The 109,580-nt window shown below is 26.3% G+C and carries 107 protein-coding genes, 2 tRNA genes, 2 other RNA genes and 1 pseudogene; 98 read left to right on the top strand and 14 right to left on the bottom strand.

Annotation, left to right across the window (positions count from 1 at the left end):
- A partial coding sequence (locus tag CLOACE_RS02240; protein WP_139141307.1) for a branched-chain amino acid transport system II carrier protein occupies positions 1 to 123 on the bottom strand: 123 nt, incomplete at its 3' end.
- Between the two features lie 806 nt (positions 124 to 929).
- Here CLOACE_RS02240 and CLOACE_RS02235 point away from each other — a divergent pair.
- From CLOACE_RS02235 to CLOACE_RS02220, 4 genes are read left to right on the top strand one after another with little or no spacing between them, the layout of a single operon-like run.
- Positions 930 to 1,175: a (2Fe-2S) ferredoxin domain-containing protein gene (locus CLOACE_RS02235; RefSeq protein ID WP_070109414.1), complete on the top strand. Its 246-nt coding sequence runs from the start codon at positions 930 to 932 to the stop codon at positions 1,173 to 1,175.
- Positions 1,176 to 1,177: 2 nt separating this feature from the next.
- Positions 1,178 to 2,905, top strand: a complete 1,728-nt coding sequence (locus tag CLOACE_RS02230) for a [Fe-Fe] hydrogenase large subunit C-terminal domain-containing protein (protein ID WP_070109413.1) — start codon at positions 1,178 to 1,180, stop codon at positions 2,903 to 2,905.
- Positions 2,902 to 4,083: a SpoIIE family protein phosphatase gene (locus CLOACE_RS02225; protein WP_070109412.1), complete on the top strand. Its 1,182-nt coding sequence runs from the start codon at positions 2,902 to 2,904 to the stop codon at positions 4,081 to 4,083. Before CLOACE_RS02230 ends, CLOACE_RS02225 begins: the two co-directional genes overlap by 4 nt.
- Before the next feature lie 18 nt (positions 4,084 to 4,101).
- Positions 4,102 to 5,610 carry a 4Fe-4S dicluster domain-containing protein gene (locus CLOACE_RS02220; protein WP_070109411.1) on the top strand — a complete coding sequence of 503 codons (1,509 nt, stop codon included), beginning with the start codon at positions 4,102 to 4,104 and terminating at the stop codon, positions 5,608 to 5,610.
- A gap of 119 nt (positions 5,611 to 5,729) precedes the next feature.
- Here CLOACE_RS02220 and CLOACE_RS02215 read toward each other — a convergent pair whose 3' ends face one another.
- Positions 5,730 to 6,164, bottom strand: coding sequence for a SoxR reducing system RseC family protein (locus CLOACE_RS02215; RefSeq protein WP_070109410.1), 435 nt, complete (start codon positions 6,162 to 6,164; stop codon positions 5,730 to 5,732).
- 203 nt (positions 6,165 to 6,367) lie between these two features.
- Between CLOACE_RS02215 and CLOACE_RS02210 the strand changes: the two genes are divergently transcribed.
- A complete protein-coding gene (locus CLOACE_RS02210; protein WP_070109409.1) occupies positions 6,368 to 6,556 on the top strand; it encodes a hypothetical protein in 189 nt (62 codons plus the stop codon).
- A gap of 83 nt (positions 6,557 to 6,639) precedes the next feature.
- On the opposite strand, the gene CLOACE_RS02205 is transcribed toward CLOACE_RS02210, so the two are convergent.
- A complete protein-coding gene (locus CLOACE_RS02205) occupies positions 6,640 to 7,884 on the bottom strand; it encodes an Ig-like domain-containing protein (RefSeq protein ID WP_084027514.1) in 1,245 nt (414 codons plus the stop codon).
- A gap of 240 nt (positions 7,885 to 8,124) precedes the next feature.
- Here CLOACE_RS02205 and thrC point away from each other — a divergent pair, with 240 nt between their 5' ends.
- A complete protein-coding gene (gene thrC / locus CLOACE_RS02200) occupies positions 8,125 to 9,606 on the top strand; it encodes a threonine synthase (RefSeq protein WP_070109408.1) in 1,482 nt (493 codons plus the stop codon).
- A 104-nt stretch (positions 9,607 to 9,710) separates the two neighbouring features.
- On the opposite strand, the gene CLOACE_RS02195 is transcribed toward thrC, so the two are convergent.
- Positions 9,711 to 11,267 (bottom strand): ABC-F family ATP-binding cassette domain-containing protein, encoded by a 1,557-nt coding sequence (locus CLOACE_RS02195; RefSeq protein ID WP_070109407.1) that lies wholly within the window; start codon positions 11,265 to 11,267, stop codon positions 9,711 to 9,713.
- 164 nt (positions 11,268 to 11,431) lie between these two features.
- Between CLOACE_RS02195 and CLOACE_RS02190 the strand changes: the two genes are divergently transcribed.
- The 5 genes from CLOACE_RS02190 to CLOACE_RS02175 all read left to right on the top strand — a co-directional run bounded on the left by CLOACE_RS02190 (position 11,432) and on the right by CLOACE_RS02175 (position 14,110).
- Positions 11,432 to 11,800 (top strand): HsmA family protein, encoded by a 369-nt coding sequence (locus CLOACE_RS02190; protein WP_070109406.1) that lies wholly within the window; start codon positions 11,432 to 11,434, stop codon positions 11,798 to 11,800.
- A gap of 231 nt (positions 11,801 to 12,031) precedes the next feature.
- A complete protein-coding gene (locus CLOACE_RS02185; protein WP_070109405.1) occupies positions 12,032 to 12,622 on the top strand; it encodes a 5' nucleotidase, NT5C type in 591 nt (196 codons plus the stop codon).
- 81 nt (positions 12,623 to 12,703) lie between these two features.
- Positions 12,704 to 13,525: a PHP domain-containing protein gene (locus tag CLOACE_RS02180; RefSeq protein WP_070109404.1), complete on the top strand. Its 822-nt coding sequence runs from the start codon at positions 12,704 to 12,706 to the stop codon at positions 13,523 to 13,525.
- A gap of 77 nt (positions 13,526 to 13,602) precedes the next feature.
- A complete protein-coding gene (locus tag CLOACE_RS11715) occupies positions 13,603 to 13,779 on the top strand; it encodes a hypothetical protein (RefSeq protein WP_175429424.1) in 177 nt (58 codons plus the stop codon).
- 100 nt (positions 13,780 to 13,879) lie between these two features.
- The gene (locus tag CLOACE_RS02175; protein WP_070109403.1) at positions 13,880 to 14,110 is read left to right on the top strand and encodes a hypothetical protein; all 231 of its coding nucleotides are present in this window, start codon (positions 13,880 to 13,882) and stop codon (positions 14,108 to 14,110) included.
- Between the two features lie 123 nt (positions 14,111 to 14,233).
- Here CLOACE_RS02175 and CLOACE_RS02170 read toward each other — a convergent pair.
- A tRNA-Leu gene (locus tag CLOACE_RS02170) sits at positions 14,234 to 14,320 on the bottom strand.
- 389 nt (positions 14,321 to 14,709) lie between these two features.
- Here CLOACE_RS02170 and CLOACE_RS02165 point away from each other — a divergent pair.
- Both CLOACE_RS02165 and CLOACE_RS02160 read left to right on the top strand, forming a co-directional pair.
- Positions 14,710 to 15,402 carry an iron-sulfur cluster assembly scaffold protein gene (locus tag CLOACE_RS02165; RefSeq protein ID WP_070109419.1) on the top strand — a complete coding sequence of 231 codons (693 nt, stop codon included), beginning with the start codon at positions 14,710 to 14,712 and terminating at the stop codon, positions 15,400 to 15,402.
- 18 nt (positions 15,403 to 15,420) lie between these two features.
- Positions 15,421 to 16,422, top strand: coding sequence for a GGGtGRT protein (locus tag CLOACE_RS02160; RefSeq protein WP_070109402.1), 1,002 nt, complete (start codon positions 15,421 to 15,423; stop codon positions 16,420 to 16,422).
- Positions 16,423 to 16,467: 45 nt separating this feature from the next.
- Here CLOACE_RS02160 and CLOACE_RS02155 read toward each other — a convergent pair whose 3' ends face one another.
- A complete protein-coding gene (locus CLOACE_RS02155) occupies positions 16,468 to 17,583 on the bottom strand; it encodes a hypothetical protein (protein ID WP_070109401.1) in 1,116 nt (371 codons plus the stop codon).
- A gap of 274 nt (positions 17,584 to 17,857) precedes the next feature.
- On the opposite strand from CLOACE_RS02155, the gene CLOACE_RS02150 reads away from it, so the two are divergent.
- Positions 17,858 to 19,480 (top strand): S41 family peptidase, encoded by a 1,623-nt coding sequence (locus CLOACE_RS02150; RefSeq protein WP_070109400.1) that lies wholly within the window; start codon positions 17,858 to 17,860, stop codon positions 19,478 to 19,480.
- A 91-nt stretch (positions 19,481 to 19,571) separates the two neighbouring features.
- Here CLOACE_RS02150 and CLOACE_RS02145 read toward each other — a convergent pair whose 3' ends face one another.
- Positions 19,572 to 20,237 carry a hypothetical protein gene (locus tag CLOACE_RS02145; protein WP_070109399.1) on the bottom strand — a complete coding sequence of 222 codons (666 nt, stop codon included), beginning with the start codon at positions 20,235 to 20,237 and terminating at the stop codon, positions 19,572 to 19,574.
- A gap of 262 nt (positions 20,238 to 20,499) precedes the next feature.
- On the opposite strand from CLOACE_RS02145, the gene polA reads away from it, so the two are divergent.
- The 35 genes from polA (at position 20,500) to CLOACE_RS01970 (ending at position 50,424) form a co-directional block, all read left to right on the top strand.
- On the top strand, positions 20,500 to 23,127 hold the full coding sequence (gene polA, locus CLOACE_RS02140) for a DNA polymerase I (RefSeq protein ID WP_070109398.1): 2,628 nt from the start codon (positions 20,500 to 20,502) through the stop codon (positions 23,125 to 23,127).
- A gap of 16 nt (positions 23,128 to 23,143) precedes the next feature.
- Positions 23,144 to 23,740, top strand: a complete 597-nt coding sequence (gene coaE, locus CLOACE_RS02135; protein ID WP_070109397.1) for a dephospho-CoA kinase — start codon at positions 23,144 to 23,146, stop codon at positions 23,738 to 23,740.
- A gap of 51 nt (positions 23,741 to 23,791) precedes the next feature.
- Complete coding sequence (locus CLOACE_RS02130) at positions 23,792 to 24,376, top strand: lytic transglycosylase domain-containing protein (RefSeq protein ID WP_070109418.1); 585 nt, start codon at positions 23,792 to 23,794, stop codon at positions 24,374 to 24,376.
- Between the two features lie 65 nt (positions 24,377 to 24,441).
- A tRNA-Leu gene (locus tag CLOACE_RS02125) sits at positions 24,442 to 24,526 on the top strand.
- Positions 24,527 to 24,591: 65 nt separating this feature from the next.
- A non-coding RNA gene (gene ssrS / locus CLOACE_RS02120) (6S RNA) lies at positions 24,592 to 24,768 on the top strand.
- Positions 24,769 to 25,307: 539 nt separating this feature from the next.
- Entirely contained in the window at positions 25,308 to 25,835 is a 528-nt protein-coding gene (locus CLOACE_RS02115; RefSeq protein ID WP_070109396.1) for a GNAT family N-acetyltransferase, read from the top strand.
- A gap of 119 nt (positions 25,836 to 25,954) precedes the next feature.
- Positions 25,955 to 26,653: an SPOR domain-containing protein gene (locus CLOACE_RS02110; RefSeq protein WP_070109395.1), complete on the top strand. Its 699-nt coding sequence runs from the start codon at positions 25,955 to 25,957 to the stop codon at positions 26,651 to 26,653.
- A gap of 122 nt (positions 26,654 to 26,775) precedes the next feature.
- Positions 26,776 to 27,039, top strand: a complete 264-nt coding sequence (locus CLOACE_RS02105; protein WP_070109394.1) for a DUF4321 domain-containing protein — start codon at positions 26,776 to 26,778, stop codon at positions 27,037 to 27,039.
- 14 nt (positions 27,040 to 27,053) lie between these two features.
- Positions 27,054 to 27,629 carry a Maf-like protein gene (locus tag CLOACE_RS02100; RefSeq protein WP_070109393.1) on the top strand — a complete coding sequence of 192 codons (576 nt, stop codon included), beginning with the start codon at positions 27,054 to 27,056 and terminating at the stop codon, positions 27,627 to 27,629.
- Positions 27,630 to 27,664: 35 nt separating this feature from the next.
- A complete protein-coding gene (radC, locus tag CLOACE_RS02095) occupies positions 27,665 to 28,330 on the top strand; it encodes a RadC family protein (RefSeq protein WP_070109417.1) in 666 nt (221 codons plus the stop codon).
- A gap of 21 nt (positions 28,331 to 28,351) precedes the next feature.
- On the top strand, positions 28,352 to 29,365 hold the full coding sequence (locus CLOACE_RS02090; protein ID WP_070109392.1) for a rod shape-determining protein: 1,014 nt from the start codon (positions 28,352 to 28,354) through the stop codon (positions 29,363 to 29,365).
- A gap of 2 nt (positions 29,366 to 29,367) precedes the next feature.
- A complete protein-coding gene (gene mreC, locus CLOACE_RS02085) occupies positions 29,368 to 30,213 on the top strand; it encodes a rod shape-determining protein MreC (RefSeq protein WP_070109391.1) in 846 nt (281 codons plus the stop codon).
- Between the two features lie 10 nt (positions 30,214 to 30,223).
- A complete protein-coding gene (gene mreD / locus CLOACE_RS02080) occupies positions 30,224 to 30,715 on the top strand; it encodes a rod shape-determining protein MreD (RefSeq protein ID WP_070109390.1) in 492 nt (163 codons plus the stop codon).
- Between the two features lie 15 nt (positions 30,716 to 30,730).
- Entirely contained in the window at positions 30,731 to 33,493 is a 2,763-nt protein-coding gene (locus CLOACE_RS02075) for a penicillin-binding transpeptidase domain-containing protein (RefSeq protein ID WP_070109389.1), read from the top strand.
- 200 nt (positions 33,494 to 33,693) lie between these two features.
- Positions 33,694 to 34,326 carry a septum site-determining protein MinC gene (minC, locus tag CLOACE_RS02070; protein WP_070109388.1) on the top strand — a complete coding sequence of 211 codons (633 nt, stop codon included), beginning with the start codon at positions 33,694 to 33,696 and terminating at the stop codon, positions 34,324 to 34,326.
- Between the two features lie 13 nt (positions 34,327 to 34,339).
- On the top strand, positions 34,340 to 35,140 hold the full coding sequence (gene minD, locus CLOACE_RS02065; RefSeq protein ID WP_070109387.1) for a septum site-determining protein MinD: 801 nt from the start codon (positions 34,340 to 34,342) through the stop codon (positions 35,138 to 35,140).
- A 12-nt stretch (positions 35,141 to 35,152) separates the two neighbouring features.
- Positions 35,153 to 35,416 carry a cell division topological specificity factor MinE gene (gene minE / locus CLOACE_RS02060; RefSeq protein ID WP_070109386.1) on the top strand — a complete coding sequence of 88 codons (264 nt, stop codon included), beginning with the start codon at positions 35,153 to 35,155 and terminating at the stop codon, positions 35,414 to 35,416.
- Between the two features lie 80 nt (positions 35,417 to 35,496).
- Entirely contained in the window at positions 35,497 to 36,615 is a 1,119-nt protein-coding gene (rodA, locus tag CLOACE_RS02055) for a rod shape-determining protein RodA (protein ID WP_070109385.1), read from the top strand.
- Between the two features lie 11 nt (positions 36,616 to 36,626).
- Positions 36,627 to 37,016, top strand: coding sequence for a methylglyoxal synthase (gene mgsA, locus CLOACE_RS02050; RefSeq protein WP_070109384.1), 390 nt, complete (start codon positions 36,627 to 36,629; stop codon positions 37,014 to 37,016).
- 443 nt (positions 37,017 to 37,459) lie between these two features.
- Positions 37,460 to 38,221: a M23 family metallopeptidase gene (locus CLOACE_RS02045; RefSeq protein WP_070109383.1), complete on the top strand. Its 762-nt coding sequence runs from the start codon at positions 37,460 to 37,462 to the stop codon at positions 38,219 to 38,221.
- Positions 38,222 to 38,241: 20 nt separating this feature from the next.
- The gene (locus CLOACE_RS02040) at positions 38,242 to 39,093 is read left to right on the top strand and encodes a M50 family metallopeptidase (RefSeq protein ID WP_070109382.1); all 852 of its coding nucleotides are present in this window, start codon (positions 38,242 to 38,244) and stop codon (positions 39,091 to 39,093) included.
- Positions 39,094 to 39,164: 71 nt separating this feature from the next.
- Positions 39,165 to 41,030: a TIGR03960 family B12-binding radical SAM protein gene (locus CLOACE_RS02035; protein ID WP_070109381.1), complete on the top strand. Its 1,866-nt coding sequence runs from the start codon at positions 39,165 to 39,167 to the stop codon at positions 41,028 to 41,030.
- A complete protein-coding gene (locus CLOACE_RS02030; RefSeq protein WP_070109380.1) occupies positions 41,005 to 41,721 on the top strand; it encodes a TIGR03936 family radical SAM-associated protein in 717 nt (238 codons plus the stop codon). The genes CLOACE_RS02035 and CLOACE_RS02030 overlap by 26 nt, the downstream gene beginning before the upstream one ends.
- Positions 41,722 to 41,760: 39 nt before the next feature.
- Positions 41,761 to 43,203: a ribonuclease E/G gene (locus CLOACE_RS02025; RefSeq protein ID WP_070109379.1), complete on the top strand. Its 1,443-nt coding sequence runs from the start codon at positions 41,761 to 41,763 to the stop codon at positions 43,201 to 43,203.
- 147 nt (positions 43,204 to 43,350) lie between these two features.
- Complete coding sequence (gene rplU, locus CLOACE_RS02020; protein ID WP_070109378.1) at positions 43,351 to 43,665, top strand: 50S ribosomal protein L21; 315 nt, start codon at positions 43,351 to 43,353, stop codon at positions 43,663 to 43,665.
- 2 nt (positions 43,666 to 43,667) lie between these two features.
- Positions 43,668 to 43,994, top strand: coding sequence for a ribosomal-processing cysteine protease Prp (locus CLOACE_RS02015; protein WP_070109377.1), 327 nt, complete (start codon positions 43,668 to 43,670; stop codon positions 43,992 to 43,994).
- Between the two features lie 3 nt (positions 43,995 to 43,997).
- Positions 43,998 to 44,300, top strand: a complete 303-nt coding sequence (gene rpmA / locus CLOACE_RS02010; protein ID WP_070109376.1) for a 50S ribosomal protein L27 — start codon at positions 43,998 to 44,000, stop codon at positions 44,298 to 44,300.
- 63 nt (positions 44,301 to 44,363) lie between these two features.
- Positions 44,364 to 44,909, top strand: coding sequence for a Spo0B domain-containing protein (locus CLOACE_RS02005; RefSeq protein WP_070109375.1), 546 nt, complete (start codon positions 44,364 to 44,366; stop codon positions 44,907 to 44,909).
- Between the two features lie 21 nt (positions 44,910 to 44,930).
- On the top strand, positions 44,931 to 46,217 hold the full coding sequence (gene obgE / locus CLOACE_RS02000) for a GTPase ObgE (RefSeq protein ID WP_070109374.1): 1,287 nt from the start codon (positions 44,931 to 44,933) through the stop codon (positions 46,215 to 46,217).
- 10 nt (positions 46,218 to 46,227) lie between these two features.
- Positions 46,228 to 46,521: a ribosome assembly RNA-binding protein YhbY gene (gene yhbY / locus CLOACE_RS01995; RefSeq protein ID WP_070109373.1), complete on the top strand. Its 294-nt coding sequence runs from the start codon at positions 46,228 to 46,230 to the stop codon at positions 46,519 to 46,521.
- Between the two features lie 38 nt (positions 46,522 to 46,559).
- Positions 46,560 to 47,162, top strand: coding sequence for a nicotinate-nucleotide adenylyltransferase (gene nadD / locus CLOACE_RS01990; RefSeq protein WP_070109372.1), 603 nt, complete (start codon positions 46,560 to 46,562; stop codon positions 47,160 to 47,162).
- Between the two features lie 26 nt (positions 47,163 to 47,188).
- Complete coding sequence (gene yqeK / locus CLOACE_RS01985) at positions 47,189 to 47,761, top strand: bis(5'-nucleosyl)-tetraphosphatase (symmetrical) YqeK (protein WP_070109371.1); 573 nt, start codon at positions 47,189 to 47,191, stop codon at positions 47,759 to 47,761.
- 5 nt (positions 47,762 to 47,766) lie between these two features.
- Positions 47,767 to 48,999 (top strand): LCP family protein, encoded by a 1,233-nt coding sequence (locus CLOACE_RS01980; protein ID WP_070109370.1) that lies wholly within the window; start codon positions 47,767 to 47,769, stop codon positions 48,997 to 48,999.
- A 49-nt stretch (positions 49,000 to 49,048) separates the two neighbouring features.
- Positions 49,049 to 49,429: a RidA family protein gene (locus CLOACE_RS01975; RefSeq protein WP_070109369.1), complete on the top strand. Its 381-nt coding sequence runs from the start codon at positions 49,049 to 49,051 to the stop codon at positions 49,427 to 49,429.
- A gap of 89 nt (positions 49,430 to 49,518) precedes the next feature.
- Positions 49,519 to 50,424 (top strand): RluA family pseudouridine synthase, encoded by a 906-nt coding sequence (locus CLOACE_RS01970; protein WP_070109368.1) that lies wholly within the window; start codon positions 49,519 to 49,521, stop codon positions 50,422 to 50,424.
- 358 nt (positions 50,425 to 50,782) lie between these two features.
- Here CLOACE_RS01970 and CLOACE_RS01965 read toward each other — a convergent pair whose 3' ends face one another.
- On the bottom strand, positions 50,783 to 51,994 hold the full coding sequence (locus CLOACE_RS01965) for a serine hydrolase (RefSeq protein ID WP_070109367.1): 1,212 nt from the start codon (positions 51,992 to 51,994) through the stop codon (positions 50,783 to 50,785).
- A 124-nt stretch (positions 51,995 to 52,118) separates the two neighbouring features.
- Here CLOACE_RS01965 and CLOACE_RS01960 point away from each other — a divergent pair, with 124 nt between their 5' ends.
- From CLOACE_RS01960 to holA, 4 genes are all read left to right on the top strand, one after another.
- The gene (locus tag CLOACE_RS01960) at positions 52,119 to 52,709 is read left to right on the top strand and encodes a helix-hairpin-helix domain-containing protein (protein ID WP_070109366.1); all 591 of its coding nucleotides are present in this window, start codon (positions 52,119 to 52,121) and stop codon (positions 52,707 to 52,709) included.
- A 117-nt stretch (positions 52,710 to 52,826) separates the two neighbouring features.
- Positions 52,827 to 55,439 carry a cation-translocating P-type ATPase gene (locus CLOACE_RS01955; protein WP_070109365.1) on the top strand — a complete coding sequence of 871 codons (2,613 nt, stop codon included), beginning with the start codon at positions 52,827 to 52,829 and terminating at the stop codon, positions 55,437 to 55,439.
- 154 nt (positions 55,440 to 55,593) lie between these two features.
- On the top strand, positions 55,594 to 57,402 hold the full coding sequence (locus tag CLOACE_RS01950; RefSeq protein WP_175429423.1) for a ComEC/Rec2 family competence protein: 1,809 nt from the start codon (positions 55,594 to 55,596) through the stop codon (positions 57,400 to 57,402).
- A 15-nt stretch (positions 57,403 to 57,417) separates the two neighbouring features.
- A complete protein-coding gene (gene holA / locus CLOACE_RS01945) occupies positions 57,418 to 58,557 on the top strand; it encodes a DNA polymerase III subunit delta (protein ID WP_070109363.1) in 1,140 nt (379 codons plus the stop codon).
- Positions 58,558 to 58,576: 19 nt separating this feature from the next.
- Here holA and rpsT read toward each other — a convergent pair whose 3' ends face one another.
- The gene (gene rpsT, locus CLOACE_RS01940; RefSeq protein WP_070109362.1) at positions 58,577 to 58,843 is read right to left on the bottom strand and encodes a 30S ribosomal protein S20; all 267 of its coding nucleotides are present in this window, start codon (positions 58,841 to 58,843) and stop codon (positions 58,577 to 58,579) included.
- 239 nt (positions 58,844 to 59,082) lie between these two features.
- On the opposite strand from rpsT, the gene gpr reads away from it, so the two are divergent.
- The 27 genes from gpr (at position 59,083) to ppdK (ending at position 87,881) form a co-directional block, all read left to right on the top strand.
- Entirely contained in the window at positions 59,083 to 60,057 is a 975-nt protein-coding gene (gene gpr, locus CLOACE_RS01935; RefSeq protein ID WP_101495365.1) for a GPR endopeptidase, read from the top strand.
- A 72-nt stretch (positions 60,058 to 60,129) separates the two neighbouring features.
- Positions 60,130 to 61,164, top strand: a complete 1,035-nt coding sequence (locus CLOACE_RS01930) for a stage II sporulation protein P (protein WP_070109360.1) — start codon at positions 60,130 to 60,132, stop codon at positions 61,162 to 61,164.
- Positions 61,165 to 61,217: 53 nt separating this feature from the next.
- Complete coding sequence (locus CLOACE_RS01925) at positions 61,218 to 61,451, top strand: hypothetical protein (RefSeq protein WP_070109359.1); 234 nt, start codon at positions 61,218 to 61,220, stop codon at positions 61,449 to 61,451.
- Between the two features lie 96 nt (positions 61,452 to 61,547).
- Positions 61,548 to 63,356 (top strand): translation elongation factor 4, encoded by a 1,809-nt coding sequence (gene lepA, locus CLOACE_RS01920; RefSeq protein ID WP_070109358.1) that lies wholly within the window; start codon positions 61,548 to 61,550, stop codon positions 63,354 to 63,356.
- Positions 63,357 to 63,368: 12 nt separating this feature from the next.
- Positions 63,369 to 64,496, top strand: coding sequence for a radical SAM family heme chaperone HemW (gene hemW / locus CLOACE_RS01915; RefSeq protein WP_070109357.1), 1,128 nt, complete (start codon positions 63,369 to 63,371; stop codon positions 64,494 to 64,496).
- A gap of 211 nt (positions 64,497 to 64,707) precedes the next feature.
- Positions 64,708 to 65,748, top strand: a complete 1,041-nt coding sequence (hrcA, locus tag CLOACE_RS01910) for a heat-inducible transcriptional repressor HrcA (RefSeq protein ID WP_070109356.1) — start codon at positions 64,708 to 64,710, stop codon at positions 65,746 to 65,748.
- A gap of 77 nt (positions 65,749 to 65,825) precedes the next feature.
- A complete protein-coding gene (grpE, locus tag CLOACE_RS01905; protein ID WP_070109355.1) occupies positions 65,826 to 66,488 on the top strand; it encodes a nucleotide exchange factor GrpE in 663 nt (220 codons plus the stop codon).
- A 55-nt stretch (positions 66,489 to 66,543) separates the two neighbouring features.
- Entirely contained in the window at positions 66,544 to 68,400 is a 1,857-nt protein-coding gene (gene dnaK, locus CLOACE_RS01900) for a molecular chaperone DnaK (protein WP_070109354.1), read from the top strand.
- Positions 68,401 to 68,560: 160 nt separating this feature from the next.
- Entirely contained in the window at positions 68,561 to 69,691 is a 1,131-nt protein-coding gene (gene dnaJ, locus CLOACE_RS01895) for a molecular chaperone DnaJ (protein WP_070109353.1), read from the top strand.
- A gap of 141 nt (positions 69,692 to 69,832) precedes the next feature.
- The gene (locus tag CLOACE_RS01890; protein ID WP_070109352.1) at positions 69,833 to 72,202 is read left to right on the top strand and encodes a serine/threonine-protein kinase; all 2,370 of its coding nucleotides are present in this window, start codon (positions 69,833 to 69,835) and stop codon (positions 72,200 to 72,202) included.
- A 25-nt stretch (positions 72,203 to 72,227) separates the two neighbouring features.
- On the top strand, positions 72,228 to 73,166 hold the full coding sequence (gene prmA / locus CLOACE_RS01885; RefSeq protein WP_070109351.1) for a 50S ribosomal protein L11 methyltransferase: 939 nt from the start codon (positions 72,228 to 72,230) through the stop codon (positions 73,164 to 73,166).
- Positions 73,167 to 73,193: 27 nt separating this feature from the next.
- Positions 73,194 to 73,946: a 16S rRNA (uracil(1498)-N(3))-methyltransferase gene (locus tag CLOACE_RS01880; RefSeq protein WP_070109350.1), complete on the top strand. Its 753-nt coding sequence runs from the start codon at positions 73,194 to 73,196 to the stop codon at positions 73,944 to 73,946.
- Complete coding sequence (mtaB, locus tag CLOACE_RS01875) at positions 73,946 to 75,247, top strand: tRNA (N(6)-L-threonylcarbamoyladenosine(37)-C(2))-methylthiotransferase MtaB (protein ID WP_070109349.1); 1,302 nt, start codon at positions 73,946 to 73,948, stop codon at positions 75,245 to 75,247. Before CLOACE_RS01880 ends, mtaB begins: the two co-directional genes overlap by 1 nt.
- Before the next feature lie 126 nt (positions 75,248 to 75,373).
- Complete coding sequence (locus CLOACE_RS01870) at positions 75,374 to 75,718, top strand: histidine triad nucleotide-binding protein (RefSeq protein ID WP_070109348.1); 345 nt, start codon at positions 75,374 to 75,376, stop codon at positions 75,716 to 75,718.
- A 149-nt stretch (positions 75,719 to 75,867) separates the two neighbouring features.
- Entirely contained in the window at positions 75,868 to 76,044 is a 177-nt protein-coding gene (gene rpsU, locus CLOACE_RS01865) for a 30S ribosomal protein S21 (RefSeq protein WP_070109347.1), read from the top strand.
- 54 nt (positions 76,045 to 76,098) lie between these two features.
- Positions 76,099 to 76,545: a GatB/YqeY domain-containing protein gene (locus CLOACE_RS01860; protein ID WP_070109346.1), complete on the top strand. Its 447-nt coding sequence runs from the start codon at positions 76,099 to 76,101 to the stop codon at positions 76,543 to 76,545.
- A 110-nt stretch (positions 76,546 to 76,655) separates the two neighbouring features.
- On the top strand, positions 76,656 to 76,940 hold the full coding sequence (yqfC, locus tag CLOACE_RS01855) for a sporulation protein YqfC (RefSeq protein ID WP_070109345.1): 285 nt from the start codon (positions 76,656 to 76,658) through the stop codon (positions 76,938 to 76,940).
- 1 nt (position 76,941) lies between these two features.
- Complete coding sequence (gene yqfD / locus CLOACE_RS01850; protein ID WP_175429422.1) at positions 76,942 to 78,081, top strand: sporulation protein YqfD; 1,140 nt, start codon at positions 76,942 to 76,944, stop codon at positions 78,079 to 78,081.
- 42 nt (positions 78,082 to 78,123) lie between these two features.
- Complete coding sequence (locus CLOACE_RS01845) at positions 78,124 to 80,217, top strand: HD family phosphohydrolase (protein WP_070109416.1); 2,094 nt, start codon at positions 78,124 to 78,126, stop codon at positions 80,215 to 80,217.
- On the top strand, positions 80,214 to 80,714 hold the full coding sequence (gene ybeY / locus CLOACE_RS01840; protein WP_070109343.1) for an rRNA maturation RNase YbeY: 501 nt from the start codon (positions 80,214 to 80,216) through the stop codon (positions 80,712 to 80,714). Before CLOACE_RS01845 ends, ybeY begins: the two co-directional genes overlap by 4 nt.
- Positions 80,715 to 80,777: 63 nt before the next feature.
- Complete coding sequence (locus CLOACE_RS01835; protein WP_070109342.1) at positions 80,778 to 81,479, top strand: diacylglycerol kinase; 702 nt, start codon at positions 80,778 to 80,780, stop codon at positions 81,477 to 81,479.
- Between the two features lie 152 nt (positions 81,480 to 81,631).
- Positions 81,632 to 82,027, top strand: coding sequence for a cytidine deaminase (locus tag CLOACE_RS01830; protein WP_070109341.1), 396 nt, complete (start codon positions 81,632 to 81,634; stop codon positions 82,025 to 82,027).
- Positions 82,028 to 82,039: 12 nt separating this feature from the next.
- Positions 82,040 to 82,921, top strand: coding sequence for a GTPase Era (gene era / locus CLOACE_RS01825; protein ID WP_070109340.1), 882 nt, complete (start codon positions 82,040 to 82,042; stop codon positions 82,919 to 82,921).
- Between the two features lie 53 nt (positions 82,922 to 82,974).
- On the top strand, positions 82,975 to 83,748 hold the full coding sequence (recO, locus tag CLOACE_RS01820; RefSeq protein ID WP_070109339.1) for a DNA repair protein RecO: 774 nt from the start codon (positions 82,975 to 82,977) through the stop codon (positions 83,746 to 83,748).
- The gene (locus tag CLOACE_RS01815) at positions 83,741 to 84,319 is read left to right on the top strand and encodes a DUF4342 domain-containing protein (protein ID WP_070109338.1); all 579 of its coding nucleotides are present in this window, start codon (positions 83,741 to 83,743) and stop codon (positions 84,317 to 84,319) included. The genes recO and CLOACE_RS01815 overlap by 8 nt, the downstream gene beginning before the upstream one ends.
- A 255-nt stretch (positions 84,320 to 84,574) precedes the next feature.
- On the top strand, positions 84,575 to 85,216 hold the full coding sequence (gene ccpN / locus CLOACE_RS01810; RefSeq protein WP_070109337.1) for a transcriptional regulator CcpN: 642 nt from the start codon (positions 84,575 to 84,577) through the stop codon (positions 85,214 to 85,216).
- A 37-nt stretch (positions 85,217 to 85,253) separates the two neighbouring features.
- A complete protein-coding gene (gene ppdK, locus CLOACE_RS01805) occupies positions 85,254 to 87,881 on the top strand; it encodes a pyruvate, phosphate dikinase (protein ID WP_070109336.1) in 2,628 nt (875 codons plus the stop codon).
- 61 nt (positions 87,882 to 87,942) lie between these two features.
- Here the strand turns inward: ppdK and CLOACE_RS01800 are convergent, their stop codons facing one another.
- Positions 87,943 to 89,010: a CotS family spore coat protein gene (locus tag CLOACE_RS01800; RefSeq protein ID WP_070109335.1), complete on the bottom strand. Its 1,068-nt coding sequence runs from the start codon at positions 89,008 to 89,010 to the stop codon at positions 87,943 to 87,945.
- 179 nt (positions 89,011 to 89,189) lie between these two features.
- Between CLOACE_RS01800 and CLOACE_RS01795 the strand changes: the two genes are divergently transcribed.
- The 8 genes from CLOACE_RS01795 (at position 89,190) to rnpB (ending at position 97,459) form a co-directional block, all read left to right on the top strand.
- A complete protein-coding gene (locus CLOACE_RS01795) occupies positions 89,190 to 90,218 on the top strand; it encodes a deoxyguanosinetriphosphate triphosphohydrolase (RefSeq protein WP_070109334.1) in 1,029 nt (342 codons plus the stop codon).
- Positions 90,219 to 90,445: 227 nt separating this feature from the next.
- Positions 90,446 to 92,215, top strand: a complete 1,770-nt coding sequence (dnaG, locus tag CLOACE_RS01790) for a DNA primase (protein WP_070109333.1) — start codon at positions 90,446 to 90,448, stop codon at positions 92,213 to 92,215.
- 26 nt (positions 92,216 to 92,241) lie between these two features.
- Positions 92,242 to 93,345, top strand: coding sequence for an RNA polymerase sigma factor RpoD (gene rpoD / locus CLOACE_RS01785; protein WP_070109332.1), 1,104 nt, complete (start codon positions 92,242 to 92,244; stop codon positions 93,343 to 93,345).
- Positions 93,346 to 93,458: 113 nt separating this feature from the next.
- On the top strand, positions 93,459 to 94,346 hold the full coding sequence (locus CLOACE_RS01780) for a PH domain-containing protein (protein WP_070109331.1): 888 nt from the start codon (positions 93,459 to 93,461) through the stop codon (positions 94,344 to 94,346).
- Between the two features lie 24 nt (positions 94,347 to 94,370).
- Positions 94,371 to 95,063, top strand: a complete 693-nt coding sequence (locus CLOACE_RS01775) for a tRNA (adenine(22)-N(1))-methyltransferase (protein ID WP_070109330.1) — start codon at positions 94,371 to 94,373, stop codon at positions 95,061 to 95,063.
- Positions 95,054 to 95,866 (top strand): Nif3-like dinuclear metal center hexameric protein, encoded by an 813-nt coding sequence (locus CLOACE_RS01770; protein WP_070109329.1) that lies wholly within the window; start codon positions 95,054 to 95,056, stop codon positions 95,864 to 95,866. The genes CLOACE_RS01775 and CLOACE_RS01770 overlap by 10 nt, the downstream gene beginning before the upstream one ends.
- A 63-nt stretch (positions 95,867 to 95,929) precedes the next feature.
- Positions 95,930 to 96,634, top strand: a complete 705-nt coding sequence (locus CLOACE_RS01765) for a zinc ribbon domain-containing protein (RefSeq protein ID WP_070109328.1) — start codon at positions 95,930 to 95,932, stop codon at positions 96,632 to 96,634.
- A gap of 458 nt (positions 96,635 to 97,092) precedes the next feature.
- Positions 97,093 to 97,459, top strand: an RNA gene (gene rnpB, locus CLOACE_RS01760) — RNase P RNA component class A.
- A gap of 121 nt (positions 97,460 to 97,580) precedes the next feature.
- Here rnpB and CLOACE_RS01755 read toward each other — a convergent pair.
- The gene (locus tag CLOACE_RS01755; protein WP_070109327.1) at positions 97,581 to 98,930 is read right to left on the bottom strand and encodes an alanine/glycine:cation symporter family protein; all 1,350 of its coding nucleotides are present in this window, start codon (positions 98,928 to 98,930) and stop codon (positions 97,581 to 97,583) included.
- A gap of 131 nt (positions 98,931 to 99,061) precedes the next feature.
- On the bottom strand, positions 99,062 to 100,234 hold the full coding sequence (gene alr, locus CLOACE_RS01750; RefSeq protein WP_070109326.1) for an alanine racemase: 1,173 nt from the start codon (positions 100,232 to 100,234) through the stop codon (positions 99,062 to 99,064).
- A gap of 755 nt (positions 100,235 to 100,989) precedes the next feature.
- Between alr and CLOACE_RS01745 the strand changes: the two genes are divergently transcribed.
- From CLOACE_RS01745 to CLOACE_RS01720, 6 genes are all read left to right on the top strand, one after another.
- Entirely contained in the window at positions 100,990 to 101,520 is a 531-nt protein-coding gene (locus CLOACE_RS01745; RefSeq protein WP_070109325.1) for a DUF4352 domain-containing protein, read from the top strand.
- A 107-nt stretch (positions 101,521 to 101,627) separates the two neighbouring features.
- A complete protein-coding gene (locus tag CLOACE_RS01740; protein WP_070109324.1) occupies positions 101,628 to 102,257 on the top strand; it encodes an SGNH/GDSL hydrolase family protein in 630 nt (209 codons plus the stop codon).
- Between the two features lie 104 nt (positions 102,258 to 102,361).
- Positions 102,362 to 102,727 carry a NifB/NifX family molybdenum-iron cluster-binding protein gene (locus CLOACE_RS01735; protein ID WP_070109323.1) on the top strand — a complete coding sequence of 122 codons (366 nt, stop codon included), beginning with the start codon at positions 102,362 to 102,364 and terminating at the stop codon, positions 102,725 to 102,727.
- A 19-nt stretch (positions 102,728 to 102,746) separates the two neighbouring features.
- On the top strand, positions 102,747 to 103,577 hold the full coding sequence (locus CLOACE_RS01730) for a P-loop NTPase (protein ID WP_070109415.1): 831 nt from the start codon (positions 102,747 to 102,749) through the stop codon (positions 103,575 to 103,577).
- Positions 103,568 to 104,434: an ATP-binding protein gene (locus CLOACE_RS01725; RefSeq protein WP_070109322.1), complete on the top strand. Its 867-nt coding sequence runs from the start codon at positions 103,568 to 103,570 to the stop codon at positions 104,432 to 104,434. The genes CLOACE_RS01730 and CLOACE_RS01725 overlap by 10 nt, the downstream gene beginning before the upstream one ends.
- Before the next feature lie 23 nt (positions 104,435 to 104,457).
- Positions 104,458 to 104,814 carry a NifB/NifX family molybdenum-iron cluster-binding protein gene (locus CLOACE_RS01720; protein WP_070109321.1) on the top strand — a complete coding sequence of 119 codons (357 nt, stop codon included), beginning with the start codon at positions 104,458 to 104,460 and terminating at the stop codon, positions 104,812 to 104,814.
- Between the two features lie 50 nt (positions 104,815 to 104,864).
- Here CLOACE_RS01720 and CLOACE_RS01715 read toward each other — a convergent pair whose 3' ends face one another.
- Positions 104,865 to 105,410, bottom strand: a complete 546-nt coding sequence (locus CLOACE_RS01715; protein WP_070109320.1) for a phosphatase PAP2 family protein — start codon at positions 105,408 to 105,410, stop codon at positions 104,865 to 104,867.
- 180 nt (positions 105,411 to 105,590) lie between these two features.
- Between CLOACE_RS01715 and CLOACE_RS01710 the strand changes: the two genes are divergently transcribed.
- The 4 genes from CLOACE_RS01710 (at position 105,591) to CLOACE_RS01695 (ending at position 109,259) form a co-directional block, all read left to right on the top strand.
- A complete protein-coding gene (locus CLOACE_RS01710; protein ID WP_084027511.1) occupies positions 105,591 to 105,767 on the top strand; it encodes a FeoB-associated Cys-rich membrane protein in 177 nt (58 codons plus the stop codon).
- Positions 105,768 to 106,176: 409 nt separating this feature from the next.
- Complete coding sequence (locus CLOACE_RS01705; RefSeq protein WP_070109319.1) at positions 106,177 to 107,472, top strand: hemolysin family protein; 1,296 nt, start codon at positions 106,177 to 106,179, stop codon at positions 107,470 to 107,472.
- A gap of 384 nt (positions 107,473 to 107,856) precedes the next feature.
- Positions 107,857 to 108,555 carry a DUF5058 family protein gene (locus tag CLOACE_RS01700; protein WP_175429421.1) on the top strand — a complete coding sequence of 233 codons (699 nt, stop codon included), beginning with the start codon at positions 107,857 to 107,859 and terminating at the stop codon, positions 108,553 to 108,555.
- A 17-nt stretch (positions 108,556 to 108,572) separates the two neighbouring features.
- The gene (locus tag CLOACE_RS01695) at positions 108,573 to 109,259 is read left to right on the top strand and encodes a hypothetical protein (protein WP_070109317.1); all 687 of its coding nucleotides are present in this window, start codon (positions 108,573 to 108,575) and stop codon (positions 109,257 to 109,259) included.
- Between the two features lie 107 nt (positions 109,260 to 109,366).
- On the opposite strand, the pseudogene CLOACE_RS11845 reads toward CLOACE_RS01695, so the two are convergent.
- Positions 109,367 to 109,580, bottom strand: a pseudogene (locus CLOACE_RS11845) (transposase); the annotation flags it as partial.

The raw sequence follows: 109,580 nt of genomic DNA, 5'->3' as shown, positions 1-109,580 counted from the left end.
TATTAAATAATGGGTTCCTACAGTTTTACCAAGAAACGGGGGAAAGATTAAGTTACCGGCACCAAAGAACATAGAAAATAGAGCAAATCCTACGACTATGGCATCATTTGTAGATTTTTTCATAATAAATAAATCCTCCTTTAGAATTATAAAATTATAAGATTTAAAATTACTTTAGTATAAAATATTCTACATTTTTAGATAAATTCCTTTTAAATTTATTTAAAAATATTAATTTTCTAAATTTAGTATCTATTTAAACAGCCGTTTTAACAGTTTGATAAAATAAATATGGTTAAATTAACAAATTATCAAGTATGTTTTTGGAATAATAAAAACATATTCAATATTTTAAATTATATATACAATATAGTCAATGATGTATAAGTTTAATATTATAAAAAAATTAAAATTAATAAAATAAACTTATGTGTTTTTGTAAATTTAAGGAGAAAAAGAGTATAAAGTAAAGAAATATAATGATAAATTAAGTAAATAAAGAATAAATTTACATAATAACTATATATGACATTAATTATTAAAAATACAATGGATTTTTATATATTTTATAGTAAATTTATTGATAATAAAGTATAGTATTATATTAAATAACATAATAAAAACTACATTTTGTGTAATGTAATATAATATTATTCATTAATATCATATTACATAAATTAGATGCAATTCAAATATAAAATATACACATAAACTTTAATTTAAAAAGTATACATTAGAGTAGAAATAACTAAAGTGGTTTACAGTTAACTTTTATAGAAAATTGAACCTTTGACAGAGTATTAAGCTAATGCTAAAATAATGTAAGATTATGAAAATTTATTATAGTTATGAATTTTAAAAATTAATGTAAGTAAATTTGTATTTAAAAATGTTAAATAATTAACAAATATTAATTGAGGAGTGATACTATGATTAATGTTGAAGTATGTGTTGGAAGTGCCTGTCATTTAAAGGGAGCTTATAATGTTATTAATAAGTTACAAAAATTAATTGATAATAAAGGACTAAAAAATAAAGTTACTGTAAAAGCTGCTTTTTGTTTAGGAAATTGTACTAACGCTGTTTCAGTAAAAATTAATAATGAAGGTGTACTTTCAGTAAGCGAAGATAATGTAGAAGAATTTTTTGAAAAAAATATTGCTGGGAGGTTATAAGCGTGAGCTTAATAAACCTTTCAAAAGCAAACTGTAAAAGTTGCTATAAATGTGTGAATTCTTGTAAAGTTAAAGCTATAAGAATGCATAATGATCAAGCAGAAATAGTTGGATACAGATGTATATCCTGTGGACATTGCTTAGCAGTATGTCCACAGCATGCAAGGACTATAAAAACAGATGTAGATAATATAAAGAAAGCTATTAAAAATAAAAAAAGAGTAATAGCAAGTATATCAAGAAATTTCCCTGCAGCATTTGATTTAGAAAATCCCAATAAAATAGTAGATGCTTTAAAAAAATTAGGATTCAGCGCTGTAGAAGACACAGGAGTTGGAGCAGATGCTGTTATAGAAAGTTATAAAAATGAAATTGAAAAGAAAAAGTATGAAAACTATATAACTACTAATTGTCCTTCAGTATGTTATATGATTGAACAGTATTTTCCTTCACTAATACCTTATATGCTTCCTATTGTTTCACCTATGATTGCTCATGGCAAAATAATAAAGAATAAGTATGGAGAAGATAGTTATGTAGTATTTATTGGATCTTGCATAGCTAAAAAAAGAGAAGCAGTGGAAAAAGAAACAAAAGGATATATAGATGCAGTTATAACTTTTGAAGAATTATTAGAATGGATGAATGAAGAAAATATAAATGAAGAAGACTTAGAACCAATGGAATTTGAAGACAAAGGATCTAAAGAAAGCAATGGTTTTCCTATAGTTGAAGGTGAATTTTCAAATACAATTAGCGAATTAAAAAAAGAAGGTTATGAATTTATATCTGTAGATGGAGCTAATAGATGTATAGAAATTTTTAAAAATTTAATTAAAGGTGAAATTTCTAAAGTGTGTGTAGAAGCCAATGTATGTAAAGGTGGATGTATAAAAGGTCCAGGTATGCCTGAAGATGATGTGGGATTTTATAAAAAAAGAAGAAAAGTTAAAAGTTATGTTAAATCCAATAATGTAGAAGAAAAAAAGGTAGAAGAAAAATTAATAAGTAATATAGATTTTTATAGAGAATTTAGAAATAAAAGTACTAAAAGAAAAAAAGCTTCAGAAAAAGAAATAAATGAAATATTAAAAAAAATGGGTAAGTATGAACCTAAAGATGAGTTAAATTGCGGCGGATGCGGATATAACACTTGTAGAGAAAAAGCTCAAGCAGTATATGAAGGTATGTCAGAAGCTAGTTTATGTTTACCATACATTATAAGTAAAGTAGAAAGTTTGCAAAATCTAATATTTCAGTATTCTCCTGATATAATATTAATTATAGACGAGTATATGAAAATAAGAGAAATTAATCCAAGAGCAGAAAAGACATTTGGTATAAAGGCAGAAGAAATAAAAGGAAAGCACATATCAGTAATTATGGATGAAGAAGATTTTAAAATGGTAAAAAATACTAAAGAAAACGTTATCAAAAAAAAGGTGTTTTTACCTAATAATGGATTCACTATGATAGTGAATATTTTACTTGTAGAGAAAAATGATATTATGTTAGTAATTATGAGAAATGTATCTAAAGAAGAAAAAAGTAAAAAGGAATTATCTATAGTTAAAGAAAAAACATTAAATGCAGCTCAAGAAGTAATAGAAAAGCAAATGCGTGTAGCTCAAAAAATTGCTAGCCTTTTAGGTGAAACTACAGCTGAAACTAAAATAACACTTACAAAGTTAAAAAATGTAGTTAAGGAAGAGAGTAAAAATAAGCTATGAGTTATTATATAGATGTATTTTCAGATAGTATAAATAAATATGGGGAAGAACTTTGTGGGGATAATGTAGAAATAGTTTCTACAGAAAAAGGTGTAATTGTAGTTTTAGCAGATGGGTTAGGAAGTGGAGTCAAAGCTAATATATTAGCTACTATGACTACTAAAATTGCAGCTACTATGATGAAAAATGGTGCTACTATATATGAAACTGTAGATACAATAGTTCATACTCTTCCTGTATGTAGTGTTAGAAAGTTAGCTTATTCTACATTTACTATAGTAGAAATTAATAGGGATGGTACAGTATATATAGCAGAATATGATAATCCACCCTACTTTTTGATAAATAAGAATAAAGATGTAAAAATAGAAAGATATACCAGTATTGCTAGAGACAAGGTAGTACTAGAGAGTAAGTTCAAATTAGAAGCTGATGACTACTTAGTATTGGTAAGTGATGGAATTGTGCATGCAGGAATTGAAGGTTTATTAAGATTAGGCTGGCAGTGGAATAATGTTAATTTATTTTTAAATTTTTTATCCAAAAAAGAACCTTGTGCTAAATGCTTAGTTAGTGATACTCTGAATATATGTAAAAAATTATATTCAAATAAACCAGGAGACGATAGCACAATAGTAGCAATAAAAATAAAAGAATGTAAATATATAAATATATTTACAGGTCCACCTAAAGACAAAAATAAAGATAAATTTGCAGTTGAAGAATTTATGAAAGCTAATGGCAAAAAAATAGTTTGCGGAGGAACTACAGCTAAAATTGTTGAAAGAGAATTAAATGGAAAGCTTGAAATTGATTTAAGTACTTTAACTGAAGATATACCACCTATTGGAAAAATGGAAGGTATAGATTTAGTTACAGAAGGGGTTTTAACACTAAGTAAGGTTATAGATAATTTAAAAAAATATATTAAATATAGTTCGTATAATAAAAAAGAAAAATTAGATTGGTATTTTAAAACAGATGCTGCATCTATATTAACTAAAAATTTAATTAATGAATGTACTCATTTAAATTTATTTGTAGGAAAAGCAGTAAATCCTGCTCATCAAAATCCAAATTTATCTGTAGATTTAAGTGTTAAATTAAATTTAATAGATGAATTAATAGTTCTTATGAAAAAACTTAGAAAAATAGTTACTATAACTTACTTTGATTAATGATTAGGAGGTAATATTATGAAAATAGAAGGAAATGCTAAATTAATAAAATTTGAAAGTGATGTTCAATTAGTAAAGTATAATGTACTAAAAGAAGTAGCAAAATCCGCTTTTAAAGGAAATTTACAACAAGATTATAAAAAGGTAATTAAAGAAGTAGCAGATGAAATGGATACAATAAGCAGATGTTGTATATATAAAGAAAGAGCTATAATAGAAGAAAGAGTAAAGCTTGCTATGGGTGGAGATAAGGACAACCCTAATGTTATAGAAGTTATAAGTGCAGCTTGTGATGAATGTCCAGTTAATAGATTTCTTATAACAGAAGCCTGTAGAGGTTGTTTAGCTCATAAGTGCAAAGATGCATGTCCTTTTGGAGCTATTTATTATGTAGGAAAAAGAGCTTATATAGATTATACAAAATGTAAAGAATGTGGAAGATGTAAAGCAGCTTGTCCGTATAATGCTATAGCAGAAGTAATGAGACCTTGCATGAGAGCATGTAGCATAGGAGCATTAACTTATGATAGTGATACAGAAAAAGCAGTTATAAATAACGAAGATTGTGTACAATGTGGAGCTTGTGCTGCAGCATGTCCTTTTGGAGCTATAGTAGACAAGTCTTACATTGTTAATGTTATTGATTTAATAAAGAGAAAGAAAGAAAAAGATGATATTAATATATATGCAGTTGTAGCACCAGCTATAGCAAGTCAATTTACTTTTGCTACTATAGGACAAGTAGTAAGAGCTATAAAAACTTTAGGATTTAGAGAAGTATTAGAAGCAGCTTTAGGAGCAGATATTGTAGCAGAACACGAAACTAATGAATTTGCTCATGCATTACAAGAAGGAAAGAATATAATGACAAGTTCTTGTTGCCCAGCTTTCGTAAAGTATATACAAAAGAAATATCCAGAGCTAGCTGATGATGTTTCAACTAGCGTATCACCAATGATAGCAGTAGCTAGACTTGTAAAACAAATGGATGAAAAAGCAAAAGTAATATTTATAGGACCATGTACTGCTAAAAAAGCAGAAATGAACTTAGAAGATTTAAAAGGTAGTGTAGATTACGTACTTACTTTTGAAGAATTACTTGCTCTTCTTGATGCTTCTGGAATACAAGTAGATAAATGTGAAGAAGATCCTTTAGATAATGCTTCATTCTATGGTAGAATATTTGCTAGATCAGGAGGACTTACAGAAGCTGTCGCACATGTTGTAGAATCTAATAATTTGGATGTAGATTTTAAACCTATAGTATGTAATGGACTTAAAGAATGTGATATGGCACTTAAATTAGCTAAAATAAATAGAGCAAAAGGTAACTTTATAGAAGGAATGGCTTGTGAAGGTGGATGTATTTCAGGTCCAGGAACTATTAGACATGGAGTAAGAGCTAAAAATGAAGTAGATAAGTATGCAAAAATATCTACAGAAAAAGGTGTTAAAGAATCTCTTAGAGTATTTGATGTAGATAAATTAAATTTGGAAAGAGATTATAGTAAAATTTTAAAGAAATAGATAATTATATTTTTCCCTATTTTCCATTAATTATTTATAAAAAAATAAAAATAATAATCCTATAGCATAGGATTATTATTTTTTTATAGATAATTAATAGAAAATAGGGAAAAATATAATTATCTATTTAGTCTAATAACTTCTGTCATACTTAAAGTTTCATTATCTGTAGGTTTTAATTTTTTATCTATAATACTTAAAATAGAATAAGAAATTGCTAAGAAAACAAAACCTACAAGAGAACCTAATAATTCATAATTTTTATAACCCATATGTTTAAATAAATTTAATCCTATTACAATACCTACAATAAGAAAAACAAAAGGAATACCATAAGTTATAGCAGATAACTTTATAAACTTATTTCCATCCATTTCAATTTTAACTTTATCTCCTTTTTCAGCATTAAGAGTGTTTCTTATATCAACAGTTAAAGGAGGGGCGTCACATTGAGCTGAACAATGAGCACAATTATCTCCACAACCAGATTTTCTTTTAAATTGAACTACAGCTAAGCCATCTTTTACGTCTTTAACATATCCGTATTCTTCCATTTATATCAGCTCCTTTTAAAAACAAATTATTTATAAGTAAATTATATCACAATGCTTTTTTAATACAATAAAATTTTAATCTATGTTTATTGTAGTTTTTGGAATGATATAATAAAAACACAAAAATTACTTTGTTAATATGTGAATAAATAAATGAAAATAACAAAAAATAATTAAAAATATACTAAATAGGAGGTAATTAAATGCACTTAACAACTGTAGATATGATAAAAAAGAAAATTTTAGATGCTCAAGAAAATGTAAGAGACTATCAAATGTTTTCTAAAAGAGTAGAAAGTAAGGAATTAGATGCTGTATTTAAAGATTTTTCAGAACAGTCTGCTATGCAAGCTTCAAAGTTAAAAGAATTACTAGATAAGTATGAAAGGTAAACATTAATAAAAGTTTGTATATAAGCCTTGAAAAATATCAAGGCTTATATACTTTTTTACCTGCAGAATAGTTATAATAAAAATCAGCAAGGCTTGTACATAAAATAATTAAATGCATCTTTTGAAGAAGTAGCTATTTTTATATTTCTTTTATGATAAGAATTATTATATTCATAACCTTGATTATCACAAATATAGGCATAGCTATAATCATCTTTTTTTACCCACTTCATAAATGTATACACATGAGTTGGTCTTCCGCCACTGTCACAAGTAGTAAAGCAAATATCACCGGGCAATAACTGAGATAAATCTTTAGAAACACACCAACCTCTTGATTTTAATTGATAGCTTAAACTGTAATTTTTTATAGTTTCATTATTAAGTTTACCAGTATTGCATACAGAATTAGGTAAATTTACTCCAGACCTTCTTAAAGCTTCACTGGCAAAATAAACGCAAGTATTACTTGGATCACCGTCATGCAATTGAATAGCACGTTTTAATACAGATTCTCTATTATTATGATTCATTAAATAATTATATAAATTTGTTTGTTCTTTTGATTGAACTATTTTGTTGTTAGAAATTTTTTCTACATTAACAAAAGGATTTATTTTTAAATTCAAAACAACTTTATTTTTATAATTTTTTACATTACCATAAAAAGTATAATTTCCAGGAAAACTTGTACAAACATTGCAATTATCCCATGTAACTTTAAAATCCTTATTACTTCCATCACTCATTAAAGCAGAAACTGTACTTGGAAATTTAAATTCATCTTCTTGATTTATTGTAACTTCCGCAGTAGGTATATCTTTTATAATGTTATCTAGTTGAAAATCCATTTTTACAGAATTATTTAATATAGTATCATCCTTTGAACGTACAAATTTACTTATGGTTAAACAATATATTTTACCATAATCATAGTTTTCTAAGGGTGAAACAATTAATATCCTATCATTTTCTAAAGATAATTTTATTTTTATTTCTTCACTATTAGATTTATCAATAATTTTTACATTATCATATAGTGAACTTTCTCTAACAGGTTTATTAAAGTGTACTTTCCAAGATTTATTATTTTCTACTCCAGATTTAATTGGAAATATACAAAAATCCTCTTCTTCATCTTCATTAAGACGTGATACTAAATTACCATTATTAATATCTTTTTTTGATATATCTTCAGAAACTATTCTTTCATTTGCATTTTCACTATTGTTTAAATTATTATAAGCGTGTACATTATAATTAAATACAAATTGAATACAAAAAACAATTGATAGTAATACTAAAAAATTTTTAAATTTATGAATCACTTTACATCACTTCCTACATATATATGATTTTTATATAACTAGTATATATTTTTTTACCATAAGTGTAAACATTAATAGTATAAGTTGTGCATTATTAACTAAAAGTTTTTATTTAGTTTATTTTTTATTCAACAATCTAGTACTTTTATATAAGTTATTGTATATTATTTAAAATTGTGATATAAAAGTATTAATATAAATGGTATGAGAATAAAAAAACAAAAGAGAGGTTGAGAGAAAATGTATTATAAAAGTACTAGAGGGTATAGTAAAAAATATTTATCAAAAGAAGCTATTGTAAAAGGAATAGCAGAAGATGGAGGATTATTTGTATCAGAATGCATACCTAAAATTGACAAATCCTTATTTGAGTTAAAAAATATGGATTATAAACAATTAGCCTATTTTATTATGAACAAGTTTTTTGATGATTTTAAAGAAGAAGAGTTAAAATATTGTATAGATAGAGCTTATGATGAAAAATTTGATACAGAAATTATAGCACCTGTAAATAAAAAAGCAGGAGCATATTTTTTAGAACTTTATCATGGACCTACAATAGCTTTTAAAGATATGGCATTATCAATTTTGCCATATTTATTAAAGGTAGCTTCTAAACAGGTTTTAGAGGATAAAGAAATTGTTATACTTACTGCTACTTCTGGAGATACAGGAAAAGCTGCTTTGGAAGGATTTGCAAATGTGGAAGGAACTAAAATAGTTGTGTTTTTCCCTGAAAATGGAGTAAGTAAAGTTCAAAAAATGCAAATGGTAACTCAAGAAGGGGATAATACTTATGTTATAGGTATAAATGGAAATTTTGATGATGCTCAAACTGGAGTAAAAAATATATTCAATGATAAAGAATTTAATAAAAGGGCAAATGAAAAGAAATACGTATTTTCTTCAGCAAACTCTATTAATATAGGAAGATTAATTCCTCAAGTAGTATATTATTTTTATGCATATTTACAAATGTGCAAAAAAGAAGAAATAAACTGTGGAGAAAATATTAATGTAGTAGTTCCTACAGGTAATTTTGGAAATATATTAGCAGCTTATATAGCTAAAGAAATGGGACTTCCAATTGATAAACTTATATGTGCTTCAAATGATAATAATGTTTTATATGATTTTATAAATACAGGAGTATATGATAAAAGAAGAGAATTTGTAACTACTATATCTCCTTCAATGGATATACTAGTATCTAGTAACTTAGAAAGATTGCTTTATTTTATAAGTGAAGGTAATGTTAAAGATGTTAAAGAATATATGGAATTGCTAAATGGCGAAGGGCATTATAATATAAATAATCAAATGAAGGATAGACTAAAAGACTTTTATGGAGGATTTGCTTCAGAAGAAGAAACTTATAAATGTATTAAAGAAGTTTTTAGTGCAGATAACTATCTTATAGATACTCATACTGCAGTAGCTTATTGTGCTTATGAAAAATATAAAAATGAAACAGGAGATAATACTAAGACAGTTATAGCTTCTACAGCTAGTCCTTTTAAATTTACAAGAAGTGTTATGAAGGCTATTAGTAACGAATATGATAAATTTGATGAATTTGAATTAATGGATAAAATGGAAGAACTAACAGGAATAAAAATTCCTAATGGAGTAAAAGATATTGATAAAAAGAAAATAAAACATAAAACTGTATGTGAAAAAGAAAATATGGATAAAGAAATAGCGAATATATTAAATATATAATAATATTTAATATGATGGCGAAATTTTAGAATTAAGTAGAGAATTAGATGAAAATATGTACTTATTAAAAAAATAGGCTATCCTAATAGAGGTAGCCTATTTTTTTATACAATTTTAGTTGTCCAATTTTCGCAGCTCCAAACATCAGTTACTATGTCTTTATAAAATTCCGGTTCGTGGCATATTAAAAGTATATTTCCTTTATAAGATTTAAGAGCTTTTTTTAATTCTTCTTTAGCATCTACGTCTAAATGATTTGTAGGTTCGTCAAGTACTAAGAAATTAGTTTCCTTATTTATAAGTTTACATAAACGAACTTTAGCTTGTTCTCCACCGCTTAGTACTACAATTTTGCTTTCTATGTGCTTTGTAGTAAGCCCACATTTTGCAAGAGCAGATCTAACTTCATACTGAGTAAATACAGGGAACTCTTTCCAAATTTCCTCTATGCAAGTATTATAATTAGAGTTTTTAATTTCTTGTTCAAAGTATCCAATATAAAGGTAATCTCCAATTTCAACTTCACCAGAAATTGGTTTTATCTCTCCAAGCAAACTTTTAAGTAATGTAGTTTTCCCAAGACCGTTTGCTCCTATAAGAGCTATCTTTTGCCCTCTTTCCATTCTTAAATTTAAAGGTTTTGAAAGAGGAGAATCATAACCTATAACTAGGTCTTTGGTTTGAAAAACCATTTTTCCAGAAGTTCTTGCTTCTTTAAAATGAAATTCTGGTTTTGGTTTTTCTTTTGCAAGTTCTATCTTTTCCATTTTATCAAGTTTTTTCTGCCTAGACATAGCCATATTTCTAGTTGAAACCCTAGCTTTATTTCTAGCTACAAAATCTTCTAAAGCTTCAATTTCTTTTTGTTGTCTTTTATAAGCAGCTTCTAATTGTTGTTTTTTAGCTTCATGAATTCTCAAAAAATCATCATAAGTTCCTACATAACGATTAAGCTCTTGATTTTCCATATGGTATATAAGGTTTATTACGCTATTTAAAAATGGAATGTCATGAGAAATTAAAATAAAAGCATTTTCATATTCTTGAAGATAACGCTTTAACCACTGAATATGTTGCTCATCAAGATGATTAGTAGGCTCATCTAAAAGAAGTATATCAGGTTTTTCTAAAAGAAGTTTTGCAAGTAAAACTTTAGTTCTTTGCCCACCACTTAAATCTTGAACATCTTTATCAAGTCCAATATCACTAAGACCAAGCCCCCTAGCTACTTCTTCAATTTTTGAATCTATTATATAGAAGTCATTTTGGTTTAAAATATCTTGAATCAATCCCATATCTTCAAGAAGTTTTTCAAGCTCTTCTGGAGAAGCCTCAGACATTTTATTACATATTTCATTAAGCTCGGCTTCTAAATCAAATAAATATTTAAAAGCACCTTTCAAAATATCTCTAATTGTTAATCCTTTTTCAAGTACTGTATGTTGATCTAAATAAGAAACTCTAACCCTTTTTGACCATTCTATTTTTCCTTCATCTGGTTCTATTTTTCCTGTTATAATATTCATAAATGTAGATTTGCCTTCTCCATTAGCACCTATAAGTCCGATATGTTCTCCTTTTAAAAGTCTAAAAGAAACATCGTTAAAAATAGCTCTATCACCAAAGCCATGGCTTAAATTTTTTACTGTTAAAATACTCATATATTGATTCCTTTCTTCAATTTTAATTTTAAGAGTTACATAAAAATTATATATGACTTTAAAGCACTTTTAAAGAGTATAATAATAAATAGTATTGACAAAATAATATAAAGAAAATATAATATGAACATAGTTCGTTAAATTCGTAAAAGGAGAAATTAATTATGTTAGTTTATGCAATTATTTTTATTAATTTAGCTCTTATATTTTATACAATAGGAGTTTGGAGTGAGAAAAAACAAAATGAATTAAAAATATGGCATTTAGTATTTTTTATTATTGGATTAATATTTGATACATTAGGTACTACTCTTATGAGTAAAATAGCTCATGGAGGATTTAATTTTAATTTTCATGGCATAACAGGATTATTAGCAATAATTTTAATGCTTTTTCATGCTATTTGGGCAACAATTGTTTTATACAAAAATGATGAAGAAATGAAATATAAGTTTCATAAATTTAGTATTTTAGTATGGATTATTTGGTTAATACCTTTTGTATCTGGTGCAGTATTTGGAATGATAAAATAGAGGTAAATAAAATTATTGATTATAAAAATTTTATAAATAAATTATAAAAAATATGGGATAACAAGTATAAAATAAATGCTTGTTATTCCATATTTTTTATTCAATAAACTAAATATAATAAATGGTTCAATATAGGTATATGCGAATCTTTTACAGGAAATTAATCTATTCTTAATTTAGATTTAAAGATGTATCTATATAATAGTATTAAAGAAAGGGGTAGATAAAATAATGAAGTTAAATATATGTGTAGATATTGATGGAACTATAACGGATGCATACCATTGGCTTGAAATGGCAAATGAATATTTTAAAACCAATGTAAAACCTTGTGAGGTTACAGTTTATTATGTTCATGAAGTATTAAAAGTAACTAGACAAGATTATTTAAGATTTTATGAAATGTATGGGGAAGAAATGCATTTTAATGCAATTTTAAGAGAACAAGCAAAAGAAGTTCTTTGCAAATTGAACAAATTTCATAATTTGTACTATGTTACAGCAAGAGAAGAAAAAATGAAAAATGTAACAAATAAATGGTTTTCTATGAATGGACTACCAAATAGTCAAATATATTTATTGGGAAGTCATTATAAAGTAGAAAAAGCAAAAGAATTAAATTGTGATATTTTTATAGAAGATAGATATGAGAATGCTATTCAATTAGCTCAAGCTGGATTTAAAGTTTTATTAATGGATTGCTATTACAATAGGAAGCCATTGATATCTGGTATTACTCGAGTTTATAATTGGAGTGATATTGAAAAAATCATAGGAGAATATACTGAAAATACAATTAAAAAGCTTACAAAAATTGCTTAAGGATAAAAAAGTCCAAAAGAGGACTTTTTTATTGTGTTATTAATAAATTAGTAGGATAAATGAATAAGGAGGAAAATTAATATGAAATTAGATCTTCATATTCATACAAATATATCTGATGGATCATTCAGTATATCTGAAGTTTTACAAAGATCTAAAGAAAAGGCAGTTACTCATATTGGAATTACAAATCATGATACAGTATGTGGATTAAAAGAGGCTATTGAATTTAGTAAAAAAATGGGTATTAAAGTTATTCCCGGTATTGAAATTTCAGCATATGATAAAGAAACTAAAAGAAAAATACACATACTTGGATATAATTTTAATTTAAAAGGTGAAAATATTAGGAAAATATGTGATCCGATATTAAATCAAAGACATAATAATTCACTATGGCAAATAGAACAACTTATAAAAAATGGATATAAAATTGATGTTAATAATATATTTTTAAAAGCAAAAACAAGTAAGGTTATTTATAAAAAACACATAATGGAAGAGCTTATAGATAAAAAATACACAGATAAAATATATTCTGACTTATATAGAATTTTATTTAAAAATAACGGTATATGTGCTAGAAATATAAATTATGCAGATGCATATGAAGCTGTAAAAGCTATTAAAAAAGATGGAGGAATTCCAGTACTTGCTCATCCAGGACAGTTAAAATCTTATGATTTTATTGAAAAGTTAATAGAAAGTGGACTTAAAGGTATAGAAATTTATCATATTAGCCATAATGAAGAAGATCATAAAAAAATAAGAAATCTAAGTAAAAAATATAATTTAATATTAACTGGTGGTAGTGACTTCCATGGTAAGTATGGTGATAACAATGTAAGTATTGGGGATATAGAAAGTCCAAAAGAATTTTTTAATTATTTAGTTTCTAATTGATTTTAATATTTTTTCTGGGCAAAAATAACACATATAAACTATTGCTCCATAATTTTTAGGAGCTAAATCTTCTATCTGTGCATTTTTATGATTTTTCTAATATATCTAAAGAAATATCTATTTCTAATAATTCATATTTCCTTAAATTAGAAAATCGAGGATATACTTTAGATGCAGAAATTGTATTTTCTATAATTTTTTTAATAAAATCAAAATTAACTACTTCATATCCAACACCAAAAGGCCCTTCATAATTTAATACATTTCCTTTAAGACATACATATGTAAAAAATAATTTTACACATATATCTTTTTTTACACTTTTAACATATAATGTGATAGGTATGTGTACAAATGTCTAAATATATAACAGCTAATAATTTAGATGATGTTATACAAGAAAATAAAAAAATAGCTATTCTTGATAATAATACAATAAGCTTTCTTCATAAAGCAGAAAATTACACAATGCCATATAGAACATTTTTAAGTAATTTAAAAGTTTGCTGTAGTATATTCAATACAAAATATTATAGTAATTATTATGTGGAATTAAAAAAAGTGGAAAAGAAATGGTTGAATTAATATATGCAAGGAAACTTGTTTTATATAAAGATGGTAATATTAAATTAGTAGATTAAAAAATAAATATTTAAAGTAATTAAAATTGATTAAAAAAAGACTTTGAATAAAAATTCAAAGTCTTTTTGGTGCCGAAGGCGGGACTTGAACCCGCACGATATTGCTACCGACGGATTTTGAGTCCGTTGCGTCTGCCAATTCCACCACTTCGGCATATCGTAACGCTTATTATTATATCCTTTTAATGAATTTAAGTCAATACTATTATTTAAAAAATGTAATTTTCTAACTTATTTATTGTTACTGGACTTATTATTTTTGTACAGCCTGTAAATTATATTAATGATTTATTATGCAACAACTTAATGGTAAATAAAGTTTGTTTTGAATATGTTTAAAAAAATAACTATAAAATCATAATAGGTTAGTTTAAATAAGCATAAATCCTATATATTAAAAGAAAAATGCTATATTATTTAAGCAAATATAGTATACAATATGTAAATAAATATTGTTACTTCAGAAGATATTTGTTAAAATATAATAGATTAATTAAAGAAGGAAATTTTTTATTTTATATACAGGAAGGAGCTAATATAAGTATGATTTATACAACTGAAGTAAATAATATGTGTTGTGTTGCAAAAGGACCAAATCACGGACCAGCACCAATTCCAGAAGAAGGAAAATGGGTACAAGTTAAAGAAGTTAAAGATGTATCAGGATTAACTCATGGGGTAGGCTGGTGTGCTCCTCAACAAGGTGCATGCAAACTTACACTAAACGTAAAAGAAGGTATTATTCAAGAAGCTTTAATAGAAACTTTAGGATGTAGTGGAATGACTCACTCAGCAGCTATGGCTTCAGAAATACTTCCAGGAAAAACATTACTTGAAGCTTTAAATACAGACTTAGTATGTGATGCTATAAATACTGCTATGAGAGAATTATTCTTACAAATAGTATACGGAAGAACTCAAACAGCTTTTTCAGAAGGTGGACTACCTATAGGAGCAGGTCTTGAAGACTTAGGAAAAGGATTAAGAAGCCAAGTTGGAACTATGTATGGAACATTAGAAAAAGGTTCTAGATACTTAGAAATGGCAGAAGGATACATTACTAAAATTGCTCTTGATGAAGATAATGAAGCAATAGGATACAAATTTGTTCATCTTGGAAAAATGATGGAAATGATTAAAAAAGGAACAGATGCAAATGAAGCTTTAGAAAAAGCATCTGGAGTTTATGGTAGATTTGACGAAGCTGTAAAGGTAATAGATCCTAGACAGGAATAGTTTAAAGGAGGAGTAAAAATGGCTTTATTTGAAGGTTATGAAAGAAGAATAAATCAAATTACACCAGTACTTGAGAAATACGGTATGAAATCAATAGAAGATGCTAAAGCAATCTGCGATGAAAAAGGGGTAGATGTTTATAATATAGTTAAAGGAATTCAACCTATATGTTTTGAAAATGCTTGCTGGGCATATACTTTAGGTGCAGCTATAGCTATAAAACAAGCATGTAAAAAAGCCTGTGATGCGGCTGAAGTTATAGGTGAAGGACTTCAAGCTTTTTGTATTCCAGGTTCCGTTGCAGATCATAGAAAAGTTGGATTAGGTCACGGAAATTTAGGAGCAATGCTTTTAAGAGAAGAAACTAAATGCTTTGCTTTCTTAGCAGGACATGAATCTTTTGCAGCAGCAGAAGGAGCTATAGGAATAGCAAAATCAGCTAATAAGGTTAGAAAAGAACCTTTAAGAGTTATATTAAATGGTCTTGGAAAAGATGCAGCTTATATAATATCAAGAATAAACGGATTTACATATGTTCAAACTAAATTTAATTATGAAAATAATAAATTAGAAATAGTTAAAGAAAAAGCTTTCTCAAAAGGTGAAAGAGCAGCTGTTAGATGCTTTGGATCTGATGATGTTAGAGAAGGTGTTGCTATAATGCATAATGAAAAAGTTGACGTTTCAATTACAGGAAACTCTACAAATCCAACAAGATTCCAACATCCTGTTGCAGGAACATATAAAAAAGAATGCTATGAATTAGGAAAGAAATATTTTTCAGTAGCTTCTGGTGGTGGTACTGGAAGAACTCTACATCCAGATAATATGGCAGCAGGTCCAGCTTCTTATGGTATGACAGACACTATGGGAAGAATGCATTCAGATGCACAATTTGCAGGTTCTTCATCTGTTCCAGCTCACGTTGAAATGATGGGACTTATAGGTATGGGTAACAATCCTATGGTTGGAGCAACTGTTGCAGTGTCTGTTGCTCTTGAACAAGCTATGAATAAATAATTTATATATACAAAGTTAGGATTTTACACTTAATCCTAACTTTTGTTATTTAGTTAGCTTGTCCAATTCTTTAAAAAAGCTTTCTACACCTTTCCACCAATTAGTATCTTCTGCATATTTCCTATTTACCCATTTAAAAGGATCTGCATCTTTAGGCATATCAGAACATAAATTTAAAACTGTTCTAGCTGCAATTTCTGAGGAATCTTTAATATCTGTATTATATTCTTCCCAGCTATGAAACACATTAAAAGGGTTATTGGCAATTTTATTAGCGTACTTTGAGTTAATAGGTACAAAATTTTGCTCTTGTCCTGTTATAGAAAATAGTATAATAGGGTTTAAATTAAATTCCTTAGCAGAAAGTATTATTGCAGAAAAGTAGGGTTCTTTAGCTAAAAGGGAATTTCTTTTTACTAAAAAATCTTTTAAGTTTTTTTCATTTATTTTTCTATATTTTAAATACTGAGGAAAATTAGGATTTATTTTTTTCCCTTTTATTTTAGTTCCTATAGGAGTTAAATCTTTTTCAAATTTTTGAAGAAGTACTATGCTTTTATCTTCTTTATTTTTTTTAAAACTTTTATTTATATAAACTGAAAAATTAACTATAAATATTAATATACATATAGGTAATATAGTTTTCATTTTTGTATTACTTAATTTTTTATTTTTAGATTTAGTTTTTTTATAATTAGATACTTGCTGTTTTTCTACAGTATTATTAGTTAAAGTAATATTTTCTTCATTAAAATCCATGTTTAAGTTATTATCAGGAATATTAAAATGTTTATTTAATGTATCTATAGTTATCTTGTTTTCAGAGTAATTATTAATCCAGTCTAATAGTTCATTAACATTGCAATTACTAATATTTTTATTTAATTGTATATAAGAAAAAAATATGTCGTACATGCATATATTATATTTTTCTTTTACTAATGTATTATTTAATATTTCAATTTTTAATTGGCTTGTACTATTATTATCTAATCCTTTTAAAAAATTATTTAATACTTTATGTATAGTATTAGACAATATATCAGCTCTTGCTTTTTTATCAAGAGAATAAAACTTTTTATCTATGTAAATTTTAAATCTTATAATGTCATTTTTATTTAAAACTTTGGTATTTTTTAAATCATCTACAAAATTGCTCATTAATTAGTAACTCCTTATTAAAAGAAAGTATTGTTAATATAATATTACTATAAAATTAGCAACTATTACAAATAAGTTGAAAAATAGAATAAAATATACTATATTTGACATAAAATTAAATGAATAATGTAAAAATTAAGGTGAATTTCTATAAAAAAATATAAAAAATTTATTTTAGAACTATATTAAAAAAAATTACAATTATTAGGTAAAGTATAGTATACTTTATATGGACACTAGTAATATAACTATAATAAAATGAGAAGGTGATTTAATGAGAAGAAAGTATTCTTTTAAAAATTTGTTTTTAGGTGCATTAATTGGCGTTGGTATAATATTAAATAGTTATGGTTTTGTACAAGCCAAGACACCTTTAGAAGAAGCAAAATATGTTATAGAAAGTTGTTATGTAGATAAAGTTTCAAAAGATGTTATAAACTCTTCTACAATAAGTGATATGGTGAAAAAATTAAATGACCCTTTTTCAAGTTACTTTACTGCAGAACAATATAATGATTTTTTAAATTCAATAGACAACAAATTTGTAGGTATAGGTATATATCTTGAAGTAGTAGACAGCGGTATAAAAGTAACATCAGTTATTGATAATTCATCAGCTAAGGAAGCAGGGATTCTTCCGGGGGATATTATAATTAGTGCTGATGGACATAGTCTTTCTAAAATGGTATCAGAGGAAGCTACTTCTTACATAAAAGGTAAAGAAGGTACCTCTGTAAATTTAGTTATTGATAGAAATGGTGAGAAAATTTCAAAGACTGTGTATAGAAAAACTGTAGAAATTCCTACTGTAAAAGGTGAAATATTAGATAATGAAATAGGATATATAAATATTAGTTCTTTTGGGCAAGATACAGCTAATTTATTTACAAATGTACTTGAAGATTTGAATGAAAGCAATCCTAAAATGTATATAATAGATTTAAGATTTAATGGTGGAGGATATATGGGAGCTGCTCTTGATATAGCAGGTCATTTTATTGGAAAAAACCCAGCTATTATTGTTAAAAATAGAAATGATGAAAAGCAAAAGATAAATGCTTATAATTATAAACAAATTGATAAACCAGTTATATTTTTGATTAATGAATATACAGCTTCTGCCTCTGAAATTCTTTCTGCTGCAGTTAAAGATTATAATAAAGCTATTTTTATAGGTGAAAATAGCTATGGTAAAGGTGTAGCACAACAAATGTTTAGGCTTGTAGATGGTAGTGTGCTTAAAATTACAACTCAAAGGTTTTATTCTCCTTTAGGTAATGAAATTCATAAAAAAGGAATATCTCCAGATGTGCTTGTAAAGGAAGAATATACAGATTCGCTATTTGTAGCAAGGCTTTTAACATATAAAGAAAATCAGGCATTAAATAGTAATGAATGTGAAATAGGAAATTATGTAATTAAAATTAATGAAGATTATTATAAAATACCTATAAGTAAAGTTAGAGAAAAGGGTTTATTTAAGGCATTTAAATCTCTTGTAAAGGGTGTAGATAAATCAAATGTTTATGTAGGAACAGAAAAGGGATTTAAGAATATTTCAGAAGATATTATAAATAACGATTTAAAACTATTTTATCCAGATTTTGCAGAAGGAAAAAGAGTAAGTAAAAATTTAAAAGATAATGTTATAAAAGTTAAATTTAATAGAGAATTAGATAAAAGTACTGTAAATAATAATAGTATTTTTGTGGTTAAAGATTCAAATGGAAAAATAGAAGAAGCAAAAATAAATTTTATAAATTCTAAAGTAATAACTTTAACATTAAATAAATGTATAAATAAAGGGGACAAATTTTATATTGTAATAGATAAAAAAGTTAAGGATTTAGAAGGAAAATGTATAAAAGATAAAACAGCTTTAGAAGTTAGTTATTAAGAATAAGACTTATGCTTAGTGCATAAATTAAATTTAGAATTAAATCTAATTTTCATACTAAGCATAAGTTTTATTTTTAAAAAGTATTTATTTATCCAGCTATTTTACAGGGGTTATCAAAATTAATATCTTCTAATAACTTAGGTTGAAATGCAGGTATATCCATATTATTTATTATTTCTAAGGATTTTTCTGCGTTGGAAATTAAGTCTACTTTATTTTCCATTAATTCATATTTTATAGATTCGTTAAAGTAGTTGCAGTAAGAGAAATAATCCTTTCTTTCTTCTGAATAGGGTTTGTATTTGTCACCACATAATTCTAATACAGTTCTACATAAATAAAGATTACAAGGATGAGGTCTTAGTGTAAAATCTAATTTGCATCCAGTAGAAGTGCAAAAAGGACATAATCTAAAAAATAATTTTATATCGAAGTCTTTAAAATTAATATTTTCTTCTAATGAATTTTTTACAAAATCTTCATAGCATTTTTTATCAAATAATCCCTTTATTTCTATAAAATATTGACTTATATGGGCATTGGGCATATTTAATAACTGCAATATAAAATCCTTTTTCCCTAGTGCTAAAATATTTTTAATATTTATCAATGTGTATTTAGGGAAATACCAACAGCAACCTCTAGTAGCTAGTGGAGTATAAGAAGTAGATTCCATAACATGAGAACATTTACCACAAAAATTGCATTTAAACATAGGTGTATTATTAATAAATTTATAACTTAAAGAATACATTTTACCAACTCCATTTTAGATATGATTTATTATTGTATATTATAATCTATTATAACATCCATTTAAATACATAAAAAGGAAAAAATTATAAATAGAATAAAAAATTAATATTTTATTTACTTATATGTTATTCAATTAGTTATAATATTATGTAAAATAAGTTTATACATAAAATGTATTAAAAAATGAAGAATATAAGTGATATAATAGTTAAGTGACAATTGGTCTATATTACTAAAATAAAAATATGGAGGAAATTGTAATGAATGAAAGATTATTAATATTAGATGGTAATAGTCTTATGAATAGAGCATTTTATGCATTGCCTCTTCTTACAAATTTAGAAGGTTTGCATACTAATGCAGTATATGGCTTTACCAATATGCTTTTAAAAATGAAGGAAGAAATTAATCCTAATTATACAGTTTGTACATTTGATAAAAAAGCTCCTACTTTTAGACATAATGAATATAAGGATTATAAAGCAGGTAGAAAAAAGATGCCTGATGAATTGGCAGAGCAATTTCCAGTAGTTAAAGATTTACTAAATAAATTAGCAATAGATATTTTTGAAATAGAAGGCTTTGAAGCAGATGATATTATAGGTACTCTTGCAAAATTTGCAGAAAATAAAGGAATAGAAGTTTATATAGTTACAGGAGATAGAGATGCTCTTCAGTTAGCTACAGATAATACTAAAGTAGTAATAACTAAAAAAGGTATGAGTGAAAAAGAAGTTTATGATAAAAATAAAATGATTGAAGAATATGGAATTACTCCTACAGAATTTATAGATGTAAAGGGACTTATGGGTGATACATCGGATAATATACCAGGAGTTCCTGGCATAGGAGAAAAAACTGCTTTAAAACTTATAAAAAAATATAAAAATGTAGAAAACGTGCTTATGAATATTGAAAATATAAGTGGAAAAAAGATGAAAGAAAATTTAAGAGAGTATAGTGAGCAAGCAATTTTTAGCAAAAAGTTAGCAACTATTATGACAAATGTCCCTATAGATATAGATTTAGAATCTATAAAATCAAAAGAAAATTTTGATGCAGAAGCAGTGAGAGATTTATTTTTTAAACTTCAATTTAAATCTTTATTAGATAAAATACCTAAAGTTAAAAATTGCAAAGAAGATATTAAAAAAGAATTAAAAGTTGAATATAAAAATATAAATGATATTAAAGAATTTAAGAAAGTTTTAGAAAAAATTAATTATAAAAAAGAATTATTTATAATATTTAAAAAACTAAATGAAAATACTTATTCTAAAAGTGGAATAGATAAAATATTTATAAATATAGATGGAAAAATATATAATATATATATTAAAAACATGGTAGATAATTTTGGTAAAGAAGCTTTAGATATACTTTCACAAATAATAAACAATGATGATATAGAAAAAATAAGTTATGATGTGAAAATTCCATCTACAATATTTAATAAATTTAGTATAAAATTTAAAGGTATAAAGTTTGATGTGAAAATAGCTGCTTACTTAATAGATCCTTCTAGGGGAAATTATGAGTTAGAAACACTGATAAATGAATATTTAAGAGAAAATATATCTGGAGATGATGAAGAAAAATATGCTAAGGCTATTTTCCTTTTAAAAGATTTATATGGTATTTTAAAAAAGCAAATTGAAGAGCTTAATATGGAAAATTTGTTGTATGATATAGAAATTCCATTAACAGGTGTTTTAGCATCTATGGAATCTGAAGGTTTTAAAGTAGATTCAAATAAATTAGAAGAATTAGGTGAAAAATTTAAAAAAGAAATAAATTTAGTTCAAAAGGAAATATATACTTTAGCAGATGAAGAGTTTAATGTAAATTCTCCAAAGCAGCTAGGGAAAATATTATTTGAAAAACTTGATTTACCTGTTATAAAGAAAACAAAAACAGGTTATTCTACCAATGCAGAAGTTTTAGACAAATTATCAGATAAGCATCCTATAATAAATAAAATAACTTATTATAGACAACTTACAAAACTTTTTTCTACTTATGTAGAAGGCTTAAAATCTGTAGTGGATGAAGATGGAAAAATACACTCTAGTTTTAATCAAACAGTAACAGCTACAGGAAGATTATCAAGTACAGAGCCTAATCTTCAAAATATACCTATTAAATATGAAATGGGTAGAGAAATAAGAAAAGTATTTGTTCCAAATAATAAAGATTGCATTATTTTATCTGCGGATTATTCACAAATAGAACTTAGAGTACTAGCTCATATTGCTAGTGATGAAAATTTAATAAATGCTTTTAAAGAGCATAAAGATATTCATACTAAAACTGCTTCTGAAGTTTTTAAGGTACCTATAGAAGAAGTAACTCCACTTATGAGAAGCAATGCTAAGGCAGTAAATTTTGGAATAGTTTATGGTATAGGAGATTTTAGTTTAGCTAAAGATTTAAATATATCTAGAAAAGAAGCAAAAGAGTATATAGATACTTATTTTGAAAGATATCCTAAAGTTAAAGAGTATATGGAAAAAACTATTGAAAAAGCAAAAAAAGATATGTTCGTAACAACTATACTAAATAGAAGAAGATTTATTCCAGATATTAAATCTACCAATAAAATCAAAAAGGCTTTTGGTGAAAGGTTAGCTATGAATACCCCTATACAAGGCAGTGCAGCAGATATTATAAAAATGGCTATGGTAAATGTGCATAAAAAAATTAAAGAAAAAAATTTAAATAGCACTATAATACTTCAAGTTCATGATGAATTAATTTTAAATGTATATAAAAATGAAGTGGAAGATGTTAAATATATAGTAAAACATGAAATGGAAAATGTATTTAATTTAAGTGTTCCATTAGAAGTTGATTTAAGTTTAGGTGACACTTGGTATGATGCTAAATAATTAAGGGGGAATACAAATGATAAAAGTAGGTCTCACAGGAGGAATAGGTACAGGTAAAAGTACAGTATCTAATATGTTTAGGGAAAGAAAAATACCTATAGTAGATGCTGATATAGTAGCTAGAGAAGTGTTAAAATTATATCCTGAAATATTATCAACTATAAAAGGTAATTTTGGAAAAGAATTTTTTGATAGTAAAGGAGATTTACTTAGAAGGGAATTTGGAGACTATATTTTTAAAAATACTAATAAAAGAAAGGAATATGAAAATATAATAATGCCTTTTATAAAAAAAGAAATATTTAAAAGGATAGACTTTTATAAAAATAAAAGTGAAAAAATTTGTATATTAGATGCACCTACTTTAATAGAAAACGGAGTTCATAAATATATGGATTTTAATATTTTAGTTTGGGCAGATAAAAATACTCAAATAGACAGAGTAAAAAAGAGAGATAAATTTAATGATGAAGAAGCTTTAAATAGAATAAAAGCACAAATGCCTCTAGAAGAAAAGAAAGAAATAGTAGATTTTGTAATTGATAATAGTAAAGATTTAAAAAACACAAAAGCTCAAGTAAATGAATTAATCGGTAAATTAAATAATATATAGGGGGTGGAAACTATTTCAAAAGATAAAATTTCTTTTGAAATAGAAAGCAAATTGAAATTTATAAAAAAGTTGCTTATTTTTATAATAATATTCGTATTTATATTAAATGCAAAAAATGTAGCAAAAATATTTTTTCCTTTAAAATATAAAAATAGTGTTGTTAATTATTCTAAAGAATTTAATTTAGATCCTTATTTAGTAGCAGCAGTAATAAAAACAGAGAGTAATTTTAATTTAGAGGCTAAATCTAATAAAAATGCATATGGGCTTATGCAAATAACATCTGATACAGGAGAATGGGCAGCAGAAAAGATGGGAATAAAAGATTTTCATACAAATCTTTTATATGATCCTCAATTTAATATAAGAATGGGATGCTGGTATTTAGATAATTTAAGGAAAGAATTTAATGGAAATATGGACTTAGTTTTAGCTGCTTATAATGGAGGAAGGGGAAATGTACAAAAGTGGCTTAATGATTCAGATCATTCTTTAGATGGACAAAACTTACATAATATCCCATTTAAAGAAACAGAGGACTATTTAAAAAAGGTTAAATTAAATTATAAAATATATAAATTTTTATATGGCAGTAATACAAAACAGTATACAATTTATTTAAAAAATTTACATTAAATTGAGTTTGACAATGTTAAAAAAAGTAGTATAATGTAAACACAAACTTTGTATTATATTACTTTGCAGGTGTGCTGGAATAGGCAGACAGGCACGTTTGAGGGGCGTGTGTCAAAAGACGTATGGGTTCAAGTCCCATTACCTGCACCAAAAATTACTATTGAAAATAAAATTTATGTTTGATATAATTTAAATCCAAAGAAAACTTAATAAAGTAACTTCTGAAATATTCGAGAGGTTCTATATTTTGAACCTACATTATAAAAAAGGGAGTTCAATATTTAGATGTAGATATGTACTTTCTTTTAGAAAGAGATAGAAGCATCTTTGAGGACACCCACCTATCGGAGAGATAGGTGTCAAAATTAGAACTTCGGTATTTTGGATTATAAATTAATGTAAATGGGGGAAGCGTTTAATCTAGTGGTTAAGCGCTTTTACTTTTTTATGTAATTAGTTTCTTAAACAAAAAATCAAAGAAATAATTTGCAAGCTGTACAAAAATAATAAGCAAAGCCTCACAAAGAGAGTTTGGAAATAATTTGAATAAGTTTTAGACACTCTAAGAATAAAAAATAAAAAAACTCCGTAATTCATCACAGGACGTGATGAGCCAATTTCCGCCTCAAGGACGGGGCATAAATTGGGTAGGAGTTTTTTTATTTTTTATTCTTAGAGTGTCTTAATGAAATGACTTATTTCCAAACTCTCTTTATGAGGCTTTGCTTATTATTTTTGTACAGTTTTCAAATTATTTCCTTGATTTTTTGTTTAACAAACTAATTGCATTTAAATAATTAATATAAAAATATAAAATGTTTACAAAATAGTTAAATTAAAAAATTATTGGAGGAAATAAAATTTAAATGTAGAATTGTTTATATGTAGGCTGTTTATTTTGGTTATACTTTCCGAATGAAGAGGTGAATTTATGTTTGAGGTTGACTTAAAATTTAATGATATAGAAATTTTAAGCGTAGAAAAAAAAGATATAATACCATTAAAGATATTTTTGGATTTTCAAGGGGATTTTTTAATAAATGGAGAACCTATAAAATTAGAATATTTATATGAAAGGTTTTTAGAATATTATGTAAGTGAGTGTGAATTTTTTTCTAAGATAGTAAAGAATGATAAAATAATTGGTATAATAAAAGGAAGATTAGAAATTAAAAATCCTAATGAAGTTTGGATAGGTAGCATTTTTTTAGATTATAATTTAAGAAACCAAGGAATAGGCACAAGTATAATAAATAATGTTTTAAGGCATTTTTTTGAGGAGTATGGTATAGAACACTTTTACACAGGGGTAATGGAAAAAAGTCATATAAAGATAGGGTTTTGGAAAAAAAATAAGTTTAAAATTTTAAGAATTTCTAAGGATTTTTATAATATTGAGGGGAAAGAATTAAATATGATTATACTAAAAAGAAATTTTTCTCATAGTAATATCATATAGAGTTTAAATAAAAAACATATAATTCGGCAGGGAAGTCGGATTTTTTTATTCTAAAATTAATTAAGGAAAATAATTATATTATAGGGGATTTTAAAATTAATTTAGGGGGTATAATACTTGTGAAGTATACTAGGTATGATTTTAAAAGGAAAAAAAAAGATAATATGGTTTTATTTATTATAATTATGTTAGTGGTTATATTAGCTTTTATAATAGGAACAGCAATATCCAATACTTTTATAAAAAATTCTAAAGCAATAAAACCAGAAAATAAAACTGTTAGTAATAGCAAATACATAATTAATAATGAAGAAGATTCTGTAAAATTTGTATCTATACAATGTGGAGTATATTCCACATTAGAAAATACTGGTAAAGAAATTAATAAATTTAATCAATATGGAATTCCTTTTACCATACAACAGGGAAAAAATACAAAAGTATTATTAGGAATATATACTGAAGAAGAATCAAAAAAACAAATTCAAAAGCTTAAAGATGATAATATACCTGTTTCAAAAATAGAGTTTGTTTTATACAAAGATGATTTATGTAATGCAGAGATTGCTGAAATAATAAATGCTAATATAAAGGTATTAAATAAGCTTTTAGAGCAAAACGTAGAGGCAATTGAAACACAAGAGCTTAAAAAATGGTGTAAAAATTTAAAAAAGGTAAATAGTAAAAGCAAAAATATAGAAGTATTAGAAGATTTAAAAGATTATATACAAAAAATGCCTAAAAAAATATCAAAACAAAATGTTAAAGAAAATTATATATTTTTATTTAATATATTAGATAAATTGAAATCTAGTTAAGCATCTGTTTAACAGATGCTTTTTGTTAACAAAAAATTTTTTTAAGCATTATTATAAGTACTTGTTTAAGTTTTTATTAAATGATAAACTATATAAGATGTATAAATAAGGTGGGAATTTTGATGAGAGGGGTAGAAAAAGGTAACAAAAGCTTGTTATGGTTCATGATATTTCTTGGAGCTATAGGTGGAAGTTTAATTGGTGATATACTTGGTGAAAATATAAGAAGTCTTGCATTTTTAAAAACTCCTTACTATATAGGTATGTCAAATCCAATTATATTAGATCTTAAAGTAATTTTATTAACTATAGGTCTAAAATTTAATATAAATATTATGACTATAGTTGGCATTGTTTTGTCTATAATATTAACAAAGAAACATTAGGAAGTGATTGCAATATGGATATTATTTTAGCTTCAGCCTCTCAGAGAAGAAAAGAATTATTAAAGAAAATTATTGACGATTTTCAAATTATTGTAAGTGATTTTAATGAGGGGAAAGTAAAATTTCAAGGGGATTGTGGCTTATATGTTATGGAATTATCTAAAGGTAAGGCTTTAAATGTATGTGAAAAAGTTAGAAATCCATCTATAATAATAGGATGCGATACTGTGGTTTATTTTAATGGAAAAGTTTTAGGAAAACCTAATGATAAAAAAGAAGCTTTTAAAATGCTAAAAAATTTAAGTGGGAATATACATAGCGTATATTCAGGAATTACTATTATAAATACTGCTTCAAATAAAATAAAGCAGTGTTATGTACATACTGAAGTTAAATTTTCAAACATAACGGAAAGACAAATTACTACTTATATAGATAGAGAAAATGTTTTGGACAAAGCCGGTGCTTATGGTATACAAGATTATGCAGCAGTGTTCGTAGAAGAAATACAAGGATGTTATTATAATGTAGTAGGTCTTCCTTTAAATAAGTTATATTTTATACTAAAGGAGATGGGGGTAAATCTGTAGAAAGGGGTTTAAATGTTTTGTATAGTTTAAAAATTATGGATTTACCAGAAAATGAAAGACCTAGAGAAAGACTTTTGAAATATGGACCAGAAGTGTTGTCTAATTCAGAACTTTTAGCTATTATACTTAGAACAGGTACAAAAAAGGAAAACATAATAAGTTTAAGCGGGAGAATTTTAAAAAAAGCTGGAGGAATAAATGGCTTATTTAATTTAACTGCTGAAGAATTTATGAAAATAGATGGTATAGGAAGAAGTAAAGCGTGTCAACTTCTTGCTGTAGCTGAAATGTCAAAAAGATTTCATTCATACAAATCTGGAAATGAATATAAAATTTGCAGTCCTAAGGATGCTGCTAATTATGTTATGCAGGAGATGAGGCATTTAAAACAAGAAATATTGAGAGTAATAATGTTAAACACTAAAAATGTAATTATTAAAGTTAAGGATGTGTCTTTAGGAAGTATTAATTCTTCTATAGTTCATCCTAGAGAAGTGTTTTGTGAAGCTATTAAAAATAATAGTGTTTCAATTATAATATGTCATAATCACCCTTCTGGTAATCCGAAGCCAAGTGGTGAAGATATAAATGTAACTAATAGATTAATAGAATGTGGAAAAATAATTGGCATTCAGTTAATTGATCATATTATAATAGGTGATGGAATTTACATTAGTTTAAAAGAAAAAGGTATAGTATAAAATTTGAAAGGAGAATTGAACATGGGACTTTTTGGAATGTCAAGAGATATGGGAATAGATTTAGGTACTGCTAATACTTTAATATATGTAAAAGGTAAGGGAATTATGCTTAGAGAGTCATCTGTGGTGGCTATAAATAGAGATACTAATAAAGTGCTTGCTGTTGGTGAAGAAGCTAAACAAATGATAGGAAGAACACCAGGAAATATAGCAGCTATAAGACCACTTAAAGATGGTGTTATAGCGGATTTTGATGTTACTCAAATAATGCTTAGAAAATTTATAGAAAAAATTAGCCCTAAGAGTGCTTTTACAAGCCCTAGAATTGTGATTTGTTTTCCATCAGGAGTTACAGAAGTTGAAAAAAGAGCCATAGACGAAGCTACAAAACAAGCTGGTGCAAGAGAGGTTTTGCTTATGGAAGAACCGATGGCAGCAGCTATTGGAGCAGGACTTCCAGTTAATGAACCTACTGGAAGCATGATAGTAGATATTGGTGGAGGAACTACTGAAATAGCTATAATTTCATTAGGTGGAATAGTTACAAGTAAATCTTTAAGAGTTGCAGGAGATGACTTTGAGCAAGCAATTATAAACTACATAAAAAAAGAATATAGTTTAATGATTGGTGAAAGGACTGCTGAATCTGTAAAAATAGAACTTGGTTCTGCTTATGAAGTGGGAGAAGAAAATACTATGGATATAAGAGGAAGAGATCTTATAACAGGACTTCCAAAAGTAATAACTATTAATGAAAATGAAATTAGAGAAGCTTTAAGAGAGCCAGTATCATCTATAATTGATGCTATTAAATCAACACTTGAAAAAACACCACCAGAGCTTGCTTCAGATATTATGGATAAAGGTATAATGCTGGCAGGTGGAGGAGCTATGTTAAAAGGGTTAGATCAATTAATAAATAAAGAAACTCATATGCCGGTACATATAGCAGAAGCCTCTCTTGACTGTGTAGCATTAGGTGCAGGAAAAGCATTAGATACCATTGACAAAATTACTAATTCTAAGAGAAGATAATTATGAAGATACTAAAAAATAAGCTGGCAGTAGCAGTAGTTGTACTGTCAGTTACATTTTTAATTTTAATTGCTCACAGTGTAAAGAGAGAAAAAATGGGTTTTGTTCAAAATGGAGTAGGCATAGCTTTAAATCCAATTCAAAGAGTTGTTTATTCTCTAAACGATAAAGTTAATAATAGTATAACTTTTATTTTAAATTTTTCAAAAGTAAAAAATGAAAATGAAGTTTTAATAAAAAGAAACATAGATTTAGAAAAAAAGTTAGTAGAATATGATACATTGAAAAGCGAAAATGAAAGGCTTAGGAGCATGCTTGATTTTAAATCTAAAAATACTCAATATGATTATGTTGGATGTAATATAATAGGAAAGAGTGGAGGAAATTTTTTAGATGAATTTACTATAGATAGAGGAACGGATGATGGTATAAAAAAACAAATGGTAGCTGTTACAGCAGAGGGATTAGTAGGACAAGTGACTGCAGTAGGAACTAACTGGGCAATAGTACAGTCTTTAAGTAATGAAAACTTAGCTGTAAGTGGTATGCTTCATAAAGCAGAAGATAATATAGGTATTGTAAGAGGATATAAAGACACAGATAGAAAGCAATTAGCAAAGCTTTATTATTTACCTTTAGATTCAAAGATAAAAAAGGATGATATAGTTTTAACTGCTGGTCTTGGAGAATCTTATCCTAAGGGAATAAGAATAGGTTCAGTTATAGATATAGAAGAAGATAAAGGAAAAGTAATGAAAAATGCTATTATAAAGCCTTATGTGGATTTTGGAAAAATTCAAGAGCTTTTTATAATTGTACCTAAAAATAAAATAGATGTGAAATATTAGGTGATTTAAAATGAGAAAAGTATTTATATTAGGCGGTTTATCAATTTTGTTTTCAATATTAGATAATACGTGTGTACCATTTTTCGCTATAAAAGGTTTTTACCCTAGTCTTTTATTTGTGTTTGTTATTTGCTATTCAATTATAAATGAAAGTTGGGAAGGAATATGGATAGGAGTAACTGCAGGATTGCTTCAAGATATTTATTTTAACAGCAGCTTTGGAATGAATTTGTTTACAAATATGATAATAGGCATTATAGCAGGGTATATAGGCAAAAATATATTTAAGCAAAAAGGTCTTATTCCTATAGTTGCTTGCTTTTTCTTAAGCATATTGAAGGGATTGTTAATTTTAGTTATTTTATATATAAATAAAATTAGTATTTCCTTTGCAAGTATATTTTTTAGTAGTATATATAACATGATAATAGGAATTTTTATGTATAAATTCATGTATAAACTTTGTGAAAAGCCATATATGCAGAGAAAATGGAAGTTTTAGGGGAATGGTGATTTTATGCGAAATAAAAAAAAGTTTGATTTAAATAGATATAATTCATTCATATTAATAATGATTATTATATTTTCAGGAATAATAATAAGGTTATCTTATTTGCAAGTAGTTAAAGGTGAAGAATTTAAGGAAAAGGCAAATAATAGATCTATAAGAGAAATACCAGATTCTGCACCTAGAGGTAATATAACTGATGTAAATGGAAAAATATTAGCTACTAATAAGCAAGGATATATGTTAGTTTACAATGAAACGGAAGAAAATAAAGAAGTGTTTTTTCAAACTATGAGTAAAGTTTTTGAGATTTTAGAAGAAAACAAAGAAAAACAACAAGATGACTTTGAATTAAAAATAAATCCTTATAGATTTGAATTTAAGGCACAAAATGATGAAGCTAGAAAACTTTTAGAGATAAGATTTAAAAGAGATAGAGGATTTAATGAAGAAATAGAAAAAAAGCTATTTAAAAATAAGAAAGAGAAATTAACTGAGGAGCAGAAAAAACAAGTTGATGAGCAACTTTTGAAAATAACTCCTAAGGAAACTTTCAAAAAACTTTTAAAAGATTATGATATAAATCAGTCTAATTATTCTTTAGAAGAACAAAGAAAATTTATGATTATTAAAGATTCTATAAAAATGCAAAGTTTCTCTGGATATAAGCCAGTAGTAATAGCAAGCAATATTAATAAAAAAACCGCTTTTATATTTTTACAGAAACTAAATGAACTTCCAGGAATAGATATAACTACTGAACCTGTGAGAGAGTATCCTAAAGGAGAACTTGGATCTGCATTTTTAGGATATATATCTAAAATAAGCTGGGATCAAGAAAAGTTTGAAGAAAAAGGATATGATGTAAATTCAGATTATGTAGGAACATCTGGAATTGAAGGAGTGTTTGAAGATAGACTCAGAGGTTCTAAGGGAGGAAGAATAGTTAAGTTAAATAAAAACGGAAGAATAATTGAAGAATTAGGAAGAAGAGAACCTTACCCAGGACAAAATATTCAACTTACAATAAATAGCGATGTGCAAGCAGCAGCAGAGAAATCTTTAGATGCAGTGATGACGGAACTTAGAAATAGTCCTGGAAGAGGAGATGTAAATACATCCAATGCTACTAGGGGAGCAGCTATAGCTATTGATGTAAATACTGGAGGAATAATAGCTATGGCTAGTAAGCCTACTTTTGACCCAAATTTATTTGCTATTCCAGGAAAATTGTCTCCTGACTTATATAAAAAGTATTTTAATCCAGACTTAGGAGAGTTTGGAAAGCAATATATTTTATCTAAAGGACTTATGGGTTCTTATCCTGGAAAAAGTTTAGATGATGTGTTAAATATAATGTTTCCAGTAGATAAATCCATTAAAAATAATACTACTATAAGAGAAGATGTATATGATATATATCCGAAACCTTTTTATAATTATGCCACTATGTCTATTATTCCACCAGGTTCTACTTTTAAGCCAATGACTACTATTGCAGCTTTAGAAAGTGGAGCAATAACTACAGATTTTGGTATATATGATCCAGGTTTTTTTGATGACGGAAAGGGATTTAAAAAGAGTTTTGCTGTTGGAGGATATGGCTCAGTAGGTATAGGAAAGGCATTAGAAGTTTCTAGTAACCCATTTTTTATGACTCTAGGAAAAGTAATGAGAGATAAATATGGAGATGATATATTAGCTAAATATGCATGGAAATTTGGATTAGGTGTAAAACCTAATTCAGGAGCAGTAGCTTCCACTGGTATAGAATTACCAGAAAGATATGGACAGGTATTTAATACTTGGACTCTTCAAAATATATTTTCAACACAGTATTTGTGGCAAACTATGTCTACACTTAAAGCCGGTGCAGATCAAAGAGGAAATTCTTTTCCTTCAATAAATTTATATGATAATGAAAATGATAGTGAAAAAGTTAAAAAAATTAAAAAACAAATAAAAAGTGAAATACAGGAATGTATAAAAAACGGAGACAAGAAATTTTCAAAAGAAAATTATGAAAAACTTTTAAAGTCATTAATTAATTCTGATAATTTATATAAAGATAAAAATATTACAGATAAAGATATAAGTAGAATTATAAATGCTATATATTATGTTACTGTTTCAGATGCTTATAGCCAATTAAATGTAGGAGCTAATATGTATAATGCATCTATAGGTCAAGGTATAAGTAACTTTACTCCTCTCCAGCTTGTAAATTATGTATCTATATTAGTAAATGGCGGAAATAGATATAAATTGCATTTAGTAGATAAAATTTTAGATGCAGATGGAAATCTTATTAAACAAGAAAAGCCAGAGATATTAGATAAAATTAATTTAAAACCTGAAACTGTAGAAGCGGTTAAAAATGGAATGTACCTAGTAGACCATGGTTCTAGAGGAACAGCAGCTAGTTATTTTAGCGGTTTTCCTATATCTACAGGAGGAAAAACTGGTTCTGCTACATTTAGCAATGATCAAGCTGCTTTAGGAAGGACATCTTATGCAGTTTATATAGGATTTGCACCTTACGATAATCCTAAAATAGCAGTATGTGTTGTAGTATTTGATGGTGGTCATGGTGGTTTTGTAGCTCCAGTAGCAAGAGCTATGTATGAATCTTATTTTAAAGATGAGCTTTCCAAAATGGGATATTCTTCACAATACACTTCAAATACACAAGAAGAAACTAAAAAGAAAGAAGAAAGTAGTACACAACAAACTAGCGGTGAAGAAGTAAATACTCAACAAGTAAATGACTAGAAAATACAATGTAATTTAAATATTATGTATCTTTATAATTAAAGTGTAGAGAGGTAAATTGATTTTATTATTTCTACACTTTAACATTAAACTTTTTTACACATTTTACATATTTTTAAAAGTTAACTTTTAAAAAATAGAAGGATTTATTAAAGTTTTGTTGAAATATAATCATATGCGAAACTTATGGGGGTTTATATATGATAGAAGATAGCATAATTATAAAAGGAAATAAAGAAGGACTAAATGCAGTTATAAATATGAATAAGTTTAAAGATTTTAATGAAATGCTAGAATCTTTAACTGAAAAGCTACAAAAAGGAAAAAAATTTTATAAAGGTAGCACTCTTAAAATAACTGCAGAACTAAAATATATAAATGAAAGAGAATTAAGGAAGTTAAAAGATGTTTTATTTGATGAATTTTTTATAAAAGATTGCATATTTGAAGAAATTAAAGAAACTGCCCCTAAAGTTTTTTCAGGTATTTATGAAGGTAGGACAAGGTTTATAAGAAAAACCATAAGAGGTGGACAAATTATTCATTACCCAGGTAATATAGTTATAATAGGAGATGTAAATTACGGAGCTGAAATTTATGCTGCAGGTAACATAATAGTGCTTGGAGCTTTAAGAGGACATGTTCATGCAGGTTTTAATGGAAATGCTAAGGCTATAGTTGCAGCCTTTTATCTTCAACCCAAAATACTTCAAATTGCAAATATAGTTACTCGATCACCAGAAGATAATGTTAAACCTCAGTACCCAGAAGTGGCTAGGGTTAAAGGTAATTCAATTATTGTAGAGCCATATTTACCTAATAAATTTATTTAATGGAGGAATACATATGGGAGAAGCTATTGTAATAACATCAGGAAAAGGCGGAGTTGGAAAAACAACTACAACAGCTAATATAGGTACGGCACTTGCTTCTTTAGGCAAAAAAGTTGCCATAGTAGATGGCGATACAGGACTTAGAAATTTAGATGTATTAATGGGTCTTGAAAATAGAATAATATTTACTTTGTTAGATGTAGTAGAGAAAGAATGTGCTTTAAAAAGAGCTCTTATAAAAGATAAGAGGTTTTCAGATAACTTATGTTTACTTCCAACAGCTCAAACAAGAGATAAAAACGATATTAGTGCAGAGCAAATGTACAATCTTGTAAATGAATTAAAAAAAGAATTTGATTATGTAATAATAGATTGTCCTGCAGGTATAGAGCAAGGATTTGAAAATGCTATAGTAGGTGCCGATAAAGCTCTAATTGTAGTTAATCCAGAAGTTACATCTGTTAGAGATGCAGATAGAGTAATAGGAAAGTTAGATGCAAAAGGTTTAGAAAATCATGATTTAATAATTAATAGAATAAATTATAGCATGATAAAAAATGGAGATATGTTAGATGTTAGAGATATATTAGATAGTTTAGCAATAAAACTTATAGGAGTAGTACCAGAAGATAAAAATATAACAATTTCTACTAATAAGGGTGAACCAGTTGTGCTTAATGATAATGCTTTATCTGGAAAAGCATTTAAAAATATTGCTAAAAGAATAACAGGTGAAGAAATTCCTCTTATGAATTTAGATATAGAGGAAAGCGGATTTTGGCATTCATTAAAAAAATTTTTTGTAAAAAAATAGGAGGGGAATAAAATGGACTTTTTTAAGCTGTTTTCTACAAAACCTTCTTCTAAAGATCTAGCAAAAGAAAGACTGAAACTTATATTAATACATGACAGAGCTACTTTTTCCCCAGAAATCATAGAAAAACTTAAAAGAGAATTAATGGAAGTAATATCAAAATATGTTGATATAGAAAAAGATGATTTAGAAATAAAGATGACTAAAATAGATGATGATGGTTGTACTGCACCAGCTTTAATAGCTAGTATACCAATTAAAAATAAAAAAAAATAAATTAAAAGCTATGTATAATTTTGCATAGCTTTTTTTTAGTTATATGGTATAATCATATTTGTATTGGAGGCGTTAGAACTATGATTGAAAAGTTTAAAATTAATAGAAAATTATTAAAGGAGTTAGATGTTTCAGTTGTTATATCAACTATAGTAATTTTGTTATTTGGAGCTTTAAATATATATAGTGCTACTCATATGAAGTCAGGAATTTACTTTTTGAAATTTCAAATTATTTGGTTATTTTTAGGATTAGCTGTTATGTATATAATAGTATGTTTTGATTATTTTATGCTTAAAGGATTTGCTAATATAATATATTGGTCTGGAGTATTTTTGCTTATTTTAAACGATACTGTGTGTAAACATACAGTAAATGGTGCTAGCTCATGGATAAAAATAGGACCAGTTACACTTCAACCTTCAGAATTTGCCAAGCTAGGTATAATAATAATGCTGGCAAAACTTTTAGATGATATGGAAGGAAATATTAATGAGCCTAAAAACTTTTTTAAATTAGCTTTTTATGCAGCAATACCTATGCTTTTAGTAGTTATTCAGCCAGATATGGGAATGACTATGGTTTACTTTTTTGTAGTGTTAGGTATATTTTTTGCTGCAGGATTGGATAAAAAAGTAATTATTGGTGGTTTATCAAGTTTAGTTGTTTTGATTGCTATAGTTTGGAATTCGCCTTTAATGCAAGCCTATTGGAAAGAAAGATTAGTATCTTTTTTAAATCCTGAATTAGATGAACTAGGGTCTGGTATGCAACTTATACAATCTAAAATAGGAATTGGATCCGGTGGAATTATTGGAAAAGGATTTTTAAAAGGTACTCAAATAGCAGGACAATTTATTCCAGAATCTCATACAGACTTTATTTTTTCAGTAGTAGGAGAAGAATGGGGATTTTTAGGTGCTATTTTTTTGTTATCTTTATATGGATTAATGATATATAAATTTATAAAAATAGCTGCCGAGTCTAAAGATTTATTTGGAAGAATAATTTGTATAGGTATTATATCTTCATTTTTATTTTCTATATTTCAAAATATAGGAATGACTATAGGTATTATGCCTATAACAGGAATAACTTTGCCACTTATGAGCTATGGTGGAAGTTCTGTAATTACTACATTTATGTCTATTGGATTAATACTTAATATTGGAATGAGAAGGAAAAAAATAAATTTTTAGGAGGAATAGATATGAGAATAGCTTTAGTAGCTCATGATAAAAAAAAAGATGATATTATAGAATTTGCTAAAAGGTACAAGCATATATTTGAACAGCATGAATTATTAGCTACAGGTACTACAGGTAGATTATTAAAAAAATTAGTAGGATTAAATATTAATACATTATTATCAGGACCATTAGGTGGAGATCAACAAATAGGTGCTAAAGTTGCACAAGGAGAAATTGATTTTGTAATATTTTTAAGAGATCCTCTTACATCTCAACCTCATGAGCCAGATATTAATGCTTTGCTTAGAGTATGTGATATATATTGTGTTCCTCTTGCTACTAATGTTGGTTCCGCAGAAATATTTATGAAAGCTATAAGAAGTCATGAAGATATTGATGATAATGAATAAATACTTATTTAATTTAAAATAAGTATAGGTTGTTAAATAAAAAATCATTGATATAATTTTCAGATAAAAAATAATTTGTATAAAAATAATAAGCAAAGCCTCATAAAGAGATTTTGTAAATAAATCATTTCATTAAGACACTCTAAGAATAAAAAATAAAAAAATTCCTACCCAATTTATGCACCGTCCTTGGTGCGGAAATTGGCTCATCACGTCCTGTGATGAATTACGGAATTTTTTTATTTTTTCTTCTAAGAGTGTCTTAAATTCATTCAAATTATTTACAAAATCTCTTTATGAGGCTTTGCTTATTATTTTTATACAAATTATTTTTTATCTGAAAATTATATCAATGATTTTTTATTTAATAAGCTAAAAGTAATATAAAAAACAAAATATAAATATATATTTTATATGGGATTTATTAGGAAGGAGGAATAGTGGTGGGAAATTTTAATTCGCAATATGAAGATTATTATAAAAATATTAGAAGAGGAAATTCCAGAAGATATTTTTTAAATAATAGAAAGTCTAATAAAAAAAATTTTATTGTGAGAAGAATGATATTTGATTTAATAGGGGTATTTACTTTGTTTATACTTGTTATAGTGTGTAAAACAATAGTTACTCCTAAAACTCAAGCAGTGTATAGTTATTCTAAAGAATTAGTTGACAAAAATTATGATTACAAAGTTTTATTAAAAAGAGGAAGAGAAATGGATTTTAATAATATTCAAAAAAAAGCCATAGATTATATAGATGTATTTAAAGCTAAAGTTACTGGTGAAATCACTTTAAAAGAAAAAGTAAAATCAGAATTTGTATTACCAGTAAAAGGAACAGTAACGTCTAAATATGGGAATAGAGAAGATCCTTTTACTAAAAAACAAAGCTTTCATAAAGGTATAGATATTGATGTAAAAGAAAATACAGAAGTAAAAGCGGCTTTTAATGGAATTGTAAAAGAGTGTGGAGAAGATAAAAGTTTAGGTAAATATATACTAATAGATCATGGAAAGGGAATAGAAACAAAATATGCTCATTTAAATGAGATATGTGTTAAGAAAGGACAAAATATAAATAAACTTAATGTTATTGGTAAAAGTGGAAGTACAGGTAAATCCACAGCTCCACATTTGCATTTTGAATTTATATATATGGGAGAAAATGAAAATCCAGAAGAATACATAAAAATAAGTAAGTAATTATGAATGGAGAAATAATATTGATAAAAGTTAATAAGTATTTTATTCCTTATATATTAATATTGTTAATTTTGGGATTTAAAGGTGAAATATTTTTAGATTTTTTAATTGTAATATTTCATGAAATAGTGCATTATATTACAGCTAGATATTATGGATTTTCAGGATTTGCTATAGAAATATTACCAGTAGGAGCTGTTTTAAAATTAAAAGATTTAGAGGAAGCTTCTGTAAAAGAAGATTTAATAATATCATTATCTGGACCTGTAGCAAATTTAATATTAGCATTAATTTTTTATGTATTAAATTTTAAAATACCTTCTTTAATATTTGAAGCCTTATTTATTGGTAATGCAACTATTGGTTTGTTTAACCTAATTCCAGCTTTCCCTTTAGATGGAGGGAGAATTATTAGAGATATTTTATGTACTAAATTTTTATATAAAAAGGCAAATGAAATTACTGTATATATAAGTATAATTATTGCTAGTTTTATGATGTTCTTTTTTATTTTTTTATTTTTTGTAAACAAGGTAAATTTAAATATTGGTTTAGTTTCTTTAATAATGATAATTTTTTCATTGAAAGAAAAAGAAAGGATAGTATATATAATTATGGGAGATATTATTAAAAAGAAATATAAATTTTTAAAAAGAGGATACTTAGAAAATAAATATATGTCTATTTATTATAAAACAAAATTACTAGATATACTGGGAATGTTGGATAAAAGTAAATATGGTATATTTACTGTTTTAGATAATAATATGAAAGTTATGGATATAATTTACGAAGAAGAAGTAATAGAGGCATTAAAGTTATATGGAAATATAAGTGTAGAAAAATTTATTAAAATAGAAAACAGACTTTAAAATTTGTTTTAAATTTTAACTTTTATATGATAGAATATAAAAATGTGAATAACCAATGAGGAGGAATTTTAATGAATAAAGTTTCCGATGATATACTATATAAAGTAGAAAAACCAGCAAGATACATTGGAGGGGAATTTAATTCCTGTAAAAAGGATAAAAATAAAGTAGATATTAGATTTGCATTTTGTTTTCCAGATGTTTATGAAGTAGGAATGTCTCATTTAGGCATGAAAATACTTTACCACACTTTAAATCAAAGAGAAGATACATTTTGTGAAAGAGTATTTGCACCTTGGCCAGACATGGAAGAACTTATGAGGAAAAATAATATACCATTATATGCACTTGAAACTAAAGACTCTATAGGTGATTTTGATTTTATAGCTTTTACACTTCAATATGAAATGAGCTTTTCTAATGTGCTAAATATGTTAGATTTAGCAGGAATACCAATAAGGACATCTCAAAGGAGAGAGGAACATCCTATAATAATATGTGGAGGACCTTGTGCGTCTAATCCAGAGCCTCTTTACGATATTGCAGATATATTTTCTATGGGAGCAGGCGAAGAAAATTTAGATGAAATTTTAGATTTATATAAAATTTGTAAAAAACAAGGAATGAGTAAAAAAGAATTTTTATTAAAAGCAGCTAAAGAAATAGAAGGAGTGTATGTACCTTCTTTATATAATATTACTTATAATGAAGATGGAACAATTAAAGAATTTAAACCTATTTATGAAGGAGTACCTAATAAAGTAAAAAAAAGGGTAATAAGTAATTTTAATAATGTATCTTATCCAGATAAATTAATCATTCCATATATTGATATTGTACATAATAGAATAATGCTTGAAACTATGAGAGGCTGTACTAGAGGATGTAGATTTTGTCAAGCAGGAATGCTTTATAGACCAGTAAGAGAGAAAAAAACAGATAAGCTTTTAGAATTAGCAGATAATCTTATTAAAAGTACAGGATATGATGAAATATCTCTTACTTCTTTAAGTATATGTGATTATTCTGATATACAAAATTTAGTTTTTTCATTAGTAAAAAAGTATGAAAATGAGAAAGTAGGGGTATCTCTTCCTTCTCTTAGAATAGATTCTTTTTCTGTAGATTTAATTAAAGAAATACAAAAGGTAAGAAAAACAGGTCTAACTTTTGCACCAGAAGCAGGTACTCAAAGAATGAGAGATGTTATAAATAAGGGAGTAACAGAAAAAAATCTTATAGATTCTGTAAGCAGTGCTTTTAAATCTGGTTGGTCTACAATAAAATTATACTTTATGTTAGGATTGCCTTATGAGAGAAAAGAAGATGTAATAGGAATAGCAGAACTTGCTTATAAAGTAGTACAAGAATATTATAAAGTTCCAAAAGAGAAAAGGAAAAAAGGACTTAAAGTAACAGTAAGTACATCTATATTTGTACCAAAACCTTTTACTCCATTTCAATGGGCTCCTCAGGATAGAATAGAAACAGTTAGAGAAAAAATTAGTTTATTGAGAGATACTATAAAAAATAGAAAGGTTACATATAATTGGCATGACTCTATAGTAAGTTATTTAGAAGCTATATTTGCTAGAGGGGATAGAAAATTATGTGATGTTTTAGTTAAGGCTTTTGAAAAGGGTGCTAAATTTGATGGATGGTCGGATTTCTTTAATTATGATATATGGAAAAAATCTTTTGAAGAATGTAATATAGATGGTGAATTTTATGCTTATAGAGAAAGAGATTATAGTGAAATATTACCTTGGGATTTTATTGATATAGGAGTTACTAAAGAATTTTTGATAAATGAAAATGAAAAAGCAAAAAGAGAAGAAGTTACACCAGATTGTAGGTTAGGCTGTAAGAATTGTGGTGTAAATGTTAATCTAGAAGGGGAGTGCTTTGAAGGTGCGATATTTAATAAAGTTCAGTAAAGAAAGTGACATTAAATTTATATCTCATTTGGATTTAATGAGGAGTATTCAAAAAATTATAAAAAGAGCCGGGCTTCCTATAGAATATTCAAAAGGTTTTAATCCTCATATGTCTATATCTTTAGCTCAACCACTATCAGTAGGAATGTATTCTTTAGGAGAGTATGCAGATATAGTTTTTACTGAAGATTTAGATGAAGAGTATATAAAAGATAAGTTAAATAATAACGCACCAGAAGCAATTAATTTTATTGAAGTAATAAAAGTTCCTAAAAAACCTGAAGGAGAAAAAAAGGTACCCAAATCCATGGCGGCTATAGATGCAGCCAAGTATACTATAAATATAAAATATAATAGTACAAAAAATCTTAAAGAAGAATTAATTAAAATGAATCAACGGAAAGAGTGGAATATTATAAAAAAATTTAAAAAGGGCGTAGAAAAGCAAGTAAATATAAAGCCTTTGTTAAAAAAGTTTAATTATAGTATAGATAATAATAATCTGAAATTACAAGTTTTATTAAGCTGTGGAAGTAGAGAAAATTTATCTGCAGATACTTTGGCAAAGTATATTCAAGAAAATACTACTGAAGTAAATAAATGTGCTTTTATAAATATAAAAAGAGAGGAAATGTATGGTATTGTAAATAAAGAGCTGGTGCCTCTATATAAATATGTTACTATGATTTAATAATTATTTTTTAATAATGTTAGTGAGGTTAAGATAATTATGAGAGAGGTATTTATTGATAGACAAAAGAGTATTTTAAGAATAGCTATTAAAGATAATAACAAATTAAAACAATGTTTAATACAGGAAAAAGTTAAAAAACCTTTGCCAGGAGAAATATATAAAGGAATAGTTAAAAATATAATTCCTGCTATAAAATGTGCTTTTATAGATATAGGATATAATAAAAATTGTTATATGTATTTAGATAATAAATTCAAAAATACTAATATAAAAAAAGGCGAAGAAGTATTAGTACAAGTTTTAAAAGAAGGTTTCGGTAAAAAAGGTGCAAAGGTTACTAATGCAATAAGTATACCAGGAAGATATGCAGTATTAACTTTTTTAGACAGACGATTATCTTTTTCAAAGAAATTACAAGATAAAGATTTTAAAAGGTATGCAGCTAAAAATATAAAAAAACCTAATGATGTAGGAGTAATTATAAGAACTAATGCTGTTATAGCTGGCATAGATAATATAAATAATGAAATAGAAAATATCTACAAAGTGTATAAGGAAATATTTAAAAATTTTAAATATTCATTGAAACCTAAATTATTATTTGATAATGGAGGAATTTTAGGCAAAGCTTTAAGAGATATATTAAATGAAGAAACGTACATTGTTCATACTAATAATATAGATGATGCAGAATATATAAAGAAATTTATATCTGATAAAGAAGAAATAGGTTTAGATATAGATGTTCATACTGATAATAGAGATTTATTTGAATGTTATGGTATAGAAAAGGAAATAGTAGCATTGAGAAATAATAAAGTTCCATTAAAATGTGGAGGATATATAGTTATAGATAAAACAGAAGCTATGTATACTATAGATGTTAATTCTGGTAAAAATGTTAAAAACAATTCTATAAAAAAGACTGTTTTTATAACTAATATGCAGGCAGCAGAGGAAATAGTAAAACAAATCAAACTTAGAAATTTAGGAGGCATAATAGTTATAGATTTTATAGATATGAAAGATGAAGAAGAAAAAAAAGATGTATTATCTAAATTAGAACAGGGCTTTATTGATGATAAAAATAAAACGGTTATATACCCTTTTACAGAATTAAATTTAGTTCAAATTGCAAGAAAGAATTTAGGAAAATCTATAGATGATTATATAGAAGAAAAATGCATATGTTGTAAAGGCAGAGGAAAATTATTAAGGTTAGACTATATAGAATTTTTAATAAAAAATGACATATTTAAAATAAAAGATAATGCAAAAGATATATACATAATATTAGATGATTACTATAAAATACCTATACAAAAAAATATAGATAGTTTTATTGAAAACATAAATGCTTTAGATAAGAATGTGTATTTAAATTTTGAAAAGTTAGATGAAGTATTTAAAGTAGAGCCTCTTATTTTCAAAAATCAAATAAAAAAATTAGAAAAATATAAAGTATATCCTAATATATAGCTATTATTTAGTGACTAAAAATTTCTTTACAAAGAAGTTTAGATGTGGTACAATGGCTTTTGTAGACCGCACACGAAGGGTTAAAAATTGTGTGATTTTTATTATACATACCCCAGCTGGCGAGACTGGATAGAGGAGGTGTTTTTAATGTACGCAGTAGTTAAAACTGGAGGAAAACAATATAGGGTTCAAGAAGGAGACGTTTTATACGTTGAAAAATTAGAAGCTGATGTTGATGCAGTAGTTGAACTTAACGAAATTCTTGCAGTAGGTAAGGAAGATGGAGAGTTAGTTGTTGGAAAACCTGTAGTTGAAGGAGCTAAAGTAACTGCAAAAGTATTAAAGCAGGGAAAAGGCAAAAAAGTTGTAGTTTTTAAATACAAAGCTAAAAAAGATTACAGAAAAAAACAAGGACACAGACAACCATATACTAAATTACAAATAGAAAAGATTAATGCATAGTTATGATTAATGTAATTTTTAAAAAGAAATCAAATAAAATTTTGAGTTATAAATTAGAGGGGCATGCTAATTTTGTTGATGAAGGATATGATATGGTATGTAGTGCTGTATCTGGAATTTCATTAACTATAGCAAATGGCATTACAGAAGTTTTAAAAATTCCTTGTCAATTGAATGTTAAAGATGGATTTTTAAATATAGATTTAAGCAGTTGTTCTTCTAAAGATATAGATAAAGCTCAAGTTTTAATGGAAACTATATTACTAGGACTTAAAAGTGTGGAAGCAAACTATGGTAAATATATAAAAGTGAAGATAGAGGAGGTGTAACCTATGCTAGTTATGAACCTTCAGTTATTTGCTCACAAAAAAGGAGTAGGTAGCTCAAGAAACGGAAGAGATAGTGAAGCTAAAAGACTTGGTGTTAAATCATCAGACGGTCAATTTGTTTTAGCAGGAAATATACTTGTTAGACAAAGGGGTACTAAAATTCATCCTGGAAACAATGTTGGAAAGGGTAAAGATGATACTTTATTTGCAAAAATTGATGGAGTAGTAAAATACGAAAGATTGGGAAAAGATAAGAAAAAAGCAAGTGTTTATCCTGTAGATGTAGAAAATGCATTAGCTGAATAAGTTAAAATTAAAGCACCCTAATACAGAGGGGTGCTTTTTTTAAAACAAAAATGGAGGGTTATTATGAATAATCTGGGTGATTTTATTAATTTAATTAGAAAACAAAGGCACGATTTTATGAATGATATTCAGATTATATATGGATATATACAAACAAATAAAATTGATAAAGCCTGTACGTATATTAATAAAATTAGTGAAATTAACGAAGCTATAAGTGAAATATATAATCTAGGAGACAATAACTTTGCTTTATGTATAGAAAGTAATATTAGAAAATTAATTAGAAATGATGTAAAATTTGATATAGATATAGAAATAGAATTTTTTAATTTTAATATTTTTGAAAAAAGTTATGATAAAAAATGTACTTTGGTAAATAATATATTTAATGAATTAGAGAATAACGGCACAGAATGTGTTTATATATATATATTTCATGATGATTTAGGACAAAGCCTTTTAATATCTGACGATGAAGGAATGTTAGATGAAATTAATTGGATGGAAAATTGGAATAAGGAAAAAATAGATATAGTAGATTTAGAATTATATACTTGCTATTATGATAACAGTAAAGCATATAGAATTAATTTTATTAAAAATTAAAGAAAAGGTGGGAACATAAATATGTTTATAGATATTGCAAAAATATTTGTAAAATCTGGAGATGGAGGAGATGGAGCTGTATCTTTTAGAAGAGAAAAATATGTACCTTTAGGAGGTCCCGATGGAGGAGACGGAGGAAAGGGAGGCAGCGTTATACTAGTTTCAGATCCTAGCATGACTACTCTTCTAGATTTTACATATAAAAGAAAATATAAAGCAGAAAAAGGACAAAATGGTTCTGGATCAAGATCTTATGGTAAGGATGGAGAAAGTTTATATATAAAAGTTCCCATGGGTACAGTAGTAAGAGAAGCAGAAACCAATAAAATAATAGCTGATTTATCTCATGAAGGAGAACAGTGTATTATAGCTCGTGGTGGAAAAGGCGGAAAAGGAAATGCTAAATTTACTACGCCTACTAGACAGGCTCCTAATTTTGCCCAACCAGGTATGCCAGGGGAAGAAATGTGGATTAAATTAGAACTTAAATTATTAGCAGATGTAGGATTAATTGGTTTTCCTAATGTAGGAAAATCCACTATATTGTCAAAGGTTACAAAAGCTAAACCTAAAATAGCTAATTATCATTTTACTACTTTAAAACCTAATCTTGGAGTAGTAAGTGTGCCCAATATAAAAAATTTTGTTATAGCAGATATTCCTGGAATAATAGAAGGGGCAGCAGAAGGTGTAGGTTTAGGTATTGATTTTTTAAGACATATAGAAAGAACTAGAGTGTTAATTCATGTAGTAGATATATCAGGTATAGAAGGCAGAGATCCTTATGAAGATTTCTTAAAGATAAATGATGAATTGAAGAAGTATAGTGTTAAGCTTTGGGATAGACCTCAAATTATAGCTGCTAACAAAAGCGATATGTTATATGATGATAATGTATTTAAGGAATTTGAAGAAAAATTAAAAAAGTTAGGATATGATAAAATTTTTAAAATATCTGCAGCTACTGGAAAGGGAATTGATGATTTAATGAAAGAAACAGCTAGAGTTTTAAATACAATTCCTATTACTGATTTAGAGATAGATGATAAAGAGAGATATATTCCACAAGAAAAGAAATTTACTTATACTATAAAAGTAGAAAAAGGCGAGGAAAGCAATATCTATGTAGTAGAAGGAAGTTTTGTAGATAGGTTATTAGCTAGTGTAAATGTAAATGACCCAGATGAATTAAGATATTTTCATAAGGTTCTAAGAAATAAAGGTGTATTAAATGAATTAATGGAAATGGGAATAAAAGATGGAGACTATGTAAGATTAAACGATTTTGAATTTGAGTTTGTGCTATAGGAGGAAAAGTATGATTACAAGTAAACAAAGAAGTTATTTAAGAGGACTAGCAAATAAGTTATCACCTATATTTCAAGTAGGAAAAGAAGGTATAGAAGATAATTTTTTAAAGCAAATAGATGAGGCATTAGAAGCTAGAGAAATTATAAAGATTTCTGTGCTTAAAAATAGTTTTTATACTGCTAGAGAAGCTTCAGAGGCTATATGTAGCCAATTAGGCTGTGAAGCAGTACAATGCATTGGAAATAAATTTGTTTTATATAGAGAATCTAAGAAAAAATCCAAAATAGAATTACCTAAATAATGAAGCATTAAATAAATAGACAAGATGGAGGAGAGACAATGGAGAGAAAAGCCCTTTTTGGAGGGACATTTGACCCTATTCATAATGGCCACATTCATGTGGCTTATGAAGCTCTTTATAATTTAAATTTAGATAAAGTTATATTTATGCCTTCTGGAAATCCACCGCATAAAAATTGTAATGATATAACAGATGCAGATATAAGATATAAAATGGTAGAGGAAGCAATAAAAGGTGAAAAGTGTTTTGAAGTAAGTGATTATGAAGTAAAAAATAAAAATTGTAGTTATACATATAAAACTTTAGAAAAATTAAATTTGGGAAAAAAGAATGTTTTGTGGTATTTTATAGTAGGAGTAGATTGTTTAATGGATTTAGATAATTGGAAAAATCCAAGTAGAGTTCTTCAGCTTTGTAATTTTGTTGTATTTAATAGACCAGGATATACTAAAGAAGAAATATATAAGCAAAAAAACAATATAGAAAAAAAATATAACACAAAAGTTTTCTTTTTAGATATTCCTCTTTTAGAAATATCTTCTACTGACATAAGAAAAAAAATAAAGCAAAATGAAAATATTAGTTACTTAGTGCCGTATAATGTCTATAAATTCATTAATAAACATAATTTATATTATTAATATATTTTAGCTTAGGAGTGATAGGGATGTGGAGTGAAGAAATAATACAAGAATATTTAAAAAATAATTTAAAACCTACTAGATATGAACATAGTGTTAGTGTAAGGGGTGCAGCTATTAAACTTGCAGAAAAATATGGAGCCTGTATAGATAAAGCTAGAATAGCAGGACTTGTTCATGATTGTGCAAAAAATTTAAATAATGAAGAATTGTTGAATATAGCCAAAAGTCATGGGTACACTATTAATGATGCTTGTGAAAAAAATCCTCAATTATTGCACGGAATAGTTGGAGCTATTATAGCTAAAGAAAAAATGGAAGTAGAAGATGATGATGTGCTAAATGCTATAAGGTACCATACAACAGGTAAAAAAGATATGAGTATATTAGAAAAAATAATTTATATTGCAGATTATATTGAACCTCTTAGAAATTTTCCAGGAGTAACAGATATAAGAAAGGTAGTATATCAGGATTTAGATAAAGCTTTGTTGGAATCTTTTAATAAAACAATAAAGTTTGTAATAGATAAAGGAGAAATATTGCATACAGATACTGTAGAAGCTAGAAACTACATTATTTATAAAATTAGTAGGTGAAATTAATGTCACATAAAAATAAAAATAAAAAATTTTTATCACCTATATGGATTTTGATTATACTTATAATTACAACTGCTAGTTTATTTTATTTTTACTTAAAAACGTTTAATAATAAATCTCAAGTAGGAGAAGGGGAAATAAATACTACTCCAATAGAAAGCAGCAGTGATAATGTAAATATACTTCTTATGGGTGTAGATATAGGAGATCCTAAAGCAAATTCTAATTTGGATCCTAAAAGAACAGATACAATTATTCTTGTAAATTATCATCCTATGGAAAAAAAAATAAATATAGTTTCAATACCTAGAGATACTTTAATATATTTAAAAGGCAATAGACAAAAAATTAATGTAGCACATGCTTTAGGGGGACCTGGCTATTTAATAGATTCTGTTCAACAATTAATACAAGTCCCTATAAATTATTATGTAAAATTAGATTACAAAGGCTTTAGAGAAATAATAAACAGTATAGGTGGCGTAGATATAGAGATAAAAAATAATATGTATTACGATGACCCTGCTCAAAATTTAAGTATTAATTTTAAAAAAGGTGAAGTAGCACATTTAGATGGAAAAAAAGCAGAAGAATTTTTTAGATGGAGAAAAAATAATGATGGGACAGGGTTAGCAGAAGGAGATATTGGTAGAATAAAAAACCAGCAGGAATTTATAAGTAAAGTTTTAGAAAAGATTAAAAGCCCATTAATAATAACTAAAATACCTTCTATACTTACTACAATACCTAAATATGTAGAAACTAATATGGAGCCTGAACATATTGTTAAGTATGGATATGCTTTTATGAAAGTGGAAAAAGAAAATATAAATATGACTATTTTAAAAGGGCATACTAAATATATAAATGGTTCTTCTTATTTTATATATGAAAAAGAAAAAAATAAAGAATTAATAAGAAATTTAATTAGTGGATACACAGAAAGTTTTGATAAAGAAAAATTAAATATTCAAGTGTTAAATGGTACTAATAAAAATGGATTAGCAGCAAGGTATGCTGCTAAATTAAAGGAAAAAGGATATATAAATGTATTTACTGGAAATGGTAAAAATACATTGAATTCAAAAATAATAGTTTGTAATATAAATAAAGATGAAATTTCGACAATAAAAGATGAGTTTTTTATAAAAAATGTTGAAAAAAGAGAGTTTAAAGATGAAAAATTTGATATAATAGTATTGCTAGGAGATGATTTTGATTTTTCTAGCAATTAATATAAAATAAATTTATAAAAGAAAAATGTGTAAAATAGGAGGATGTAAAATGAAAAAACAAATTATTAGTACTAAAAAAGCTCCTGCAGCATTAGGACCTTATTCACAAGCAGTAAAGGTTGGAAATTTTTTATTTGCATCAGGTCAAATTCCTTTAAATCCTGAAACAGGAGAATTAGTAACAGGCGATATAAAGAAAGCTACTGAAAGGGCAATGGAAAATGTTAAAGCTGTACTTGAAGAAGCAGGAACTTCTTTTGATAATATTATAAAAACAACTTTATATGTAAGTGATATGAATAATTTTGCAGCAGTTAACGAAGTTTACGGAAGATATTTTCAAGGAGATTTACCAGCTAGATCTTGTGTAGAAGTAAAACTACCAAAAGATGCACCAGTTGAAGTAGAAATTATAGCATTAGTAGAATAATTACTTTAAAATTAAAAATTATTAATATATAATAAATTGGTGAGAAAATTTATGTTTCTCACCAATTTACTTTATTAGGAGAGTTTCATATGAGTAAAAATAAACTTATATTTAAAATTGAAAAAGAAGAATACTGTATTAAAATTAGAGATTATTTAAAGCAAGTTGAAAAATTATCTAGTAGATTAATTAGAGGAGCAGCAAGAGAAGGAAGAATATATGTAAATGGAAATAAAATAAAGATGTCTTATATTTTAAAGAAACACGATTTAATAGAATTAGATATAGTAAAAAATGAAAGTCAAAACATAGAACCAGAAAAAATGGATATAGATGTAGTATACGAAGATGAAGATGTAATGGTTGTAAATAAAAAATCAGGCATGGTAGTTCATCCGACTAGGAGCCATCCTCAAGGTACATTAGCTAATGGACTAATATATTATTTTAGAGAAAAAGGAGAAAATTGTATAGTTAGATTAGTAAGTAGGTTAGATATGGATACTTCTGGACTTATAATAATAGCAAAAAATCAATTTGCTCATATGGCTTTATCTAGAGATATGAATTTTAAGGAATTTGAAAAAAGTTATTTAGCAATTGTTCATGGAAAATTAAAGGAAGATAAAGGTACTATAAATTTGCCTATTTATAGACCAGAAGAAGATAGAATAAAAAGAGTAGTAGATAAAAGAGGACAAATAAGTATAACTCATTTTCAAGTATTGGAAAGTTATGCTAAGGGGGAATTAGTTAAGTTAACTTTAGAAACAGGAAGAACTCATCAGATAAGAGTTCATTTAAGCCATATAGGTCATCCTATATATGGAGATTCTTTATATGGTATAAAAGAAGATTGTGATTTTATAAAAAGACAGGCTTTACATGCCTATAGATTAAAGTTTCCTCACCCTAAAACAGGTAAAATTATAGAAATAGAATCAAAATTACCAGAGGATATGGCTATATTAAGAGATGAATTAGTTGGTAATTGATAATTTGACATTGAAGGAGGATTTTTTTCGCACTTCAAAAAATTTGTTACAAAATTATAATATATTATTATAATTTAAATTGAGATATTTGCATGAAAAAATGAATTAAAAATAATCTGTATAAAAATAATAAGCCTAGCAATATAAATAGAGTTTGTAAATAATTTGAATGAATTTTAAACACTCTTATAAGAAAAAATAAAAAAACTCCGTAATTCATCACAGGACGTGATGAGCCAATTTCTGCCCCAAGGACGGGGCAGAAATTGGGTAGGAGTTTTTTTGTTTTTTCTTATAAGAATGTCTTAATGAAATGACTTATTTACAAACTCTATTTATATTGCTGGGCTTATTATTTTTAATTCATTTTTTTATGCAAATATCCTGCGGTTAATAATAATAATAATGCAATAGGGATTAAATAAATTATAGTATTATTAGAAAAACTAAGCATAGTCTGTTTAACAGAATTTATTTTGTGGTCTTTACCACTATTTAATTTTATAGTACCTATAGATTTATTGTCTATTACTATATTTGCATTTAATACTGTATCACCAGATTTAAAAGATTTGGAAGCTAAGCTAGTTCCTCCTCTTGATAATACAAAGTTTGGAGATTTGCAATTTTCCTTTTTACGAATGTAATAAAAATCTTCTGCAGCTACTAAAGGTATATTTAAATTTTCATTTGTATATTTAGTAATTACTTCTCCTTTTGAACATAAACGAACAAGCTCAAAGTTATTAAAACCATAGTTAAATAATTCAAAAGAATCTTCAAAAAAAGTTTTATTCTTATCATGTACTAGTGCTACTATAATTCTATGATTATTTCTACAAGCACTAGCTACATATGAATGTTGCGATTGAATGGTATATCCTGTCTTACCACCTTCACAGTCTTCAAGATAATATTTAGAGCCTTTTATTACTAGCTTGTTTTTATTCCATATGTATCTAGGTTCTTTTGATTTATTACTAGGTTTAATTGTATAATTTAATGATTTAGCTATTTGACTATATTCTTGGTGTTTCATTAATTCTCTCATAATAAGGGCTAAATCTTTAGAGGAGATTTTATGATTTGGATTATATAAGCCACTAGGATTTACAAAATTAGTATTTTCACATCCTAGTTCTTTTGCACGAGAATTCATTTCTTTAGCGAAAGAACTTATATTTCCACTTATATGTTCAGCTAAAGCTTCAGCAGAATCATTAGCTGATTCTAGTAGTAGAGCATATAATAAGTCTCTTACTTTTAATTTTTCACCTTCTATTAAATAAATTTTACTACCTTCTGCTAAAGGAGGAGTTTTTCCTATGGTTACTGTATCATCTAAGCTACATCTTTCCAAAGTTAATAGTGCTGTCATTATTTTAGTTGTAGATGCAGGTGGATAAGCTTTATCTGCATTTTTTGAATATAAAATTTCTCCAGTAGTAGCATCCATTAATACAGCACTATCAGCAGATACTTTGGGTTCTACAGATTGAGCAAATACACTAAATGGAAATAAACAAATAGAAAGTATAAAAATTGTTAATATAACTTTTGTTTTTTTCATATTCGCCTCCCAACTATTTTGTTACGAATATTATATCAAAAAAATTAAGTAAATGCACATTAAATTTTAGAAAATTGTTAATAATTACAATAAATAGAAATTTAATAATATGGAGGTATATTACATGAATTTAAGAGAAAGAAAAAAACTAATAGGATCTATAGTTATATTAGCAGTATTTTTTATGTTTTTAATTGTAGGATATTTTATATCAAAACCTAATAAAAATTTAGAATCTAAAGATATGTTTGTAGATAATAATATAGTAAATAATGAAAAAGTAGATAAGAATATTACAGTTTATATAAATGGTCAAGTTAAATCACCAGGAGTATATGCTCTTAAAGATGGAAGCAGAGTAAAAGATTTAATAGAAAAGTCAGGAGGATTTACAGAAAATGCAGATAATTTGAAGATTAATTTAGCAAAAAAATTAAAGGATGAGGAATACGTATATGTAGATGACAAAAATAGTTCAAGTAAGTCTAGATCTAGTATATCACCTAATAGCAAAGATGAAATAGTAGTTAATATAAATTCGGCTTCTAAGGAAGAGCTTAAAACTATACCAGGTATAGGAGATGTTACTGCACAAAAGATAATTGATTATAGAGAAAAAAATGGAGACTTTTCTTCTATAGAAGATATAAAAAAAATAGATAGAATAGGTGAAAAAACATTCCAAAAGATAAAAGATAAAATTGATATTAGATAAAAAATTAAAGACTTTTATATTTAATACGATTATTAAGTAGGAAATCAATAGAAATTGTTTCTTTTTTATAATATAATTAGTGTAGCAATTTTTCTTTTAAACTTTGGAGGTATTAATATGTCTAAATGGTGTAATGAAACTTGGACAGAGGTAGTAAGAAAATTAAACAGTGATATATATACAGGTCTTAAATATAATCAAATAGAAAAAATGAGAAAGAAATGTGGAAAAAATGAAATAATGATTCCTAAAAGTAAAAGCTTTATAATTTTATTTTTAAAAGCACTAATACAATTATGGACATTAGTTATTATAGTTATATCAGTAGTATTATATTTTAAATTTAATTCAATAAGTTCTATTATTTTATTTATTATGGCAGTATTAAATGCTATTATTATGTCTTCATATGAATATAAAGATGAAAGAAGATTAAGTGAGCTTCAAAGAATAGATTCTAAAGAATGTAATGTGATTAGAGATAGAAGAAATATAGTTATACCTTCTGAAGAATTAGTAGTAGGGGATATAGTATTTTTAGAAAAAGGAGATATTGTACCAGCAGATTTAAGAATAATAGAAAGCAATAGTCTAAAAGTTGTAGAAGGTGCAGTAACAGGAGAAGGATACACAGTAGAAAAGTATGAAACAAAAATAGAAGAAAAAGAATTAAGTTTATCTGAAATGCGCAATATACTATTTAGATCTTCTGTAGTGTTAGATGGAAGTGCTACAGGCATAGTTATAACTTCAGGCATGGATACTCAAATAGCTAATATTATAAGTATGCTTTTTGAAGAAAAAAATACAAAAAACTTGTTAAATAAAAAAATTACAAAAATAATTAATAAATTAGCTATAGTGTCTTTAATGCTAGCATTAGTTTGTTTTGGTATATTAATTACATTTGGAGTGAATTTTAGTAGCAGTTTATTATTTACATTATTATTTTTAACAGCATCTGTACCTGAAGGTATAAATTTAATAATATTATTAATGTTTAAAATAATATTTAATAATATGAAAAAAAGAGGTGTTCATTTTAAAAATTTATCTACATTAGAGACATTATCTCAAATATCAGTAATATGTTTGGATAAAATAGGTTCTTTATTTGAGGAAGAAATGAAATTAGAAAAGGTGTATTCCAGCGAACAATACATTGATATATACGAAGAAAAAGTTAGATTAATAGAAGATAAAAATTATAAATTAAATAGTAATATACAAAGGATGTTAAAAATAGGATTGCTTTGTAATGATACTAAATTTAATGAAAATGAAATTGTAAATCCCAAACAAGATTTAATGGAAATAGCTTTATTTCAATATGGTATAGAGAACTCTATAAATAAAGTAGAATTAGAATTAGAACAGGAAAGAATTTTACAAATTCCTTTTGATACAGAAAGAAGAATAATGACCACTATAAATAAAAAAGCAGATAATAAATATAGAGCTAATGTAAAAGGGGCATTAGATACTTTACTTGGTAAATGTACTTATATTGTAAAAAACGGAGTAGAAATGCCTATAACAGAAGAAGATATTAGAAATATAAAAAAAGCAGATATTAAAATGTCTTATGAATCTTTATCTGTTATTGGATTTGCATATAGAGATTTTAATTATGAGCCTAGTTTAAAAGAAAATATAGAGAGTAATTTAGTTTTTGTAGGTATAGCAGGATTTAAAAATCCTGAAAAAATTGATGCTAAGGAAGTTATTCAAGAGTGTAAGTCTATAGGAATAAAGCCTGTAATTATTACAGAAGATAATAAAATTACAGCTTTTGCTCAAGGCAAAAATGTTGGACTTTTAGACAAGCAGAAACAGGTTTTATCTGGAATAGAAATGGACAACATGACGGAAGATGAGCTAAATAGAAATTTAGGTTTTATCAGTGTGTTTTCTAGAATAAATTCAAATAATAAAGCAAAAATAGCAAAGTTTTTTAAAGATAATGGAGCTAAAATACTTATACAAGGTACTAGAATTACTGATTTACCAGCACTTAAAATTGCAGATGTAGGTGTAACTTCTGGAAAAAGTAATATAGTAAAAAATCTTTCTGATATAGCTTTAAAAGATGTGGATTTTTATAACATTTTAGAAGTTTTAAAAGAAAGCAGAAAAATAATTAATGTACTAAAAAAAATAATTTTGTATTTATATACAATTTGTGCAGCACAAATTTCATTTGTTTTCATGTGCTTAGTATTTAATAATCAAGCATTAATAAATCCATTTTATATATTGTATATAAATGTTATAACAGCAGTAGCTTCATCTATAGCATTGATTTTTCAATATGAAACGGAAAATTTTAGTTATAAACCATTAATAATTAATAGCAATATTTTAAAAGAAAATAAAAATAGTATAATTATAAAAGGATTTTTTATAGGTGTAATTGCGTTTATACCTTGTTATATTATTAAATTAGTAAATACAGAGTTTACTAATATCTTGGCATTTACAGTTTTAAATTTAGCTATTTTAGTATTAGCTTATGATTTTTCTGATAATTATATATTTAATAGCAAAATTTCAAATTTTATTATGTTTTTTCAAGTTTTAATCCAATTATTAGCAATAAGTTTAGTGTATGGCATTAATGTGTTTTTAAATTCAATATTTTGGATATATGTTTTAGTTGCTTTATTAGTATGGATATCTATTATAACTTTATTTAAAATTCAAAGAAAAAATCAAGAATTAGAATTTTAAAAGGCTGTTTTTAGTTCAGCCTTTTATTTTTGTGTTTAATATTTTGAATTTTTCAAATTTTAAAAGATTAAACATTTATTTTATTGGTGAAAATAAAGAAAGGAGGCGATAGTCTTGTTTAGTAATGTATTTGAAACTATTGTTAAAGCAAGTAATGAATAAACCTATAATATATTATACTATTTCTTTAATTATAGGCTGTATTTTTTCTTTATGTATATTTGAAAGAAGTATTATACTAGGTGCAGCCATATCTGCATCTTTTTTAATTATAATTTTTTGTACTGTAGATAAAAAATATTTTATAATAATATGTCTATTTTTTATATTAGGAGTAATAGATTTTAATTTATTTTTTAACATAAAAGTTGAAAATAAAATTGAAGTTAGGGTAAAACAAAAGAAAGATTATTACTGTATTGCAAATTATAAGGGAAGAAGTTTATTATTAAAAGGTAATTTAAAAAATATTGAAGAAGGACAAAAAATAAAGGCTTATGGTAATTTTCAAAGAGATATGAATTATTCTTTTGGAAGTATAGGAAATTATAATATAGATAGATATGATAAATACAAAAAAGATGCAATGTATTATATAAGTGTTATTAAAAAATATGTATATAAAAAATTTTGTAAATGTCTAGACAAAAATAAATCAGGAATTATAATGGGAGTGTGTTTTGGAGAAACAGATTATTTATCTAAAATACAAAAGGAAGAATTTAAAAAATTAGGTGTAATACATATTATAAGTGTATCAGGCTTTCATATGTCTATTATATACAAGGCATTAGAGAGTATATTTGGAATTAAAATTTCTATACTTATGTCTTTTATATATGTAATTTTTACTGGTGCTAATGCAGCTACACTAAGAGCTTTTATAATGATAGCACTTTTAAAACTTGCTAATATAGTATTTAAAAATTATAATAGTTTATGTGCCTTAAGCTTTTCAGCTTTAATTTTAATATTAATAAAACCATTTTATATTTTAAATATAGGTTTTGCATTATCTTTTTTATCTACTTTAGGTATAATATTATTTAATAAAAAATTATCTAAAATACTTTATAAATTGCCAGAAAAAATTAATAGTTCTTTGAGCTTAACTTTGAGTGCTCAATTTTTATCTTTTCCTTACATATGTTTTACTATTAAAGAATTTGGCATAGGATTTATATTAGGAAATTTATTATTAGTTCCTTTGTATTCTATTATTATAATATTAGGAAATATAAGTTTAATGTTTTTTAAAATTGATTTTATATTTAATAGTGTAATCTTTATATTAAATATTATTCTAACCACTTGTATGGGGGTAAATTATGTGTTATTATACATATTTCCTAATATAAAGTATTTGTGTTATATAGAAGGAGTATGCTTAATATTATTATATTTAGGATATTTATTATATAATCAAGGGTATAAGAGAGCAAAATATATTCCAATATACATAGTATTAATTTTTGTTTTTGAAAACTATACTTTATTTCCGGAAATTTACTATATAAGTTCAAAAGAATCTGAATTTATTATATTTAATAATAAATTTAATTCTATTATGTTTTGTAATTATAATATAAATGCTTCAAAAGATGTTATTTATATAAAAGAAAAATTTAATTCAAATAATGTAATTACAAATCCAATTTCAGATTTAAAAATAAATTTAGATGATAAAACTCAGGCAAAGTTTTATAAAAAATTAAATAGTAGAGTTGATTTACAGTTAAATTATAAAAATAGAAAGTATTTATTTAAAAGGCAATATTACAAGCCTTATACAAAAATATTATGTGTAAAAAATTACAATAGCATAAATATACCATTTTATAGTTTGTGTGAAATAACAAATAAAGATAGCTATAATTACTTTAAGGTCACTAAGTGTAAAATATTTTTTGATGAATTTTTATTAATAAAAAACTATCCATTTTGTAGGAGGGATAAGCTGTAGATATACAGCGAAGTTATGAATATAAGTGAATTACATAAAAATTTAAATAAAAACAATATAGAAAATTGCTATATATTATTTGGAAAAGATGAGAACTTAATAAAAAGTAATATAAATATTATATTAAATAAGATTTTAGATAAAAATTTTAAAGACTTAAATTATACTGAGTTTGATGGTAATACTTTAGAGGATATTGAAGAAATAAAAAATGCTTGTGAGACTGTTCCTTTTATGAGTAATAAAAGAGTAGTGTGTGTATATAGAGCAAATTTTTTAAAACATAAAAATAAGTCAATTAAAAAGAATGAATTAAATAAAAATACTAAAGAAAGTAATGAAAGTGATGAAAACAATAAAGTATTTAATGATTTAAAAGAATATATAAAATCTATTCCATCTCATTGTGTATTGATTTTATATTACGCGTTTCAAGATAAAAGGGAAAAAGTCAGTAGTAATATTTATAAATTAAATAAAAATGCATGTATAGTTGAAGTAAGCTTTGATGAAGAAGGTGTAAAGTATAAAAGAAAATATAAAGAAAATCAAATAAAAAATGAAATAAAAAAGTTTTTTAATAATAGAAATAAAGATATAGGAAAAGTAGAATTAGAAAATTTTTATATTTATGTAAAGGATTATAACTTAGGTGTTATAGAAAATGAAGTTGAAAAGCTTTGTTGTTATGCTTTTCAAAGAGATATAACTAAAGAAGATATAAAAATTATGTTTTTTAAAAGAAGTAATGATGATATATTTGATTTAATAAATTTTATATTTAATAAAAATGTTGTAAAGTCAATAAGGAGTTTAAATGAAATATTATTAAAAGGTCAAAAAATAGAAAGTATAGTGCCTATAATTAGCAGTCATTTAAGAAAAATGCTACACATTAAAATTGCTGTGGAAAAAGGAAAAAACAAACATACTATTTCAAAAGAACTTAATCTTCATCCTTATGCTTGTGAAGTTATTATAAATCAGTGCAAAAGATTTACTCTAAAACAAATTGAAGATGCTATAAAATTTTCTATAAATTGTGATGAAAATATAAAAAATCAATATATAGAATATAAAGATAAAAAGTTAGAATTAGAGATTTTAATATTAAAAATAATATCTAATAACGGCAAAATAAATAACCGGCCTTAAAACCGGTTTATTTATTTTATTATGCATTTAAAGCTTTTAATTTTGAAGCTAATCTAGATTTTTTTCTAGCGGCTTTGTTCTTATGTATTACTCCTTTAGAAACAGCCATATCTAAAGCTTTTGCAGTATTTAAAAAAGCAGTTTTAGCTTCATCAACATTGTTAGCTACTACAGCACTTTCAAACTTTTTAATAGTAGTTTTTAATGCTGATTTGATAATTTTATTTCTATGAGTCTTAGTTTCGATAACTCTTATTCTTTTCTTAGCTGATTTTATATTTGCCATTTTTTCACCCCCTTGTACTTGTATCCCAGAAGTTTTGGGGAACTTTCCTTATTATGTGTATTTAACAAGAGATATTATAACATTAATTTTTATGTACTTCAAGTAAATTTTCGTAAGGCTGCCTAAAGTAATTATTTACTTTATTATAAATAATTAAGTAAAACAGTAGTGTTTTTGAATAAGTTAATTAAAATTACTAAAAATATAAGTATAAAAATATACAAGGAGAGGATTTAATGATAAATAATATAAGAACGGATTTAGCAGTAGAAGCTAAACAAATATATGAAGAAAAAAATAAAGAAAAAATACCAGGAGTAGATATTAAGGAATATTATGAAGAAGATTTAAAGATAACAGAAGTGGCTATATTAGATGACATTGGAGAAAAAGTAATGGGGAAACCTAAAGGAAAGTATATAACTATAGATATACCAGAAGTATCTAACTATGATAGTGATACACTAGATGAAATAAGTGGGGCTTTAGCTAAAACACTAAGTCCTTTAGTAAACCTGGAAGAAAGCATGACAGCTTTAGTAGTAGGTCTTGGAAATTGGAATGTAACTCCAGATGCTTTGGGACCAAAAGTAATATCTAAACTTATGGTTACTAGGCATTTAAAACAATTTATACCAGATAGTATTGATGAAGGGATAAGACCAGTTTGTGCTATAGCTCCTGGAGTTTTAGGACTTACAGGTATTGAAACAGGAGAAATAATAAAATCTTTAGTAGATAAAATAAAACCTAATTTAATTATTTGTATAGATGCATTAGCTTCTAGAAAAATGGATAGAGTTAATAGAACTATACAAATAGGAAATACAGGCATATCTCCTGGTTCTGGTGTGGGAAATAAAAGGATGGAAATAAGCGAAAAAACTTTAGGGATACCAGTTATAGCTATTGGAGTGCCTACTGTGGTAGATGCAGCTACTATGGCAAATGACACTATTGATATGGTATTAGAACAAATGATTAAAAGTTCTTCTTCAGGTAGTGAATTTTATAATATGCTAAAATCCATAAATAAAGATGAAAAGCAAATTATGATTAGAGAAATATTAGATCCTTACTTTGGAAACTTAATGGTTACTCCTAAAGAAGTAGATATGATTATAGATTGTGTATCAAAAATAATAGCTAATGGAATAAATATAGCTCTTCAACCAGCATTAACTTTAAAAGATATAAATAAATATATAAATTAAAGTAATATAATAATTTCTTCTCTCATATAAATACTAAATAATTAGTTGTACGTAAGGGGGAGGGAATATATATTGATTTACAAAAAGATAAAGGTTAAAAGAAAAATAGACAAAATTAAAGCACATATATGTTTGATTTTTGTATTAACAAGTTTAATTTTAAGCATTACTTTGCCTTGTGTTGTTAGGGCGAATCAACAAAATAAGAACATGAAAGGCAATATGTTTTATGTTCAGTTGCTAAATTATACTATGCCTGTAGTAAAAGTAACTTCTTTTGATGAAAGTGATATGGCAGAAAACACTTTTTCAGTAAAAGGCAAAGCTTTAGATATATTTGGCATAGATATAAAAGATCCCTCAACTATACTAGGTAAAGAGGTATCCTATTTAAAAGCTAATAGTTATTACAAAAAATCAAAAGAAAAAATAAATTTAGAGCCTTATAAATTAGATAATAAAGTAGTTAGTATATATAATCCAAATTTGAAGAGAAAAAATAAATCAGCTGTACCAGAAGTGTTTATTTACCATTCCCATACTACAGAAGCATACAAGCCTGGACCTGCAGATAACTTTGACGAAAATAAAAATGTTTGTGCAGTAGGAGATATTATTGCCAGTGAGTTAAATAATTATGGTGTAAATGTAATTCATGATAAAACTGTTCATAATGCCAAAGCATATACTAAAAGTTATGAACGTTCTGGAAAGACAGTAGATAAATATCTTAAAGATTATAAAGATTTTAAATTAGTAATAGATTTGCATAGAGATGGTGCTACTAATAAAAATGCTGTAACTACTAAAATAAATGGGGAAAATGTAGCTAAGTTTATGTTTGTTATGGCAAAGAAGAATCCTCATTTTAATAAAAATATGGAAGTAGTAAAGGAATTAAAGGAAATATCCAATAAATTATACCCCGGATTATGTAAAGATAAAATATGTTATTATAACTATGGAACTAGATTTTTTAATCAAGATAAAAGCAATAATGCTTGTTTAATAGAAGTAGGAGCAGATATAAATACTATAGAAGAAGCAAAAGCAACAGGAAAGTATTTAGGAAGAATAATAGCAGAATATTTAAATGGGAAAAAATGAATAAAATTTTAAGTAGAAGAGCATCCTTATAATCATAAGGAGGCTTTTTTATTATGAAGAAAAAATATTCATTTTTAATTATATTTTTTTATTTATCTATAGTATTATATGGATTTGCAAAAGTAAATAATTCACTTCCTAATTTTATAAAAGAAAGATCAAATTTTTCTATTTACTGTAAACAAAATCCCTTTGATTTTAGAATAGAAACTAAAGACTACACATTTAAGGTTAATAGCAAAACTTTTTTAAATATAAAAAAAGGAATAAAAAATTTTATACCTTAAAATATAGCTATTGTATATTTTTATTGACATAAACCAATTATGTTATGTTATAATTTACTATGATTAATATAAATTAAATCCAATGGGGGTTAAAGTATGCATAGCGAAAGACAAAAGCACATAAGAAATTTTTCAATAATTGCACATATAGATCATGGCAAGTCCACTCTTGCAGATAGACTTTTAGAGAAAACAGGAACATTGACAAAACGAGAAATGGACACCCAAGTTTTAGATAACATGGATTTAGAAAGAGAAAGAGGAATTACTATAAAGGCTCAAGCAGCAAGACTTATATATAAAAGAGAAAATGGAGAAGAATATATTTTAAATCTTATAGATACTCCAGGGCACGTAGATTTTAATTATGAAGTTTCAAGAAGTTTAGCTGCTTGTGAGGGAGCAGTACTTGTAGTAGATGCAACACAAGGAATACAAGCTCAAACTTTAGGAAATTGCTATTTAGCTTTAGATCATGATTTAGAAATAGTACCAGTTATAAATAAGGTGGATTTAGCTAGTGCAAGACCAGATGAAATAAAAAAGGAAATAGAAGATACTATAGGTATAGATTCGGAAGATGCACCTTTAGTTTCTGCTAAAACAGGATTAAATATAGAAGATGTATTAGAAGCTATAGTTGAAAAAGTACCAGCACCAGAAGGAGATGAAGAAGCTCCTTTAAAAGCACTTATATTTGATTCTTATTATGATAGTTATAAAGGTGTTGTATGCCATGTCAGGATTAAAGAAGGCAAAGTAAAGCCTGGAATGGAAATTAAACTTATGGCTACAAATAAAATTTATGAAGTTATAGAAACAGGTGTGTTTGTACCACAATACTTACCTGTAAAAGAACTTAAAGCAGGAGATGTAGGATATATAACTGCTTCTATAAAAAATGTTAGAGATGCTAGAGTGGGAGATACTATAACTGATAACAACAATCCAGCAAAAGAAGCATTGGCAGGATATAGGCCAGCGGTTTCTATGGTGTTTAGTGGAATATACCCAGTAGATGGAGCTAAATATGAAGAGCTAAAAGAAGCTTTAGAAAAGCTTCAATTAAATGATGCAGCTTTATCTTTTGAACCAGAAAATTCTATAGCACTTGGTTTTGGTTTTAGATGTGGATTTTTAGGATTACTTCATATGGAAATTATACAAGAGAGAATAGAAAGAGAATTTAATTTAGACATTATAACTACAGCACCATCTGTAGTGTATAGAGTATGTAAAACAGATGGAACTATAGTAGAACTTACTAATCCTACAAACTTGCCTAGTCCATCAGAAATAAGCTATATGGAAGAACCAGTGGTAAAGGCATCTATTATGACTCCTTCTGATTATGTAGGTGCAGTTATGGAATTAGCTCAAGATAGAAGAGGAACTTTTATAGATATGGAATATATAGAAACAACTAGAGTTGTAGTAAATTATGATATTCCTCTAAATGAAATAATATATGACTTTTTCGATGCATTAAAGTCTAGAACAAAAGGATATGCTTCTTTTGATTATGAATTAAAGGGATATAAAGAATCTAAACTAGTAAAATTAGATATATTATTAAATTCAGAAGTAGTAGATGCATTATCTATGATAGTACCTGAAGAAAGAGCTTATGTGAGAGGAAGAAGTATAGCACAAAAACTTAAAGAAATTATTCCTAGACAATTATTTGAAATTCCTATACAAGCAGCAATAGGATCAAAAATAATAGCAAGAGAAACAGTAAAGGCTATGAGAAAAGACGTACTTGCAAAATGTTATGGTGGAGATATATCAAGAAAGAAGAAACTTCTAGAAAAGCAAAAACAAGGAAAGAAAAGAATGAGACAGGTTGGAAGTGTAGAAGTACCTCAAGAAGCATTTATGGCAGTACTTAAAACTGACGAGTAATGAGGTGGACATATGTTAAATTCAGAAGTAGCTTTATACATTCACATACCCTTTTGCAAAAGTAAATGCTTTTATTGTGACTTTCCATCCTTTTGTGGAAAAGAAAGTTTAATGATAGATTATGCAAAAGCTTTATCAAAAGAAATAGATAGAATTGAGGATGTAAAAATAAAAACAATATTTATAGGTGGGGGCACCCCCACCTATTTACCTTTAGAAGCTTGGAATATTATAAAAAATAGTATAGATAAATTAGATAAATCCAATAATATAGAGTTTACTGTAGAAGGTAATCCAGGCACTTTTAGTAGAGAAAAGTTGAAATTTTTAAATAGTATGGGAGTAAATAGACTTAGCATAGGACTTCAAGCATGGCAGAATAATTTACTTAAAAATTTAGGTAGAATACATAATTTAGAAGAATTTTTACAAACTTTTCAAAAAGCTAGAGAAGAAGGTTTTTCTAATATAAATATAGATTTAATGTTTGGACTTTCACATCAGACATTTGAAAATTGGCAAGAAACTTTAAAAAATATAATTCAATTAAATCCAGAACATATTTCTTGTTATAGCCTTATAATAGAAGAGGGGACTAAATTATATAATATGTATAATTCAAATAAATTAAAATTGCCTTCTGAAGATTTAGAAAGGGAAATGTATAGATACTGTTTAGAAATTTTAGAACTAAATAATTATACTCAATATGAAATATCTAATTTTGCAAAAAAAAATAAACAATGTAAACACAACTTAGCATATTGGAATTTATATGATTACATAGGTTGTGGTGCTGCAGCTCATTCTTACTTTAATAATAAAAGATATAGAAACACTAATAGTATAGAAAATTATATAGATAGTATATATAAAGGAAAAAGTCCCATAGAAGAAATACATAATAATTCTTTAAAGGATAATGTAGAAGAATTTATGTTTATGGGATTGAGAAAAACAAAGGGTATATCTATGGAAGATTTTAAAAAAAGATTTAATGTTAATATATATCATGTATATGGGGAAATTATAAATAAATATCTAAACAATAATTTGCTAATACAAAAAGAGGATAGGTTATTTTTATCAAAAAGGGGTATAGAAATTTCTAATTCAATTATGTGTGATTTTATAATATAAAATAGCGTAAAAGTTATAAAAATAAATTACAAAAGAAAAACAAAGGAAAACAGAGAAAAAGTGATAAAATATAATATAAAATACATATAATGCATGTATGTATTTATTTTGTAAACTGTGTCAATTTGACAAAATAAATATAGAATGTTATTTTTTAATCATAGTCATTAGCACTCAATATGATAGAGTGCTAATAAAGAGGTGAAAATTTATGGAGATAGATGCAAGAAAAATAAAAATATTGTGGGCAATAATAAATGACTATATAAGTACAGCTGAACCTGTAGGCTCAAGAACTATTGCAAAAAGATATCAATTAGGAGTTAGTCCAGCCACTATAAGAAACGAAATGGCTGATCTTGAAGAAATGGGATATTTAGAACAACTTCATACTTCTTCAGGTAGAAAACCTTCTGATAAAGGGTATAGATTGTATGTAGATAAACTTATGCAAATACCAGAGCTATCGTCAGCAGAAGAGTGTGTTATAAAAAATAAAATGTTAGATTTAGCTTTATATGAACTTGATAAAATAATTAGAGAAACTTCTAGCATATTATCAGAACTTACTAAGCTTACTTGTATCGTTAAATCTCCATCTGCTAAAAAGTGTTATTTAAAATCCATACAACTTATAAATATAGGAGATAATAATGTACTTTCTGTTGTGATTGCAGATAATAATATTATTAAAAATAATATTATTAAGCTTAATAAACCAATTAGTACAGATACATTAACAAAGTTGTCTAATATATTAAATAAAAGATTATCTAATCTTACTATAGAAGAAATAAATTTAGAAGTTATAAACAGGTTAAAAAATGATTTAATAGGGTATGATGATATATTTAATGCTATAATTCCTATAGTTTATGAAAGTTTAAAAAGTATAGATAATACAGAAATCTACATGGAAGGAACTACCAATATGTTCAATTATCCAGAATATAACGATATAGAGAAGGCAAAAGAATTTTTATCTTTACTAGATAATAAAGATAAATTAAGAGGATTATTAGAAGAGCCTAAAAACATAAATATAAGTATAAAAATAGGTGAAGAAAATTTTATTACAGATGCTAAGCAATGTACAATTATTTCTGCTGGATATGGTTTAGAAAATAGATTATTAGGCTCTATAGGGTTAATAGGTCCAACAAGAATACCTTATTCTAAAGTTATATCAATACTTTTAAGAACGGTTAATACACTAAATGATATTTTAAATAAAATGTATGATGATGTCTGAGTATTATAAAATATATTTTGGATATAATTGGATATAGAGTGTGTAAAAATGCAAAACAGAATGGAGGAAGGCAGTCAATGGAAAAAAAAGTTGAAGACTTATGTACTGATAAAAAAAATAATAATGAAAAAGAAAATAAAAAAGATAATTTAAATGACAGTAACAAAAATTCAGAAGAAGCTAAAAATACACAAGAAGAAAATAAAAAAGAATTTAGTAAAAAGTGCAATAATGAAGAAAATAAAAAACAAGTGAAATTAGAAGATGTATTAGAAGAATTAAAGGGAGCAAATTCTGTATTAGCAGATGAAAATGAAAAGTTAGAAAACCAGATTACAGCTTTAAAGGATAGAATTGAAAGAACAGTAGCAGAATATGATAATTATAGAAAAAGAACTTCAAAGGAAAAAGAAGGAATATATTTAGAGGCTTGTGGAGATGTATTAAAAGAATTATTGCCAGTATTGGATAATTTAGAAAGAGCAGTGCAAGCAGATGGCGATGTGGACAGTATAAGAAAAGGAATAGAAATGACAATAAGTCAATTTAAAAATTCTTTAAATAAATTAGGCGTAGAGGAAATTTCAACAGAAAATGGATTTGATCCTAAGTATCATGAGGCAATGATGCATGTAGAAAATGATAAATATGATAAAAATCAAATAGTAGAAGTATTTATAAAAGGATATAAAAAAGGGGATAAAGTTTTAAGATATAGTTCAGTAAAAGTTGCAAATTAAATTTTAATAAAAGCTTTATAAACACTATATAAATTTCGTTTAGGAGGTAATTAGTATGTCAAAGATAATAGGAATTGATTTAGGAACAACAAACTCTTGTGTATCAGTTATGGAAGGTGGAGATCCAGTAGTTATAGCTAATGCAGAAGGTGCTAGAACAACTCCATCAGTAGTATCTTTCCAAGATAATGGAGAAAGATTAGTAGGTCAAATAGCTAAAAGACAGGCAATAACAAATCCTGATAAAACAATAATATCAATAAAGAGACATATGGGAACTGATTATAAAGTAAAAATAGATGAAAAAGAATATTCACCACAGGAAATGTCTGCTATGATACTTCAAAAATTAAAAGCAGATGCTGAAGCTTATTTAGGAGAAAAAGTTACAGAAGCAGTTATAACTGTGCCAGCATATTTTAATGATAGCCAAAGACAGGCAACTAAAGACGCTGGAAAAATTGCTGGACTTGAAGTAAAGAGAATAATTAACGAGCCAACAGCAGCATCTCTAGCTTATGGTCTTGATAAAATGGATACAAACCAAAAGATATTCGTTTATGACTTAGGTGGAGGAACTTTTGATGTATCTATACTTGAATTAGGTGATGGATTATTTGAAGTTAAAGCAACAAATGGTAATACAAAATTAGGTGGAGACGATTTTGACCAAAGAATTATAGATTATATAGCAGAAACATTTAAAAAAGATAATGGCATTGATTTGAGAAATGATAAAATGGCTATTCAAAGATTAAAAGAAGCAGCAGAAAAAGCAAAAATAGAACTATCATCATCAATGCAAACAAGCATTAATTTACCATTTATTACAGCGGATGCTACTGGTCCAAAACATATTGACATGACTTTAACTAGAGCTAAATTTAACGAATTAACTGCTGATTTAGTAGAAGGTACTATAGAACCTATGAAAAAAGCTCTAGATGATGCAGGACTTTCAATTAGTGAAATAGATAAAATTATATTAGTAGGTGGTTCAACAAGAATACCAGCAGTACAAGAAGCAGTTAAAAACTTTACTGGAAAAGAGCCTTCAAAAGGAGTAAACCCTGATGAATGTGTTGCAATGGGAGCTGCTATTCAAGCAGGAGTTTTAACAGGAGACGTTAAAGATGTATTATTACTTGATGTTACTCCACTTACTTTAGGTATAGAAACTTTAGGAGGAGTTGCAACTACATTAATAGAAAGAAATACAACAATACCAACAAAGAAGAGTCAGATTTTCTCAACAGCAGCAGATGGTCAAACTTCTGTTGAAATTCATGTAGTTCAAGGTGAAAGAAAAATGGCTGCAGATAATAAGACTCTTGGAAGATTTACTTTATCAGGAATACCATCAGCACCAAGAGGAGTACCTCAAATAGAAGTTACTTTTGATATAGATGCTAATGGCATAGTTAATGTTTCTGCAAAAGATAAGGGAACAGGAAAAGAAGCTAATATTACAATTACAGCCTCAACTAATTTAAGTGATGACGAAATAGATAAGGCAGTTAAAGAAGCAAAGGCTCATGAAGAAGAAGATAAAAAGAGAAAAGAATCAATAGAAGTTAAAAATAATGCAGATCAAGTTGTATATCAAACAGAAAAAGCATTAAAAGATTTAGGTGATAAAGTATCTGCAGAAGATAAATCTCAAATAGAAGAAAAAATTAAAGCTGTTAAGGATATAAAAGATGGAGATGACTTAGAAGCTATTAAAAAAGCTACAGAAGATTTAACTCAAACATTCTATGGAATATCATCAAAAATATATCAAGCTAGTGCACAACAAGGTGCTCCAGGTGCAGAACAAAATATGGGTGGAGCACAAGGAACAGCAAATAATAATGAAAGTAAAGATGATAATGTAGTTGATGCAGATTACAAAGTGGAAGATGACAAATAATTGACAATAATCACTATATAAATTACAATTAAGAAGGTTTCATAGTAAAAAAATGTATTATTAAAGCAATGGTTATAAATAAGCCTTAAATTAACCATTGCTTTATTTAAGGAAATTTATAATATATAAACTTCATTTATTGAGCAGGAGGTGAAGTAACATGGCAAGCAAAGATTATTATGAAATACTTGGTCTAAAAAAAGGTGCAAGTGATGAAGAAATTAAAAAAGCATTTAGAAAAGCAGCTTTAAAATATCACCCAGACAAAAATCAAGGTAATAAAGAAGCAGAAGAAAAGTTCAAAGAAATAAATGAAGCTTATCAAGTATTATCAGATCCTCAAAAGAAAGCTCAGTATGACCAATTTGGAACTACAGACTTTTCAGGATTTGATGGTGCTGGAGGTTTTGGTGGTTTTGATTTTTCGGATTTTGGCTTTGGAGATATATTTGAAAGCTTTTTTACAGGAGGTCATTCCGGTGGCAGAAGAAGAAATGGACCTGAAAGAGGGGCTGACACTCAATATAATTTAAATTTAACTTTTAAAGAAGCAGTATTTGGAACAGAAAAGGAAATAAAAATAAATAGAAATGAAAAGTGTGAAACTTGTAACGGAACTGGTGCAAAACCAGGTACAACTCCTAAAACTTGCGATAGGTGCGGTGGAACAGGAGAAATAAAAACCCAAAGGAGAACGCCTTTTGGGAATTTTATAAATGTTAGTACTTGTGACAAATGTGGAGGAAAAGGTAAAGTTATATCTACTCCTTGTAGTAAATGCCATGGGCTAGGAAAAATAAGAAAAGCAAGAAAAATAAAAATAACTGTACCAGCCGGTGTGGATACAGGAAATATAATTCCTTTAAGAGGACAAGGAGAACATGGGAATAATGGAGGACCTCCAGGAGATTTATATGTAAGTATAAGAGTATCTCCTCATCCAGAATTTAAGAGAAATGGATTTGATATATATATTGATCAGCATATAAGTTTTGCAAAAGCTGCTATAGGAGTAGAATTAAAAGTTCCTACAGTAGACGGAGATGTAAAATACAAAGTACCAGCAGGAACTCAGCCAGGAACTATATTTAGGCTTAAAGGAAAAGGTGTGCCTATAGTAAATGGAAGTGGCAGAGGAGATCAATATGTAAAGATAATAGTAGATATTCCTAAAACATTAAATGAAAAACAAAAAACAGCTTTATATGCTTATATGGAGGCTTCAGGAGAAGAAATAGATTCTAAAGAAAGAGAATCTTTTGTAGATAAAATAAAAAAAACATTTAAATAAATAAAAAACTTCGTTCCTCTATGTTATTTACTTAGAGTACGAAGTTTTTATATTTTTTGATACATTACATTAGTTTGTTATAAATTATAACATATTGTATACTGTAATTATTAATCATTACATAAAAGAAAGGATATATATATGGATGATAAAACAATAAGAGTATCTTATAAATATGTTAATAATGAATATAATTTTAATGAGGAAAAAGAAACAATAATAAATAAAAAATATAAGATATTAGGAGAAGAATTGTCTTTAGGTGGAGAATCCGATGTATTTTTATGTGAAGATATTTATAGTAAACAAAAATACATAATAAAAATATATAGAAAAAATTTAAAACCTAAAAAAGAAGTTTTAACAACTTTAAAAAATATGGAACATTACAATATAATTTCTTTAATAGATTATGGAGTTTTCAATAATAGATTTTTTGAAGTAGTAGAGTATGCAGAAGGAGGAACTTTAGCTCAATACATGCCTTTTTCAGAAGAATGTATTAGCAATATACTCCCTCAAATAATAGAAGGTATAAATTTTTTGCATGAAAAAGGTATTGTACATAGAGATATAAAACCTGAAAATATTTTTTATAAAGATAATGCTCATAATAAAATTGTCATTGGAGATTTTGGAATATCATCTATTTGTGAAGAAGAAACCCATCAAACAACTTCTACAAAATTTACTTTGGATTTTGCAGCTCCAGAGTTATCTACTAATATTTTTGGAAAAGAAGTAGATTATTATGCTTTAGGTATTACAATTTTATATTTATTACTTGGAAGAAGCCCTTTTGCAGGAATGGAAATGCAAAAAATAATTAATGTGCATAGTAATGAAGATATAATAATACCTGAAAACTATTCTGAAAGAATAAAAAACTTAATAAGGGGATTATTGTGTAAGGATAAAAATAAAAGATGGGGTTATAATGAAGTAAAAAGGTGGTTATTAGGTGAAAATATAAATTTATATGAATATAAAGAGTTATTTTATTATAAATTTGATGAAAATAAAGAAGTTTATAGCATAAAATCTCTTGCTAATACTATGTATAATGATGAATATAATGCCAAACATCATATAGCAAGAGGATTTTTATATAATGGTATAAAATTGTACAATGAAGAATTAGCTTATAAAGTAAATAAAATTCAACAAGAATCTTATTCTATTCAAGAAGCTTATGAAAGAATTATTTATTTATTAAATCCTATGGCACCTTATAAAATTTCGAATGATTTAGTAGCCTACACACCTGAAGAATTAGTTTTTTTAGCAGATAAAAGTAAAGAATTATGGGATATTACTTGTGAAAAACTTCATAGTGGAAGTATAATGTGGTGGTTAGAAGGCTGTGGTTACAATAAAATAGTACATAATTGGAACAAAATTAGACAAAAATTTTTTAATGACAATGGAGATTATGATTTTAATGCAGCTTTAGAAGAATTTTCACATACTATTTGTAATATTATGGATATAAAAAATAAAATACCCTATCCTACTATAGATGTAGATGTAAAAGAAATTAATATAAAAATGCAGGAAAAGGAATTAAATATTCCTATAACTATTGAGAATAATGGAAGAGGGTATTTATATGGTACTATTGAAATAGAAAAAGAAATTCAGGGAATGGAATTATCTAAAAATAATTTTGCTATTAATACTAAAGAAAAAAAAGAAGAATGTATAAATTTAAAAATTATAAAGGAAGATTTACTTTTAAATAAGGAAATAAAAACAGATATTATAATAAAGAGTAATAGTAATTCTGAAGATATAATTATTCCAATTAAAGTTAGTGTTAATTTTCCTGTAAAAACTGCTTTAATAAAGTCTTTAAGTACAAGTTTTGTATTTATACTTATATTTTTAGCTTTTCAATATTTATTAGTTTCGCCTATTGTAGGTTTTAAAAACAGTGATTTTTCTCAGAAATATACTGAAAGATATTCACTGCCTACGCCAACACCTAATGATGTTTTTAAGCATATTAAAAAAAGTTCTAATATAAAAAAGTATTTAGCTTTTAAAAATTTCGATGAAATAAAGGAAGAATTAAAAAATAAAAAAGTAATAAATAAATTTAAAAATACAAAAAAAATAGTTAATAAGCTATTGATTGTTTTTGAATATATAATCTCTGTTATAATTTCATTAATTATGATATTTATAGAATTTATATTAAAATTTATAGCAAAAATTGTTTCAAATATATTTATATATATTTTAGCTTTAATTTATTCGCCTTTTGCATACATATTTTTATTATTTCAAAACTTAGTAAAGGTGGGAGACTCAGTATTTAGTTTAACTATTTTGGGAACTTTATTAGGAGGAACTATAGGTTTTAATAAAGTTTGCACAGAAAATAATATATTGTATTATAAGCACATAGAAAGGTATATATTTTGTGTTATTATGATATTATTATTTTTTATAAATAAGCCTTGGATGCCTTATAAAAATGTAATACCTTTTAAAAATTTATTTATGTAAAATTTTATAATTTGGAGGAGTAATCATGAATAAAGATTGGATAGAAGTTACAGTAGTAACTACTAGTGAAGCTGTAGAGGCAGTATCTGGTATTTTTTATAATACAGGAGTTAAAGGAGTAGCTATAGAAGACCCTGAAGATATAGAATTTAAAAAGAAACATCCAGGAGATTGGGATTATTTTGATGAAACTTTATTAAAAGTTAAGGATGTTGCTATAATAAGAGGTTATTATGAACAAGATAAAAACTTTGATGAATATATTAAATACATAAAAGAAAGTGTTAATAATTTAGATAATTTTGGTATAGATAAAGGAGAAGCAACAGTAAGTTATAGTACTATAAATGAACAAGATTGGGAAAACAATTGGAAAAAGTACTATAAGCCTACTAAAGTAGGAAATAAAATTGTAGTAAAACCTATATGGGAAATTTATGATAAAAAAGAAGATGAAATTGTATTAGAATTAGATCCAGGTATGGCTTTTGGAACAGGTACTCACGAAACTACTGGTATGTGTATTCAAGCCTTAGAAAAGTATGTTAAAGAAGATTATAAGGTATTTGATATAGGAACAGGCTCTGGAATACTTGCTATTGCTGCAGCAAAGTTAAAAGCTAAAAAAGTTATAGGAGTAGATTTTGATCCAGTAGCAGTAGCTTCTGCTAAAGAAAATATAAAGTACAATAATATAGATAATATAGAAATTAAACAAGGAAACTTAATGGAAGTTATAGATGAAAAGGCAAACATAGTAGTAGCAAATATTATTGCAGATATAATAATACAGCTTGCAGAGGATGTTAAGAAATTTATATTGCCAGGAGGGTATTTTATATCTTCTGGAATAATAAAAGAAAGAAAAGATGAAGTAGTTAATGAATTAGAAAAAAGTGGATTTGAAATTAAAGAAGTTAATGTAGAGGGAGAATGGGCTTGTGTAGTTGCTAAATTGAAATAACAGCTTATATTTAGAAAGGGAATTTGTATGAATAAATTTTTTATAAATAAAGAAAATATAATAGAAAATAAAGCTTTTATTGAAGGTGATGATGTTAAACATGCTTATAAAGTTTTAAGATTAAAGCCAGGTGAAAATGTAAGCATTAATAATTGTGAAGGAAGTGAATTTTTAGGAAAAATAGAAGAAATAAATAAAAAACAAGTAGTGGTTAAAATCCTAGAAAAGCTTCCAATTAACAATGAAAGCAATATAGATATATATTTATATCAAGGACTACCTAAATTAAATAAAATGGATTTAATAGTGCAAAAGTCCACAGAATTAGGAGTAAAAAAAATAACTCCTATAGTTACAAAGAGAGTTGTAGTGAAAAATGAAAAAGGAGAATTTAAAAAAGTAGATAGATGGAATAAAATAGCCTTGGAATCTTGTAAACAGTGCAAAAGAAGTATAATACCAACTATTAATTATCCTATGGATTTTCAAAATATAATAGAAGAGTTAAAAGAAGTGGATATTATAGTAGTGCCTTATGAAAATCAAACTGGTTATGGTATAAAAAATATGTTTAATGAATTAAATAAAAAAGATATTAATAAGGTAGCTATTATAATAGGACCTGAAGGAGGTTTTGAAGAAGAAGAAATACAAATATTAAAAAACTTAGAAGCTTATATAGTAACTTTAGGTCCAAGAATATTTAGAACGGAAACAGCAGGAGTTATAGCTGCTTCTTTAATAATGTATGAAATAGGAGATATAGGGGGAATATATTAATGAAGGTTTCATTTTCCACATTGGGATGTAGAGTAAATCAATATGAAACAGAAGCTATGGCAGAAAAATTCATAATAGAAGGATATGAAATAGTAAATTTTAATGAGTTTGCAGATGTATATGTAATAAATACTTGCACAGTTACTAATATGGGTGATAAAAAATCTAGACAAATGATAGGAAGAGCAAGAAGACAAAATGAAAATGCTATTATAGCAGTAGTAGGATGCTATTCTCAAATATCTCCTGAAAAAGTTGCTAAAATACCAGGAGTAGACATAGTACTAGGCAATAGGAATAAAGGAGAAATAGTATACTGGGTTAATAGAGCTAAAGAAGAAAAGAAACAAATAATTCAAGTAAAAGATTTAATTAAATACAAAAAATTCGAAAATTTAAATATAGAAGAGTATGTGGATAAAACTAGAGCTTTTTTAAAGATACAAGATGGATGCAATAGATTTTGCTCTTATTGTTTAATACCTTTTGCAAGAGGTGCTGTATGTAGCAAAAATCCAGAAGTAGTATTAAAAGAAGTAACACAACTTTCACAACATGGTTTTAAAGAAATAATATTATCAGGAATACATATAGCTTCTTATGGAAGTGATTTAGGTGAAGATTGGAACTTGGTAAGAATACTGGAAGAAATAGATAAAATTCCTGGTATAGAAAGAGTAAGAATTGGTTCTATAGATCCTCAATTCTTTACAGAGGGAGTTGTAGAGAAAATATCAAATCTAAAAAAGCTTTGTCCTCATTTTCATCTTTCGCTTCAAAGTGGTTGTGATAAAACATTAAACAGAATGAATAGAAGATATACTACTTTAGAATATAAAAATATAGTAGAAGATTTAAGAAAAAATATAAAAGATGTTTCTATAACTACAGATGTAATAGTTGGATTTCCAGGAGAAACAGAAGAAGAATTTGAAGAAACATATAATTTTTTAAAGGATATAAAATTATCTAAGATGCATATATTTAAGTATAGTCCAAGAAAAGGAACTAAAGCAGCAAATATGAAAAATCAAGTAAATGGAAATGTAAAAGAAGAAAGAAGTAAAAAATTAATTGAATTAGATATAAAATTAGAAAAATGTTTTATGAGTAAATTTATAGGCAGAGAAATGCCTGTATTATATGAACAAGAATATAGCAAAATAAAAGGAAATTATGAAGGATACACTCCTAATTATATAAAAGTTGTTTCCCCATATTTAAAAGATATATCTGGTAATATAATGAACACAAAATTATCAGAAATAAAAGAAGAAATTATTTTTGGCAATATAGAATAAGTATTTAAAGTTGTTTTTAATACATAAAATAAAAAGATTTTTACTGCATTAATATTATATAAATAAAACTATAGAAGAAGGAAAAATAAAATATTTGTTGAATTATATACATAAGGAGGTGATGTTATGTCAGATTGTATATTTTGCAAAATAGTTAAAGGAGAAATACCAAGTGAAAAAGTTTATGAAGATGATATAGTATACGCTTTTAAAGATATAAGTCCAGAAGCTCCTGTACATGTGCTGATAATACCTAAGAAACACATAAGTAATTTAAATGAATTAAAACAAGAAGATGAAAATATTATAGCTCATGTGTTTATGATAGCTAAAAAACTTGTAAAAGAATTTAAAATAGATGAAAAAGGATATAGAATAGTAACTAATTGCGGAGAAGATGGTGGTCAAACAGTTAATCATATACACTTCCACCTGTTAGGAGGAAGGGTATTACAGTGGCCACCAGGCTAAAAAAAATTATAAAACACAAATAGCCTTTAATGAAGTTATTGACAGTTTCTAAATTAGTATTGTATAATTACCTATGTACTATAAGCCTACTTAGCTGCATTTAATTTTATTAAAAATTAAATCGAGCTAGCGGAGGGAGGGAGAATTAAATGTCAGAAATAAAAGTTGGAGAAAATGAAAGCTTAGAAAGTGCATTAAGAAGATTTAAAAGAAAATGTGCAAGATCCGGAGTTCTTTCAGAAGTTAGAAAAAGAGAACACTATGAAAAACCTAGTGTTAAAAGAAAAAAGAAATCCGAAGCTGCAAGAAAGAGAAAGTTTAAATAAATATTAAATTTAATATTTTAAAAAATAATTATTTTGAAAGAAGGTACTTAAGTAATGGCCCTTAAAGAAAAACTGCAAGAAGATTGGAAGCAAGCTTTAAAGGCGAAAGACAAATTTAAAGCCAATACTATTAGTATGGCTAGGTCAGCAATATTGTTAGTGGAAAAGACTGACGGAAGAGTGCTTGATGATGATGAGGTAATAGGAATATTATCTAAGGAAATCAAGCAAAAAAGAGATTCTATATGTGAATTTGAAAAAGGCAATAGACAAGACTTAATAGATAAAGAAAAAGCTGAAATAGATATTTTGTTGAGTTACCTTCCTCAGCAGTTAACTAAAGAAGAAGTGTCAGAAATAGTTTCTAAAGCAGCTTATGAAGTAGGTGCAAATAGTATTAAAGACATGGGAAAAGTTATGTCTGCTGTTATGCCTAAAGTAAAAGGTAGGGCAGATGGAAAACTTGTAAGTCAAATAGTTAAAGAATATTTGAATAAATAAAGAGGTTGATTTTCAACCTCTTTTATTTTTTAATTTAAGTCCATATTTTGTAATTAATTCATACTTATATTCATAAATTAATATGAAGAAAAGTTTTATGAGGTGAAAATATGGATGAAAAATTTTATAATACAAAGGAAGTTGCTGCAAATAAATTGGACTTACCCAGAGATGTAATATTGAACTTGCCTAAAATAACAGTAACTGGAAATAATGAAATAACTATAGAAAATCACAAAGGAGTAATACTATTTGAAACAAATGAAATAAAAATTAATTCCAATGTAGGATTAGTATCTATATATGGAAAAAACTTTGAAATATTATTTATGGGCGGAAGTACAATAACATTAAGTGGAAAATTTAAATCTTTAGTATATGAAGGGGATGATTAGGGTGAGTTTAAAGAAATTTAAAAAAGGAATTGTTATTATAGAAGCCCAAAGTTTAATCCCGGAAAGATTTATAAATTTATTATGGAAAAACAATGTGCATATAAAAAACCTAGTTAAAAAGAGTATAACCACTATAGTGTTTAGTGCAAAATTAAAAGATTATGATAAAATAGATAAGATAGCAAAATCTATAGGAGTAAAAATAAAAATATTAAAAAGAAGAGGATTATCATTTCTTATAATTAAAGCTAAAAGAAGAGTAGCTCTAGTATTAGGATTGATAGTATTTATAAGTATTATATATTACTTATCTACTTTTATATGGGTAATAGATATATCTTCTGAAAGAACTATATCTCCTTATGAAATAAGACAACAGCTTATGAGTTATGGAATAAAACCAGGTGTAAGAAAAAAACAAATAAATGTTTATAATATAGAAGAAGATTTAATTAGAAATAATGATTCTATAATGTGGGTAAGAGCTAGGATAGAGGGGGCGAAGTTAAAAATAAAAGCAGCAGAAAGGCAGTCACCTCCAGAAATAATTTCTCAGGATACTCCTTGTGATTTAATTGCTAAAAGAGATGCAGAAGTTATACGAATATATACTACTGCAGGAACTTCTGTAGTTAAACCAGGTGATATAATTAAAAAGGGGCAAGTTTTGGTAAAAGGAGAAGAAGGGAAAGAAGAAATGAGTTATTTGGTACATGCTAAGGGAAACGTAATTGGCAGAACTTTTTACGAGGAAATAAAAGAAGTAAATAATAAAGCTGTAAAGAGGCAGAAAACTGGCAAAAAGTTAGAAAATATATATATTAAATTTAAAAATAAAAAGTTTTATATTAAAAAGAATAAAAATAAATTTGATAAATATGATAGAATAGAAAATAATAAATACTGTATAGGAAAAGATATATATTATGAAGTTAAAGAAACTTATTATAATAAAGATATAAATAAATTAGTAGAAAAAACAAGTAATGAACTTTATGATAAAATAACTTCTAATTTTGATAAATCTGTAAAAGTAGTAGATAAAATAGTTGATTATAAACCTTGTAAAAATGACTACTATAATGTAAGAATTTTAGTAGTAGCAGAAGAAAACATTGCAATGCCAAGTAAAATAGAATAGTTACTTATATTATTTTATAGGGCAAAAGGTGGTATTTTTATGATAAAAAAAACTATAATAAAAGATTTTATTAAAGAACAACGGACAAAAAGAATAATAACTTTTATATTGATTTTTATTTTTATATATTCTGTAATAATAACTTCTATAGTTACTAAAAAGTACAATATAAAAGAGGGAGATATAGCTAAAATAGATATAAAAGCTCCTAGAGAAGTTAAAGATGAAATAGCTACTAATACTAGAATACAGCAATCAGTAGAAACAGTGCCAATTCAATATAATAAAAAAATAGAAATTAAGACAGATGTTATAAGAAATATTAATGAGTTTTTTACTAAAATAGATGAAATAAAAAATTTTAATATTAGCAAAAAAGAAAAAATACAAAAACTAAAAAATGAAAATTATATAAAGTTACCTGATGATGATTATATAGAATTAATAAATTTGGATAAAGAAAATTTAAAGTTACTACAAAATTTTTTAGTTAAAACTATGTCGGAATTATACGATAACAATAACATAAGTGATAATAGTCAAAGTAGCAATTTAGAAGATGTGAAGAAGGCACAAGAGAGTATAATGTTAAGTGTAAATACTTCTGGACTTCCTAAGTATTTAAGAGAACTAGCTTTAAATATAGGATATTCTCAAATAAAACCAAACTTTTTTTATGATAAAGAAAAGACAGAGGAGTTAAGACAGGAAGCAATGAAAAAAGCTCCTGTTATGATAAAAAAAGATCAAATAATAGTAAAAGAAGGAGAACCGGTTACAAAATCTCAAATAGAAGTGCTTAAAAGCTTAGGACTTTTAAATAGCAATGAAAGTTCAGAGTGGTATATTTACTTTAGTTTAGCATGTTTCGTATTATTAGTAATGAGCTTGCAGTGGATGTATTTATATAGGAGTTATAAAGATGTGTACAATGATATAGGAAAACTTATACTTATAGGAGTTATTACAGGAATATCTTTGGTATTAGCTAGAATATTTAATATAATATCGCCTTTTTTAATTCCATTAGCTTGTACTCCTATGTTGGGAACATTACTTATAAATGATAAAATTTCTTTAAATATAAGTTTAATTAATTGTATACTTATAAGTAGTGCAGTAGGATTTAATGTAGAAATTACCATATTAGCTATTTTAAATACTATTATAGGAGCTAATATATTGAAAAAGATGCAACAAAGAAATGATATTTTATATTCTTCTATATACATTGCATTAATAAACATAATATTAATTTTTTCATCGGGATTTTTACTAACTAATAATGTATTGGATATAGCTAAAAAGGGAGCTTTTGCTTTTACAGGAAGTATAATGTCAGGTATATTTACTATAGGTTTTTTACCATTCTTTGAAAATGCATTTGATATAGTTACTACAGTTAAATTATTGGAGCTTTCTAATCCTAATAACCCTTTATTAAAAAAATTATTAATGGAAGCACCAGGTACTTATCATCACAGCATATTAGTTGGAAATTTAGCAGAAGTAGCAGCAGATGAAGTAGGAGGAAATTCTGTACTTGCAAGAGTATCTTCTTATTATCATGATATAGGAAAAGTTAAAAGACCTTATTTTTTCAAAGAAAATCAAATGGGAAGTGAAAATCCTCACAATAAAATAACTCCTAACTTGAGTACTTTAATAATAACTTCTCATGTAAAAGATGGAGTTGAATTAGCTAAGGAATATAAGATACCTAAAGTAGTAATAGATGTAATACAACAACACCATGGAACTTCTTTAGTAAAGTATTTTTACATTACTATGAAGAATTCCGCTGAAAGACCAGAAGATATAAGAGAAGATGATTTTAAGTATCCCGGGCCGGTGCCTTCTACAAAAGAAGCAGCTATAGTTATGTTAGCAGATGGTGTAGAAGCAGCAGTAAGGTCTATAAATTCTCCTACTAAAGGAAAAATAGAAGAAATGGTAAATAACATAATAAAAAGTAGGTTAGATGAGGGACAACTTGATAATTGTGATTTAACATTAAAAGATATAAATAAAATAAGAAAAGCATTTTTAAAAGTTTTAAATGGTATATATCATCAAAGAATAGAATATCCAGAAGATAAATGGAATAACAAAAAAAGAAAAGAGGATAAAAAATGATTTTCATAGGTAATAGACAGAATAAAATTGAAGTTACCCAAGAATTAAAAGATACGATAATAAATATAATTAATTATGCTTTAAAAGAAGAAGAAGTAAAAATAGAATGTGAAATAAGTGTTGTTTTTATAGATAATAATGAAATAAAAGAAATAAATAGAGAATATAGAGGCATCCATAAAGAAACAGATGTATTATCTTTTCCTATGCTGGAATATCCTTCAGGAAGGGTATATAAAGAAGTATATAAAGATTATAAATTTAAAGATGTAGATTTAAATAATGGAAAGCTTGTACTAGGAGATATAGCTATTTCTTTGGAAAAAGCATTAGCCCAAAGTGAAGAATTTGGTCATTCTTTTATAAGAGAAGTATGCTATCTTACAATTCATTCTATACTACATTTATTAGGATATGACCATATTATAGAAAGTGAAAAAGAATTAATGAGAAAAAGAGAAGAAAATATACTAGAAAATTTTAATATAACTAGGTAAAATTATTAAGTGAATAGATAAAAACTATTCACTTAATAAACCTTTCAATTTGAGGTGAATCATATGAAGGAAGTTAAAAAATTTTTAGATAGCTTTAATTATGCTTTAGAAGGAATTATATATGCGGTTAGAACTCAGAGAAATATGCGTATACACATGGTAGTAGCTCTCTTAGTTTTAACGGCATGTTTTTTTTATGATTTAACAAAAGTAGAAGTGCTAACAATAACAATAACGATAACTTTAGTAATTGCAACAGAACTTATAAATACAGCTATTGAATTTACCATAGATGCTACTACAAATTACTATCATCCTTTAGCTAAAATAGCTAAAAACGCGGCAGCTGGAGGAGTATTAATGACAGCTGTTAACGCTATAGTAGTGGGGTATATAATATTTTGGGATAAATTAAAATATGTTAATTTTATGTTAATATCTAAAGTTAAGGAAACCAACACTTATACTATATTTTTAATATTAGCTATTGTAAGCATAGTTACCATAATAATAAAAGCTATATATGGGGAAGGAACTCCTTTAAAAGGAGGAATGCCAAGTGGTCATAGCACTATAGGATTTTCTATAGCTACAAGTATAGCATTAATTTCCGAAGACCCACTAGTTATAATATTAAGTTATGTAATGGCAATTATTGTAGCACAAAGCAGAGTAGATTCTGAAGTACATTCTATATTAGAAGTTTTAGCAGGAGGATTATTAGGTACATTTTTAACAATTTTTCTTTTTAAGATTTTTGGATAATATTAAAAATAAATTTAAAATTACATTATTGCATTAAGTAAAATAAATGGTATAATTTATTTACAGTTATAAATGGTATATAAAATAATATTTTAATAATATTACATTAAATTACATAGTATTAAATGTGTAATTTGAAGGGAGATTTTTAATTGAAGTATGATAAGCTTATATTAGAGGCTATAAAGGCTAAGGATAGAGCTTATGCACCCTATTCAAAATTCAATGTAGGAGCAGCAGTACTTACAGAAGACAATAATATATATAGTGGTTGCAATATAGAAAATGCTTCTTATGGAGCTACTAATTGTGCAGAAAGAACTGCTATATTTAAAGCGGTATCAGAAGGATATAGAAAAATAAAAGCAATAGCCATAGTAGGTAATAGTGAATATTTTACTTATCCTTGTGGTATATGTAGGCAAGTAATAAGTGAATTTGCTTTAAAGAATATGGAAATAATAATTGTAAAAAGTAAAAATGAATATATAATAAAAACTTTAGAAGATATTTTACCGCAAGCATTTACAAAAAAAGATTTAAAATAAGGAGTATGATGTATGAAATCAGGGTTTATAACAATAATCGGAAGACCGAATGTAGGTAAATCAACACTTTTAAATAAAATAATGGGAGAAAAACTATCTATAGTTTCTAGCAAACCACAAACTACTAGAAACAATATACAAACTATATTAACTAAAAAAGATGAATATCAATTAATATTTGTGGACACACCAGGAATACATAAACCAAAGCATAAATTGGGAGAGTACATGGTAAAAATTGCAGAACAATCAATAAAAGAAGTAGATTTAATAATATTTATTACTAATCCTTCTAAAGAAGTGGGAAGAGGAGACCAATTTATATTAGAACAATTAAAGAATACAGATATACCAGTATTTTTAGTGGTAAATAAAATAGATGAATATAAACCAGAAGTAACTGCACAAACTTTAGAAAAATATTCACAAATATATGATTTTGCTGAATATATTCCTATGTCAGCTATAAAAGGTAAAAATGTAAATACACTTTTAGAGCTTATGATAAAATATATACCAGAAGGTCCTCAGTATTACCCTGAAGAAATGATAATAGATCAACAGGAAAGATTTATAATAGGAGAAATATTAAGAGAAAAGGCATTGAGATTTTTATCTCAAGAAGTTCCGCATGGAATTGCTGTAGATATAATATCTATGAAAAAGAATGAAAAAGGCATATATAACATAAATGCAGATATAATATGTGAAAAAGAGTCTCATAAAGGAATAATAATAGGAAAAAATGGAGAAATGCTAAAAAGAATTTCTACCCGTGCTAGACAAGATATGGAAAAGTTTTTAATGAATAAAGTAAATTTACAAGTATGGGTAAAGGTTAGAAAAGACTGGAGAGATAATTTTAATAATTTAAAAGAATTTGGATATAAATAAATATTATAATAAAATAGGTGTATAATAATTAAAGAATATTTTATTAATTTTTAGTGTTTGGGGATGATTTTCTGGGTATAATAAAGACAAGAGCTGTAGTTATAAAGACTCAAGACTATAAAGAATCAGATAAATTAGTTTGGCTCTTTTCTGAAAAATTAGGGAGAATATCTACCATAGCAAAAGGAGCTAAAAAAAATAGAAGTAAATTTCTATCTTCTACTTTAAATTTTTGTTTTGGAGAATATGTTCTTTATAAAGGAAAAAGTTTATATAGCATAAGTGAATGCCAAATTATAGATTCTTTTCAAGAACTTTTAAGAGATTTTAATACTATTACATATGCTTCTTATTTATGTGAATTAATAGATATATGTCTTCAAGAAGAAGAACCCAATATATATGTATTTAGACAACTAGTTACAGCTTTTTATTTAATTAAAAATAAAGCAGTAGATATAGAAGTATTAATTAGGGCCTTTGAAGTAAAAATTTTAAAGGCTACAGGCTATGGATTAAATCTTAATAACTGTTGTATTTGTAAAAAATATATAAATTCTTCTAATTATATAAATACTAATTATTTAGGAGGAGTTTGTGAAAGTTGCAAAAGGATAAATGGTATTAAAATAAGTTATGCAGCTTACAATGCATTGAAGTTTTTAAATAAAGTGCCTTTAGAGAGGGTTTATAGAGTATCCTTATCTAAAGAAGTAAAAAATGAAATTTATAAAGTATTATATATTTTTATATCTGAAAATTACTTTAGAAAGCCAAAAAGTCTTAAATTATTAAATTGTTTAGAAGGAGGAGAAAAATATGAATGAAATTAATTTAGAAAAAATTGATATTATTAGAGAAAGAACAGGAGTAAATTATTCAGAAGCTAAAGAAGCTTTAGAGGTTTGCAATGGTAATGTAGTAGATGCTTTAATATATATAGAACAAAATAAAAAATCAGGAATGGAAAACTTATACGCTACAAAAGATGAGTTTATAAATTGGCTTAAAGATATTGTTAAAAAGGGAAATGTAAACAGAATAAGAATAAAAAAAGATAATAGATTAATAGTAGATATACCAATAAATGCAGGAGTAGCAGCTACTTTAACAGCTTTAATATGGCCACCTTTAATAGCCATAGGAGTATTAACTGCTATAGTTACTAAATTAACAATAGAAATAACAAAAGAAGATGGTTCTGTAGAAGTAGTTAATAAAATAATTAAAAATACAGTAAATGATGTAAAAGAAAAGGCAAAGGATATTAAAGACAAATTTGAAAATCAAAATCAACAAAATCAAAAATTTGATGAAGAAAATGCATTTAAATATACTGTAAATTTTGATGACATGGATTCTAAAAAAAATAACAATACTGAAGAAAATGAAGAATAAATTACTATATTATTCGAACTAAATTTAAGAAAGCACATACTTTTTCTATTTAAACCCAAAAATAGAAATTTTGCCAGCGGATAATTAACTGCTGGCTTTTTAATATAAAAAAATAAAGAAATGTAGTGAAAAAAAAAGTATACGCATATTAATAAGAGAAATGTTGTATAAAATTAAGCAAAATAGCTTAAAAGTGCTATACTATTTATTTAAATATAGTGGTATAATACCATTATATAATATTGATGAAAGAGGGTGAGAAAAATAAAGCTATCACCAAGACAAGAGGAGATAATAAGATTAGTAAAAGAAAATGAGCCTATAACAAGTAAGGAAATAGCTTCAAAATTAAATCTTACTAGAGCAGCTTTAAGACCAGATTTAGCAATACTTACTATGACAGGGATATTAGATGCTAAACCTAAAGTTGGATATATATACTCTCAAAAGCCCTCTTATAGTTTAATATATGATTATATAAGAAAAATAAAAGCAAAAGATATAATGTCAAAACCAGTAGTAGTCAATGAAGAAACTACAGTTTACGATGCCATAGTAAATTTATTTTTAAATGATGTAGGCACACTATTTATAGAAAATGATAATTTTCTAGTAGGTGCTGTCTCTAGAAAAGATTTTCTGAAAATAGCTATGGGAGGAACAGATACTCATAAAGTACCTGTAGGAGTTATAATGACAAGAATGCCAAATATAGTATACGTAGGAAAAGATGATAATGCATATACTATAGCAAAAAAAATTATAGAACATGAGGTAGATAGCCTTCCTGTAGTTGAAAAAGTTTTTAAAGATAATAAAGAATCTTTTAAAATAATAGGAAAAGTGTCAAAAACAAATATTACAAGATTATTTGTTAGGCTAGGCGAAAATGGATAAATAAAATTTAGTTATATAAAGGGGTTGTTTTTTTAAAATGGAGAAAAAGTATGTATATTTATTTAGTGAAGGTAATGCAGGTATGAGAAATCTCCTAGGAGGAAAGGGAGCTAATCTTGCAGAAATGACTAATTTAGGTATTCCAGTTCCTCAAGGATTTACAGTTACTACAGAAGCTTGTACAAAATACTATGAAGATGGAAAAAAACTATCTGATAGTATGATAGAATCAATTTATACAAACTTAGCTAAAATAGAAGAAATAACAGGAAAGAAGTTTGGAAGCAAAGAAAATCCACTACTTGTATCTGTAAGATCTGGAGCTAGAGTTTCAATGCCAGGAATGATGGATACTATACTTAACTTAGGATTAAATGATGAAACAGTTAAATCTGTGGCTAAATTAACAAATAACGAAAGATTTGCATATGACTCTTATAGAAGATTCATACAAATGTTTTCTGATGTTGTTATGGAAATAGATAAAAGAAAATTTGAAAATGTATTAGATGAAGCTAAAAATAGCAAAAATGTAAAATATGATACAGATTTAGACACAGAAGATTTAAAGGACATAGTAGTTAAATTTAAAAAAATATACTTAGAAGAAATAGGAAAGGATTTTCCACAAGATCCAAAAGAACAATTAATAGAAGCAGTTACTGCTGTATTTAGATCATGGGACAATCCAAGAGCTAATGTTTATAGAAGATTAAATGATATTCCAGGGGATTGGGGAACTGCTGTTAATGTTCAATCCATGGTATTTGGTAATATGGGAAATACATCTGGCACAGGTGTTGCGTTTACAAGAAACCCAGCTAATGGAGAAAATAAGATATTTGGAGAATATTTAATTAATGCTCAAGGAGAAGATGTTGTTGCTGGTATAAGAACACCTCAACCTATAAAAAAATTAAAAGAAGAATTACCAGAATGCTATGAAGAATTTATGTCAATAGCTAAAAAATTAGAAAATCATTATAAAGATATGCAAGATATGGAATTTACTATAGAACAAGGAAAGTTATATTTCTTACAAACTAGAAATGGAAAAAGAACAGCTCAAGCAGCTTTAAAAATTGCAGTAGATATGGTTGAAGAAGGATTAATCACTAAAGAAGAAGCTATATTAAAAGTTGAACCTAAACAATTAGATACTTTATTACATCCAAATTTTGATGAAAAAGAACTAAAAGAAGCAGAAGTTATAGCAGAAGGACTTCCTGCCTCTCCTGGTGCTGCTTATGGTAAAATATATTTTACTGCTGAAGAAGCTAAAGCACATCATGATAAAGGGGAAAAGGTTATATTAGTAAGACTTGAAACATCACCAGAAGATATAGAAGGAATGGTATCTGCAGAAGGAATACTTACAGCTAGAGGAGGAATGACATCTCACGCAGCAGTTGTAGCTAGAGGTATGGGAAAATGCTGTGTAGCAGGTTGTAGCAAATTAGATGTAAATGAGGAAGAAAAATTATTTAAGGTACAAGGAAAAGTATACAAAGAAGGAGATTATATTTCTCTAGATGGAAGTACAGGAAAAGTATATGGAAAAGCTATTAAAACTGTAGAACCACAAATATCAGGATATTTTGAAACTTTCATGGATTGGGCAGACAATATAAGAAGTTTAAAAGTTAGAACTAATGCGGATACTCCAAAAGATGCAAAACAAGCTGTTTTATTTGGAGCACAAGGAATAGGTCTTTGCAGAACTGAGCATATGTTCTTTGCAGAAGATAGAATTCCAGCCGTAAGAGAAATGATATTATCAAATAATAAAGAACAAAGAGAAAAAGCTTTAGCAAAACTTCTTCCAATGCAAAGAGAAGACTTTATAGGAATTTATGAAGCTATGGAAGAAAGACCAGCTACAATAAGATTTTTAGATCCACCACTACATGAATTCTTACCAAAGGATAAGGAAGATATAGAACAATTAGCAAAAGAATTAGAAATAACTTTTGAAGAAGTACAAGCAGTTATAGCTTCACTACAAGAATTTAACCCTATGATGGGACATAGAGGATGTAGACTTACTGTATCCTATCCTGAAATAGCAGAAATGCAAACAAGAGCTATAATAGAAGCTGCTATAGATGTAAAGAAAAGAAAAGGATATAATATAGTTCCAGAAATAATGATTCCTCTAGTAGGAGAAATTAAAGAATTTAAATATATAAAAGATATAGTTACAAGAGTTGCAGATGAAATAATAAAAGAATCAAATATAGAAATGAAATACTTAGTAGGTACTATGATAGAAATACCAAGAGCAACACTTACTGCTGATGAAATAGCTAAAGAAGCGGAATTCTTCTCCTTTGGAACTAATGATTTAACTCAAATGACTTTTGGTTTCTCTAGAGATGATGCTGGAAAGTTCTTAGCAGATTATTATGATAAAAAGATATATGATTTTGATCCTTTCCAAAAATTAGACCAAACTGGTGTAGGAAAATTAGTAGATATGGCTGTTAAACTTGGAAAGAGTGCAAGACCAGATATAAAATTAGGAATATGTGGAGAACATGGAGGAGACCCTTCTTCAGTTGAATTCTTCCACAATGTAGGATTACAATATGTATCTTGTTCACCATTTAGAGTACCTATAGCTAGACTTGCGGCTGCTCAAGCTCAAGTAAAAAATCCTAGATAATATATATATACTAAATCCCCTTGCTTTTGCAAGGGGGTATATTTTTTAAAACAACTTATCCTTATATAATTTTACACTTAAATTTATCTTCTATATAATCTATAAAAAAATTAATAAAGTCTAATTTGTATTTTATATTTTTGTTAGAATTTATAATTAATTTTAAAAAAGCTTTTTTATTGCATTTATCTATATTATTATAATAGTCTTTAGATATCTTCCAAAATTTTTGTGGGAAACTTAAATAAACCAAAATATATTTATAATCATCAATATTAAGGGTATATGCATTTTCATAAGATTCCAGACAACTTATAGCAAAATTTACATTCCATTTTGTTTTATTTCTTCGCATATATCTTCTTAAAAAGTAAGATATATCATGAGCACAATAATCTAATTTACATTTGTCAAAGTCTATAACCCATATATTGTCATAAATATCAATTATAAGATTTTTGTTCACATAGTCTAAATGACAAAGGGACTTACTTAAATTATTATGGTTTATATTAGAAGATACAGTTAATGCTATTTGTGCTAAATTTAAGTTATTATCAAAATTATCTAAAAAAAATCTAGAAAATTTATCATTGTGTTTAGAAGCAGAATTATAAGAAAATAAAAATTTTTCAAGTCTTCTATTCATGGAATTATAAATATTATTAAAATCTTTTCTTAAAGCACTTCCTTCTATAGGTTTAAAGTTTTTTCCTAACTTATGCATATTACCTAAATTATGACTAGCTTTTAACATATCAAATAAATTGTCATAATTGCATTTTTCTCCTTCTACCCAGGGTGTTAACATAAATAACATATTATTATAAAATACATATCTGTTTCCATCTGTAGTAGGAAGTATTTTAGGAACATTAATTTCATGTCTAAAGAACCATTCTAAAGCAGAATAAACGAAAAGTAGTTCTTCTAGTCCAAAGTAAACTTTTTTTAAGCAATAGTATTTATTTTTATTTGTAATTTTATAAACAGCCCTTTGTTTTTCTGTGTTTTTAAATTTTATTTGAGAAATTTCTGAATCTTCTAAATTATATGCTGGTAAAACGTATTTTTTGACATTTTCTTCAGATAATAAAATTGAGGTATATAAATCAGCCCCAGAAGGCATAATAACACTCCTTAAAATTTGTTTCTCTATATGATATTAAAAAAGTTTTAATAATATACATTTAAACTTAAAAAAAGGAGTTTAAACTAATATATAGAATACATAAATAATATATAAAATAATTTACTTGTTTTGTTTATATATTGTTTTTAAATTTTAATTTGTGAAAGGTGATTTTGGTGAATATTAGAGAAAATATAGAAAATAGGGAAAAAGTAAATTTAATGCCTTATGCAAGTTTTTCTATAAAATCTAAAGGGAGAGTGTTAAAAGAAAATAAAGATGAAATTAGAACTTGCTTTATGGTAGATAGGGATAGAATTATTCACAGTAAATCTTTTAGAAGATTAAAACACAAAACACAAGTATATATAAAAACTTTTGGAGATCATTATAGAACTAGACTTACTCATACACTAGAGGTAACACAGATAGCTAAAACTATAGGTAGGGGAATAGGGCTAAATGAAGACTTAATAGAAGCAATTGCTTTAGGGCATGATATAGGGCATGTAGCTTTTGCTCATAATGGAGAAGAAGTTTTAAATGAATTGCTACCGGAAGGCTTTAAACACAATAAAAATAGCATAAGAGTTTTAACTAGAATTGAAAAGCAAGGGAAAGGTCTAAATCTTACATGGGAAGTATTAAATGGAATATTGTATCATAGTGGTTTTTCAAGACAATGTAAGACAGCAGCAACTTTAGAAGGGCAAGTAGTTAGATACAGTGATAAAATAGCTTATGTAAATCATGATATTGATGATTCTATAAGGGCATCTCTTTTAAAAGAAGAGCACATACCTAAAAGTATTGTAGATATATTAGGAAAAAGCCATAGTGAAAGAATAGATACTTTAGTTAAAGATTGTGTATACAATACTTTAGAAAATATAAAAAAAGGTATAATAAAAGTTTCTCTAAGCAAGGATATAGAGCAGGCTTTATATGAATTAAGAGAGTTTATGTTTGAAAGAATATATAAAGGTGAACAATTAAAGCCTGAAAGAAAAAAGGCAAAATTTGTTTTAAAACAGGTATTTAAATATTTTTTAAATAATTCAGAAAAAATGCCTGAATTTTATAGACATATAGTAATACAAGAGGGGCTTTATCAAGGAGTAGCAGATTATATATCAGGTATGAGTGATGATTATTGTTTATTTTTATTTAATGAAATTTATGTGCCTAAATTGATTATTTACTAAAGAGCATAAATAAATCAGTAATTTTTTATAAAAAACATTATACGTAAACCTTTATAAAAAATAAAGTCTAAACTTTGAAGGATATTTAACATTTATAAAGAATATATATAGTATCTTAAAAAATATTGTTAAAAAAAATTAAAATTGAAGAAGGAATATAAAATTTAATGTCGAATATGAATTAAGTTGCGGCAGTTAAAAAATATTAAGTTAGGTGGGGTATTTTATTGATACCTGAAGATGTAATTCAAAATGTTATAGAACAAAATGACATAGTAAGTGTTATTTCAGAAAGTGTAAGACTAAAAAGAAGTGGACGTAATTATTTTGGCTTATGTCCTTTTCATAATGAAAAAACACCATCTTTTAGTGTATCATCTACTAAACAGATATATAAATGTTTTGGTTGCGGTGAAGCAGGAAATGTTATTACTTTTGTTATGAAAACTAGAAGAGTATCTTTTCCTGAAGCAGTTAAAATACTAGCAAATAGAGTAAATATAGATGTAGAAGATAATAGCAATAAAAATACACAAAAGATTTCAATAAAGGATAAGGTATATGCTATAAATGTAGAAGCAGCAAGATATTTTTTTAAAAACTTACAAAAAAATAAAAAAGCAATGAATTATTTTTTAGATAGAGGAATAAGTCAAAAAACTATAAAAAAATTTGGACTTGGATATGCACTGGATAGTTGGAATGGTATTTTAAATTACTTGAAACTTAGAGGTTATTCAGAACTAGATATGATTTCAGCAGGGATTATTACTAAAAGTCCTAAAGGAACATTTTATGATAGATTTAGAAATCGAGTCATATTTCCTGTATTTGATTACAGAGGAAGAGTAATAGGCTTTGGTGGAAGGGTATTAGATGATTCTAAACCTAAATATTTAAATTCCCCAGAAACAGTAATATTTAAAAAAGGAATAAATTTATATGGATTAAATTTTTCTATAAAAAATAACAAACTAGATACTTTTATAATAGTAGAAGGATATATGGATTGTATATCTCTTCATCAAGAGGGGTTTACCAATGTAGTAGCGTCTTTAGGAACTGCTCTTACTGAAAGGCAATCTAGGCTTTTAAGAAGATATGCAGATAATGTAATAATAGCTTATGATGCAGATTTTGCTGGCGAAACAGCTACATTAAGAGGTCTTGATGTTTTAAAAAAACAAGGATTTAATGTAAAAGTGTTAATAATACCTGAAGGAAAGGATCCAGATGATTTTATTAAAAGCAATGGCAAGGAAGCTTTTAATATGCTTATAAAAGAGGCTGTACCTTTAGTAGATTATAGATTAAATAAGGCAAAAGATGGATTAGATATTATAAATAACTATGAAATGAAAGTAAAATATATAGAAAATGCAGCAGAAGTATTAAAAGACTTAGATTCTATTGAAAGGGCAGTATATACTAAAAAGGTTTCTGAAGAAATAGATATACCAGAAAAATTTATTTATGAAGCAATAAAGAATAAAATGAGAAAAAATGCTAAAAAACATGGAAATATGAATATACAAGGTTATTCTGGACAAAATTTATACTTAGAGCCTTCTTATTTAAAAGCAGAAAGAGGATTGTTAAAATTAATATTAAAAGATAAAGAAGCTCTTAAATATGCAATTGATAAAATACAAGAAGATACTTTAATTTTAGAAAGTCACAATAAAATTTATAAATATATAATTGAAAATAAATATATAAACCATAAGGAAATAAGAATGAAAATTGAATCAAATCTTACAGATTTAAATGATTTAAGAGAATGGAGCAATATATTAGCTTTAAATTTAATATATGATGAAGAGAATGCTAAAAATACTATTGATGAATACTTAATTGAAATAAAAAAATTTAAATTAGAGGAGTCGAAAAAAGAAATTATGAATAAAATTAAGCAATATGAATTAGAGGGAAAAATAAAAGAATCCATAAAATTGGCACAACAGCTTATTGAAATAAGAAAAAAGCTAGAGAAGTAAATAAGTGAAGGGAGGTATAAGAGAAAATGAAGGCAAAAAAGAATACTAAAGCTAAATCTAAAAATAAAAGTGAAAAAATGCAGATAGTAAAAAAACTTATAGAAACAGGAAAGAAAAAAGGTACTTTGACATATAAAGAAATAATGGATGAATTACAAGATGTAGATTTAAGTCCTGAACAAATAGAAAAAATATATGAAATTTTAGAATCAATGGGCATTGAAGTAGCAGGGGATATGCAAGGTATAGATGAAGAAAAAGAAGAAGAGGAAGAAATAGATTTATCTGTGCCAGAAGGTGTTGCTATAGATGACCCTGTTAGAATGTATTTAAAGGAAATAGGAAAAGTTCCATTACTTAAAGCAGAAGAAGAAATAGAATTAGCTAAAAGAATAGAAGCAGGAGAGATATTAGCTAAAAAGAAATTGGCAGAAGCTAATTTAAGATTAGTAGTTAGTATAGCTAAAAGATATGTAGGAAGAGGAATGTTATTTTTAGATCTTATACAAGAAGGAAATTTAGGATTGATTAAAGCTGTTGAAAAGTTTGATTATAGAAAGGGATATAAGTTTAGTACTTATGCTACATGGTGGATAAGGCAGGCTATTACAAGGGCTATAGCGGATCAAGCAAGAACAATAAGAATACCAGTGCATATGGTAGAGACAATTAATAAGCTCATAAGAGTTTCAAGACAGCTACTGCAAGAGCTTGGAAGAGAGCCTCATCCAGAAGAAGTAGCAAAACACATGGATATGCCTGTAGATAAAGTGAGAGAAATAATGAAAATAGCCCAAGAACCTGTTTCTTTAGAGACTCCTATAGGTGAAGAAGAAGATAGCCATTTAGGGGATTTTATACCTGACGATGAAGCACCAGCTCCAGCAGAAGCAGCAGCTTTTACAATGCTTAAAGAACAACTTATAAATGTTTTAGATACGTTAACCCCAAGAGAAGAAAAAGTACTTAGACTTAGATTTGGTTTAGATGATGGAAGAGCTAGAACTTTAGAAGAAGTAGGAAAAGAATTTAATGTTACAAGAGAGAGAATAAGACAAATAGAAGCTAAAGCTCTAAGAAAGCTAAGACATCCAAGTAGAAGCAAAAAATTAAAAGATTATTTAGATTAGCACCATGAAAAGTTGGTGCTTTTTTCTTTAATTGAATCAAAATTCATTTAACTAATATTCTAGTTTTTTAAGTTTTACTAATATGATATAATATTTTAAGGGAAGGTGATGGTATGGAAACATATAAGCCCATAAAGTGCAAAGGGGTAATTAATATTATACTTATAACTGTGGTTTTAGATATTTTCCTTTTAGCACTATTTTATTTGGTGAATTCCTATGAACTATCAAAATTAATAAATTTGACTTTAATAATTTTTAATATATATCAACTTTATTATATTCTATTAGCTATTAGTTTAACTTATTATTTAGATGAAGATAATTTATATATTAAAGGAATATTTGGCTTAAGAAATATTAAAATATATTTCAATAATATAGAAGGATATAAAAAATATAGTGGAAAATTAAAAGGCATTAGAATTTCTGGTTATGGAAGAGATAATTTTGCTTTAGGCAAATCTTTAATTAAAGAACTAGGGCTTATTAATATGTTTGTTACTTCAAGTAAAAATATTATATATATAAAAGCCGGAGATATGAGCTATGGGCTATCCCCTCAGGATTTTAATAAATTTGAAAATTATTTAAATAAAAAAGGAATTTCTACTATAGACTGGGAATACAAGCCAACTAAAAACACAAATTTGAATAAAGATAAAAGATTTATAATACCTTTTTTCATAATAACAGTAATTATAGCAATGCAAACTTTAATACCTTTTTTCTTATATATATTTGACAAATTACCTGCAAGAATGCCCCTTGCTTTTGAACATTCTTTTAATCCAAGTAAATTTGGCACAGGAAAACAATTTGCATTTAAACAATTTTTCTATGGAGTGCTTAATGCAGCAATATTGTTTTGTATGTACTATACTTCCTATTTTTATTCTAAATATGACAGACGGTCTGCTTACAAATATATATACATATCTTTATTTATAGCAGTAGCATTTTTGATAATGCAAATAAGAATTATTAGTGTATTTGGATAAATTATTAGAATGGAGAAGTAAAATATGGAAATAAGTTTAAGGCTAGAAAAGATAGCATTAATGGTGGATAAATGCTATTGTTGTGCTGATATAGGAACAGATCATGGTTACATACCCGTTTATTTACTAAAAAATAATATATGTATTAAATCTATAGCTTCAGATATAAATAAATTGCCTTTAGAAAAGGCGATGAGAAACATAAATAACAATTATTTAGAAAAAAGCATAGAATGTAGATTAGGTTCAGGATTAAATACATTAAAAATAAAAGAAGCCCAAGGAGTAATTATAGCAGGTATGGGCGGAAATTTAATAAAAGATATAATAGAAGAAAGAATAGATATATTTAAACATTTTGATTTTGCAGTACTACAACCAGTACAAAATCCTGAAGTGTTAAGAAAATATATTTATGAAAAAGGATTTGACATATTGGATGAGGAACTATGTATTGACGAAAATAAGTTTTATGAGATAATAAAAGTAAAGTACAATACAAATAAAAGAGAAAAAGATGATATATATTATGAAATAAGTGATACTCTTTTAAAAAAGAAGCATCCTCTTTTAAAAGAATACATAAATGAAAAGATAAATAAATATAATAAAATTCTTGAATTTATAAAAGAAGATACAAAGTTAGCTTCAAATAGAAAAAAAGAAATCAATTGTAATATTCAAAAATTAAAGGAGCTGTTAGTAAAATGTCTTTAAAAGTTAATGATATAGAAAAAATAATGGAAAAATTAGCACCTTTAAAGTATAAAGAAAATTACGATAATGTAGGACTTATGATAGGAGATTCTGAAGCAGAAGTAAGCTCTATTTTAGTAGCTTTAGATTGTACTTTAGAAGTAATAGAGGAAGCTAAAGAAAAACACTGTAATTTTATACTTACACATCATCCGTTATTATTTAATAAGCCCAATTCTATAACTACTGAGACTTTATTGGGAAGAAAAATATTAAAATTAATTAAAAATGATATAAATGTTTATTCAAGTCATACTAACTTAGACTCCATTAGTGGGGGAATAAATGATATTATTATGAAAATATTAGACTTAGAAACTGCTAGCATAATAGAATATTCTCCATTAAGTAACGATTCTAAAAAGGCAGGTATAGGAAGAATAGCACCATTACATAAAACTTTAACACTAGAAGAAATATGCGAAAATATAAAATGCAAACTTCAACTAGACTATTTAAGATATTGTGGAAGAGATAATATGAAAATAAATAAAGTAGCTGTAATTAATGGAAGTGGTGAAGAGTACATAAAAAAGGCTAAAAAATTAGGAGCACAATGTATTATAACCGGTGACACTACATATCATTTTATCAGCGATTGCAATGAAGAAGGCATAGCAGTTATTGATGCTGGTCACTTTGAAACAGAATGGCCTGCATTAATTGTAATAGGAAAATTATTAGAAAATACATTAAAATTAATGGGATTTGACAATTCTGTAATTATGTCTAAAACATGTAAAACACCTTATAAATATAAATAGAAATAGGCTTTTAAATAGCTTATTTCTATTTTTTTATATAAAAATATTATTGGAGGGGAAATTATGTATATTAATGAATTATTAAAAATTCAAGAAAACTACAATAAAATTATAAAATGTAATAAAGTATTAAAGGATAATTATTGTATACAATTATTAAAAAAATTAAAAATAGAATTTGAAGAAAAAAAGAAAAAATATAAAGAAATAGAAAAAGAACTAAAAAGCATGAAAAGTTTATATGAAACCATAAACGAAAAAGAAAACGAACTAAACCAAAAATTAAAAGAAGATGAATACAACTTATATAATAATGCAGGTAGTGATTTTAAACTAATAAAAAGTCTTCAAGAAAGAATAAAAAAAAGCAAATTAGAATTAAATGAAATAGAAAGTAAAGAAATAAAAATATTAGAAAAATACGAAAAAATAGAGAATGATAAAAAAGTTTTAAGAAAAGAGCTTGAAAAATTAAGAGATAGTTTTAATAATTTTAAAGAAGAAAGCATTAATAAAATTAACAAAGCAAAAGAAGACATTAAAAAATCTAAAGAAGACATAGAAAAATTAGAAAAAAGTATAGATAAACTTTTATTAAAAGAATTTAAAAGAATACAATGTGAAAAAGGAGAAACTGCTATATCTAAAGTTAAAAATGGCGTATGCTTAGGCTGTAGCATGAAAGTATCTTCCCAAACTTTAGATAAACTAAACATAGCAAAAGAAATAGTTTATTGCGACAACTGTGGAAGAATACTATATAAATAATAGTAGAAGAAAAAATTAAATATATATGAATAAAAAACCATTGAATTAATTTGCACATAGAAAATAATTAAAAATAATCTATATAAAAATAATAACTCCAGTAGCATAAAGAGAGTTTGTAAATAAGTCATTTCATTAAGACACTCTAATAATAAAAAATAAAAAAACTCCTACCCAATTTATGCCCCGTCCTTGGGGCGGAAATTGGCTCATCACGTCCTGTGATGAATTACGGAGTTTTTTTATTTTTTCTTCTAAGAGTGTCTAAAATTCATTTCAATTATTTACAAACTCTCTTTATGCTACTGGAGTTATTATTTTTATATAGATTATTTTTAATTATTTTCTATGTGCAAATTAATTCAATGGTTTTTTATTCATATATATTTAATTTTTTCTTCTACTATTATTTTAAAATATATTGATTTTTTTTACTTAGTGTGATATCATAATCATTGCGAGTAAGCCAGACAGTCGCTGCTGCAATTTTGCAGGAGAGGAAAGTCGGAGCTCCATAGGGCAGGGTGCTGGGTAACTCCCAGTGGAGGCGACTCTAAGGAAAGTGCAACAGAAAATACCGCCATGAATATATCTTATTTTTATTTAAGATTTCATGGTAAGGGTGAAAAGGTGAGGTAAGAGCTCACCAGCACATTGGTGACTTTGTGGCTGTGTAAACCCCATCTGGAGCAAGATCGAATAGGGAGACAATAAAAGGGGCTGCCCGTCCCGTCTCCGGGTAGTATCGCTGGAGCCTACTGGCAACTTTAGGCCTAGATAGATGACTGTTTAATACAGAACTCCGCTTATAGACTTAGTCGCATAAAAAAGATTAGAAATACCCTATTGTAAGGGTATTTTTTTTATTAAAAAAAAGCTGCTAATAAATTCCGTTTATTAACAGCTTTAAATATTATAATCTATAATTAAAGGAGAGATTTAATTATTATAGAGGGCTTTTAACTTTTTCAGAGAAAAATTCTCTTGATAATTTAAATACTACTTTACTTAATGCTAGTATTGCAATTAAGTTAGGGATAGCCATCATTCCGTTAAATGTATCAGCTAATGCCCATACAAATTCTAATCCACCTACAGAACCTACCACTATTAAAGGAATCCATATAAATTTATATAATTTACTTACTTTTTCACCAAATAAATATTCTAAAGCTTTTTCACCGTAATAAGACCAACCTAATATAGTAGAGAATGCGAATAATAATATGGATATAGCAATAACTACTTGGCTTCCTGGTATAACTGAGTTAAAAGCAGCAGCACTTAAATCTGCACCATTTAAACCAGATTTCCAAACATCTGTAACTAGTAATATTAATCCAGATAGTGTACAAATTATTAATGTAGTAAATACTTCAAATATTCCCCAAAGACCTTGGCGTACAGGGTGATCAGTTGTAGCAGCAGCGTGAGCTATAGGAGCACTACCTAAACCACCTTCATTTGAAAATATTCCACGAGCTATTCCAAATTTAGCAGCCATAGCCATAGTAGAACCAGCAAAACCACCAACCATAGCAGTACCTTTAAAAGCATCTTTGAATATAAGAGCAAAAACATACCCTATATGATCAGCTCTAGCTATTATGATTACGAGAGCACCTATTATATAAAATCCAGCCATAAAAGGAACAAGTTTTTCAGTAACTTTTGATATAGATTTAATTCCACCTATCATAACTATAGCAGCTACTACAGCTAATATTATTCCCACAATTAATTTATTAAATCCAAAAGTAGATTCAAGTATACTAGCTATTGAATTAGATTGAACCATATTTCCTGTACCTAATGCTGCTATAGAAGTCATAATAGCAAATATTACAGCTAGCCATTTTAGTTTTAAACCTCTTTCTATATAGTACATAGGACCACCTACAAAGCTTCCATCATCTTTTTTTATTCTATAATTAATACTTAAAGTAACTTCTGCAAACTTTGTAGCCATACCAAATATAGCAGACATCCACATCCAGAATATAGCACCAGGACCACCTAGAGCAACAGCAGTTGCTACACCAACTATGTTACCAGTACCTATGGTAGATGCTAAAGCAGTAGAAACTGCTTGAAATGCTGATATTTCTCCTTCGCCAGAGCCTTCTTTACTAAACATTTTTAATAAAGTATTTTTCATTACAATTCCAAATTTTCTAATAGTAAAGAACTTGTTACCCAAAGTAATATAAATTCCAGTACCTAATAATAAAATTAACATATAAGGTCCCCATACAATACCATTGAGCCAACTGTTTATAGCCATTATCTTATCCATGATTCTACCTCCTTAATTTTGAGTGTCGTAATAAATTTTTGCGGAACAATTTTGTTTTAAATAAATTTTAATTTATATATAAATTCGATACTTTCTTTTAGAGAAAGCTGCGAATTGTTGATATAATTAATTTAAACTACACAATCAGCTAATTCTCTTATTCTAACTACTCGTCCATTTTTAATATAAAGCCTAGGAACTCTTTTGCTTATCATACAAATGACTTCGTAATTTATAGTTCCTAAAATTTCTGCCATATCATCTGCATCGAATTTTAAATCACCATAGCTACCTAATAAAATTACTTCATCTCCAACATTAACATCTCCTACATCAGTTAAATCTATCATGCATTGATCCATACATATATTTCCAACTACCGGCGCAAATTTACCATTAACAATAACTTTAGCTTTACCAGAAAGCATTCTAGTGTAACCATCAGCATAACCTACAGGAAGAGTTCCTATAATACTTTTTCTGGTTGTCCTAAATTTTCTACCATAACCTATATATTCACCTTCATCTAAAGTTTTAATGTGAACTATATTTGCTTTTAAACTCATAACTCTTTTAATATCAAGTTCGTTTTTATTAACTTCATTAGAAGGATAATATCCATAAAGAATTATTCCAGGTCTAACTCCTTCAAAATGGGTATTTGAAAGTTCCATAATAGCTGCACTATTAGCTATATTTCTAATTTTAATCTTAACTCCTTTGGCAGTTAGACTATGGTAAAACCAATTAAATTTTTTTAACTGTTCATAAGAATAGTTCTTGTCCTTTTCATCTGCAGTAGAAAAATGAGAGAAAAGAGCTTCTATTTCTATATTGGGAAGTTTACTTATTTTATAAGCTTCTTCTATACTTTTTTCTGTAGGTAGTAATCCAATTCTACCCATACCTGTATCTATAGCTAAATGAATTTTTGTAATTTTATTTTTTTCTTTGGATACATTTGAAAGTTCAACAGCATAGTCATAAGAAAAAACCACAGGTTCAATTTGGTTTTCTACTAATTTATCTAAAAGAGTAACAGGAGTAAGACCTAAAATTAAAATAGGACAATTAATGCCAGCCCTTCTCAGTTCTAAAGCTTCATCTAGCACAGCTACAGCAAGTCTAGTGGCACCGTTTTCTAAAAGTACTTTAGATACATCTACAGCACCATGATCATAAGCATCAGCTTTTACTACTCCAAAAATTTCTTTAGCTCCAGATTTAGCTTTTATATTTTTCATGTTATAAGCTAAATTGTCTAAATTAATTTCTTCCCAAACGGGTCTGTAACAATTAAACATACTAAAGCCTCCTAAATAAATTAATTTTAATTATATTGAAAATATTTGATAAGTTTTAAATTTATTTTAATAATACATTATAATACAAAATATAAATAATAAATTCAAAATTACAAATAAGTGGAAGTATATTTTATAAGCAGTCTCAAGAATAAATAAATATTTTATAGTATTTTATAAATACATATATCTAAAACAAATTTATCAAGATATACATAGAAATTTTTACAATTAAGTATTATCTATTAATTAGAATTTTCTGATTTATAAATAATTTATGATAAGTATATCATATTATTAAATATTCACAAAATTAAGAAAATTATAAAATTGAATTTTTTTCATATATCATATTTATGAATTTAATTAGATTATTATGTACAATGCAATTGAATTAATAAATATAGACTATGATTTTTAATGATTTTTCATTTTTTTTACTCTATCCAATTATTTGTTTTACAATATTTGGTGTATATATAAATCAAATCCTAAAAAAACACTTTACAAATTGTTTAAAATACTAAAATATAAATTTAAAAAATATAAATTTCTTATTTTTTATATACAATCATAGAAATATTTTTCCATATGGTATAATTGTAATTGAAATATTTAAATAATTAATTGAAATTTACATAATATTTTAATATTACAAAATTAGAAAATAATTTGTTAATATAGTTTGAATAATAAATTTATAGGTTAAATTAGAAGAAATAATAATATATAATATAGCTTATGGAGGGATTTACATGGAACTAAATGAAAAAAATAATACAGTATATAAAAAATGGTGGTTTTGGTTAATGATTGTGGTAATTATAGTAACTATAGGATTTATAGCATATAGTAAAACCAAAAATAATACAAAGTCTAATGGACAAGTAAAAGAATTTTACAAATTAAATGAACAAGCTAAATTAAAAAATGAAGCTATTACTGTAGTAGATGTAGAGATGTCAAAAGGAAATGACATTGAAAAGCCTAAAAAAGGGAATAAATTTGTTATAATAACAATAGAAATTAAAAATGTAGGAAAAGAAGAATTAGAATACAATCCTTCTTATTTTAAAATAAAAGATAGCAAAGGAAAAACAATAGATGAGGCACTTACTACAATAAACAGTAGTAACTATTTAAAATTAGGGAAGCTAGATCCTAAAGAACAAATAACAGGTACAATAGCTTTTGAAGTACCTGAGGGAGATGGAGAAAAAATTCTTGTGTATAAAAATAATTTATTTGTAGATAATCAAAAAATAAAATTTAAATTAACAAAATAAAACTCTAAATATTATCAATACTTAATTTATAAGACTTTTTAAATTGGGTATTGATAATATTAATTAGGGTTATTTTTTATATAAAAAATAGCAATGGAGATGATAAAGTGAAAACAATACTTTGTTATGGTGATTCAAACACTTGGGGTTATAATCCATTAGATGGAAGTAGATATGCTAAAGAAGATAGATGGAGCAGTGTTTTAAAAAAAGAATTAGGTGAAAAATTTGATGTGATTTCAGAAGGTTTAAATGGAAGAACTACAGTATGGGATGATCCTATTGAAGGAGAATTTAAAAATGGAAAAAAGCATATTATGGCTTGTTTGCATTCACATAAGCCTTTAGATTTAGTTATAGTATTTTTAGGTGCTAATGATTTAAAATACAAGTTTTCTTTAACAGCTTTTGATATAGCTAAAGGAGTAGAAACTCTAGTTAAAATAATTAAAAATAGTGAAACTAGCCCAATTTTTAAATCACCTAAAATTTTAGTTATAATACCGCCAATTATAGGACCTTTAAGTGAAAACTCTAAAATGTTTATAGGTGGAGTAGAAAAAAGCAAAGAATTTTCAAAGGAATTTAAAGATGTTTTAGGTAATCAATGTTATTTACTAGATACTACCAATATTATAAAAACTAGTAAAATAGATGGAGTACATTTAACTGTTGAAAGTCATAAAATATTAGGTAAAATTGTGGCGAATTTTATAAAAAACAAACTTAATTATTAAGTAATTTTATAAAATATTAAAAATGTTATTGGCATTTGACAATTAATATATCTAGATATATAATATAATTGGCAAATGCCAATAATATAAATGAGGTGATTTTTGTGAAAATAGTTATATCAGCAGAAGGTAAAAATAATACTGATTTACTTGATGCAAGATTTGGAAGATGTCCATATTTTCAAATTTATGATACTGAAACAAAAGAGTTTAAATGTGTTGAAAACAAGGGTGCTGTTTCTAGTGGAGGAGCTGGAATTGTGGCATCAGAACAAGTTATAGATGAAAACATAGATGTGGTTATTACAGGAAATTTAGGTCCAAATGCTTATAGATTATTAAAAGGTTCTGAAATAAAAATGTTTAAATCTAATAAAGCTACTATTAAAGATGTTTTGAAATGTTATGAAAAAGGAGAATTAGAAGAAATTATTCAATCAGGTCCTGAACATGGTGGCATTAGAAAATGATTTAAGGGAGGAATTTAAATTGAATATTGCTGTATTAAGTGGAAAAGGGGGAACTGGGAAAACTACTATATCTACTAATTTAGCTTTAGTTATGAGTGCAAATTATATAGATTGTGATGTGGAAGAACCTAATGGATTTATTTTTTTAAAGCCAGAAATAGTAAATTCTAAAAAAGTTAATGTAGATTATCCATGTATAAATGATGAAAAATGTAATAATTGCGGGGATTGTGCTAGTGTATGTCAGTTTAATGCTTTAGCTAAAACTAAAAAAAATGTATTATTATTTGAAAAATTATGCCATAGCTGTGGAGCTTGTGAAATAGTATGTAAGACAGATGCTTTGCATTATAAAAAAAGACCTATTGGAGTTATTGAAGAAGGAATTTTAAATAATATAAATTGCAAAAGAGGTATATTAAATATAGGAGAGCCTATGGCAGTGCCTATAATAAGAGAACTTTTAAAAAACATAAAAGAGGGCATTAATATAATAGATTGTTCTCCAGGTACTTCTTGTAATGTAGTAAGTTCACTTCAATATGTAGATTTAGCATTATTAGTTACAGAACCTACTGAATTTGGATTACATGATTTGAAAATGGCAGTAGAATTAGTTAAAAAATTTAATATACCAATGGCTATTATAATAAATAAAGAAGTATCACAAGATAGTATAGTTCATAACTATTGTATACAAGAAAAAATTCCTATAGTAGGAAGTTTGCCTTATTCAAGAGATATAGCAAAAGAATATTCCTCAGGAAATATGCTTGTTAACAATAAGAAATATAAAAAAATATTTGATAATATAGCTACTAAGGTAAAGGAGGGGTATTTGTGGAATTAGTAATTTTAAGTGGAAAAGGCGGCACAGGTAAAACCACAATTGCCACTGCTTTATCAGAACTTGCAAAAGATGTTGTAAGAGTAGATTGTGATGTAGATGCATCTAATTTATATTTATTTTATAAAGGAAAAGATATTAAAAAAGAAGATTTTTATGGAGAAAAAAAAGCAATTATTGACTATAACCTTTGTATAAAATGTGGTAAATGTGAAAGTTATTGTAAATTTGATGCTATAGAAAATTGTAATATAAATCCTTATAAATGTGAAGGTTGTGGAGCATGTACTTTAGTTTGTCCTAAAGAAGCTATAACTTTGGAAGAAGAAAAAAGTGCAGAAGTTATTATAAGCAAAATGGATAAAGGGATTATTTCAAGAGCAGAAATGGAGATAGGCAGTGAAGGTTCAGGTCTTTTAATTGCTCAGCTAAAGAAGAATAGTAGAGAATTTACTAATAAAGAAGACATTATTATAGTAGATGGTTCTCCAGGCATAGGATGTTCTATAATATCTTCTATAACAGGAGCTAATTTAGCTTTAATAGTTACAGAACCTACTATGTCAGCTATGGAAGATTTTATAAGAGTAAAAGAACTTTGTGAATATTTTAAGATACCTATGTTAGTTTGTATTAATAAGTGTGATATTAACGAAGAAGTAGCAGAAAAAATATATGATTTATGTACTAAGGGAAATATTGAAGTAGTTGGTAAAATACCTTATGATGATACTGTTATAAATTCTATTAATGAATTAAAGCCTATTATTTATTATGAAGATAGTAAAGCTAATAAAGCTATAAGAGCTATGTGGAATAATATAAAAAATTATATAAATAATTTAAAACAAAATAAATAATTTAAGTTGAGGAGGAATTTTATATGAAAATAGCAATAGCAAGTGAAGGAAATTTTGTAAGTGGACATTTTGGTCATTGTGAAGGTTTTACTTTATATAATTTAGCAGGAAAGGAAATAGAAAAAAAGGAATTTGTTGCTAATCCAGGCCATAAACCAGGATTTTTACCAGTATTTTTAAGTGAATTAAATGTAGATATAATAATTGCTGGTGGTATGGGAGAAATGGCTCAACAATTATTTGTAGAAAATAATATTAAAGTAATAGTTGGAGCTGAAGGAGAATGTGATAAAGTAATAGAAGAGTATATTGCAGGAAACTTACAATCTACAGGTAGCGTATGTAGAGAACATCAGCATGAAGGTAATTGTGGTGAATAATTTATAAAATATATTAGATTAAAAAGAATAAAAAATCTTCTGTGTAAAATTTACAGAGAAGATTTTTTAAACTTTTTTTCTAATTTGGATTCTAATACTATTTTAGAAGAAAGCAAACCTAGTATTATGCCAAATAGTACATCTGTAGGATAATGCACCATAAGATATAATCTAGAAAAAGCAATTAAAATAGCTACCGTTAATATGTAAAATCTATATTTTTTTAATTTACTCATAGATATTCCCACAGCAGCAAAAGAAGCTGTAGTGTGACCAGAAGGAAAAGAGTAAGATAAAGGTTTGGATATTAATAAATTTGCCATTTTTAAATATGTAAAAGGTCTAGCACGTTTTACAATATTTTTTAAAAAAACTTCTCCCAAAATTCCTCCTAAAAGCAGTGCACTTATCATTAGTAGTCCTACATTCCTATATTTTTTGTTTATAAAAAGTATTATAGAAAGTAAAATCCAAACAATTCCTAAGTTACCTACCTTAGTAAAAAGTATCATTACTTTATTTAATATAGTATTATGAAAGTGATTTTGGATAAAACTAAGAATATATAAGTCTATATTTTGTATTAAAGAAAACATATTTTGCACCCATTTCTTTTTAATTTATATAATGAATATTGTATAATAAAATACTATTTAATTCAATATAAATGGTGTCTAAAACATATTAAGTAAAAATAACTATTGTATAATAATTAATTTAATGTTAAATTAATTATATAATATTTTTAAACTTTATATAAGAGATGAGGTTTTATTATGTATTTTAGAAATATTTTTGAGATGATATTTGGCGGCATATTAGTATTATTAGCACTTTGGTTTCTTTATAGCGGAATCAAGAAAAAAAGCACTGGTTGTAATTGTAGCAACTGCTCTGCTATGTGTCCTTATCATAAGAAAAAGCAAGAAGAGGAAAACAAAAACATAAAATAGAATAATTTTAGTTATAGGCTTTGCAAAAATAATAAGCCCAGTAGCATAAATAAAGTTTGTAAATAAATCATTTCACTAAGACACTCTAATAAGAAGAAATAAAAAAACCCCTACCCAGTTTCCGCACCAAGGACATTGCATAAATTGGGTAGGAGTTTTTTTATTTTTACCAAAATTTTTTCCATGTAAATGGGATACATAAACAACCTTAAACTTTTTGAAAGATTTAGGAAGATTATTTATTTCTATACTATATCTTGAAACTTATATTTCATGCCATAAAAATAATGTTTTAGGAAATAATTAATATATAGATAATAATCTTAATAATTACATTTATATTTTAAATTAAGTATTAGGATTTTTTAAACTTTAAAAATGTTGTAATAATTATAAAGGGTGATAATACATGGAAAATAATATTGTATTAGAAATTATACTAATACTAATCTTAATATTAATAAATGCTTTTTTTGCTGCTTCTGAAATGGCTATTGTATCTTTAAATAAATCTAAAATAAATAATTTGTCGGAAAAAGGAGATAAAAGTGCAAAAAATCTTTTAAAGCTTTTAAAAGAGCCTAGTAAATTTTTAGCAACTATTCAAGTTGGAATAACTTTAGCAGGATTTTTAGCTAGTGCTTCTGCTGCTACAACTATATCTAAACCAGTAGCTCATGCGTTTCATAAATTTAAAATTCCTGCGGCAAGTAAAATTTCGTTAATAATAGTAACAATAATGTTATCTTATATAACATTAGTATTTGGAGAATTATTTCCTAAAAGAGTTGCATTGCAAAATTCTGAAAAAATAGCTTTAGCTAGTGTAAAGCCTATTTTATTTTTTTCTAAATTACTACGTCCTTTTGTTAATGTATTAACATCTTCTACTAACTTACTTTTAAGAATTTTTGGAATTAATATTGAAAACTTAGATGAAAAGGTATCAGAAGAAGAAATAAGAATGATGATAGATGCAGGTGAAGAAATAGGAGTTATAAACCAAATAGAAAAAGAAATGATAGATAGTATTTTTGAATTTGATGATACTTTAGCAAAGGAAATAATGACTCCAAGACCTAATGTATTTGCTATAGATGTAAATATATCTATAGATGAGGTTATAAATAAAGTGGTAGAAGAAAAATACTCTAGAATACCAGTATATGAAGGTGAAATAGATAATATTATAGGTGTTTTATATATGAAAGATTTATTTGTTGAAGTAAAAAGAAAAAATTTAACAAAAGAAACCCTAAAAAGTATTCTTAGACCAGCATATTTTGTACCAGAAACCAAAAATATAGATGAGCTATTTAAAAAAATTCAAAAAACCAAAAATCACATTGCCATACTTATAGATGAATATGGAAGTTTTTCTGGAATAGTTACCATTGAAGATTTAATTGAAGAAATTGTAGGAAATATATTTGATGAATATGATGAAATAAATGAATATATAAAGAAAATAGATAATAATACTTATTTAGTAGATGGACTTTTATCTATAGATGAATTAAACGAAAGACTTAATTTGAATTTACCAACAGAAAATTTTGATACTATAGGAGGATTTGTAATTGATTTACTTGGAAGTATTCCTGAAAATAATGAAGATGAGATAGTGTACGAGAATTTAAAATTTAAAATAGAGAGTGCAGAAGAAAAAAGAATAAAAAAGCTTACTATATCAGTATTAAGTTAAAATATACATATGTACTGACAAATAATTTTAAATTTGCCAGTACATAACTTGTAATCAAGTAAAATAAAAATAATTTTATTTTAGGAAATATTCAGAATATAAAAAATATATTGACAAATATACTTTAATATACTAATATTAAAGTATAGAACTTATCTTAAGTAAAACATTTCATTGTAACATTTACTATTTTATAAGGTTATTAATACAAAATATCTATAACAGCACACACAATTATAATTAATTACATATTATTCCAATTTTCACATTAAAACAATAAATTAAATAGATTAAAAATTACACTATATTTATATAATTATATTTTTTGAATAAATGCATATTATAGATTAAAAAAATTTATATAAAAATATGGGGGTGTGTAATATGAAAGCAGAAATTTTAAAAATAGCCAATGAATTTGGAGTATGGGCAGTTGCTTCTCTAGCTATAATTGTAGTAGCAATACAAGCGGTAATGTTTACTAAACTTGCTAACAATACTGCAAATAAAATAGGTATGGAGAAGTCTATTTGTAAAAAAGCTTTTAGGACAGGTCTTGTAACAGCTATAGGTCCTAGTGTAGCAGTATTCATAGTAATGGTAGGAATGATGTCAGTTATAGGAGGTCCTATAAGTTGGCTTAGACTTTCTATAATAGGATCAGCCCCTACAGAACTTACTGCTGCAAAAGTAGGAGCTGAAGCTGCAGGAGTGAGTTTTGGAGGAGCAGATTATGGTTTAAATGCTTTAGCTACATCATGGTGGACTATGGCTTTAAATGGTGCTGGTTGGCTTTTAGTTGTTGGATTGTTTACTCATAAATTAGAAAATATACGTCAAAAAGTAGGGGGAAATGATATAAAGTGGCTTGCTGTTTTAAGCGGTGCTGCAATGCTTGGAGTATTTGGATATTTAAATTCTGGAGATGTAGTAAAAGGTGGAGGAAATTTAGTAGCAGTAATCATGGGAGCTATAAGTATGATGTTACTCATAAAAATAGCAGAAAAAGTACCAAAGCTAAAAGAATATACTTTAGGAATTGCTATGTTAATAGGTATGACAGCAGCTATATTGTTTAGTTAAATTAGGAGGTATGAATATTGGATAACAGAGAATTTAATGAAATATGGAATAAACCTGTAATAAAAATAGGAATGATAACTGTATTAACAGGAACTTTTATGAGTTTTTTACCTTGTTTTTATCTATATTTTGCGCATGGGATTATTCCTAATATACCAACTATATTAAAAGGATGGGGAATGATTGCATCTTTATTTGGAGCTTTATATATTGTAGAGCCAATTTCTTACTATTCAGTTTTAGGATTAGCAGGAACTTATTTATCTTTTTTATCTGGAAACATATCTAATGTAAGATTGCCTTGTGCAGCTATGGCATTAGAAGCTACAGAGACAAAACCTGCAACTAAAGAAGCAGAAGTAGTATCAACTCTAGGAATTACAGGTTCCATAATTACTAACTTAGTAGCAGTAACTTTAGCTGCTTTTATAGGTACAGCTCTTATAAAAATACTTCCTCCAGTTATAGCAGATGCATTCAAAAATTATACAGTACCAGCTATATTTGGAGCAGTTTTTGGTCAATTTTCATTGAAATATCCTAAATTAGCAGTGTTCGGAATAGGAATTCCTATAATACTTAGATTAACTACAAAATTGCCAGGATGGGTACTTATAATAGCTTCTGTATTTGGAACCATTGCTATAGGTAGAATTATGTATAGTAAAGAAAAAAAAGTCGAAGATAAAAATGTATCTGCTTAATTTTATATAAATGGGGTTATAATAGTTGATTGCAAAACTAATAGTTTAAAAAATTAAATACTGACCTTAAGTTATAAATATTAAATTTTTAAAAAACAAACTATAGATTAAGCAACTAATGATTTTATTGAGAGTATATTATCTTTATTATTAATTTTATAGCTAATAATTACAGTAATTAATTGGGTTATACCTGCTAATAATAATTCAGCTTTTAAAGAATCCGTCTTATTAATCTTTAAGGTCGATAGACCTAGTGGGTGTTTAATAATATTGTTGGTTCTTTCAGTAATAGTTCTGATTTTATATAAGTTATTCCAT

The organism is Clostridium acetireducens DSM 10703 (genome assembly GCF_001758365.1).
In the GTDB taxonomy this organism is placed as follows: Bacteria; Bacillota; Clostridia; order Clostridiales; family Clostridiaceae; genus Clostridium_C; species Clostridium_C acetireducens.
The sequence above is the reverse complement of the archived record's forward strand: the minus strand, read 5'-3'. Positions and strand labels throughout refer to the sequence as shown.

Excerpts from the sequence above, each read along its gene's own strand:
- thrC (WP_070109408.1), top strand. The coding sequence starts at position 8,125 with ATGTATTATAAAAGTACTAGAGGGTATAGTAAAAAATATTTATCAAAA.
- radC (WP_070109417.1), top strand. The coding sequence starts at position 27,665 with ATGGATTTACCAGAAAATGAAAGACCTAGAGAAAGACTTTTGAAATAT.
- minE (WP_070109386.1), top strand. The coding sequence starts at position 35,153 with ATGGACTTTTTTAAGCTGTTTTCTACAAAACCTTCTTCTAAAGATCTA.
- CLOACE_RS02015 (WP_070109377.1), top strand. The coding sequence starts at position 43,668 with ATGATTAATGTAATTTTTAAAAAGAAATCAAATAAAATTTTGAGTTAT.
- minD (WP_070109387.1), top strand. The coding sequence starts at position 34,340 with ATGGGAGAAGCTATTGTAATAACATCAGGAAAAGGCGGAGTTGGAAAA.
- CLOACE_RS02100 (WP_070109393.1), top strand. The coding sequence starts at position 27,054 with ATGGATATTATTTTAGCTTCAGCCTCTCAGAGAAGAAAAGAATTATTA.
- CLOACE_RS01870 (WP_070109348.1), top strand. The coding sequence starts at position 75,374 with ATGTCAGATTGTATATTTTGCAAAATAGTTAAAGGAGAAATACCAAGT.
- yhbY (WP_070109373.1), top strand. The coding sequence starts at position 46,228 with ATGATTACAAGTAAACAAAGAAGTTATTTAAGAGGACTAGCAAATAAG.
- mgsA (WP_070109384.1), top strand. The coding sequence starts at position 36,627 with ATGAGAATAGCTTTAGTAGCTCATGATAAAAAAAAAGATGATATTATA.
- CLOACE_RS01755 (WP_070109327.1), bottom strand. The coding sequence starts at position 98,930 with ATGGATAAGATAATGGCTATAAACAGTTGGCTCAATGGTATTGTATGG.
- CLOACE_RS02090 (WP_070109392.1), top strand. The coding sequence starts at position 28,352 with ATGGGACTTTTTGGAATGTCAAGAGATATGGGAATAGATTTAGGTACT.
- CLOACE_RS02035 (WP_070109381.1), top strand. The coding sequence starts at position 39,165 with ATGAATAAAGTTTCCGATGATATACTATATAAAGTAGAAAAACCAGCA.
- CLOACE_RS01860 (WP_070109346.1), top strand. The coding sequence starts at position 76,099 with ATGGCCCTTAAAGAAAAACTGCAAGAAGATTGGAAGCAAGCTTTAAAG.
- CLOACE_RS02235 (WP_070109414.1), top strand. The coding sequence starts at position 930 with ATGATTAATGTTGAAGTATGTGTTGGAAGTGCCTGTCATTTAAAGGGA.
- CLOACE_RS01715 (WP_070109320.1), bottom strand. The coding sequence starts at position 105,410 with ATGTTTTCTTTAATACAAAATATAGACTTATATATTCTTAGTTTTATC.
- CLOACE_RS02145 (WP_070109399.1), bottom strand. The coding sequence starts at position 20,237 with ATGTATTCTTTAAGTTATAAATTTATTAATAATACACCTATGTTTAAA.
- CLOACE_RS01780 (WP_070109331.1), top strand. The coding sequence starts at position 93,459 with ATGGAAACATATAAGCCCATAAAGTGCAAAGGGGTAATTAATATTATA.
- CLOACE_RS02155 (WP_070109401.1), bottom strand. The coding sequence starts at position 17,583 with ATGAGCAATTTTGTAGATGATTTAAAAAATACCAAAGTTTTAAATAAA.
- obgE (WP_070109374.1), top strand. The coding sequence starts at position 44,931 with ATGTTTATAGATATTGCAAAAATATTTGTAAAATCTGGAGATGGAGGA.
- CLOACE_RS01880 (WP_070109350.1), top strand. The coding sequence starts at position 73,194 with ATGAATAAATTTTTTATAAATAAAGAAAATATAATAGAAAATAAAGCT.
- CLOACE_RS01720 (WP_070109321.1), top strand. The coding sequence starts at position 104,458 with ATGAAAATAGCAATAGCAAGTGAAGGAAATTTTGTAAGTGGACATTTT.
- CLOACE_RS01960 (WP_070109366.1), top strand. The coding sequence starts at position 52,119 with ATGAATTTAAGAGAAAGAAAAAAACTAATAGGATCTATAGTTATATTA.
- prmA (WP_070109351.1), top strand. The coding sequence starts at position 72,228 with ATGAATAAAGATTGGATAGAAGTTACAGTAGTAACTACTAGTGAAGCT.
- CLOACE_RS02165 (WP_070109419.1), top strand. The coding sequence starts at position 14,710 with ATGATTTATACAACTGAAGTAAATAATATGTGTTGTGTTGCAAAAGGA.
- dnaJ (WP_070109353.1), top strand. The coding sequence starts at position 68,561 with ATGGCAAGCAAAGATTATTATGAAATACTTGGTCTAAAAAAAGGTGCA.
- CLOACE_RS01710 (WP_084027511.1), top strand. The coding sequence starts at position 105,591 with ATGTATTTTAGAAATATTTTTGAGATGATATTTGGCGGCATATTAGTA.
- CLOACE_RS01975 (WP_070109369.1), top strand. The coding sequence starts at position 49,049 with ATGAAAAAACAAATTATTAGTACTAAAAAAGCTCCTGCAGCATTAGGA.
- CLOACE_RS01890 (WP_070109352.1), top strand. The coding sequence starts at position 69,833 with ATGGATGATAAAACAATAAGAGTATCTTATAAATATGTTAATAATGAA.
- CLOACE_RS01835 (WP_070109342.1), top strand. The coding sequence starts at position 80,778 with ATGAAGGAAGTTAAAAAATTTTTAGATAGCTTTAATTATGCTTTAGAA.
- CLOACE_RS02180 (WP_070109404.1), top strand. The coding sequence starts at position 12,704 with ATGAAATTAGATCTTCATATTCATACAAATATATCTGATGGATCATTC.
- CLOACE_RS02025 (WP_070109379.1), top strand. The coding sequence starts at position 41,761 with ATGAGAGAGGTATTTATTGATAGACAAAAGAGTATTTTAAGAATAGCT.
- CLOACE_RS02195 (WP_070109407.1), bottom strand. The coding sequence starts at position 11,267 with ATGAGTATTTTAACAGTAAAAAATTTAAGCCATGGCTTTGGTGATAGA.
- CLOACE_RS01770 (WP_070109329.1), top strand. The coding sequence starts at position 95,054 with ATGTCTTTAAAAGTTAATGATATAGAAAAAATAATGGAAAAATTAGCA.
- rpoD (WP_070109332.1), top strand. The coding sequence starts at position 92,242 with ATGAAGGCAAAAAAGAATACTAAAGCTAAATCTAAAAATAAAAGTGAA.
- CLOACE_RS02190 (WP_070109406.1), top strand. The coding sequence starts at position 11,432 with ATGTTAGTTTATGCAATTATTTTTATTAATTTAGCTCTTATATTTTAT.
- minC (WP_070109388.1), top strand. The coding sequence starts at position 33,694 with ATGATAGAAGATAGCATAATTATAAAAGGAAATAAAGAAGGACTAAAT.
- CLOACE_RS02005 (WP_070109375.1), top strand. The coding sequence starts at position 44,364 with ATGAATAATCTGGGTGATTTTATTAATTTAATTAGAAAACAAAGGCAC.
- coaE (WP_070109397.1), top strand. The coding sequence starts at position 23,144 with ATGATAAAAGTAGGTCTCACAGGAGGAATAGGTACAGGTAAAAGTACA.
- alr (WP_070109326.1), bottom strand. The coding sequence starts at position 100,234 with ATGTTTAATTGTTACAGACCCGTTTGGGAAGAAATTAATTTAGACAAT.
- CLOACE_RS01970 (WP_070109368.1), top strand. The coding sequence starts at position 49,519 with ATGAGTAAAAATAAACTTATATTTAAAATTGAAAAAGAAGAATACTGT.
- yqeK (WP_070109371.1), top strand. The coding sequence starts at position 47,189 with ATGTGGAGTGAAGAAATAATACAAGAATATTTAAAAAATAATTTAAAA.
- CLOACE_RS02115 (WP_070109396.1), top strand. The coding sequence starts at position 25,308 with ATGTTTGAGGTTGACTTAAAATTTAATGATATAGAAATTTTAAGCGTA.
- nadD (WP_070109372.1), top strand. The coding sequence starts at position 46,560 with ATGGAGAGAAAAGCCCTTTTTGGAGGGACATTTGACCCTATTCATAAT.
- rplU (WP_070109378.1), top strand. The coding sequence starts at position 43,351 with ATGTACGCAGTAGTTAAAACTGGAGGAAAACAATATAGGGTTCAAGAA.
- CLOACE_RS02220 (WP_070109411.1), top strand. The coding sequence starts at position 4,102 with ATGAAAATAGAAGGAAATGCTAAATTAATAAAATTTGAAAGTGATGTT.
- CLOACE_RS01800 (WP_070109335.1), bottom strand. The coding sequence starts at position 89,010 with ATGCCTTCTGGGGCTGATTTATATACCTCAATTTTATTATCTGAAGAA.
- rpsU (WP_070109347.1), top strand. The coding sequence starts at position 75,868 with ATGTCAGAAATAAAAGTTGGAGAAAATGAAAGCTTAGAAAGTGCATTA.
- CLOACE_RS02150 (WP_070109400.1), top strand. The coding sequence starts at position 17,858 with ATGAGAAGAAAGTATTCTTTTAAAAATTTGTTTTTAGGTGCATTAATT.
- CLOACE_RS02160 (WP_070109402.1), top strand. The coding sequence starts at position 15,421 with ATGGCTTTATTTGAAGGTTATGAAAGAAGAATAAATCAAATTACACCA.
- grpE (WP_070109355.1), top strand. The coding sequence starts at position 65,826 with ATGGAAAAAAAAGTTGAAGACTTATGTACTGATAAAAAAAATAATAAT.
- hemW (WP_070109357.1), top strand. The coding sequence starts at position 63,369 with ATGTTAAATTCAGAAGTAGCTTTATACATTCACATACCCTTTTGCAAA.
- CLOACE_RS01815 (WP_070109338.1), top strand. The coding sequence starts at position 83,741 with ATGAATGAAATTAATTTAGAAAAAATTGATATTATTAGAGAAAGAACA.
- CLOACE_RS01705 (WP_070109319.1), top strand. The coding sequence starts at position 106,177 with ATGGAAAATAATATTGTATTAGAAATTATACTAATACTAATCTTAATA.
- mreC (WP_070109391.1), top strand. The coding sequence starts at position 29,368 with ATGAAGATACTAAAAAATAAGCTGGCAGTAGCAGTAGTTGTACTGTCA.
- CLOACE_RS02185 (WP_070109405.1), top strand. The coding sequence starts at position 12,032 with ATGAAGTTAAATATATGTGTAGATATTGATGGAACTATAACGGATGCA.
- dnaK (WP_070109354.1), top strand. The coding sequence starts at position 66,544 with ATGTCAAAGATAATAGGAATTGATTTAGGAACAACAAACTCTTGTGTA.
- CLOACE_RS01745 (WP_070109325.1), top strand. The coding sequence starts at position 100,990 with ATGGAACTAAATGAAAAAAATAATACAGTATATAAAAAATGGTGGTTT.
- CLOACE_RS01925 (WP_070109359.1), top strand. The coding sequence starts at position 61,218 with ATGAAGAAAAAATATTCATTTTTAATTATATTTTTTTATTTATCTATA.
- rpsT (WP_070109362.1), bottom strand. The coding sequence starts at position 58,843 with ATGGCAAATATAAAATCAGCTAAGAAAAGAATAAGAGTTATCGAAACT.
- CLOACE_RS02175 (WP_070109403.1), top strand. The coding sequence starts at position 13,880 with ATGTCTAAATATATAACAGCTAATAATTTAGATGATGTTATACAAGAA.
- CLOACE_RS02215 (WP_070109410.1), bottom strand. The coding sequence starts at position 6,164 with ATGGAAGAATACGGATATGTTAAAGACGTAAAAGATGGCTTAGCTGTA.
- CLOACE_RS02075 (WP_070109389.1), top strand. The coding sequence starts at position 30,731 with ATGCGAAATAAAAAAAAGTTTGATTTAAATAGATATAATTCATTCATA.
- CLOACE_RS01965 (WP_070109367.1), bottom strand. The coding sequence starts at position 51,994 with ATGAAAAAAACAAAAGTTATATTAACAATTTTTATACTTTCTATTTGT.
- CLOACE_RS02105 (WP_070109394.1), top strand. The coding sequence starts at position 26,776 with ATGAGAGGGGTAGAAAAAGGTAACAAAAGCTTGTTATGGTTCATGATA.
- lepA (WP_070109358.1), top strand. The coding sequence starts at position 61,548 with ATGCATAGCGAAAGACAAAAGCACATAAGAAATTTTTCAATAATTGCA.
- CLOACE_RS02225 (WP_070109412.1), top strand. The coding sequence starts at position 2,902 with ATGAGTTATTATATAGATGTATTTTCAGATAGTATAAATAAATATGGG.
- mreD (WP_070109390.1), top strand. The coding sequence starts at position 30,224 with ATGAGAAAAGTATTTATATTAGGCGGTTTATCAATTTTGTTTTCAATA.
- rpmA (WP_070109376.1), top strand. The coding sequence starts at position 43,998 with ATGCTAGTTATGAACCTTCAGTTATTTGCTCACAAAAAAGGAGTAGGT.
- ybeY (WP_070109343.1), top strand. The coding sequence starts at position 80,214 with ATGATTTTCATAGGTAATAGACAGAATAAAATTGAAGTTACCCAAGAA.
- CLOACE_RS02210 (WP_070109409.1), top strand. The coding sequence starts at position 6,368 with ATGCACTTAACAACTGTAGATATGATAAAAAAGAAAATTTTAGATGCT.
- CLOACE_RS01700 (WP_175429421.1), top strand. The coding sequence starts at position 107,857 with ATGAAAGCAGAAATTTTAAAAATAGCCAATGAATTTGGAGTATGGGCA.
- holA (WP_070109363.1), top strand. The coding sequence starts at position 57,418 with ATGAATATAAGTGAATTACATAAAAATTTAAATAAAAACAATATAGAA.
- CLOACE_RS01980 (WP_070109370.1), top strand. The coding sequence starts at position 47,767 with ATGTCACATAAAAATAAAAATAAAAAATTTTTATCACCTATATGGATT.
- polA (WP_070109398.1), top strand. The coding sequence starts at position 20,500 with ATGAATGAAAGATTATTAATATTAGATGGTAATAGTCTTATGAATAGA.
- CLOACE_RS01955 (WP_070109365.1), top strand. The coding sequence starts at position 52,827 with ATGTCTAAATGGTGTAATGAAACTTGGACAGAGGTAGTAAGAAAATTA.
- CLOACE_RS01950 (WP_175429423.1), top strand. The coding sequence starts at position 55,594 with ATGAATAAACCTATAATATATTATACTATTTCTTTAATTATAGGCTGT.
- ppdK (WP_070109336.1), top strand. The coding sequence starts at position 85,254 with ATGGAGAAAAAGTATGTATATTTATTTAGTGAAGGTAATGCAGGTATG.
- rodA (WP_070109385.1), top strand. The coding sequence starts at position 35,497 with ATGATTGAAAAGTTTAAAATTAATAGAAAATTATTAAAGGAGTTAGAT.
- hrcA (WP_070109356.1), top strand. The coding sequence starts at position 64,708 with ATGGAGATAGATGCAAGAAAAATAAAAATATTGTGGGCAATAATAAAT.
- mtaB (WP_070109349.1), top strand. The coding sequence starts at position 73,946 with ATGAAGGTTTCATTTTCCACATTGGGATGTAGAGTAAATCAATATGAA.
- era (WP_070109340.1), top strand. The coding sequence starts at position 82,040 with ATGAAATCAGGGTTTATAACAATAATCGGAAGACCGAATGTAGGTAAA.
- CLOACE_RS01775 (WP_070109330.1), top strand. The coding sequence starts at position 94,371 with ATGGAAATAAGTTTAAGGCTAGAAAAGATAGCATTAATGGTGGATAAA.
- yqfC (WP_070109345.1), top strand. The coding sequence starts at position 76,656 with ATGGATGAAAAATTTTATAATACAAAGGAAGTTGCTGCAAATAAATTG.
- CLOACE_RS01765 (WP_070109328.1), top strand. The coding sequence starts at position 95,930 with ATGTATATTAATGAATTATTAAAAATTCAAGAAAACTACAATAAAATT.